The following is a 115,343-nucleotide window of genomic DNA, read 5'->3' as shown; positions in this document are numbered from 1 at the left end:
TTATCGCTTGTCTTATCATACTTTTCTCTTAAATGGTTTATGGGGATCATGGAGAGAGGAAATTTAAAATACTTTGCTTATTACTGTTTTGCTGTAGGGTTGTTTGTATTATTATTTTTATAAGAAGTTGTAGAGGAGAGGAAATAGGTGAGGACTATATTAAACAAAGTTGGAGCAATTTTTATTCCAGTCAGTGATATAGAAAAAGCACGTGAATGGTATTGTTCAATTTTAGAATTAGAGCCGACATATGAAATCATACAAGGTCATCTTTGCTGCATACCTCTAGATAATAATGGCTTAAACATCGTATTAGATAGTAAAATTTATACACCAGATTCATATGCCCGTACACCTATGTTTCATCTTAACACTGATGATATACATAAAGCCTTTCATTTTATGAAGGAAAAAGGTGTAGAGATTGTTACCGATATCGAGCATGGACATTTTTTCAACTTTAAGGACCCTGATGGAAACATGTTAATGATATGTAAAGTAGATTAATTGGTACTTTGCTGTGGGACTTTTAAACGTTATGAGTTAGGTTATAATTTGAGATAAAAATAGCAATTGAAAAATCAGTTGCTATTTTTTCTATTTAATCATCTGTTAAAAATAGGGTTTTTATTTAAATAGTAAAAATATTCATATATAATACATTGTAAAAAATCTTATATTCAAGAGACAATATCAGAAAGGGAAGAATAGAATGGAAAACTTTTATCTGTTTGTCCTTATGAGCATTTTTCTCATTATTTTACCTGGTCCCGATACTGCCATTGCTACAAAAAATACTCTTACTGTTGGAAGAAGTGGAGGTATTAAAACGGCGTTAGGTACTTGTTGTGCTATTCTCATCCATACTTCTGCTGCTGTATTTGGACTTTCAGCAATCATAGTTAAATCAGCATTATTATTTTCTGTCTTCAAATACGTCGGTGCTGTTTACTTAATTTATCTGGGTGTTAAAACATTTTGGTCTTTGAGGAAAAAAGAAGAAACAACAAGCATTGAAATGACCACAAAAAATCAGTTTGAAAACACCTCTTGTTTTAAACAAGGGTTTCTTACCAATATCCTAAATCCAAAAGTAGCTGTCTTTTTCTTAACCTTTCTACCTCAATTCGTGACCTCTGAAAGTAATACCTTTCTACCTTTTCTTATAATGGGTATTACGTATACTGTATTGACGGCCATCTGGTTTATACTGTATGTCTACTTAATCAATCAGATTAGTGCGTTTATGAAAAAACCTAAAACACGAAATATTATTGAAGGAATTACAGGTGGCATATTAATCGGTTTCGGCATAAAACTAGCCCTAGAAAAGTCACATAATTAGGTTAGGTGTATATAAAAATAGACCCTTGATATTCACAAATCGAAGGGTCTTATTTTTTTTGTTACACACTTACTTCACTCTTATCAGAAATAGGAAGTCTTGCCTTACGGAATCCATCAACTATATTAATAACACCAAACACTATAAACAAGGTGATTACACCACCGACAGTCCATTTTTCAAATGCTGCAAATTGTGATAGATAAGTTGTGAAGTCTTCATTGAACAACGCAGAATTCAGTAAAATAGCGATAAAAACACCAGTGCGCAGGAATTCTACAATTGCATTAAAAACTGCGATCTTAATGGTCCATTGCCCTTTAAGTAACATAAACAAATACAATGCTACTTCTATTACGATTACACCTATAACAAATGGTAGGTAGTTAAGTAGAACGTCTTGATTAAAAGCTGGAATTATAAACTCCAGACCTTCTCCGCCGCCTTCATATACACCAATAAGCTTATCAGAGTAAAAATAAAGTGTTGCCCAAATTGCTGTCCACATTAGTCCACCAAAAACATGCAACTTTGTAATTGCTTTTTTTACTGGGATATAAGGAATGTTTTTTAGTTCATCTGCTTTCCATTTACTTAGACTAGTTGTTAATGGTTCATTGTCTTTACCTTTATCTACTCGCTCAATAATCGCAAAGACAATGGTAAACCAGAAAAAGACTTGCATAGCAACTTCAATGATTCTCCATATTCCGATGCCAATAACTTCTAACACAATATTGATAATCGCACCATCACCAGTAAAGCCTATCAAATACTCGGCAATTACAGATATTAGCGATACAACAATTGAGATTGGCAAAATCAACTTTAATAGTGTTACATACACATCGAAATAACGTGGTCCAATTAGGTGCATGGGTGCGTCACGATAACCGCTCGCTAAAGCAACCGGATTTCCTAATTGGTTAAGAACTGTTTTCACATCTTCCTCATTATATTCATCTGGAAGCATATCTTCGATTGTTGATCGTAATTCAAGCGCGATGTCTTTGCGATTTTTCTCTGGAATCCTTTTTATGACCTCCTGAATATAAACGTCAATCAGATTCATCGTTTTCATCTCCTTTTAATAAATCATAGAGTTCTTTTGAATTCTTAATCCATTCCTCTTTTAACTGTGAAAAAACCTCTAACCCATACTTACTTAATTCATAATACTTGCGGGGCCTGCTTTCAGACGTATCCCAATAACTTGTTACTAGTTCTTGTTTTTCAAGACGTCGAAGCAATGGATAAAGAGTGCTCTGGTCAATTGCAATGTTTGATTGTTCCAATGATTGAACAAGCGAATAGCCATACTGTGGTGTTCGTAATTGGCTTAAAACAGCTAATGTTAAGGTACCTCTCCTAAGTTCCGTTGTTAATGATTGCAGCAAGTTACTCATTTGCCCACCTCAATTCTATATACTATATGTCATACACTATGCGGTTTATACTATGCATGATACAGTATTGTGGTTACAATAGCAACTGGAATTGAATAATATTAATGATTTTTAAAAATATTTAGATGGTCTTTACGTTTCTTAATAAATAGTAAACGGAGAGTTTATTGTAGGTAGTTGAAGCAAAGAGTATGCTTATTACAGGAGGTGTCCACATGGATAGTAAAAAAGTTGGACGGCTTATCTTTAGTCTTCGTAAAGAAAAAAACATGACACAAAAGGATATAGCAAATGCATTGCGTATTACAGTTCAAACTGTTTCAAAGTGGGAGAGAGGTATAGGGTGCCCAGACGTTTCGTTACTTGGAGATCTTGCTAACCTACTTGGTGTAAGTATAGAAAAAATATTAGCAGGAGATTTAAATGAGAATGTGGATAATGGAGGAAATATGAGAAAGATTAAATTTTATACTTGTCAAAACTGCGGAAATATTATTTACAGCACAGGTGATGGTGAAATTTCGTGTTGTGGTAGGAAACTAGAGAATTTGGTTGCGAAATCTGTAGATAATGAGCATCAAATAACAATTAATGAAATGGATAGTCAATATTTTGTAACCCTTCAACATGAGATGAGTAAGACTCACTATATTTCGTTTATCTCCTATGTAACGTATGATAGAGTACTTTTAATAAAAATGTATCCTGAACAAAATCCCGAAGTGCGGTTACCTAGAATGTCTCGAGGTAAGTTATATGTTTATTGTAATGTGGACGGGCTTTTCGTAAGAGATATAAAATAATAAAGCGGGGAGCTAGACTCCCCATTGCTACCTGAATGTTTTTATGTTGTTTCTTCCTCCATGTTTTGCTTGATATAATGATTGATCTGCTTCTTCTATTAATTCATCAAGATTTTTAGTTTGAGATTGGCCGCTAATCCCAATAGAGATTGTTAATGTACCGTTTGGCTGTGCTTCTTCGCCAAAGAAGCGATATTCTTCTACACTTTTTCTAAACTGCTCAGCCATTTCAATGGCTGTCGTTATGTTATTTGTAGGAAAACAAATGATGAATTCTTCTCCACCGTATCTTGCATAAATATCTTCACTTCGTACGTTTTTCTCCAAAAGCTGCCCAATAATTCGCAGCACACTATCTCCACCTGGATGGCCGTGTGTGTCATTATAATTTTTAAAATAATCCACATCAAACATGGCGACATAAAAGGGTTTTTCTTGAGAAGAAAATTCTCCGACTTTATTTCGGAAATGGCGTATGTTATATAAACTCGTCAATGTATCATGACGCGATTGAAATTCAAGCTCTTTTTTAGACAGCAAATTACGATTTGTGTCATTTTGTATTAAGCCAATACAAATTACTGCAACAATTTCAAAAGAAGTCATGATAAGCGCTGTATCCAGTGTAATTGGTGTAGACCAAAGCATGAGTACTAATCGTATTATCTGATAGATTAAAAATGCCTTCATCATTTGCTTAAAATAAATAATCGTGTATGGCGGATTATAAGAACTTTTTTTATGAAAGAAAGACCCAATAATATACGGAATAAAAATAGCTTGTATAATTCCTTGAGTTACGGTAGGTCCTCCTAATCCGTAGCGATACCAGGTTGGAAGAAGTAAAGCAATAATACCTAGTCTCCAACCCCCTAAATAAGCAATAAAAAAGATCGGGACTCCTCTAAGATCAACTCTCATTCCTTCAATACTTAAAGGATGATGCATAACCAATACACTTAAAAGGCTTATAGCAAGCGGAGCTAGCCACGTTATATAAGCCATTTTTTTTACCTTACCAATCAAAAATTCTTTCGTTTTTAAAGCGGCATACATAAAAGCAATAATCAGTGTCATGTTTTCCAAAAAGGTGTCAAGAATTAGATGCATCTTTGTTTTCTCCTATATAAATAATTCAACAATTTACTTTAGCAAGAAAGAGAAAACACAACAATGATTTTTTTCACTATTTGTCATAATGGTTTCAACAGAAGTTTCCACCTATATTGTTTTGCTTTCCTCCACACAATAATAGTGTCTCATTATTATTTGAAAAGGAGGCCCAACATATGAACTATATGCAATTGATTACGTCACTTCTTAGTGGTGGAAGAGGAAAAAAATTACTGAAAATGGTACAAAGAAGACGCAGCAACAATAACTGGATATGGATTTCATTACTCGGAGTTACCATTTTAGGGTTAGTAGGTGGTAGAAATAAGGTGCAAGATACATTCCAAAATGGTATGCAGCAGGCCAAAAACAGCTTTCAAGATAAACCACAAAGAAATCCATTTGAGGTGAATTTTAATTTAGCCACAGAAATAGCAAAAGAAATAAAACCAGACTTTGAACCACCCTCACAGAATGAATTAAATAGACAATAAATAATACGTATTAGGGCTCTCGGTTCCATTTCGAAAGCCTATTTTTTTGTATGTTATTATGGACTTTAGGAGGGGTGATTTTATGAAGTTTTATATTGCTTCAAGTTTGCAAAATAAGGAGCAGGTAACGTATGTAAGTGACAAATTAAAAAGGGAAGGCTATATACATACATATGATTGGACTAAAAATGAAAATGTGTCAACATTAGAAAAGCTACGAGAAATTGGTCGATTGGAAAAAGAAGCCGTTATCAATTCCGATATTGTTATTGTGTTATTACCAGGTGGAAAAGGAACCCATATTGAACTGGGAATTGCACTTGGTTTAGAAAAGAAAGTATATCTATATTCACCAACAGATGAAATAAATAATGTTGAGACGACAAGTACCTTTTACCATTTACCTCAAATAGAAAAGTGCGTTGGTTCGGTTGAAGAGTTGATTGAAAGAGTAGTTTCTGAAAGTAAATAAAACATATCTCACTTGTTATAGGAAACACTATCTGGTATAGATTTTGATTTCAGGAGGGTGCAATATGCCAGAGGAACATCAGAATATCAGGCTATCATCGAGTGAGGTCGCTGTTTTATGGGGTACTTATATAAATGATACGCTGGGAATATGTGCAATCACGTATTTTTTAGAGCATGTAGAGGATTCCGAAATTCGTTCAATACTGGAATATGCCCTAGATTTATCAAAAAAACATATTGATATACTTCGGGAACTTTTCGCTAAGGAAGATTTCCCTCTACCAGTGGGGTTTACAGAGCAAGACGTAAATCCTAAGGCGGCTAAGTTATTTTCTGATAGCTTCATTCTCTATTATATTCAGAACATGGGGGCAATGGGGATTAATAGCTATAGTGTTTCATTACCTAATTCAGCCCGAATGGATATTCGAGATTTCTTTACATCATGCTTAGGATCATCTTCTGAACTCTTTAACCGTGCAAGTAATTTATTGCAAGAAAGAGGTTTATTTATTCGTTCACCCATACTTCCATACCCCGAAAAAACAGAATTTATACATAAAAAACATTTCCTATCTGGCTGGTTAGGGGACCAACGACCTTTAACAACTACTGAAATTTCCTTTCTGTTTTTTAATTTGTACCGAAATACATTAGGATCAGCTATGTTAATGGGGTTTTCACAAGTTGCGGAATCGAAGGCAGTACGTAGGTATCTTGTAAGAGGATCAGAAATTGCAAACCATCATTGCACTGTGTTTAGCAAATTTCTTACTGAATCCAATATTATGTCACCCATGACCTGGGATATCTCACCGCTACTAACGAAGGAAGCTCCGTTTAGCGATAAATTGATGATGTTTCATACAGCTGCACTAAACAATGCAGGAGTTGGGTATTACGGATCTAGTATGGGAGGTTCTGCTCGAAAGGACTTATCAGTAGCATATGCACGTCTTTCTATTGAAGTAAGTGAGTTCGCAGCAGATGGAGCAAGATTAATGATTGATAATGGCTGGCTTGAAAAGCCTCCATCTGCACCAGACCGAAAAAAGTTAGCAAGAGGCTAGCATGAAAAATAGCGCTAATCATGGGATTTGCGCTATTTTTTTATGTAATTGATTGATTAGTGAACTTTATCTTACGGAGATTTTCCCCTTATTAATCACTCGGATTAATGCAATAGTACTCCTACATAAGAGAAACTTTACAAGTAAGCTGAAAAATGAATGGTACCAGGACCAGCCCTTTTTCCAACTTATAAGGTGTGTCTTTTTTGCTGCAATCGTTTCAATGATGGTCTGAGGAATGATAAAAGGAAATAGTTTTAAAAATAAACCAATTGGTTTACTGTTTAGCGTCCATTGATTGTAATATAGGAGCAATAAGGGATAATGAATATAATCAAAAGGAAGGTGTACTTTAACTTTGTTTTTAAAAGGTCTAATTTCGTATTTTAAATATCCCTTTTGAACAAGGTATTTATCTGAAAAGTAATTACCAATAAGACTAACAAGATATACAATTATCCAATCCTTAAAGGAACGTTTTACAATCGCAAACGGTAATAAAAGTAATCCAATTATGGTCGTTGTATATAAAAAGATAACAGATACTTTTCTTTTCTTGTTTCTCATTGGACACCTCATTTTTTAAACTATATTGTTAGAATATATCCTCACATGAATATTATGTATTAATTGGCGTATTGAAAAATGTAATAACATGGTTAGCATAGCAAAAATTAGATGTAACTCAAGCTTTCATTGATAAATATAAATATTTCCATACCCCATATCTTTTCTTGCGTAAGAATCGTTTATTAAGTAGAGACGTCTTGAAGGAGTGATTGTTTTGCAGAGCAAAGCCTGGAAAAAGCTCTTTTCAGAGCCTAGTGGAAAAAGAAGAGATGAACAATTTAAGGAGCTTTATCCGAGTCTTCAAAGATATTGTCAATTTATCTCACAAAATAAATGGGATGGAGAAGATCTAGTTCAGGAATCGTTACTTAAGGCCTGGAATCATTATCAAAACCATACGGAATTATCTCCAGCATTACTAAATACTATTGCTCGTAATGAATGGATTGATAATGTTCGTCGTCGAAGTAAGGAATTACTTGAAGAAGTACCGGACCATAGTTACAATGGGGCAAAGGAAATCGAGGATCGTTTTGAAGTTATTCAAGAGCTATTGGCAGTATTAACACCAAAGCAAACTATTATGTTCGTTTTAAAAGAGGGATTTCAATTTCAAAATACTGAAATTGCTGCGTTATTAAACACAACAGAAACTGCTGTAAAGGCGATCATTTATCGAGCAAAACAAAGCATTAAAAAGAATGATAAAAATGATAATAACCCTCTAATTGAACAGTATTGGAATTCTGAAGAGCGAGAGCAAATTGAAAAGTTACTTCAGAAAGCTTTTGCTAATCAAGATCCGTCTATATTAATTAAAAAGATTCCTACAATTAGATCTTTAACAAAAGAAACAAATCCTACTTGCTCTGTAAAAAAGTCACTTTTCTTCAAAGCTCCTTCAAGCACTGTCTCTATGGCTGCATAACGAATGCAGGATAGAAGGAGGAAATGAAATGAATATGATTCCGTATGTAATTGAACAATCAAGAAGTGGTGAGCGTTCCTATGATATTTATTCAAGGCTATTAAAAGATCGAATTATTATGATAGGTGATGAAATTAACGATAATGTTGCTAACAGTGTTGTTGCTCAGCTTTTATTTTTAACAGCTGATGATCCTGAGAAGGATATTTCGCTGTATATTAATAGTCCAGGTGGTTCGACTTCAGCAGGATTTGCAATTTTTGATACAATGCAATACATTAAGCCAGATGTAAGAACGATTTGTACAGGAATGGCCGCTTCATTCGGTGCCATGCTATTACTAGCAGGAACAAAAGGAAAACGATTAGCACTACCTAATAGCGAAATCATGATTCATCAGCCATTAGGAGGAGCGCGTGGGCAAGCAACGGAAATTGAAATTTCTGCAAAACGAATCCTAAAACTTCGAGAACATATAAATCAAATAATATCTGAACGCACTGGTCAACCGGTTGAGAAAGTAGCCAGGGATACAGACCGCGATTATTTTATGAGTGCCGAAGAAGCGAGAGAATATGGAATAATTGATGATATTGTCAGGTAAGTAAAAAGGGTAAATAGTAAGCTAAGCTGATAGTTTGATTTTTGTAATTAACCTTAAAGCAGTCTCTGTATAGGACTGCTTTATTATTTTACAAATGTTTTAGATAAGGTGAAGGTAAATATAGTACTTGAAATGGATATATATCTTAAAATTTTCTTATGAATTTTTAATTTTAGTATTTTAATTTATTGAAAAAAGGTTTTAATAAAGCTGTTTCCATTAAAATGTTACTAGTCTAGTATTTTAGGATCAAATAATTTTCTAGGAGTAAAATATGAGAAAACATAATTTGATACCAGTTTATATGATGGTCATTTTCATTCTTTTATCTGGCTGTACCTCCTCAACAAGTCCGGAACAAATTGAAACGAGCTCAACTCTGCATAATTACGATATCGAGATGATCTCCAAGGCTTTAGAAAAACATTCTGATTTTCCAATTTTAAATCCTGATGAAACTTTATAAGAAGAAATTGAAAGTGGAGAAAATAAAATAACAATTACCTACTCTTCAAATATAGAGGTAATTCCACATAGCACTATTACTAAACATAATGAAAATCTCGATGTGTGGGTAGAGGATTCAAATGCAGATTACTTTATAACTTTAGAAAAAGTTAGGGAACACAATGAAGTACAGGTGAAAAGCTACTGGAAGTATAGGTACCTACCAACTACAAATGAAGTAGAATTGTACAAAAGTGAAGATAATGAACATTAAAATCAATATTCTTTGAAAACTTGAAAATCTCTGAGGATCCTAAAAAAAGGAAACCTTCCTTACTTCTATTCGTATTTATTGTAAAAGGAACTCTTTTATGGGAAGGAAGGAGACCTTAATGAAACAACTATTTATGAAGCTAGCTATTATTATAGGCATTTATGTGTTGTTAATTCTTGTAAGTAGTCTATTGTTTCCTAATTTAAGTGACACTGTAGGAAGGATCGTTTCTGGGATATCCCTGGTAGTAAGTTTGGCAATTTCAACGTTAATTGTGAAGGAAAAAAATAAAAATTTACATGAATAAGAGTACAAAGGGATCGTCTTTGTACTCTCTAGTCTTTCTAGGATGAAAGGCTATTTTTCCTAATTTTCCAGCCGACATTTATGATTGCAAATAACCATAATAGCCCCAGTATGACATAAGTGTACAGAGAAACTAGTTGCGATGCATCTACTACTCCTAATAACGTTCTACAATTCGTAATAATAATGATTCCACCTACAAGGGTACCTAGCAGGTTCGTTGGTATGATTTTTACTAACCAGGCAGCAATTGGCGCTGCAATAATTCCTCCTATCATTAAAGCGAGTACCCATTGAAGATTAATATTTGACCAGCCCAATGTTAAAAGAAAACCAAGTGTAGATGAAACAGCAATAGCAAATTCGCTTGTATCAACTGAACCAATTACCTTGCGGGGTTCCATTTTATTACCTGTAATTAGAACTGGTGTAGCAATTGGCCCCCATCCTCCACCGCCTGTTGCGTCAAAGAATCCTGCAATGAAACCTAGTGGAATAAACTGTTTCCTTGTCATCGGCTTATTAGCGAACTTTTCATGGGGGTTGTATTTGAAGAGAAAACGGTAGATAACAAAAATACCTAAAATTAATAAAAATATAGATACATAAGGCTTTATGATATCACCAGGTATACTTCCAAGAAAACAAGCTCCAATAAAGGCACCGATTGAACCGGGAATGATTAACTTATATACGACCTGCTTGTCAACATTTCCGAATTTTATATGAGAAATACCAGATGCTGCAGTTGTAACGACTTCTGCCATGTTAACTGATGCAGATGCAACAGCGGGAGCAATTCCGAACATGAGTAGCAAGGAAGTAGAAGTCACTCCGTAGGCCATCCCTAATGAACCGTCAACAAGTTGAGCTGCTAAACCTATAAAGGCAAGAATTATTAATCTTCTCATTTTATCTCTCCTTTTTTCAACAAACCTTGAATAGACTAGGAATGTAACGAAAATGTTGATTGTTGACTAATCTAATCAAGTTTCTAACCTAAAATATGAACAATGCCTTTAGTGGGTTCTTTATCTAATAAAATTTAGGCATATGTCTATCTGTTGAAAGGAGCTGCGTGATGAAGGTTTCTAGTCGTGGTGAGTACGCATTACGAGCACTAATTTGTTTAGGTGGGGCCAAACAGGGCCTGAAAAATATTGAAGAAATAGCCGATACGACACTAGTACCAGTAAATTACTTAGAACAGATTCTTTTACAGTTAAAAAGAAATGGCTACGTTCAGAGTAAAAGAGGGGTAAATGGAGGGTACAAATTAAGTAGGGACCCCAGTGAAATTTTTATTGGAGATGTGATTCGGAATTTAGAAGGACCACTTGCCCCAATGGGGTGTGTAAGTGTTACTTCATATGAAAGTTGCCCTTTAGAGGTTGGTTGTATGTTAAAACCATTGTGGGCGATGGTTAGAGATACTGTGGCAGAGTTACTAGATAATACAACTCTAGCTGATATCCTTAGTGGTAATGTTGGAAAATGACAGATAGTAGATAATTTAGTGATTAATTTTTAATGATGATATCTTTAGGTGTATTAATTCGAGAAGGATTAATGCATTTTTTATTGAACAATATACAGGAAGGAAGTTTTAAAAGGTTTTTTAACATTAATGGTATGTGTCTTATTTTACTTTGGTTTTGGAACTTTATTTAGTAGTGAAAATGATGTCTTTACTGTAATTCATATGTTTGGAGCTACTATTATTTTGTTTTTAGCATTTATTATTTCTTTGTTGTTTTATGGTATTGATCTTATTAGAAAGAAATGATTTTAAGTGGAGGATAAGGATGGATAGATTACTGTTTGCTTTTGGACTCCTTTTATTTGCAGGTAGCTTTATATTTTTTATAATGAACTTTTTTTCGGATTTTGACGGAATTGCCCTTGTTTTCACTCTTTTTGGCATGTTAAATGCTGGTATAGCAATGGGAGTTGCTGAAATACTCAGTAGGTTAAATACCAAAACCAATAGCTGAGTTATTCCGTGGATTTTTAAAAGTGGTAGAAAAAAATTTATCACGGACATGAATTTGCTATTAAAGCGTACAGAGTTTACCATGATGAAATAAAGAGATTTCTTAACTGAAAGAGAGATGTTTAATATGGATACTCAAATAACTACGAAATTTAAAATAACGAAGCCTACTAATGAGGTATTTGAAGCAATTGTTGATCCAGAGAGGATAGGGAACTTTTGGTTTTCATCTAGCTCTGAGCGATGGGAACAAGGCAAGTCAATTACACTTAAATATGAAGAATACAATGCAGAAGGGGTAATAAATGTTCTAGAAATAGATCCAAATAAGAAAATTGTATTTTCATGGGGAGAAGAATCTGGGGAAGATACACTAGTAACAATTATTCTTAAAGAATTGGACATTAGTACTACAATTATTGAAATAACTGAATCAGGTTTTAGAGAAAATGACCCTGAGTTATTTCAAAAGTTGATTGGTCAAAAGGAAGGCTGGGTATATATGTTATCCTGTTTAAAGGGATATTTAGAATTTGGTGTTAAGGAAATGAGGGCTTCCTTAATACATTAGTAGAAATTTCAGGATTAGACTTAGTGAAATAAATAAAAAATGACACCATACTGGCATCATTTTATAAAAGATCCAAATTATTTAATATACATGGGTATGCGATTCTCAAATGAGGTCGCCTTTTTTTTAAAAAGATATTCTAGTTATCAAGAAGTCTTTAATAGATTTTCCATTTCTTCTTCGGTTACGAACTTCCATTTAATATCGTTATATACTTCTTTATCAAATGATTCAACGAGCTTATCAATTTCGACGTAGGTCAGCTTCAATTTTTGTTCTTTCATGTAGTTCTCACCATGCCTTTCACTAACATATTTCGTTATCATTTGTGACTTTGTGAGGGTTTGATAGGCTACTACTTTCGTACTAAATTTGAAGATCTAAACAAAAATAATAGGGGGAATGTGGATATGAGACAAATAATTGCAATGGGTGGCGGAGGATTTTCAATGGAGCCTGAAAATCTTTTGTTGGATCAATACATACTATCTCAGGTTAAAAAAGAAGTACCAAAGGTTTGTTTTGTAGCAACGGCAAGCGGGGACCAATCCGGTTACATTGAAAGATTTTACAATGCCTTCAAGTCGCTACCTTGTGAACCTACTCATCTATCCTTGTTTGAACCAGAATTTGAAAACTTAGAAGAGTTTGTCCTTGAGCAGGATATCATATATGTGGGTGGAGGTAACACTCGAAATTTGCTTCTTTTATGGAAGGAATGGGGGTTAGACCTTGTCTTGAAAAAAGCGTATGAAAAAGGGGTAATCCTAGCAGGTCTAAGTGCGGGTTCAATCTGTTGGTTTGAAGAGGGATTAACAGATCCGTTAAATGCTCCTTTATATAAATTGGATTGCTTAGGCTTCCTGAAGGGGAGTAATTGTCCACATTATGATGGAGAGAATAAAAGGAGGCCAGCGTATCACCAATTAATTGCAAAAGGGGAAATAAAAGAAGGGTATGGAGTAGACGATGGTGTAGCTCTCCATTTTAAAAATGAAGGTTTATCTTGTGTTGTTAGCTCCAGGGTTGAAGCGAAAGCGTATTTCGTTAAAGAAGTTGATGGTAGAGCAATAGAGACAGAGATTGATAGCGTTTATTTAGGGGATAAAAAGTAAAACTGCAGCTCCGTGTGGAGGTGCAGTTTTTATATTCTTATAAAATAGCATGGGGACCTTTATAGGTATGCAATTTCCGCAGAAGTACTAGAAAAACAATTTCTAACACAATCCTCACAGGAAGTGTGAATAGTAGAATACCCAATGTCAAATCACTTGGAAGGTTTATAAGGAATGTGTTAGCAAATGTGAAGATAAGCATGAAAGAGATATAAACGGTAAAGGTTCCAGTACTTCTTTTTATTAATGCTTCATCACAAAACGAAATAGCTACTTTCACGATTAGTTTAAAAATGAAAAACATTAAAGTTAAATGTAAAATTTCAATTGTTATAGTGTAGATAAACCAAGGAGAAATACCTTGTATTTGACTCATTTCATTTAACCCAATATCTTGTTGATAAAATACAATAGGAATACTCAAAGTGGTTAATGCCATCGCAAGTATTTTTACCTTTTTGGCGGGACATCCTTCTGTGAGGACACCTCGTATTCCCGAATAAATCAAATAATAACCAACGGGATCCGGAAATACATCAATAAAAACAATACGTACATCTAAGAGCAGGATGATAAATCCCCAGAAAAACCGATTAAAATTTATATTCAATGGACGTCACCACTTTTTTTAGACTCAATTAAATTGGTAATCTTTTGTTGAGTTAACCCGGGATGATCAATAATGGGCATTTCATTTATAAACGTTTCTCCTGAATCAGTTTTTCCAACCATTTTTATGCTGAATTGATAGTAACTAGCCCGTTCTGAATCAAATTGCATAAATAGGCGGATCCACTCATCCTTATCCATAGAAAGTGGCAATAAATCCTCAACAGGTTTGCCTGGAAGGTCTTTCCACTCCTTATTCCAATCATCATGATACCATGACGGAAAATCTCCATTTGAACGAAGTGTCTCTAGTTCGGATAGTCGTTCTTGTTCACGGTCAATTTTAAGTAATACGTCTTGTGATAATTCTTCAAAAGGAACTTCAATTTTATTAATAGTGATAGGTTGTGTGGTAAGTAGGGTTTGCTGACTTAGATGATCACTATCACTTCCACTCATACGTGTTTCAAAAACGATAGGTGTTGACTCCGTTTTTTTCATAATAACTTGGCCAATGTCTGCATGAACGGTTTTGCCATCTGAAAAATGGACATCCATTCCAGAGAATTTCCATAATTCGTCTCCTGGTAAGATCGGAAATGTAAGAAGGACAGATTTTAAATAATGATGAGTAAATTCTTGCTCAAACTGTGGTGTGTTTGCATCTGTATCCCACATGTTAAAAGCATCAGGTTCAGGATAAACAACTTCTCCATTAATATTGACGTAAGATACAGTTGATGAATCGGACTTGTTTGTAATGTAGTAGAAAGGCAAATGTATTTCATCTTCTTCATTAATGCTAGTTTCATAGTAATGCTCTAAAAATAATGGTGTATCAAGCTGTTTGGACTGAAAAAATATATAGTTACCAATCCAACTCAGAATGATAATTGATATACCAATCCAGAATATACTTCCTCTCAAATAAATTCCTCCAATTTAATGACATAAGTCATTCTATTTTACCATTTCTAATGGAAGTTTTTTCATATACTTCAAGATTATCACCAATTTGAAGTAGTCAATTTAATAAAATGGTAGGTGAACTAAAAACTAAATTATCTGATATATTTCTGGGAATAAATAAAGATTTAAAAATTCGAGTAAAATTGCTACAATCTGATTAAAGATATTTTTACTAAAAAAGGGGAAATACATTGTGGCTATTGCAAGAGACTTTTTTATAGCTTTATCTAAAAACCAGCTATTAAATGCTGGTGCGAAAAAATGGGGATTAAAGCTAGGTGCTGCAAAGGTTGTTGCGGGTACTGAAGTTAACGGAATGATTGAATCTGTCAAAAAGCTAAATGCGCTTGGTATTCGTGCAACAATAGATAATCTAGGAGAATTTGTGTTTAGTAGAGAGGAAGCAACTGAAGCAAAGGAAAACATCTTGGAAACGCTTAATGCAATTAAAGAAGCAAATGTTGATGCTCACCTTTCAGTAAAACTTACTCAAATTGGTTTAGATATTAGCTATGATTTTTGTTTAGCCAATATGCAAGAGATTATGTCACTTGCAAAGGAATTAGATATCTTTGTAAACATTGATATGGAAGATTACAGTCATGCTCAAATGACATTCGATCTTCTAGATGATTTACTAAAAGACTATGACAATGTCGGTACTGTTATTCAGGCATATTTGTTCCGCTCTGAAATGGATATCGAACGTTACAAAAATGTGCGTCTACGTCTTGTAAAAGGTGCTTATAAAGAAAACGAAGAAGTATCTCTTCAGAAAAAAGAAGACATTGATGCAAACTATATTAAACTAATTAAAACACGTCTACACCATCCAGGCTTTACATCAATTGCAACACATGACCATAACATTATCAACGAAATCAAACAATACGTAAAAGATAACAATATCTCTAACGATAAATTTGAATTCCAAATGCTATATGGATTCCGTTCTGAAATGCAAAAGGAACTTGTCGACGAAGGCTACGGCTTCTGTACTTATGTTCCATTCGGAAAAGACTGGTACGGCTACTTCATGAGAAGACTAGCTGAACGCCCACAAAACCTAAACTTAGTTTGGAAGAGTCTATTCTCAAAATAAATAAAAAATGGGTCAAGGGGACAGGTCCCTTGACCCATTTTTTATTTGTGGTGGGGCAGTGGAGCTATGTCCCAAACTAGTTCGATTTCAACACCTGCATTTTTTAGTAGGTTGTATAGGGGGCAGCGTTTGAGTACGATTTCTTTTAGTTCTTCTAGTTTCTCTGGTGTTTCATCAGTTTCAAAGACGATTTCGTTTATGACAGATTGGTAGTAGGGTGAAACATCTGCAGTACCCAATAGTCCACGCCGATCTACAACGGCAAGGCTTTTTATGTCAATATTTTCAAAGTGAAAATTTATTTCTCTTGCAACTAAATCGATTACCACAAAGATACATCCGTTGAATGCACCCAATACATATTCCAATGGTGTAGGAGCTTCATTGTCGCCGCCAATCTTTGTAGGTTCATCAATTAAAAATTGAAAGCCTCTCACGAACTGTTCTGTTTGAACGTTCTTTTTCCACACTGTTGTTACATCAATTTTTCGTAAATCGGTTGTAATACCCAAGTCTACCAGCCTCCTATATTATTTTTCTAACATGTCTTGTAACCGTTGTTTTCTCTTTTATAAAACTAATACAACTGATAAAAAATCCTGACACAATAAGCATTAAGATAATTCCTGTAATCCCATTTTGATGTAGGAATGAGAAAGTTGAGACTAGAAAACCAATTAAAGTGCATGAAAGGAGAAATGAGTAGAATCCCAGACTTTTAAATGATCCATTCCATTCCCACTTACTAGCGGTATCAAGTAAACTAGCAATTATTATCGTAATGATATTAACAATCATGCCGATCCAAACCGGATGGATGTTTAAATAAAAGTCGTTTACTGCCCAGCCACTAAGGTGATACCAAAGTAAACCGGATAATGAACCTGTAAAAAGTGAAATAAGGGCTGCTCGTTTTGTTACAACTGGCCAGAATAATGCAGCTACTACTGGTGCAAAAGTTGCCGAGTTTCTAGTAACCCATGCAAGTACATTCCACCAGGCGGACTGCTCTGACCGTAAAAGGGCAAAACCGACCATTAAAAGAGTTAATAGCACTAAAGACCATTTTGTATAGCGAATTAATTGCGCTTCCGTTGCTTTTTGATTTATGGCACTTCCAACATCGCGGCCTAAACTTGTAGCACCAGAAAATTGGCAAGGTGCACCCCAGCTTAGCGCGGCTGCCCAAAAGCCTAAGAAGAACAGTCCGACAAGAGGGGCTGGAAGAGTTTCCATTAGATACATTGGAACTGCTACTAGTCCACGGCCTTCATTTGGGACAACCTGTGCAGCAGCTAATCCGAAAAGCACAGCACCAATTATTAATGGAATACCAAGTAACGCAGCATAAAGCAATCCGTTGCGTCCTTGCTTCGGTGTTTTACAGGACAAAGCCATTTGAAACGCAGCTTGAGCTAGAATTACGTTAAAAAGGAAAGTACCAAACCAGGCTAAAATTGTTTGGATCCCTGCACCATCAAGGGAGGCGTATTGTGGTTTTTCTTCAAAGAGTGTCTTAAGTCCATCAATTCCAGGATTAAGGAAAAAGGCATATGTACCGATTCCCAGCATGATGAAAAAGACAATTACATTACTTAACTGTGTAATTCCGATTGCCCACATACCGCCGAACTGAAGATATACAAGGAGTAATAGGGCAGTTAATGCAACGGACCAAATTAGAGATATTCCTGTAAAAACAGAGAGGGCGGATGCAAAAGCTAGTGCTGTAGCGACAGACCACATCGGGAATGTAAAGGCAGTGATGGCACCAGCAACACCTCGAACTTTTTCACCATAACGGTCACCTAAAAGCCCAGATATGGTAACCAATGCTTTTTTACGAAAAGGGGCGATTAACACAAGTGCAATAATTAAAACATGTATCGTTTCCGCTACACCATACCAAATCGCAGAAATACCAGTAAGATAGCTAAGCTCTAAAATTGCGATATAAGAAGAACCTGAAAATAAACCTGTAATACAAACAGTGACTAATAATGTATTAAACCCACGACCTCCAACGAAAAATCCACTTCCATCAACTGCCTTCCGTTTTGCTATCTGACTTATAAAGATAAGATAAAACGTGTAAACCAAAGCAAACCCAATAAACCAATACCCAACACTTGTCATAATACCGCCTCCTAAATTTTATAGCATATATGAATAATCAAAACTAAACTCATGTGTTTAGTTGGATTAAAACAAGTGAGAGGCCATAAAAAAACCTCTCCCAAGAGGAAGAGGTACTATTATCTCTTCCTCATCTTTCAGACAATAAGTCTGTTGGACGTAGCACCTTTTTATTTTCCGTAGAAAATAAGAGGTTGCTGCAGGATCACCGGACCAATTTCCTCCCCTGGCTCTTGATAAGGATATACCGTATAAAATTAATACTAAATTTACAACGTGTTATTTGAAAAGTCAAACAATTTTTAAGAAATCTTTCTAAAGACCTAGGTGGTACGGAGGGACAGGTTCAGTCCCAAAATAAGCACAATTTGGATCTTGCGCTTAACTAGTGTTCTTAAATGGACTAGTAGGTTTTTGAACTACTATTGGTTGCAATACACGAAGGGGAGTAGTTAGTTTATTGGAGTTAAGAATTGCCAACTGGAGAAGCAATCATATCAGTTGGTCACTCATAGGGCAAATGAATTACTAACTGCTAAAGCATATTTATTAGTTAATTACTCATAGAGCAAGTAATTGCCGAATCCCAAATATCGGGAAAAATTTTTAAAGAATATGTGGACTTTTTTGGTGAGTTTCGGATATACTATAATTAACAATTAACATTTTGTTAATAGTAACATATACTAATTTCAAAAGGGGAAACACAATGTCGAACGAAGAAGCATTGAACCAATATGATGTAAAGAAATATCGCACGCCTGATGGATATACATCTGATATTGCTGTTTTCACTATTGTCTCAGAAAAAGCTGAGGTTTACAAACCACCGAAAATGACAATGAAGCTGATGCTTATACAACGCTCAATGACAAATGCAGAAGGAAAACCAAACATTGAAGCAGGGAAGTGGGCATTACCTGGCGGTTTTGTACAAGAAGATGAAACAGCTTTTGAAGCAGCAAAACGCGAGCTCGAAGAAGAGACGGGTGTTGGTGGGATTCATATTAAACACTTTGGAGTCTATGATAAGCCTGGTAGAGATCCAAGAGGCTGGATTATCACAAACGCCCATTATGCGATTGTCCCAGAGCATAGTTTATCCAAACGAAAAGCAAATGACGATGCAGCAGATGTGAAATTATTTGCACTAGATGAGGTTCTGTCATTGGAGCTTGCATTCGATCATGTTGAGATTATTAAAGATGCGATTGCGATGATTACCAATGACCTACTGCAAACAACAGTGGCAAAAAGATTTTTACCGACACAATTTACGTACTCTGAACTACAAGCGGTATTACTAACTGTGACTGATGATCCTGCAATAGCAAGTGAGCAAAGTTTTGCTAGAAAAATAAAAACTCTGCCATTTATCAAGCTTGTTCCAGGGAAAAAGACACAGCGTACATCCAAAGCACCAACACAGCTTTATGAATTTATTGATATGGATGTAGTTAAACCAATATATACAGCTAGATACTAATTTTTTGAAACGTACATTTAACAATATGTTAATTATTAATGTTTACTAAGATTAGGAGGAATACTAATGAAAAAGGCATTGATAAATATTGATTATACAAATGATTTTGTTGCATCAGATGGTGCGTTAACCTGTGGCGAACCGGGTCAGCAGATTGAAAATGAGATTGTGAGTATTACAGAAGAATTTATCTCTAACAACGATTATGTAGTCTTTGCAATTGACCTTCATAAAGAAGGTGATCACCGACACCCTGAAACGAAATTATTTCCCCCCCATAATATTGAGGATACATCAGGGAGATTGTTGTATGGGAAACTGCAAGGGGTATTCAATGATCAACAAGCAAATCCAAATGTATATTGGATGGATAAAACAAGATATTCAGCATTCGCTGGAACAGACCTTGAGCTAAAACTACGTGAACGTGGAATTACAGAAGTACATCTTGTAGGCGTATGTACCGACATTTGTGTGCTTCACACTGCTGTTGATGCCTACAACAGAGGCTTCAAAATTGTGGTGCATTCGAAAGCAGTAGCAAGCTTTAATCAAACTGGCCATGAATGGGCGTTAGGACACTTTAAAAGCTCAATCGGCGCAGAAGTATTATAGAAAGTGGGTCAGAGGGACAGGTCCCTTGTCCCACCTAAGAATGAAAACAGGGACAGGGAACCTGTCCCTGTGTCCCAAATTGGAGGTTATTATAATGAGTCAGTATAGAGATGATAGTTTGGCGTTACACACGGATTTGTATCAGATTAATATGTCTGAGACATATTGGAGGGAAGGGGTTCATAATCGTAGAGCGGTTTTTGAGGTGAATTTTCGTAAGCTTCCTTTTGGTAATGGATATGCGGTTTATGCAGGGCTTGAGAGAATCATTGATTTTTTAAAGAATTTTAAGTTCACGGAAAGTGATATCGAGTATTTGCGTGAAGAAGGTTACCAGGACGATTTCCTAGAGTATCTAAAAGAACTTCGTTTTACAGGGACAGTTCGTTCCATGAGAGAAGGAGAACTTGTTTTTGCGAATGAACCATTGATTAGAATTGAAGGACCTATCGTAGAGGTTCAGCTTGTGGAGACACCTATTTTAAATATCATTAACTATCAAACATTAATTGCGACAAAGGCATCTCGTATTAAACAGGTTGTTGGGGATGAGGTGGCAATGGAGTTTGGTACGCGTCGTGCACAAGAAATGGATGCTGCGATTTGGGGGACAAGAGCCGCTTATATAGGTGGCTTTGATGCGACATCAAATGTAAGAGCGGGAAAATTATTTGGTATTCCAATCGCGGGTACACATGCGCACTCAATGGTTCAAGCGTATCGTGATGAATATGCCGCTTTTAAAAAATACGCAGCAACACATAAGGATTGTGTGTTTCTAGTAGATACCTATGACACATTGAAGTCAGGTGTACCAAATGCAATCCGGGTTGCAAATGAGGAAGGAGATCGTATCAATTTTAAAGGAATCCGTTTAGATAGTGGAGATTTGGCGTATCTATCTAAAAAAGCTAGAAAAATGTTAGATGACGCTGGATATAAAGATACGAAAATTGTAGCTTCAAACGATCTCGATGAACATACGATTATCAACTTAAAAGCTCAGGGAGCAAAAATTGATACTTGGGGAGTTGGTACAAAGCTAATTACAGCTTATGATCAGCCTGCATTAGGTGCTGTATACAAGCTAGTATCAATTGAAGACAAAGATGGAAACATGGTTGATACGATTAAAATCAGTGGTAACCCTGAAAAAGTATCAACACCGGGATTAAAACGAGTGTATCGAATTATTAACAAAGCAAATCAAAAATCTGAAGGGGATTATATCACCCTTGAGCACGAAGATCCACAAAGTGAAAAACGCTTAAAAATGTTCCATCCGGTTCATACTTTCGTGAGTAAGTTTGTAACAAATTTTGAAGCAAGAGAGTTACAGCATACAATCTTTGAAAAAGGTGAACTTGTTTATGAGGTCCCTACTCTTCAGGAGATCCGAGAGTTTGTACAAGAAAACTTAACTCTACTGTGGGATGAATATAAGCGTCCGGCAATGCCAGAAGAATATCCTGTTGACCTTAGTCAAGCGTGCTGGGATAACAAGATGAAGCGAATTGAAGAAGTAAAAGTAAACATTGAAGAAATGATTTCAAATATAGACGTAAAGTAAGACGGGGATGTTTTTAACGGGGGAGATGCACATGGCGAAAATCGGTATTTACGGGTCTTCATTTGATCCAATAACAAATGTTCATTTATGGACAGCGAGTACAGTTGCTCATCGTTGTAAGCTAGATAAAATTATCTTTCTACCATGCTCTAGTAAACGCAAAGATAAAAAAATGAAGATAGAAGACAAACACAGACTGAAAATGGTAGAACTTGCAATCGAGGATAATGAAAAGTTTATCGTGGATGACTACGAAATGAATCAAGATGCCTGGAAAATTAGTACGTATGAAACCTTAAAGCATTTTAAAAAGGTCTTTTCAAATGATGACATTTATTTCATTATGGGAGCAGATTTACTTGTTGATATAGGAGAAGGCAGATGGGACCACGCAGAGGCCCTCGTCCGAGAAAATAAGTTCATTGTAATGGCACGTGAAGGTTTTAATATGTTACAGGCGATTAGTAAATCACCACTTTTGCGTAACAATGATGATGGATCTACATTTCATTTATTAGACAAGGGACTCGCCATGGAAATTAGCTCAACCTACATTCGTGAAGAACTCGCTTTAGGCGGAGAACCTCGTTACTTATTGCCTGAGGCTTGTTATCGCTATATAAAAGAGCATTTATTGTACAAATAGGAGGAAATCTAGTATGAGTATGCAGGAGCAAATCATTAAAGCATTAAACGTTAAACCTGTTATTGACCCCAAAGAAGAAATTAAAATGCGAGTTAGCTTTTTAAAAGAATATATACTAAAAAGTAAGGCAAAGGGCTTTGTTCTTGGTATAAGTGGTGGTCAAGATTCAACATTGGCAGGTAAACTTGCACAACTAGCAGTGGAGGAACTTCGTTCAGAAGGGCATGATGCAACATTCACGGCTGTTCGTTTGCCTTATAACATACAACAAGATGAAGACGATGCTCAAGCAGCATTAGCATTCATTAAACCAGATAAATCCATCACATTTGATATATCGGAAACAGTAGATGCATTCGTTTCGAACTATAAAAATGTCACTTCTGAAAATATAAGTGATTTCAATAAGGGGAACGTGAAAGCGAGAGTCCGTATGATTACGCAATACGCAATCGGTGGAGAGAACGGTTTGCTTGTAATTGGAACTGATCATGCAGCAGAAGCGGTAACTGGCTTTTTCACAAAATATGGTGATGGTGGAGCAGATGTGCTACCTTTAACCGGATTAAGTAAACGTCAAGGACGTGCTCTTCTAAAGGAACTGGGTGCAGAAGAACGCCTCTATTTAAAAGTACCAACTGCAGATTTATTGGACAATAAACCTCAACAAGCAGACGAAACAGAACTGGGTATTTCATATGACACACTAGATGACTACCTAGAAGGAAAAAAAGTACCAAAAGAAGTCGCAGAAAAAATTGAAGCACGTTACACCGTATCTGAACATAAAAGACACGAACCAGCATCCATGTTTGACACATGGTGGAAATAAACCAGGAGGACGATCCTCCTGGTTTATTTTTTGGCAGATAGGAAAGCATAAAATTCTTTCCTATCTGCATAAGTGCAACTACGCCTCTGCTGTCGCCTAAAGGCTAGGCAATCGCCGAGTTTTCTAAGGATAAGGGGACAGGTCCATTGTCCCATTTTCAGGTAAGAGTATAGAATAAAGCTGGATGTCATTATATAGTAAAAGAATACCAATTATCGGTACCGTATTAAAAGGCAATAGGGGGATAAGCATGCAAGAATTCATTGAATCATTTTTGTTCATCATGATGGTAATAAGTCCTGCAGTAGTCGGGATACCATTACAAGTAATGATGACAAGAAAAAAAGAAAAACTAACGTGGTTTTACCTTGTGAATTGTATTATTGCGTCTGGGGTACAGCTGATTTTTGTAGTAAGTTATACCTTTTATGTAGCAAATTTAGATTCACAACGTGCCCAAGCAATAGGCTGGTTATTAGTTATTTATGTCTTTATCTGTATTTTCCTAGTAGGAATTAACTCCCTTATCATTCTTCTTGCTCACTTTATAACAAAATGGGTAATGAAGAGGAAAGGTAATAAAATAGTGGAGGTATAAGTGGAGAGTGAGTGGAAGTAATATAGCCATTTTATTCTAAGCATTCATCCAGTTTGGACCTGACCAAATAAAGAGGAAGTCAATTCCGGAGAACTGACTTCCTGTGTTTAAAAAATTAATATAACCTCTTAAACCCTTCAAAATGCTTTTTCCAATAAGAGTCGTTTACGTTAGAAATGATCACGCCTTTATCTGAAGCATGTACAAATTCATTGTTGCCAAGATAAATCCCCACATGAGAGATACCCGGCTTATAGGTTCCTTGAAAGAACACTAAGTCTCCAATTTTAGGTGCATCTACATAATAGGAACGCATATGGTAGCCTTCGCTTGAATAGCGATTAATTTGTAATCCTGCTTCTTTATATGCATAGAAAATGAACCCACTGCAGTCAAAACCGTTAGGTGTAGACCCACCCCATGCGTAGACTGCTCCCAATTGGCTTTTTGCTATAGTAATTAGCTGATCTACGTTATAGCTAACTTCAGTTGAAGGAGATTCATCTTTTGGAGTTTCTACTTTAGCGCCTACTCCAATAGTTAACTTTTGGCCAATATAAATCATATCTGATTTCAGGTTATTCCAGATTTTAAGGTTGGTAACTGTCACTTTATATTCTGTTGCAATTCTAGACAAAGTGTCTCCTGACTTAACTGTATAGACAGTAGATGACTGTACCGGTTCTTCCTTAGGTTTCTCAGTTTTTGGGGTTGTTGAGTTATTTGGTTTCTCAGATGATGTAGGATTACTTACCACGAACACATTACCAGGGTAAATTAGTGTTGAAGTTAAGTTATTCCACTTCATTAATTGAGTAAGTGAAACCTTATGCTTTGATGCAATACCACTTAATGTATCACCAGATTTTACGGTGTATGTAGTTGCCTTTGAAGTATTGTTTTCTTGATTTTCTTTTTCTTTCACAGGTGACGGGTTGTTACTCGTTGGATTACTGGTGGAATTTACTTCTGTCTTAAGAACTTGATTAGGGAAAATAAGATCAGTGGTTAAATTGTTTAAGGATTTCAATTGTGAAACAGAAATATCGTGCTTTTGAGCAATCTTCCAAAGAGAATCACCATTCTGAACTTTGTACGTGCTTGCTGCCTCAGTCTCTTCTGCACCGAAAAATGCAGAGGCTATGAACGCAGTCGCAGTCACCGACAGATAAACTTTCTTATTACTCACCATTCGACCTCCTCGAAAAACTAGTAAACTAATAATAATTATACAATATGATTGTCTAGATTTGTAGATTAATGTGGAAATAGAGGAATAGTTATCCAATTAGGAAGGAATGTAAGGTGTAAAAGTGTCAAAAACTGGTGAGTGTTGGTATGAGGAAACATACAAGCGAATTCGAGGATTCATTAAAGAGGATTTGGAATTCACACATCTGAAAATTATGTGGAACTAGAGCAAAAGGATGTTGTTATTAAATTTTTTCTCATTTTTGATGTATATTAAAAAAAATGTGGGACAAGGTTCCTGTCCGACTCCACCAAATTAGTGTGTAGAAGTTTTTGTACTTTTTAACATGCTCAGATATGTTAACTAACTGTGGAAGTCGATAAGGTATGTATTTCTAACACCTTTACGCCCCGATATGGTTCACACAAGTGGAGTACGTTGTAACGCAATCGCTCCAGGTGGAGTTGAAACAAACATTAGCTCTTCTATGACAGGTGTTAACCATTTTGGAATGGGACGTATTCAACAAGGTCTAGCAATCAATCCATGTATCGAAAAAACCGGAAGAAATCGCAAACATTGCTCTATTCCTAGCTACTGATGAATCAAGCTTTGTGAGTGGAACCGTTATTCCTGGTGATGCAGGTTGGACTGCCTACTAAAAAAGTACTGTATTCTATATTCTTTACAAACATAAGAGAATTCTATGCCGCCACTTAGTGTTTAAGATGGTGTTTTTTGGTATATAGGAAAAGCTTGTTTGTCCCTTTTCCAAAATGCTTGCCTCATTTAGCAATATTCTCTAGGTGTACCTATTGTTTAATGGGAAATTCTAATTTATAAGATGTCTTTTGCGACATTTTTAAGCTCTTGGAGGGGGAGTTGTGAAATGGAGTCGATATGGCTAGAGTATGCCTGGGCGTTGTTAATCTTAATTGGATTAGAAGGCTTGTTATCGGCCGACAATGCTCTTGTACTAGCAGTTATTGCAAGACATCTACCTGAAGAACAGAAAAAGAGAGCGATAAATTATGGAATATTGATGGCATTTGTATTCCGTTTTCTTGCGTTATTTGCTATTTCATTTATTGCAAATGTCTGGCAAATACAGGCGATTGGTGCGCTTTATCTTCTTTACCTGGGACTAAAGCATGTTGCACAGGCTAAGTTTGGTAAAGAAAATAAAAATATTCATAAAGACGATGCCAAAGAAGCAGCAGGAAAAGGTTTTTGGCCTACAGTAGGGAAAATTGCATTAGCTGACTTGGCTTTTGCAATTGATTCAATTTTAGCTGCTGTTGCACTTGCACTTGGACTTCCAGACTCACCGCTTGGTAATTTCGGTGGAATGGATGGAGGGAAATTTATTGTTGTTGTACTTGGTGGGATTGCTGGACTTATCTTGATTAAGTTTGCAGCAACTTGGTTTGTACAACTACTCGAAAAACGTCCTGCATTGGAAACAACGGCATATGCAATTGTCGCCTGGGTTGGTGTAAAGCTTGCTGTTATTACACTTGCCCATGAGGATATCGGTATTTTGGATCATGATTTCCCACATAGCACAGGCTGGACTGTTACCTTCTATGGTGTTTTAGTAGCGATTGCTCTACTTGGCTGGTTCGCACCAAGTAATAGACGTGGAGTACAGAATGCCAATTCATAAGCCAATAAGACTAGGATAGTTATTTATCCTAGTCTTTTTACTTTTGTTATACTTTATGCAGTACCTAAGGTTACTCCAAGCTTTTTCAAATATTGGCGATAGGCAATACTCATACGATCCGATTTTAAAGAAAGTTCAACTTGTAAATCTAATGGCAGATCCTCAGGTTTCTGATTTTCCACAATTGGTTTGTCCTGTGCAAAAATCATATCCTGAAATTCGATAATTTCTTGATCTGTTGTACCAGTATCATAATTGAAGGAAAGAATACCATGTGCAATTGATTTACCTTCTGCAACTGGTTGTACAAGTAAAATAATAGTCATTTTATTATTTGAGTCAGGGTCTCTTTTTGTAAACAGCACTGCAAGTGGGCTCAAGATTTCATATGTATAATAAACATCCTTAGAAACACCGGAACCATCTGGATCAGGTTGGAAAATGGCAATTTCATCAGAAAAAATCCGGTCGTCATCTTCATGCACATTGTAATCACTTATTACAGGCTTGTCCTGAACTCCAAGATACCCTTCATGTACAAATGCAAGGTGTCCAACATCTAGAAAATTCTCAACAATTCTTGGAGGATTAGCGTTAACCTCGATTTGTCCCCATAAAACATTTCGATAGTTTTCATTACGAAATGCTTCATAAGTAATCATTTTAGGATTGTTATTATTAAGATTAACCCATACAAAGCCATATGCTTCCTTACATAAATAAGTAATGGCTTGTGCTTTTAATGGAATTGCTCTGCCTTCAGGAAGCTGAGGGATTTTTGTACATTTCCCTTCAGCATTATATTCCCATCCGTGATATGGACAAACAAGTTGGCCGTCTTTTACACAACCAAGAGAAAGAGCTGCACCGCGATGAATACATAAATCCTTAAAAGCATGGATGCCTATTTCATTCCTAAAAATTACAACTCTTTCTCCTAAAACAATAACCTGTTTCGGTTCTTCCTTAACATCTTCTGCTTTACACACAACAATCCAATTATCACGTAAAACTTGATCTTCAATAATCACAATTAGTTCCCCCCAGTAGACTTTACTATTCTGATTATATTTTAAAAAGGAAAAGTAGTTGTGTCAACCAAAACACGAACGATTCAATATTATTTAAAATAAATATTCGTATTTAATATTTACAATTTTATAAAATCTATTTATAATCCAAATTGAGTTGATAAAAACAAGTAAGATTTACTTTCTAAAGAGGGAAATAGTCAGTATTTTTAAATTATAATAGGGGGAAATGAAGTGGAACAGTCGAGGCAAAATCCGAACTTAACAGTTGGTGTGAATGACAAGATTAGTGTTGGTAAATCTATTTTACTGGGCTTCCAACATGTATTAGCAATGGATCTATACATAGCACCGATAATCATTGCAGGTTTATTAGCTTTAAACACCATGAACACAACATTCTTTATTCAAATGTGTTTTCTAGCTGCAGGAGTTGCTACTCTTATTCAGACATTAGGTGGATTGAAATTACCTGTTGTACAAGGTCCTTCATACGTACCGATTGGTGCACTGGCTGCAATTGGTGGAAAATTAGGGTTAGGCGCTGTTTTCGGTAGTCTTTTACCAGGTGCGCTATTAATTGCCATACTCGGTTATCCGTTAAAAGTGTTTGCGAAAACAGTTAGAAAAGTTATTCCTCCTTTAGTAGGTGGGACAGTTATTGTAATTGTTGGTATTTCCTTAATGCCAAGCGCTTTTAATAGTATATATTCGGCACCAGGAAATGTTGGACATAATGTGATTGTGGCTGCTGTATCTGCAGGTGTATTAATCATTAGCATGTTACTAGGTCGAAAAAAATCTGGTTACGGAACATTTTTCCGTTTAGTTTCTGTTATCTTAGCGATTGTTGTAGGAACAGTAACAGCCTCATTCTTTGGCAATGTTGATTTTTCACCTGTAAAAGATGCAGCATGGATTTCACTTCCAAGCTTTTTCCCATTCGGAAAACCTGTATTTAATTTACAAGCAGTATTAACAATGGTATTTATTTATATGATTATTTTAATCGAAACAACGGGCACTTGGTTTGTCGTTTCAACAGTTACAGGTGAAGAGTTAGATGATAAGCGCCTGAATAGAGCATCAGCAGGGGAAGGAATTGGCTGTTTTGTTGGTTCATTATTTGGTGGTACACCGATGACAGGTTACTCCTCAAATGCAGGAATTATTGCGATAACAGGTGTAGCAAGTCGCATGGCAATTATTGCAGCAGGTATCATCTTAATTGTACTTGGATTAATTCCAAAGCTTTCGGCTGTCATCACTTGTATCCCAGAACCAGTTATCAATGGAATCTTCGGGGTAGTCTGTGTAGCAATTGTAATGAATGGGTTAAAAGTCATTCAACATGTTGACATTGATGACCGCAACATGATGGTAATCGGCGTTCCAATTCTGTTAACTGTCGGAACAATCGTGTTACCAAAAGAAATTCTATACAGTGTGCCAGACTTTGCAAACTACATCCTCTCATCAGGAACAGCAGTAGGAGCAATCGCCGTACTAGTACTAAACCTACTCATCCCGGTCGAAAAGAAAAAGAGTGTACAAAAGCAGGAATCATTGACCTAGTGGGATTGTGTCCTTGTTCCACTCTTGAATTTTGATATGATGCCATCTAGTCTTTTACTAGATGGTATTTTTTGTTTGAAATTACAAAGTAGCGATGTTCCTACCTTATGGAGGAGTTTTACCATAACATGTCGAAAAACATTACTAGTAAATCAATGTTATCTGACAGAAAGAAGGAGAAAACTTGCAATGGAGTAAAACAAAAAAACAACTTGAAAGCTTCCTTTGTAACAAATTACAGGGACGAATTCATGTTCATGCGGCAGTCTATCGGAAGTTTCACGATAGTCCAGGTCGTGTTTGGATAACCTTTGATAAAGAAGAAATCGTCAGTGCAGCAGACGTAACATATATGATTAATCATGGAAAAGTATATCAAGAATTAAAGCAAGGTAGAAAATTAGAACCCATTCCGACCGATACTGATTTACTAGGGATGATGAAATCGACAGAACGAGAAGACTTGTGGAAAGCGTCGGACGATTCAGATGACGAATTAAATAGACAGGGGCTCTTTTCAACATACCAGTTGTATCAGTCTTTTTTGGGTTATACTTCGTTATCTATAGAGGAAGCTTTAACATCTGAAAATCCTGTCATACAAGCCTTTGCTATGTTTGACCGACGTTTAGGAAAAAGAAAATTAAAGACGCTAAATATAACTAAGAACATGCATCCATTAATAGACGAATTTTATCAGATTCGATGTATGGTAGAAGGATTAGAAATAAGGAGTGGCAATCATTGAATAAAGAAGAGTTAAAGAAACGAGCACTTTCGTTAGTAACAATTCAATGGAATTACCAATTAACTATTGAGGAATATGGTGATGATGAGGCATTTTTTATTTGGACAAATGAGGAACAAGATGAAGGGGTCACGATCAATCTTGATTATCATGGTAATTTAACAAAGCTTTCCATTGATAAAGATGAGGAGTTTTTAGATGGTAAACAGTTGGAGCTAGAGGAAAGAAGAAGGAGGGCAGATCAATTTTTACTTCAACATTATCCAGATGCGCTCGAACATCTTTGTTTTTCTAAAAGTGAAAAACTAACTGAATCGTACCGTTATAACTATGAGCAGCTTGTAATGGGCTTACCTCTTGAACATGCTGGTTGTTATATTGATGTGAATAATGCTGGAGAGATTATTAACTTTACGTATTACGGCAAAAAAAAAATACCCGAAATACCTAAAGAGTTGATATCAATTGAGAAACTCATTGAGGATGTAAAAAACAAGTTAGATTCTCAGTTAGTAGTTACTAGCGTATTCTCCTTTCTCCATGATGTAAAAGAGGATGGGTATCGTCTTGTATATGAAATGGAACCATCTTTTATGAAGTTTAATGCAAATGCTCAAGAGCCATCGTTGTCCATTATTCATGATGAAGGTGATCCACAAGTCTATGAAACACTTCCTCTCTTACAAGAGAATCAACAAAACGATAAGACAATCGAAGAAATTGTAGGAATTACTGAAAATATGGAAGTTCTTCGAGAAGTTGATATGGGAGAAGAAACTGGCATCGTATGGCGTAATCGGGATTGGAAGATGGAGGAGAAGGACCTTTCACTAGACAGCTTTTGGAGAAACCGCACGGAAGATACGGCTAAAGCAATGATATCAAAGAAAACGGGGAAACTAAGAAGTTTTATATGGTTCGCTGAACGAGATGGAGATCTTGATTTAACCCGTGAAGATTGTTATCAAATAGCAGTTGGTTTTCTACAAAATGTAGTACCTGAGCTTTATCAATATGTAAAATTGAACAAAAGAGATGCCGAGGATGAAGAGGATGACAGAAGCAAGGAATCCTTTATTTTCTCAATGTTTATTGGTGAAATTCCAGTTCAATCAGAGGTTCTTATTGTAACTGTGAATACAAACACCGGACTTATCGATCACTATAGTGGCCCGAGCATTGAGTCAGAACAACTAAAAGAACTTCCAAAAGAACCTGTTTTAACAAAAGAGGAAGCAAATGAAGTATTTTTCAATCATCTTGATTTTGAATTAGCTTGGAAGAAAGATTATGAAAAAGAAGTAGATGAATATCATCTCGTTTACCAAGCTTGTGACAAATATACAAAAACATCAATTCGTTACATCGATGCAATCACTGGAGAAGTTATTACAAGTAAACATAGAGATTAGTTAGGATAAGGTCCGGCTTAAATTTGCCTTACAGTAGCTAAGTGAATGAAACCGGACAACTCCTAGAAGGAGGGTTTATTGTGAATAATGAGTTCTACCTTAGTGACCAAGAAAAGCTATTATTGATAAACGGAATAAAAAATGGATTAACACGCTTTTATAAAGAAAGAGAAGGGAAACCGGACATCGTTACAGAAAAAAACTTTATCTCTCGACAGCGTGCTTCTTATGTTTTTGACTCCATCTATCACCTCGCGAACCAACACCCAGAACTAAAAGTGACCGCTGAAATTCGAAGTGCAGGACTTTCCTACGAATATGTACTATTGTTTTTCGAAGAAAGAAAGATTATGGTCACCTTCAGCCAAGTAAGACACCAAGAAGACCTCCCAGAATACAGTGAATACCGAAGTGAATTCACAGAAGGCAATCGCCTATACAACCCGCAGCTCTCATTCTTTCGAGAAGAAGAAAACTATCTCAATCTCTATAAGCATTTAGTTGTTACCTACAACGGATCTCATGGAGCAAACCCTGTCTTCATTTGCATTGGCGCAACAACTCCTACACAAAAAGCCTGGATCTATCATGAAGATTTAATGGAATCAGCAAGTTTGGACACAGGGACAGGTTCATTGTCCCTAATATTAAAATAGGGTGGGACAGGGGACCTGTCCCCTTGACCCACCCATGCACTTAAACCCCAGGGAACCATCCAGGTGTGTGAATGATTGCGTTCCATAATGGGTCTGGGATGACTAGTTCTTGTTGTTTATTTTTGTCTATCTTTGTTACGATTTCATCTTCTTTACCTTCTGCTACTTTTTGTACCCAATCAGGTTCAATGATTAGCCCTCTACCTATTGCTAATAGAGGTATGCCTGCTTTAAATGCATTGCGCGCATCTTCTGTTGTATAAATGGAACCTACACCAATCAATGGTACACGATTGCCTATTGTTTCAAGCAAGTATTCGATACGAGCTTTAGTAGTATCTTCAACACCTCTTCTTGCTGTGGAGAAGAATTCATTTAGTGATACATGAAGATAAGTTAATCCTTTATCAGCCAATGTATCAACTAACTTGAGTGTGTCTCCCATTGTTATTCCAGGGTCTTCGCCTTCTTCAGGTGAAAAACGATATCCAACGATAAATTCTGGAGTAGCATGTTCTTTTATAACCTTTTGAACTTCATCCACAATTGCTAATGGGAAGGTCATTCGTTTCTCAACACTTCCTCCAAATCGATCTTCACGACGATTTGAATGAGGAGAGAAAAATTGTTGAATTAAATAGCCATTCGCTCCGTGAATTTCAACCCCATCATAGCCTGCTTCAATTGCCCGGCGAGTTGTTTCCCCAAAGGCTTTAATAATATCTTCAACCTCAGATTCAGTTAATGCGCGTGGTTCTTTACCTTGCACATCGCCTCTTTCTGCAGGTACAGCACTAGCGCTAACAATTTCTCCATTAGGAACCAAATCAGGCGGACATTGTCTTCCTCCGTGAAAAATTTGCAAGACAGCTTTCGCACCTTGTTCCTTTATAGCACTGGCTAATCGAGTTAAGCTCGGAATCATCTCATCCTTGTCGCCGCCAAATTCGCCAGGGAATCCTTTTCCGTTCGGTGTAACATATGTACAAGCTGTAATCACCATACTTACTCCGCTAGAACGACGTGCATAATAGTTTACCTCAGCATCAGTAACCGTACCATCCTGATTAGATGAGAAATTTGTCATCGGCGCCATAACAATTCGGTTCTTTAATTCCACTCCATTAGGAAGAGTAAAAGAAGTTAGCATAAATTGATTGTCTGGATTCATTGTCTATAACCTCCATAGTAGCTTTATGTTTACGCGTGAGAAGAATACCCATCTTATCGTTAGCTAATAAGCTGCACTTTATAAGGCAGGTAAAAATAATGATACATTGAAAATGAATTGATAGAAAATATAATGCTTACTAATAAAAAAGAGTGTAAAAAAGCAGGCTTGAATGGAGGGAATACGGAGGGTTCAAGACTTCAATACCGTCTGTTTTTGTAGAATAATCACTACAATGGTACGATATAATGGAGATATATGGAACAAGGATGATAGAAAGAGGTAAAAGAATGAAGGAAAAATTAATCCACATGAAAGATAAGCTTAATGATATTAGCCGGCGTAACCGGTCGATTCGATTATTAAAGCTTTATAATAAATGGAGCTTTGATTTGGTTAATCTTGACCAAGTTTCAGAACCCAACACAAGTTCATCAATCGTTGAAAAAATAATTAGTCAGACAACGAGTGAAATTACAATCTTGAAGCCTACATTAGACAATGAAGAATCAATGGTGCTTTCTAAGAAGCTGACCGACCTTTCAAGAAACCTTAAGGGAATTGAAGAAGAGTCTGGGATCCATGATTTTTATTTAGGTTTTCCTTTTATATCAGGTACATTAACCGACGGGACATTCTTTCAGGCTCCTTTATTTTTATATCCCATAAAACTCGAAAAAAACAATGTGAAAATACAAAAATGGATTATTATAGTTGATGAAGACGGTCCGCAATTAAACCGGACTTTATTTTTAGCATTTAAAAAATTAAATGGACTGTCGTATACCGAGGATTTCTTTGATCAGGCAGCAGAAGTTGCTTCCGAATACAGCTTTGACCAGTGGCTTAGCTTTTTTAAGGAAAATGAAATGAATCTCTCTTATACACCAACAGGAATTACAAAACTAACGGAATATAAAAAAGACGACATACCTGAAGTCGCAAACCTAACATTATTAGAAAACGCGGTCATTGGTAATTTTCCACAAGGTGGTTCATCGCTAGTAAAAGATTATGAACTCCTGATTGAACTGTCTGAGGAGGGAGATTTATCACTGGTAGGGGAACTAATTGATCCTCCTGATACGGAATTTGATGAAACAGCGGGAAATGAAGATAATAATACTTCTGAGGACACAACTGAGCAAGAAATCTTAAATCTCCTCCAAGCAGACGGTTCTCAAGAAGAAATTTTAAAAGAATCCCGTTATAAGAAAGGCATTGTTGTTCATGGTCCACCAGGAACGGGAAAGTCACAAGTAATTGTGAATTTGATTACCGATGGACTTAATCGAGATAAAAAGCTTCTAGTCGTTTGTCAAAAAAGAGCAGCCCTAGACGTAGTGTATCAGCGTCTTGAGAGCTTGGGGTTAAATAATCATATTGCACTTGTTCACGATGAAAAACACGATCGAAGACCGTTGTACGCAAAAATCGTTGGACTTCTTGAAAACAACCAACTGTCCAATCAGGAGGTAGTAAATCGATTGAAATCGACCTCCGACAAGTTGTCAGCGCAAGAAGACTTGCTTAACAGCATTGCAAATGCGTTATACGAATATCAAGAATTCGGTTATCGGTTATATGACTTATATGGAATGGCATCACCAATTGAAGAAACTACACAGATCATCGACCTAACTGCTGTCTTGCCCGAACTGAATAAGAGGGAGTTAGACGATCTTTCAGAAGGTATTTATACATATGCTGAGTGGTATGAACGGTTTGGTGGTGAGGATTATCCGTTAAAAGAACGAAAATCCTTTGCCGCTCTTACGATGAAAGATAAACTAGAGGCAATTGAACTGGTTAACGGATTAATTGAAAAAGCCAAAAAGTCAACGGACTACTTAAACAGCTTAGAGCATGAAAAAATTACCCCGGCTTACACATGGTTAATTGAAAATAAGTTGGATAAAGTGTTTCCTGATTTAGATGACAGTTCAAAAAGAACCCTACAGGGATTGAGATTATGGTGGTGGACATCAGTATCAGGAAAATCCATCATTGAAAAACTCATTGAAGGAGATAAATTTAAAGGAACCAATTCAACGGAATGGTTGGAAATCAAAAAGTCTCTAATCACAATGCATCATCTTGGAAAAGAGACAAAACAATTAGCAAATGAAATGGAGAAGTTACGAAAGTTAATTGATGATCAAGTTATAGATGCGTATAAAAACAGAATCTCGGAAGGCGATATACCACTTGCTGAATTAGATAAGATACTGGAATATTTTCACCGTGATTTTGAAGATTTACAGCAAATGGACGGCTTTTGGGATAATAGTTCGGACGTTCAAAAGAAAGTGATTCTTGAGCTTCAGAAAAAATCTACCGCAGTAGAAGGAGCGTTAGCTGATTATTGGGTGGATCTGTTCAGAAACTCAGCCTATGTCCATTGGATTGACCAAACAGAAAGAAAATATCCACAAGTACAAAAGGTTTCTACAAGTGAGTATGCAAGAATCAGGGCTTCCTTTGCTGATTTAATAGAAGAAAAGAGAAAGTTAGCTACTGATTATTTACTTAATAAGCTTAAACAAAAAGTGGAAGCCGTAAGTTCTAAAAATGCCAGGTTAATTCGTGATTTAAAACATCAAGCGAGCAAAAAACGGATGGTTTGGTCACTACGCAGATTAGTAAATGAATTCGCAGGGAAAGGTTTAGAAGACATCATGCCAGTGTGGCTTGTTTCACCAGAGATTGTTTCGTCTATTTTTCCGCTAAAAGAGGGATTGTTTGACCTGGTTATTTTTGATGAAGCGTCACAATCTACCGTTGAAAGTGGGATGCCTTCCATTTATCGTGCAAAGCAGGTTATTGTAGCGGGAGATGAGAAGCAGCTACCACCTTTTTCGATGTTTCAATCAACCTATTCCGGAGATGAAGAAGAGGAAGAACAATTCGATACAGATGAATCTGAAAGCTTATTAAACTTAGCTAAAAGAAGGTTTCCGGAGAAAATACTTCAATGGCATTATCGCTCAAAGTATGAGGAATTAATTAACTTCTCAAACCATGCATTTTATAATGGCTTTATTCAGATTGCACCAAATGTTATTCCGTTTAAAAAGCCACCTGCGATGATTTGGAAAAAGGTTGAAGGCAGGTGGATAAATCAATCAAATGAAATTGAAGCAATTAATGTTGTAGAGACATTAAAGGACATTTTAATCAATCAGCCAGGTAAAACAGTTGGGATTATTACCTTTAATGCAAAACAACAGTCAAAAATCATGGATATTATTGAAGATAAAGCTGGCGAAGATGAACAGTTTAATGCAGTGTATAGTCAAATGATGGCTAGGGACTTAGATGAGAGAGTCTTTGTGAAAAACATTGAAAATGTACAAGGGGATGAACGTGACATCATTCTATTCTCGATTGGTTATGCGAAAAATGAAGAAGGAAAGGTTTATAATCGTTTTGGTATGCTCAATCAAAAAGGTGGAGAAAACCGTTTGAATGTTGCAATCACGAGAGCAAAAGAAGGCATTATCGTCGTTTCCAGTATTGAACCGGAAGAACTGAATGTAGCGGGTACCACGTATTTAGGTCCAAAGCTCTTAAAATCGTACTTAAAATACGTTCGATCTGTATCCAACAGTCAAACAGACCAAATAAACGCTGTCATTCAAGAAATAAATGAAAATGTAAATACTCACGTACAAGCAAAAGGGCTTCATTTTGAGTCTCCTTTTGAAGAGCAGGTGTATAACCAATTGAGTAACATTGGATATGAAGTGACAACACAGGTTGGCATGTCAGGCTATCGGATTGATTTGGCAATCGTTCATCCTGAAGATTCTTCTCGCTATATCTTGGGTATTGAATGTGATGGAGCGATGTACCACAGCTCTGCTAATGCAAAGGAAAGAGACGTATACCGTCAAAAATTCCTTGAGAACAGAGGTTGGAACATCGAACGAATCTGGAGCCGAAACTGGTGGAAAAACCCGACCGGTGAAATCGAACGAATCGACCAAAAAATAAAAGAACTACTTAAAAGCGAAACCATACGCGAAAAAATAACGAAATAGCTGGGGCACTGGGACAGGTTCACTGTCCCAGTATCAGTACTTGGAAGGGGATATATTGGGACAGAGGGACAGGTCCCGTGTCCCACTCCAGGAAATATTCCTTACGTCTCGACTAATAGAAAGAGGTTGGTAAGATGATTACATACAAATTACTCCATCATGTGAGTCTCTCAGTAACGGATTTGGAGAAATCGAAAGAATTTTATGGAAAGATCTTATGTTTAAAAGAAATACAACGTCCGAATTTTGATTTTCCTGGTGCCTGGTATGAGATTGGTGGCCAGCAGCTTCACTTAATTGTGGATCCTCATTCGCAAACCATCCGTCAGGATAAGCGTTTATCGAGTAGAGAAGGGCATTTTGCTTTGAGAGTTGAAAACTACTATGATACTCTAGGCTGGTTAAAACAGCATGATATTGATATTCTTGAAAAACCTAATGGGGCGAGCGGGTTTGCGCAGATCTTTTGTGCTGATCCGGATGGAAATTTAATAGAATTGAATGTGGAGCAGAAGGATTTGTAAATAATAATAGTTGATTTATCGAGCTAGTGCTTCGGTCAGGTTTTATCCATTTGCTAATTTTAGATATTTAATATATTAATAAGGTATTTATTCTACTGGTGCATTGATCCCAAAGAAGGATTAATGCACCTTTTTGTTGAAGTTATTATGCTGATGATTGATGAAGGAAGTGTAAGGAAAATAAATATTTTTGGGGGAAAGGAGATATAAAAAATGAAGAAGCATAGAGTCGGGATAACTGTTTGACTACGTGGATATTTTAGATTTTGCGGGTCCAGCAGAGGTTTTATCATTAACTTCAAATAATAAAACTGAACAAACATTAACCCTTTATAAAAAACATTTATTACCCACTAGACCATTTAAAGTATTTACCCTTTCGGAAACAGGGCTGGAAATAAAAACTCACTCAGGTGTAAAAGTTGTACCTGATTATAGCATTGCTGAAAGTCCTGAAATAGATATTTTAATAGTACCAGGTGGTCCTTTAAGAGCTGTACAATCTATGGCTAAAAATCAAAAGATAATAAAGTGGATTGCTAAGCATAAAAGCATTGAATATATATGTTCTGTTTGTACTGGAGCGTACATATTAGGGGAAACAGGCTTATTAAATGGAAAGAAAGTAACTACTCACCATTTAGCATTGAAATTGCTACAAGATAAGTATCCTGAAACTCAAGTTTTATCTGAGAGAAAGGTTGTACAAGATGGCAATATTATAACTTCTGGTGGAGTTTCTTCAGGAATAAACCTGGCTCTACATATTGTTGAACAACTTTTGGGAGAGACCACTGCTGAAAGAACGGCTAAAACAATTGAATTTTCAATATAAAGTTTACATTATTGGTGGTTCGATGAGGTAGAAGGATTAAGACAACTTAATGTTAAAGTTATTTAACTAACAATAAAAAATGGGGGGATTCAATCTGAGATATATCGGAATCTTTATTGGGCTTTTTATTTTATCATTTATTGTTTTTAATTTGGTGGGTTTAATAACAGGTGCAACAACGAACGAAGAAGAAATGGTAGCCATAATAGTTCTCTGTATTCAAAATATAGCAATTATTACTTTACTAATTTATATTGTACAAAAACTAAGAACAAAGTAATGTTAGTAAGTTAAAAAGAATTTTTTTAAACAAAGAGAAGATGGACTTCCTCTTTATTGAAGTCGTATCACTAACTTAATATTCAACACAATTGCAATTCTTTAATAAGTTTATACCTTGATCGGTCCAAATACGGAATGAAAAGGTGTTTGTAAATCGGTGCCTTCGATTTTATTTGATTATGAGTGGAGTGTTGAAATTGAAATTTAAAGTTTATGATAATGCTTATGATTTTGAGAGAAAAATAGAGTCGTTTTTATTGGCAAAGGAAGATGTATTCAGCCTTTTTTACGGTGTACTACAAGCGATTAAAGCTGGGAATTATGAGAATCCATTTATGGCGACAATTGAGGAAGATGGCAATGTATTAGCCTTATTCCAAATGACACCACCGCATCCGTTAAATCTTATTTTTGTCGATGAAAACCGTTTAGAAGAAATAATTGATTTCTTCATAAGAAATATGGTCGAACTTGAAGTTGACTTTCGTTCGATTATCAGTTTGAAAGAGTGGGCATACAAAGTCGCGAATAAGTGGGAAATTAAAACCGGTAAGGCTCATAAACTGCTTATGGACCAGGGATTGTATCGTTTAAATAAGGTCAATGAAACGCTTGAACATAGTCCCGGTTCTTGGCGTTATGCGGAAGAAAGTGATTCTCCACTTATCGAGAAGTGGTTCAACTCATTCGAAAATGATGCCGGACTGACGATTTCTCCAATCGAACAAGTGAAAAAACGTGTTGCAATGTTTCTTAAGGAACAAGAGGTTTTTATTTGGGAGGATAAAGGAAAGATCGTATCTATGGTGAAGAAGTCACGTCCTACAAAGAACGGTGTAACCGTTGGTTTGGTTTATACGCCAAAGGAAGAACGCAAAAAAGGATATGCTCGGACGCTTGTTACAGCGGTATCAAGAGAACTACTTAAAGACTTTAACTTTTGCGTCCTGTACACAGATATGATGAATCCGACATCAAATAAGATCTATAGGGAAATTGGCTATGAAAGGATTGCAGACTCTGTTCATCTCGGTTTTGATAATGGCGAATAATTATGTTTCAATAACTAATCAATAGCAAATCGGATCTTCAATATTGGTTTATGAAATTTATTTTTATTTTAATGGGTTCTTTGTTAATTGTTTTTAGATTTTTTCTTCTTATCAACTAATTAAAGAAGAATAGTTAGGAAATCTGTTATTGAACAAAAGGGTGCTTATCTTCAAAAAGGTGAAGCACCTTTTTTTGTAGAAGTTATTGTACTAAAGAAGCAGGATTGTTTAATAACAATTAATGAGTCAGGGGGAATTTAATTGAAATATATCGCTATCTTTATTGGTCCTTTTTGTTCTGTCATTCATTATTTTTAATTTAGTAGCACTGGTGACTGGTGCAACAACAAATGAAGAAGAAATGGTAGCTATAATAGTCCTTTGCATTCAAAATATAGCAATTATAACTTTACTAATTTATATTGCACAAAGACTAAGGAAAAAGTAATGCTTTTAAGTCAACGGTTCCGAGAGTTGAACAAGGAATTGTCGATTGTGGCAATCCTGTTGTTTTATTGAAGTAAAGGTGCAGAATAGTTCAATATTGCAATCCTTGAAACTTAGACTAAATATAAAAGTCTAATTAAAGAAAGGGGGATTAATATGAGAAGTAAACATTTTATGTCTATTGTCGTTTTATTTATATTATTCATTTCCTCTTATCCAGGAAAGACATTAGCAACATCTTGGGCATATTATTTTGTAGTTTGGGACGGATATATATATGTGATAAGTGAAGGTGACTATGTAACGGAAATTGGAGATGAAATTGGACATGTCACTAGGTTTTCTGACATGGAACAATATTCTGGTAACTTCTCTAACGCTTATAAGAAAGGTACTAAATACTATTCAATTGACGGTGTAAGTACAGACCAAGCAATAGCCGTTGAGGAATCAGATGGTCAATATATAAAGGCATATAGAGAAGTTGAATATGAAATGAGAAGCCCTTTTGTTGGTTTTTTTGATGGACAACAAGGGATTATTAAAATTACTTTATTGAGTGCATTGGGTATTTTAGCTATTACTCTCATTTATAAAGTTATAAAGAATAATCGCGGAAGAGGTTAAAAAAATCTTATTGAAATATAGGGTGCGTTAGTTTTAAACTTTCTGCTTAAAGGCCATAAAAGATCAGATAATAATTCTGATCTTTTTGTTTCCTATGGTTATTTAAATTTATCACCAAACCTAATGTTAATTTGATTATTTTAAATTTTATTATTATTATTATTATTATTATTATTATTATTATTATTGGCTTGCGTCTGGTTGACTTATGGGAGTTTTGTTTGTTTTGTGAAAGTAATAGACAGGTACTATCCTAGTATTACTGTTATGGGACACGGGACCTGTCCCTCTGTCCCATATTATTGGGATGTAAAGGTAAACCTTATCATATTATTAATTACAATACCTATTGAAAAGTGGTAGAAGGATTCTAGAATTTCTTTAATTGTATTAATAATAGAATGGGGGATAACGATGGTATGGTACAAACCGTAAGTGTTAATGAAAATGTTAAAAATAGTGCGAAGTTTGTTATTATTGGGACGGGCTTTGCCGGAATTGCAACGGCTATTCGTTTAATGCAAGAAGGTGAGAAGGATATTATTATCCTTGAACGGAAAGATGATGTGGGCGGTGTCTGGAGAGATAATCAATATCCTGGATGCGCATGTGATGTAGAGTCAAACTTATATTCATTATCCTTCGAACCCAACTCAAAATGGACGAGAAAATTCGCTACTCAACCAGAAATCTACAATTATCTAAAAGAATGCGTCAGGAAATATGAGTTGCTAAAATACATCCGTTTTCAACATGAGGTTACTAGAATGGATTGGAACGATACTTGTGGAGAGTGGAGAATACAAACTAGCAATGGCAAATTCCGAGCTAAGATTGTAGTAGGGGCATTTGGAGCTTTGAATGAACCAGCATACCCTACCATCGAAGGTATTAAGAATTTTAACGGAGAATCTTTTCACTCTGCAACGTGGCCGAAATCCTTTAATCCTAAAGGAAAACGTGTAGCAGTTATAGGTACAGGTGCATCAGCGATCCAGTTTATTCCTGAAATTCAACCTTTTGTAGCTTCTATGACAGTTTTCCAAAGGACACCTGCTTGGGTCATACCAAAAATGGACGGTCCAATTAGCGAAGGTTGGAGGAATGCGTATAGCCGTTTCCCGGTTGTACAAGAACTTTCTAGACTGAAATATTACTTAATACGAGAATTTACTGTTTTAGGCTTTCGAAATCCGAAGAGACTGAAATCTGTTGAAAAGATAGCTTTAAAACATATGAAATCCTCAATAAAAGTCGCTAGTCTACTAGAAAAGCTTACTCCGAATTATAAAATTGGTTGTAAGAGAATCTTACCTTCTAATACATATTATCCGGCTCTTGCACAACCGAATGTTGAAGTGAATACACATGGGATTTCTGAAATTACAAAGGATGCAATAGTGGATGCAAAAGGTAATAGAGTCGAAGTTGAGACAATCATATACGGAACAGGCTTTCAGATTACAGATTTACCATTTGCAAGAGTAATTTACGGAAGGGAAGGACATTCTCTTTATGAAGAATGGAGAGGAAGTCCTAAAGCATATATGGGAACGACGGTTGCTGGATTCCCCAATTTGTTTCTAATGCAGGGTCCTAATACTGGTCTAGGTCATTCCTCAGTACTCCTAATGATAGAGTCTCAGGTAAATCATGCTATTCATGTTATAAAACATATGAATCAAAATAAGCTTGATATAATTGAACCCAGTCCAGAAGCACAAGCTCATTTTGTGAAAACTACTGATAATTCTATGTCGGGTACTGTTTGGGTTAGCGGGGGATGTTCAAGTTGGTACTTAGACAAAACGGGGAGAAATTCGACTCTTTGGCCAAGTTTTACGTTCTCATTTAGGAGACTTACAAGTAAATTAATAGTTGAGGACTATATCGGAAGACATGCTGTTAATCCTTCAACAAATTGATTATTGGGTAACAGGGGCTGCTCTCATAAAACTTTTTGCTTTTTAGGTGGGACAGGGGACTGTCCCTCTGTCCCACCAGCTTTATTTAATCTCTGTCTCTTCCAATTTCGAAGTAGGATTTTTCAGTTTTGTTTTCTTTAATTTCTTTGCCTTTTATATTGCCTTTACCTTTTTTAGTAACTTCAGTGCCTACTGAAGCGTAGATACTGTTTGCTAATAGGCGGTAGCTATATTGGGTGTGTGCACGGAAGGATAAGTCATTTGCAAAAAGAGTAACCGAGCTGTCTTCAAAAGCTTTTGTAAACGCAAGGATTTTGCCTTGAGCTTTTTTGTGTTCTGGCCACCAACCAGCAACGTAGAAATCATCTGAATTGCTGAAGGACGCCAATACTTCCGCATCTTCTGGAACAGAATTAATCCATGCTCCATTAGTTGTGTACAGTAATTCTTCGTTCTCATAACCCGCTGTTAATTCATGGTCATTTACTATTGCCTTGAAAAGACCCTCGTGTCCATTTCTTGTGTAACCGAAGTCAAAACCAGGCACTAAATTGCTATTTTTAACAGCATTAAGTGTAGATACACCTATTCCCACAAATGCTTTTCCAGATAAGCTGTTTGGACTAAAACTTCCACTGTCACTTACAATTACATCAGCCTCATCTTGTCCAACAATCTCAAATCCAAGCTCTTTAAGTGAAAATGCAAGCTGAGATGAACCAGTTATTGCAACCTTTGGAGATGACAGTTTTTCAGTTTTTACTTTGTTAGAGGTACCTATAGACTTCGCTTCGAAATAATAGTCCTTAGCAAATGCTTTTAGATCTTTCGCATTTACAATGAAGTCACCATTATTAATACCAGCCTTGGTTTCGATTGCTTTTTCAACCAATGTCCCATTTCTAAGCAGTTCATTTACGAGTTTAATAGTGTCGTTGTTTGTATTCCTCAAAACCTGCTTTGAATTGCCTACTAAGTTTCCTGTTGGTAATGATACTTTTTCAACAGTAGTAGTATTATTAGAAAAAGCATTAGCACTACGAATTTCATCAATGTCAAATCCTCTTAAAGCAGGGAAATTAACGACAATCGGGTCATACATGGCACCCCAATCAGACACATCATCACCTTTATAAAGCATTGCATTTACTAGTCCGCGTTTTGCTTGATTCATAGGTACGACGAAAGTTCCTTTAGGGTACGAGGTTCCATTAACCTTACTGTTTTTGGTAGTTTGTTCAACCTTTATCCCGTTACGAAGTAAATATTCAACCATCTTATGAGCTTCTAATCTGTTCTTTTGTATCTTTTCATCAACAGGAATAACATAGTACTCTGGAAAGAAGTTATCGTTTTCTCCTCGTTGACGTCCGATTTGATCACCAGCCGCGTTTACAAAATATTCATCTACAGCCCGATTATCTTCTCCGTTAACACCGCGTTTGAATATTTCAAGCTGGTTTTTATATAATTCATCCTTATTATCAGTTACAAAGGAGATAGCACCTAAACCAGCTCCTTCCATCGCGTTATATCCATTTTGACTTAAAGCTGGAACTTCTACAGTGTGACCTAATGAACCGTGCAGCATCGCATACATGGCAGTGTAGGCTGGAGTCATATCGTCCCAACCATCTCCATAATCAAGTGCAGGAATTTCATAAGAATCATAGGTAGAGCTACCTATCCCAGCTTGTCCCATTGAATGAGCCTGTTCAATCATTTTCCCGTGAAGTAAGTCATATTCAAAGTTCGGGTTATGTGGAGGGGTAGTTGGTTCAATTAAAAATCCACCAACATAACCATGCATATCAATAAATGATAATGGCGTCCAATCCGCAATCACCTGTGTTACTTGTTGTGTTTCAACCTGTGTTTGGTAATGGTTGTCACGGTTTAAGTCAAAACCATTTGCGTTTGCACGTGTATTCGCAACTCTGCCGTCAGGATTGTTTGTAAACATGTAAAGGAAAATAACATCATCAAGTACATTATCTACATTCAACGTAACAGTATCTTCTTCGCCATCTTTACCTGTCATAAATGAAACTTCTTCCTCAAGTGCAAATTTTTTAAGAATCTCTATTTGAGCGTCTACACCTTCAACCTCATCAGGATGAATATTATTAATCCAAATCGGAATTTGATAATCACCCATCGTTCCGTTTTCTAGCTTTTCTTGTAAACTCTCAGGATTTTCTAATGCTGTTGGTAATGTTTCATTTAAATATTTATCAACCGCTGCTTTATCCCTTGCTAATATTACAAAATGCAGGTCACGACCCTGTACAGATTTACCAAGACTCTGGTACTCCAGGTAACGGTCATTTTTTGCTTCTGCTTCTTTAAATACTTGGTCTATAGTTGGCTTTAGTTGATCATAAAATAAAAATTCATCATACACATTTAATTTTACTGTTGTTGCGGCTTTTGTGTTGTTGACCGGGTCTATTAATGCTAATTCATAATCACCAATAAATTGTTGATATTGAGTACGAATGGTTCTGTTTGATAAATTGTTAGTGTTAAAAAGTAACCCAAACTCTAATGTTGCTTTTATAGTGGTTGTTCCGCCAATGAAATGTGGTGCTTCTTTAACGGTTATAAAAGGAGCTCCATTATAGGTAGTACCTCTTGTCCACTTTTTCCACTCAGATATGTTTTTACCACCAAATTGAAACTCAAGATTACTTAAGTCTACGTTTTCGCCGAAATCCACTTCTACTTCAACAGTGCGAACTTCAGTTAATGAAAAAAGCTCTCTACTAACTTTCAGTTCTAAAACACTAGTTTCTTCTGCTGTTTCATTTGCTGAAACAGGGAATGCAGTACTAGTAAAAATGGATAGCATCATAATAATGGCTAACCAGCCTGCAAGGTGTTTTTTCATCTAATCATCCTCCTGGATTTAGTAAACTACCAATTTACCATATCAAAGTAAAAGTATTTCGGTTGACGAAAAATATCGAATCTATCAAAACTTTCTCCGACAAAAAGTTGATTGGTAGGAACTTTATTTACCACAGTGAAAAAACGATTACATTTGGACTAAAAATGTAGGATGCATCAGGGGTTATAGACCTATTTTACGCCCTTGCTATAGGAATTTCGGTATACTACTAAAATGAATTGAGAAAAGTAGCAGTGATTAAAAAATTTTTAGTAAGGTCACTAACGGAAGAAGGATATTCCTTTTTTATGTTGAAAAGTATTACAATAAAGAAGTAAGCATAGTTATTAGTTATAAAGATTAAATAGTGAGAGGTGAAGTAAGTGACTGAGGAAAGAAGTGAAACTTGGGAATGGATAAGAGCGATACTTATTGCCATTATTTTAGTTTTTATTATTCGTACTTTTATCCTAACGCCAGTTGTCGTAGAAGGTGCATCAATGAATCCGACGTTACAGGATCAAGATCGCATGATCGTAACAAAAATTGGTGAGCCGGAGCGATTTGATATTGTTGTGTTTCATGCAAACGAAGAACAAGATTATATTAAAAGAGTTATCGGATTGCCGGGAGATTACATTGAGTATAAGGAGGATACCTTATACGTAAATGGAGAACCTTTTGAAGAACCGTATTTAGAAAGGTATAAAAATGACCTTACCGATGGACCACTCACAAATTCATTTACATTACCAGAGACAGCGGTTAGAAGTGAGGTTGTTCCAGAAGGGCATTTGTTCGTAATGGGTGATAATCGAAGATACAGTAGAGATAGTCGCCATATTGGTGCAATTCCAATTGATGAAATAGTTGGTACAACAAAAATCGTTTTTTGGCCATTTCAAGATATGAAAATAATTACTAATTAAAATATAAACCTTACGAGCGTTAATTCTTGCGGATTAACGTTTTTTAGTGCTTTAGAAATCATTTGTTATACGTTTTTCGAAAGATAGGAACGAATGTTCTATAATGGTATTAGGAGGTGTTTTCATGAGACCTATACTAACAAAAGAAACGAGTGTACAAATATTTCAAGAGTATTATTGGTTAAAAGAAGAATTACAAGCTTTTTGCCGGGAGAATGGAATTAGTGCTTCAGGTTCAAAAACAGAGATCTCTCACAGGATTGAAACATATCTTCAAATAGGTGAGATTATAGAACCTATTAGAAAAAAACAAATTAAGAAAACAGAACCTCAATCGGAGTTAAGACTTGATACTATAATTACAGAAAACCATCGTTGCAGCCAAAATGTGAGAGCCTTTTTCAAAACCCTAATTCCGAAATTTCATTTTTCTACATATATACAAAACTATTTTAAAACCAACATTGGTAAGACGTATCGCGATGTTGTTGATGCTTGGTATGAGGAAGAAGAGAGAAAAAAAGAGCCTACATACAAGAAAAATATTGGACCTCAATTTGAGTATAATCAATTCACTCGTGATTTTTTTGCTGACCCAAAAAATTATGGGAAAAGTCTTCGAGAAGTGATTGACGCCTGGAATAATAAAAAGGAGTTTCCTGGAAGTAACAAGTATCAACCTAATACTGGAGGGGAGAAAGTGACAGAAATCTATGTTAATTGGGGAGATTCGAGGGTTAAATTGACTTGGGTGAAATGTTGTAATCTACCTCAAGATAATCTGATCACGAGTGTACACGGATTTGGTTTTAAAGATGGTAATGTTTTATTGGTGAATGTAAACCATAGAGGCTGGGATTTTCCAGGTGGACATATCGAACCTGGTGAAACTCCAGAAGAGTGCTTTAAACGAGAAGCGTTGGAAGAAGGGTATGTAGAAGGAGAGTGTGAATTGGTAGGATACATTATCGTTGACCATAGTGAAAATCCATTATGGACAGAGGACAGCCTATATCCTAAAATTGGTTTTCAGGTGTTCTATAAAATGAATATAACCAATTTACTCTCTTTCAATGGTGAATATGAATCTTCCCAGCGGATACTTATTAATCCTAAAGAAATTTCAAGTTATTATCACGAATGGCACTCTCTTTATCAGGATATATTAGAGTGTGCTTTAGAATAGGAAAGACCTTCTAGATTCTGAAGGTTTTTTTATTTACCTAAAATATGATTTTTTAAAAGGGAAATGGAAATAGTTGTCGAAAATTAGTTTGTGAAACTTATCATCTTTAGTGATAGTAGAAAAGTGAGGTGCACAAATGGAGTATTATAAAGAACTTAGAAAGTATGTAGGTCACAGACCTTTAATTTTACCTGGTTCAGTAGTGATTATTGTTAATGATAACGATGAAGTATTGTTACAACAGAGGAGAGATGGTGGCTGGGGTCTACCAGGAGGACTCATGGAGTTGGGGGAGAGCCTGGAGGATGTTGCTCGTAGAGAAGTATATGAAGAAACTGGCTTAATACTACATGATCTCACTTTATTGGGAGTATTTTCTGGTCCAGAGTATTATTTGAAAGTAGCGAATGGGGACGAGCTTTATTCGGTTACCGCAGTTTATGTTACTAGAAACGTTTCTGGTACTTTGCAAGTTGATGAAACTGAGTCAATTTCAATGAAATACTTTCCGTTATTACAGTTACCAAAAAATCTTGCCCAAGGATATAGAGAGTATATAGAGCCTTATATTGAGGAGATTTTGAAGTGACTTCAGGGGAATATATCTATCGACGAACTAACTAACACAAAAATTGAGAAAAGGGACCCTGTCCCACAGTTGGACAAGGACCCCTTTTCCCAATTAAGAAAGCATCTCCTTCACAACTTCGATAAAGTTTTTGGCAGCGGTTGAGACGAAGTGGTGTTCGAGCCAGATGACTCCTAGTGAGGAGGTCATGTTGGTGTCGATAAGTGGTGTTGAGTATAGGGTGTTGTCCCCGTATTCGTCCAACACTGATTTGGGTACAATCGTTGCTCCCATTCCACCTTTAACCATTTCCATTAACACGTGCATGTCTGAGCACTCCGCAATACTATTTGGATGAAGTCCTTTTTTAGAGAAGGCTTCAAGGATTGTATTGTATATACCCAAGCCTTCTGTACTAGGGATTATAATTGGAACCCTTGATATCTCTTCTAATGAAGTTTTCTTCAATTCGTTTTTACTTACAAAAACAAATGGCTCATTGATTAAATGGTGATACGTCAATCCAGTATGCTCGAGTGGAAGCCGAACAAATGCCATTTCGATCGCTCGTGTTTTAACCATCTCCGCTAGATAAAACGAATCATTTTGAACGATTTTTAGGGAAACAAGTGGGTACTTTTGATGAAATGCCTGAAGCATGTCTGAAAAACCGGAGACTGAGATGGTATTAATTCCTACAGACAGAATACCTCTTGTTCCTTCTTCCGTTTCCTGGACCTCATTTTTTATTTCCTCAACACTGTTCACGAGTTGCAAGGCACGATTATAGAGTACCAGTCCTTTATCCGTTAACTCTAAACTTTTCCCGTTTCGCTCGATTAATTTTACACCAAGCTCTTCCTCTAATTGTTTCAACTGAATGCTAAGCGGTGGCTGTGACATATGTAAGCGGTTCGCAGCTGCAGTAATATTCTTTTCTTCAGCTATTGCGATAAAGTATCGTAATTGTTTTATGTCCATTTTCTTCTCCTACTATTTAAAAAATATATAGATTCTATATAAATTATATATTTTTCGTATAGATTTATCTATGTTATGATTGCTAACAGTTTATTTCTACAGATAGAAAGGTGTTAATTATGGAACGTTTTTTTAAATTACAGCAACATGGTACAACAATCGGAAAAGAATTTTCTGCGGGTCTTATCTCATATATAACCGTAGTCTACATTATTATCGTTAATGCTACAATTTTGGCAGCAGCGGGAATTCCAATGGAGGCAGGTATCATTGCAACCATCCTTACTAGTTTTATAGGATGTGTAGTTATTGGTCTATGGAGTAATACACCACTAATCCTCATACCTGGGATGGGACTTAATGCCATGTTTACGTATACTATCGTGCAATCAGGTGGATTTACGTGGCAGGAGGCTTTGGCTACAGTATTTGTATCAGGTCTGATCTTTGTCGTAATTGCTTTCACACCGTTGGCAAAAGTAATTACGTCTTCAATCCCAAATTCATTAAAAGAAGCAATTACAATAGGTATCGGAATTCTACTAATCTTAATTGGATTTGACAATGCAGGTATCATTACAAGCTCTGAGCACACATTACTTGCAATTGGAGATCTAAGCAGTCCAACAGCAATCATCACATTTGTAGGTTTAATTATTACCGTTATCTTATTTATTAAAAATGTACCTGGTAATCTATTACTAAGTATCGTGATCACGTCGATTTTAGCGATTTGGTTCGGTGGTGCCAGCTTTGAAGGTATTTCCTTCACAATGCCGTCATTTACTGAATATGCAGGTGTGTTTGGTCAATTATCATGGGGACAAGTTGGAAATGCTGTCTTCTGGCTAACATCGATTTCGTTTGCAATGGTAATTGTTTTTGAAAACATTGGATTAATTCATGGTCACAGTAATATGTTAAAACGCCCTGAGACTAGCAAAAAATCATTACAAGCAACTGCCGTTTCTGTATTATCCTCAGGAGTTTTTGGAACAAGCCCAACCGTAGCTTCCGTAGAAAGCGCAGCAGGTATTACTGCTGGAGGAAGAACAGGCCTTACAAGTATTGTGACTGGAGTAATGTTTTTTGCTTCTATTTTATTTATACCTGTTATAAAAGTGGTACCACCAAGTGCGGTGTCACCAATTCTAATCTTAATCGGTATTTTAATGCTTCAAAACATTGTTCATTTAAAAATGGATGACTTATCAGAAAGTATGCCGGCTTTATTGATCATTGTGTTAATTCCATTAACATACAGTATCGCAGACGGTATGGCAATCGGGTTTATCCTTTATCCATTACTAAAGCTTCTAATGGGAAAAGGAAAAGAAATTCACCCTGCACTTTATATGATCGCACTCCTATTTATCAGTAACTTTGTTATTCACTATGCGTTATAAAATAGAATCTATTAAAACGACTTCCTAAAAAAGGGGAGTCGTTTTTTGGGACAGAGGGACAGGTTCCTTGTCCCAACTTCTTTTTTTATCTTTGTTTATGTAGACCACTTGATTGGTATAATAGAATTATAAAGTTGCCACGTGTGCTATAGAAAGGGGGCTACAAAAATGATTTTTCAATTGAAAATCACATTAAAAGATTCAAAGCCTCCAATCTGGCGAAGAATTGAAATAAGAGACACGATGAATTTTCATGAGCTGCATCGAGTTATACAAGTAGCTTTCGATTGGGGCGACTTTCACCTCCATGGTTTTGATATACGAAAATCTAATTCAAATTCTAATTATCTGTTTGGCTATAATTCGATTGGACCAATATGGACCGAAGAATTTGGGGATGTCGATTTTACGTACGATGAAAACGAAGTACTTCTAAAGGATGTTTTTAAGGTTGTAAAAGATTGGGTGCAATACACCTATGATTATGGCGATGATTGGGATCACTCTGTCGTACTTGAAAAAATTCTACCGGACAGTGATGTTTCCTTTTTTCCAAGATGTAAAAAGGTTGTCCGTGAGGCACCACTTGAAAGCAATAGGTTCGCATATCTAGAAACAGGGATTGTGACCGAAGAAGTTGACGGAAACGAAGCAGCAGAAGATATTAATTTACTTTTAGAAGAGGAGTTCGCTCTTACATAGGTATAAGTCAGATTAGAACAACGGAGAGAATAGAAATGAGCAGAAAATTAAAAAACAAACAATACAAAAAGTATTCCTATATGGAAGATATTGATTCGGATGACACCTTCTACTATATTGCTGGTCACACTGATGGGGGCGCACCTTTTGGTATTACGTGGGAGGAAATCATTTCTCAAAATTTGAAACTACGACAAGCCAATAAGAAGGATGCTAAAGTAGTAGCCGAACTCACTCATATTGCAATCGATGATATTGCTGAAAGACTCACAGGTAAAACGAAAAAACAAAATATTATTGATTCTCTTGCACATTTTTTCCGTGAAGAGGACAACCGATTAAGCTATCAAAATACACTTGTTGCGGACGTTGAAGGAGAGATAGCTGGAATTGTAGTCTACTATCCTGGTGAAGAAGGGCCCAGATTGGACGAGCCTTTCTTGAAAAGTTTACGAAAGAAACAAAATGATAATAGTATTTTCTTAGACAAAGAGGCTGATAATGGAGATTTCTATATTGATACATTATGTGTACAAGAGAGCTACCGTGGGTACGGTATTGGTACAGCATTGATTAAGGAAGTAGAAAGATTAGCTTATGAAAGAGGATATACAATTTCTTCACTAAATGTAGCGCATGATAATCCCACAGCGAAAAGCTTGTACAAGCACCTAGGTTATAAGGATGCTAAAGTGATTCAGATAAATGGACATTTCTATGATTATATGGTGAAAAGAATAAGATAAAGTGGGACAAGGGAACTGTATCCCTGACCCACCCAACCAAGCTAATTGGAATTCGTACGAATAATCGTGTATCTTGTTATATATCACTATGACATTTGTGACGGAACGTTTTTCTTTCGTCAATTATTTTTTTTACAGAGAGGATTGTTTAGAACACATGTATAATGTTAAAACGGCAGATGATCAGAAATTCAAGATTTACATACTAGAGGATACTGCTACTCAGTCTTGGGTAAAAGTAGCACCAGAACGTGGAGGCATTATCTTTTCATATGGCGTAGAAGGAGAAGAGTTGCTCTTTCTTAATGAAGAAACATTTTATGATAAAGATAAGAATGTAAGAGGCGGTATACCAATACTATTTCCGATTTCCGGTCAGTTAACTGAGGGGAAATATGAATGGAAAGGGAAAACGTATACGATGAGCAATCACGGTTTTGCGAGGAATGCATCATGGGAAGTAATTGGTCAAGATACGGAAAACGGTGCTTCTCTCACACTTAGGTTATCTAGTAATCCAGAAACAAAACTCTCATATCCATTTGACTTTGAAGTAGTCTATACATACAAGCTTGTCGACGGGAAGCTGACAATAGCCCAGGAGTACAAAAACAATGGAGACCAACCTATGCCGATGTATCCAGGGTTTCATCCATATTTTAAAACTGTAGAAAAAAATATAGAATATGAAACTGATGCGACGAAGTACTACGACTATAATGATGGTCAAATCAAAGAATTTGAAGGCCAGTTGGATTTAGCGAACTTAAAGGAATCTGTGGTTTTCATAGATGCTGTTATGCCAAGTATTACCTTTAATTCTTCCGCAATTTCCAAAAAGATTAAGTTGGATTATGGAAACGAATTTAAGTATGTTGTTCTCTGGACGGAGAAAGGGAAAGAGTTTATTTGCGTCGAGCCATGGATGGCCAAAAATGATGAGTTTCAACGAGGCGAAGAACTAGTAATGGTTCAAGCGAAGGAAACTCTTAAAACGAAATTTAAACTGGGTTTAGTTTGACGATTAAGAAATAAGAACAAATGGGACAGGAATCTGTCCCATTTGTTAGCAGATAGAATAAAATTTTTTCCTATCTGCATAAGTGCAACTACGTCTCTGCTGTTGCCTGAAGGCTCGGCAATCGCCGAGTTTTCTAATACTAAAAAAGTTTACTAAACGTTATTTTGCGTTGATTAAGCATCTACAAAATTCACCGATTCCTCCAAAGTAAGCAATAATGATAGAATCTCATTCTTTGAAAGTAGTTATACTTATTTTGCTAGTTTTGGTACAATAGATTATCTATATTTATTAAAGTCTTTCAAAATTAGTGAAACAGTATTATATAAAAGGTGGAATTTTACATGTGGGACCAGTCCCCGTGTCCCAGAAGGAGGTACTCTTGTGATGAAAAACTTCATTGCGTTTGATTTTGAGACTGCGAATCGGAATCGGCATAGTATTTGTTCGGTTGGAATGGTGTTTGTTGAGAATGGAAAGATTGTAGATTCAGTCTATGAATTGATTAATCCTGAAGAAGAGTTTGATAGGTGGAATATTGCGATTCATCATATTACACCAAATGATGTGAGACATGCACCCACTTTTGATGAGTTTTATGCGAAGATAAAGAATAAAATCGATAGTAAGCTGATGATCGCTCACAATCTCTCATTTGATGGCTATGCGTTGAGGGATAATATTAATCGATACAGACTTGAGCCGTCATACAATCAACTTCTTTGTACATACCAGTTGTCAAGAAGGCTTGTTGTTGGTCAACCGCGTTATACCCTCGATTCAATGTGCCGATATTTTGGGATTGAATTATCAAATCACCACCATGCGTTAGATGATGCAATAGGGTGTGCAGAGATAATGCTTAAGCTGACAGAGGAATATCAATTACACGATCTAGATGCCATTTATGAAAAAACAAAAATAAAAGCTGGGGAAATTTCTGCAGGGAAGTATCGGTCTTCTTTGGTATCATAGATTAATAATATACAACCAAAGAAAAGGTCAGTAATTTATACAAATTACTGGCCTTTTTATGTGCTATCTAATTGTGGTTACTAATCTCCTCAGACTTAGTAAAAAAAACAAACTTCATAATAATACTTCATAATTTTCAAAAAATAATTGCGCTGGGCATCCATATCTGTTTATACTTAATATAATCACAACTGGTCCGTACGTCATGATGAGTACTACAACTTGAAGGGAGGTGTTTGCATTGATAGATACTAATAGTCCAATACCTCTGCATCTTCAACTAAAGGATGTAATTGCTGAGGAGATAAAGGGTGGAATATATAAGGAAAAGATTCCTAGTGAAAGAGACTTGATGGACCGTTTTTCTGTAAGTAGAACAACCGTTCGTGAGGCGATTTCACACTTGGTACAAGAGGGTATGCTTGAAAAAGTCCATGGAAAGGGGACTTTTATTGCGCAAAAAACGCCTGTCCATGAATGGCTTGATTCGTTGAATAGTTTAACCCATACTGTCAAGAAGATGGGTATGGTGCCAGATTCTAAGCTGTTGAAAAATGAAATTGTAAAAGAACCTAGTCACATAACTGACTTATTGCAAGTGGATTCTTTATATACAATTGAACGGCTGCGTACAGCTGATACGATTCCGTTTGCAATAGAACGTCATTTTTATTCAGAGGAAATAGGTAAACAGTTAGCGATGTATGACCTTGAAAGAAGTACGATTTATGATTTACTTGAAAACAACTTAGGAATTGAACTGGTAGAAGCGGATCAATTTATTTCTTGCAAGGAAGTGTCCGTTGAAGACGCTGAAAAGCTTGAAGTTCCAGTTGGTTCAAGTGTGTTATGCGTAGAAAGGTTAATTACGGATGCGAATGGAGAACCAATTGAATACTACACGAGCAACTTTCGTCCAGATATGTATGTCTTTCGTATTAAAACGAAACGAAAAAAGTAATCACATTCATATTACTTGTCACTTTGTAACAAACAACGTAGTAGGAGGAGAATAGGTGAATTCATTGTTTTTACCTAGAGTCATTAAACTTGGAGAAGGTTGTCTACAAGAGGTAGGAAAAATAGCAGAAGAATTGAAAGCTACTCATTTATTTATTGTTACCGGTTCTTTGCTTTCAAAAGAACCTTTTAAAACGATGATAAATAAGAGTATTTCTGAACATGGTTTAAAGGTAACATATTTTTCGGAATGTAAAGGAGAGCCTACAACAGAACACCTGCGTGCTGCCCTTGTTGAACAAGAGAGATGTGGTGCAGACTGTGTTGTTGCAATTGGTGGGGGAAGTGTGATTGACTTAGCAAAAGCTGTTTCTGTGTTTTCCATTAATAAAGAGCTAAAATTCTCTGAAATTCCCTCAAAAGATAGTCTAGAAAGGTTACCGTTAATTGCAGTACCAACGACAGCGGGGACTGGTTCAGAAGCAACAAAAGTTATGGTGATAACCGATGTTGTTAGAAATGTGAAATTAAACCCAGGACACACAAGTTTAATTCCTGATGCAGCTATTCTTGATCCACTGCTAACAATCAGTTTGCCGAAAAAAATTACTGCATATACAGGTATGGATGCGTTAGCACATGCGATGGAGGCTTATGTTTCAACGAAGGCAACTCAATTAAGTGATTTTTTTGCACTTGAGGCAATTAAAATGATTGGAGAATCTTTGCCATTGGTTTACGAAAATGGACATGATGTAAAAGCAAGGGAGAAAATGCTACTAGCAAGCTGTTACGCGGGTATTGCCTTTTCGAACGCCTCTACAAATCTAGCACACGCTACAGCGCGACCGCTAGGCACAAGATATCATATACCACATGGCTTATGTGTGGCCTTAACACTTCCGTTTGTAATAGAGTATGGCTTAGAAGTGTCAGAGGAGAGATATACAAGGGTTGCTAAAAGCCTGGGAAGTGAAGTTGTAGGAAGCAATGCAGAAATAGCTGCAGATTTAAGCAGGATTGTACGAGAATATAACTCTGCTTTCCATATTTGGGAGGATGGTATGAGTTATATAGAAAATGCTGAAGACTTTAAAGAGAACTTGCCAACATTAATTACTGATGCTTTAGCTGGGAATGGCATTGAGACGAATCAAAAAGTACCTATAGCAACCGATGTTGAAAAAATATATAAAGATTTGTTGCTTGAATTGGAGAACTACGCAAGGGTATGAATATTTAGACTAATATAAATATATTGACTTTATTAATAATATGTATATAATTTTAACTAAATTGGTAGGGACCAGTTGAACTAATTTCCTAATAATCTTGAAGGAAAGATCAAGAGTAAGCATCCACCATAGAAGCACCAACACTCACATCTAATACACTACTACCAAGTAACCCTCAACAATGAGAAACAATCACAACAACCACGATATACATAAACCGCTATGAAACTATTCTGCAATTTTATCACATAAAATATCAGAATAATTTTAAAGTTATAAATGTAAACGTTTACTGAAGGTAATAAAACACATAACCGTAACAGGTAATAGGAGGCAGCGCATGGGAGAAATGTCAGGCGGCGAAGTAATCGCTAAAATGTTAAGTATGGAAAATGTGGATACACTTTTTGGAATAATTGATGGGACTTATTTTGGATTTTATTCCAATTTAGAAAAACACGGGATTGAATTAATTACACCTAGACATGAAACAAGTGCAGCTCACATGGCAGGAGCGTATGCTCGAGTAACAGGTAAGCTTGGAGTTTGTATGGCAAGTAACGGACCAGGAGTGGCAAATATTTTACCTGGGCTTGTTGTGGAAGAAGGAGAAGGAAACAGAGTACTTGTAATAACTAGTGCTAGACGTACAGGTATCATGTATCCAGACCGTGGTGGTACATATCAATGTTTTGATCAAGTCGGTGTGATTTCGAAAATTGCAAAATGGAATGAAGCTGTACCGTCCTTTGATCGCATTCCTGAAATGCTTCGAACAGCACTACGAAAATGCTATGAAGGTAGACCGGGAGTTGTCCATCTCGACATTCCAGAGAACATTTTAAACACAGTTGTAAAATGTGATCTATCTTTTTGGGAACCGCATCAATATAGAATTACCGAACATCCGGGAGCTTCTGATCAGCAAGTGGAAAAAGCTGTTGACCTTCTAGTAAATGCACAGTTCCCACTCATCCATGCGGGAAGTGGAGTCGTTCATGCGAAAGCTTACGAGGAATTAACAATGGTAGCTGAGCTTCTACAGTCAATGGTTACAACTAGCTGGGCAGCTCGAGGAGTTGTTTCAGAAAGCAATCCTTTAATGATTCCGATGGTGCATATCCAAACGAATAATAAAGCAAGAAATGAAGCGGATGTTGTACTCGTACTTGGATCAAGAGTTGGGGAAACAGACTGGTGGGGAAAAGCACCATACTGGAATCCTAGTCAAAAAGTAATTCAGGTTGACTTGGATCCTGGAATACTTGGCGCTAACAAACCTGCAGAAGTAGCTATACAAGCGGATGTGAAGAAGTTTTTAACTCAACTTTACTCACAATTACATAAGCGAAAGAATGAGATTGCGATTGATATTCGGAAATCAAAGATTGATAGAATCCTAGCTGATAAAGAGAAAAATCGTGCTAAGCTTGATCAACATTTACAGGACTTTGCTGTTCCAATGAATCCTGCTCATGTACCGGCAATTTGTCAGGAAGTCTTCCCTAAGGATTCAATAAAAGTATTAGACGGAGGAAATACCGTTATCTGGTCTAATTTTTACTACCAAGTAGATGAACCAGGTTCCGTTATTTCTACGTATAAATTCGGAATGTTAGGTGCAGGAATTGGTCAAGCGCTAGGTGCTGCTGCTGCGAATCGAAATCGTCCTGTGTGCTGTATTATTGGAGATGGCGCAATGGGGTTCCATCCACAGGAAATTGAAACAGCGGTACGAAATAACTTACAAGTTATTTTCATCGTTATGGTGGATAAGCAATGGGGTATGGTGAAAATGAATCAGCAGTTCGCCTTAAAACCAATTAAAACTTTATTGAAGAAATCATTAAGTCCCGAAGAAACAATCAATGCGGATTTGGGGGACATCCAATTTGATAAGCTTGCTGAAAGTATGGGAGCACACGGAGAATATGTAAACGACCCGAAAGATTTAAAAGCTGCCTTGCAACGTGCGTTGGACACGGGTAAATGCTCAGTCGTTCATGTTGATGTAGATCCTGTCAAGCATATGTGGGCTCCAGGGTTAAAATACTTCAAAGATATGCATGCGGAGCCAAAGGGTAAATAATGGGTATCGATCAAGTACAACTCAATTTTAATCCAACGTCACTCATGATTATGAATATTGCAATCGCGTTTATTATGTTCGGAGTGGCTTTGGATTTACGTGTTGCTGACTTTAAGCGAACGTTTTCAACCCCCAAGCCAATTCTAATCGGTCTTGTAGGGCAGTTTTTACTGTTGCCCGCATTTACTTTTTTATTAGTTTCTATTATTAATCCACTGCCAAGTATTGCGTTAGGTTTATTTTTAGTAGCTGCTTGTCCTGGTGGAAATTTATCCAATTTTATGACGTATCATGCAAAAGGGAATACACCCTTATCTATTACAATGTCAGCAGTATCGACGGTGTTTGCGATATTCATGACACCATTAAATGTGATGTTCTGGGGTTCCCTTTACCCGGGTACGAATGAATTGCTTCGTTCATTTACAATTGATCCAGTTGATATGCTCGTTACTATCTTCTTGATGCTTGGGGTACCATTAGTAATTGGGATGCTCATTCGTTCTAAGTATCCTAGCTTTGCTAAAAAAGTGAATACAGTAATGAAGTATTTTTCGATAGGATTTTTCATTCTATTCGTGGTAGCCATGCTTGCAGCAAACTTTAAGTACTTTATAGAATTTGTTGGAATGGTTGTCATTGTTGTATTTTTACAAAATCTGATTGCATTGCTATCAGGGTATTGGTCTGCTCGATTATTCAAGCTTCCAGAAGCAGATCGCCGTGCTATTTCGATTGAAGTAGGCATTCAAAATTCAGGGTTGGGGCTTGTTCTTATATTCGGGTTTTTCGATGGCCTTGGCGGTATGGCGATTGTTGCCGCCTGGTGGGGAGTGTGGCATCTCGTTTCAGGTTTAACAATCTCTACATTCTGGTCACGCCGTGAACCAATAGCACCTCCGATTGATAAGGGAGTGCAGATATGAACATATTGATAACCGGTGCATCGGGCTATCTTGGCAGCAATCTCGTCAAAAAGTTAGTTGAAATTAACACTATAAGAGAAGACAAATTCAATGTTATTGCAGCTGACATACGAGAAATTGGAATCCAAGACCCCAATGTTCAATTTGTGAATTTAGATGTCCGTTCACCTGATGTTTCTGAAGTTGTGAAGGAGCATAACATTGATACCGTTGTACATCTGGCATCTATTGTTACACCTGGTAAAAAAAGTAACCGAGAATTTGAGTATTCAGTGGATGTCCTTGGAACAGAAAATGTACTACAAGCTTGTGTTGCTAATCAAGTAAAACGGATTATTGTCACATCTAGTGGTGCTGCCTACGGATATCACGCCGACAATGCAGAATGGATTAAAGAAGACGATCCAATACGCGGGAATGAAGAATTTGCCTATTCACATCACAAACGTCTTGTAGAAGAGCTTTTAGCCAGCTATCGTACGGAATATCCTGAACTTGAACAAGTCATTTTTCGAATCGGAACGATACTTGGAGATAACACCAATAATCAAATTACTGCCTTGTTTGAAAAGAAAATGGTATTGGGAATATCCGGTTCAAAAAGCCCGTTTGTGTTTATTTGGGACCAAGATGTTGTTGGCTGCCTTTTACAAGCGATTATGGGAACCAAGTGTGGAATCTATAATGTGGCAGGGGATGGTGCCTTGTCCATTGATGAAATTGCAAAGATATTAAATAAGAAAGTACTTCGTATTCCTACTTTGCTCGTAGGAGCCGCATTATTTGTTTTAAAAAGGTTATCTCTAACTCAGTATGGAGAAGAACAAGTAAATTTCTTACGCTACCGTCCTGTCCTCGATAACCACAAACTAAAAACAGAATTTGGTTATATCCCAAAGTTAACCTCAGAAGAAGTATTTCATTACTTTCTTGAAAAACGAAGGGAAGCCAATACGAATGCAACTCCTATACAAATAAAAGGAAAACTAAAGTCTTATGAGAAAGGTCAGTGAATGTGCTGATCTTTTTTTGATTTTTAAAGATAGGTATGGTGAATAGCAAAAGTAATAATAATTAGCCAAAAGCTTTAGCTGTAGGCAACAAATTCAATGGAAACTTCGAATTCTCACCCCATACAAACTAGAAGTCCTTCTATCTATCTGTTACCAACCAAAATCCTCCAATACTCATATTAGTAATGAGGTAGGGGACAAGCCCCTTAGTAAAAAGACATTTATTATAAAAGACTTTTTCACATAAAATACCTCGTTCTGAAAATATTTTCCCCGCTGTTAATAACTTATTTAACTAATTAATGAAAATTTCCTTCAAAAATTAATATAATTGGTGAAAATTATTTACAAAAGAATTCCGCCATGTTATATTGACATTGAAAGCGCTTTACATATCTTTTTAGATTCAAGGGGGCAATAGCACATGGTACTAGATAAATTTAAAGGAATCTTTCCTGCCTTTTATGCATGTTATACGGATTCTGGGGAGATTTCTGAAGAGAGAACAAAAGCTTTGGCTGCTTTCCTACAGGATAAGGGTGTAAATGGACTGTATGTTGGTGGGAGCTCAGGGGAGTGTATCTATCAATCTCTTGAAGAAAGAAAAGAAACGCTGAAATATGTTGCGGAACAAGTTAAAGGTGAGATGACGTTAATTGCGCATGTTGGTGCTCCATCAACCCGAGATAGTGTGGAGTTAGCAAAATATGCGGCTGCCTTAGGGTATGATGCATTGTCAGCGATCCCACCAATTTACTATCGATTACCAGAAAGCTCAATTCATAAATACTGGTCAGACATTATGGATGCAACAGAGCTTCCTTTTATCATTTACAACATCCCTCAGACTACCGGCTATAATTTGTCGATGAATCTATTTAACAAACTACTAACCAATGAAAAAGTAATCGGTGTAAAAAACTCCTCAATGCCGGCAATGGATATCGAGCGTTTCAAAGCAGCTGGCGGAGACAATTTTATTGTATTCAATGGACCTGATGAACAATATGTTGCTGGTAGATTAATAGGTGCAGACAGCGGTATTGGCGGAACCTATGGTGCAATGCCTGAATTATTTTTAAAAGCGGAGGAGTTTGTAGCAAGCGGTCAATTTACGAATGCTAGAGCCATTCAACGAGATATAAATGATATTATTATCGCTTTAACTTCTCTAAAAGGAAATATGTATTCCGTAATCAAAGAAGTTCTCAAGCAGAGAGGAATTCAACTTGGTGGTGTTCGTGCTCCACTAGAGGAAGTTAAAGAAGACGAATACACTCAAATTGAACAAATAAAAGAAATGATTGAACATACGGTCATAAAACATTGCTCAAAAGCTTTACATACTAATCAATGAATCTACGAAAAAAATAAATGAGAAGGGTACTAGTATGAAAAAACGAATTGTGTGTTTTGGAGATTCAAATACATGGGGATATGATGTTGAAAATCAGACTAGGTTCTCAGAAGAAGTTAGGTGGCCATGTCTATTACAAAAGAAATTAGGGGGTGATTATCAGGTAATAGAGGAAGGTTTATCTGGTAGAACAAGTGTAGTAGATGATCCATTATTTGAGGGGTTAAATGCATTTACTTATCTTCATCCATGTCTAATGAGCCATTCACCATTGGATCTTGTGATTATCATGCTTGGTACGAATGATACAAAGGAACGATTTGCATTAACCGCATATAACATTGCACAGGGAATCGCTAGACTTGCAGATAAGGCAAGTAAAACACCTGCAGGAGCAAATGGTGGGTATCCAAAAGTATTAATTCTTGCACCACCACCCATTAAAAAAGGTTATTACAATACAGACGTTAGATATCCAATGGGGGATCATTGCGACAAGAAGTCCGAGGAATTTCCGCAGTTTTTAGAGAGTTTGTTAGATAAAGAGATTGAATTTTTAAATCTTGGAAGTCATGTATCTATGAATAATATTGATTTTATGCATCTAGATGAAGTTGGCCACAGGCTAACTGCAGAACTTGTCGAGAAGAAAATAAACGAGATTTTCGGAGGAGGATATTGATGTTAAAAAAATCATTATTAACCATGTTAAGTTTACTCTTAATTGTTTCAATAGTAGCGGCTTGTAGCGATAAGTCAACTACTGATAAACCAAAAGAAAATGAAGATGGTAAGGAAACGGTGGAATTAGCACTTTGGTTAACTCCACAATGGAAAGGTGTTTTAGATGGCTCTGAAGAAGGCGCGGATTATGATAGCTTCTTCAAACATGCTGCTGAAAGATTTTCAGAGGAATATGATGAGTATGATGTGAAAATTAATGTAGAAGTAATCGCCGGAGACCAAAGGGATGAAATGCTAAACGTTAATTTAAATGGTGGTACGCCTCCAGATATCTTCTTTGAAAGTGTATTTGCAATGGGAGATTTTGCTCACAGAGGTGCTTTAGTACCGTTAAATGACATTGTTGATGATGAAGCGAAAAGTGATATCGCCGAAAACTACTGGGATACTGTAACGTTTGGTGACGATGTGTATTTCTATCCATTCTCACACATGCCAGGGACATTAGTTTATAACGCTGACATGTTCAAGGCTGCTGGTCTTGAAGACTACGTCGGCAGTGAAGATGAAATTAAAACATGGTCATTAGAAGAATATGAAGCAATCCTTAAAGGACTGAAAGATGGTACGCCTAAAGATAAATATTCAAATGCATTCCCAATGGGTCTTTATGCATTAAACAACCAAGCAGATACTTGGAATCTAGCATACTTACGAATGTTTGGAAATGAATTTTTTGATAAAGATGGAAATCTAATCGTTGATGATGCAAATGGTGCGAAAGCCGCAGCATGGTTGAAGAAAAACTATGATGAGGGCTTAACAAATCCAGGTGCTGAATCTGTATCTTCAAATGATGTGAACGCAATGTTCCAAAACCAACAGCTTGGTGTTAGTTTTACAAACTCAGTACTATTCAATAACTTAAAAACGGATATTGAAAGCGGTAATGTACCTAAGTTTGATGCAAGACTAGCGAATATCCCTTCAGCAAGTGGAGATCCATTATCGTTCACGTATGTAACGGGTGCTGCAGTATTTGATACAAAGGATGAAACAAGAATTAAAGTTAGTAAAGACTTTGTTAAATTCTTCTCAACTGATGCTGAACTTGTGAAAGCTTCTAAAAATGGTGTGCCTGTTCGTACGAGTGTAGCGGAAGAATTTAAAGCTGACAATCCACTATTCGCTGCATATGACCAAAATGCACAGTATATGTTCAGCTTTACTGGAAACGTACCAGGTTACAGTGAATTAAGACAAGTGCTTTATCCTGAACTTCAAGCGTTATACATTGGAGACAAAACACCTGAACAAGTTGTTGCCGATTATCAGAAAAAAGGAAATGAAGTAATCGAAAAGTCAAAAGCTGAATCGGTTATCTATAATAAGTAGTTTTAACTTTATTAAGTAGAAATCCCTTAGCTATAGGAATTGAATAAAAAAAGTATACCATTCAGTCGAGGGTTTAAACTTCACTGAAAGCCTAATGCGAATGCCTCAGAATATTAACGGGAGTTACTCGAGCATTCTCGGAAAAAGATGAGCGCAAATACGCCAAGGCAATTTGATATTGCACTTTCAAAAAGGTGGCCCCGACTATGGGGCTCACCTATTGGAAAGGAAAGGGTGCTTATGAATAAAAATCATCATGCTTTAAAACGAAATGTAACCGGCTACCTTTTTATTACACCACAACTTTTCTTTTTCTGTTTATTTCTTGTCTATCCAATTTTTGAAGGCATACGCCTGAGCTTATATAAAATTAATTATCAAGGAATGTCCTTTGTTGGATTTGATAACTATATTGCATTATTTAAAGATCCAGTCTTTTTAAAAGCTACGATGAATACTGTTGTGTTTGTAGTTGCGATTGTTGCATTAACAGTAGTATTTGCGTTGTTTGTTGCAGCGTCTATTTTCGATAAAAATGCAAAATACGTTTCCTTTATAAGAGGAAGTTATTATATACCTGTTATGGTTTCCATGGTTGTTATGAGTATGATTTGGAGTTTCTTATTGAACCCTGCAAACGGATTGATACCATTTATCGCGAGGGAGTTAGAACTACCGGTTGTTAACTTTCTTGGAGATAAAAACTTAGTTTTACCAGTCGTCATTTTTGTTACATTTGCAACGAATGTTGGGCAAGCAATTATCCTATACATTGCTGCCATGATAGGGGTTCCAAAAGAATTATTTGAAGCAGCAGAAGTAGATGGAGCCAATCGTCGTAAGGTTATTTTTAAAATATTAATTCCATTAGTAAAGCCAATCACGTTGTACATAATCATTGTCAATATTATTGCAGTATTAAAGATATTTGTAGTAATCCAGCTTCTAACTGGTGGCGGACCTAATAATGCGTCCACTACGCTTATGTATTTCCTTTACAACAATGCATTCAAATACAATCAACTTGGCATAGCGTCTGCTGTAGGTGTAATTATGTTTGTTATTGCACTTTTACTATCAATCCCGCAGCTTAGATCTATGTTTAAGAAATAGAGGTGAAAGTAATGTTTAAAAGAAAAAATAAACGAAAAAGAGATTCATTTGACGTCATTTCTAACATCATTGTCATTTTCTTTGCTCTCTTAAGTTTGTTTCCTCTGTATTGGCTTATAACGAGTTCCTTGAAAAATAGTGCAGCTGTTGTAAAGATGCCGCCAGATTGGTTTCCTGCAACCTTTAACTTTAATAACTATATTGACGTTTTTAGTAATCAACCCGCATTAAAATGGGCATTTAATAGTGTAATTGTTTCATTGGTAGCGACAATTGCTTTGATTATTGTAAGTTCATTGGCAGCCTACGCTTTTTCGAAATTACAATTCAAAGGAAAAAATGTCATCTTTATTATTTTCATATCAAGTCTCATGGTACCAAAAGAGGTATTAATTGTTCCGTTATATCGTATTGTCGATAATCTCGGTATGGTGAATTCATTACATGGAATGATTTGGCCAAACGTAGCAACGGCCTTTGGAGTATTTCTACTAAAAGGATTTTTTGATAGTATACCAGATTCATTACGTGAATCAGCTAAGATGGATGGAGCAAGTGAACTTCGAACGTTTTTCAAAATCATGCTGCCAATGGTGAAGCCTGGTATCGGTGCTTTATTTATTCTCTACTTCGTTCAAGTATGGAATGACTATGTGTGGCAATTAGTTATCGGTCAAGATGAAGGTGTTAAAACATTAATGGTTGGTACAGCAACACTAATGCAAGATTTGAATCCGAACTTCGCATATAAAATGGCAGGTGCAACTGTAGCTGCGATTCCATTGTTAGTTATATTTATTTTCTTCCAGCGTTATTTTACTCGTGGATTAACAATGGGTGCTGAGAAAGGATAATTTAAATAGTGGGGATGTATTATAATGACAACTAATGCAGAAATACTAGAGTATGTAAAAGGTGAACTGATCGTTTCTTGTCAAGCGTTGCCGGAGGAACCCCTATACAGTCCGTTTATTATGGGGAGAATGGCATATGCTGCTATGCTAGGTGGGGCAAAAGGGATTCGAGCGAACAGTGTTGAGGATATACGTGAAATTAAAAAAATGGTAAGTTTACCAATAATAGGTATAATAAAAAAGGTGTACGAGGGATCGGATGTATTCATTACACCAACTATAACAGAGATTGACTTGTTAGCTGAAGAAGGTGTAGACATAATTGCACTGGATGCTACAAAGCGTGTAAGACCTGATGGGCTAACAATAGATGAGTTATTCCCTGTTATTAGAAGTAAATACCCTGATCAATTATTTATGGCAGACTGTTCAACTTATGAAGAAGCATTGAATGCCTATGAACTAGGGTTTGATTGTATCGGCACAACACTAAGTGGCTATACCGAGTACACAAAAGATGTCTGTTTGCCTGATATGAATTTGATTAGTAGATTGACAACTGATTTTTCTATACCTGTCATTGCAGAGGGGGGCATTTGGTGCCCAGAAGAGCTTAAGAAGATTTTCGAATTAGGAGTCCATACAGCTGTAGTCGGAACTGCGATCACTAGACCAATGGAAATTACGAAAAGATTTGTTGATATTTTAAAATAATTGAGAGACTTCTATATTGGTAGGTGGATGAAGTGAAGGTTCTAGCTGCGGATATTGGTGGAACATCTATTAAATTATGTGTTTCTGACGAAAATGGAAACATTGAAGGTTTTAGAGAATTCGATACGGAAGCGAAAAAAGGCGGACCGTATGTATTGGAGAAGCTGATTCATTTTATCGAGGACTTTTCAGAGTTTGATGCTATTGGAATAAGTACTGCTGGTCAAGTTGATGCCAGCACAGGTACAATACAATATGCGAATGAAAATATTCCAAATTACACTGGAATGAATGTAAAGGGAATATTGGAAGAAAAATTTCGGGTTCCTGTTAAAGTTGAAAATGATGTGAATGCAGCAGCCTTGGGAGAAAAATTCTTTGGTGTAGGTAAGAAGTATCAAGATTTCCTTTGTCTAACCTATGGAACAGGTATAGGTGGGGCGATAATGGTTGATTCTAGAATTTACAAAGGAACCAAGGGTATCGCAGCGGAATTCGGACATATCATTACCCATCCATCAGGTTTGGAATGCGTTTGTGGCGGGAATGGATGCTATGAAATGTATGCATCAACTTCGGCTTTAATTAGAAGCGCCATTGCGATAAATGAAGAATTTAGCAATGGTAGAGTGATTTTTGAAAAATATAAGGATTGTCCTGACCTTACAAATATTGTAGACAATTGGGTACATGAAATTGCCCTTGGACTAGTCTCATTAATTCATATATTCAACCCGCAAGCTGTAGTACTCGGAGGTGGAGTTATGGAACAAAAGATGCTTGTTGACATGGTTTCAAAGAAGGTTAGTAGTCTTGTAATGCCAAGCTTCTCAGATGTACGGATTGTAAAAGCATCGCTGGGTAATAAAGCGGGATTATTAGGAGCAGTTTCTCTACAACAACATTAATATAAATAGAAAGTTGGGGGTGACCAATGGCTAAAGTAGATATATTTTCATCCATTCACTCAAAATATCCGGAGTTTACAAATACCGAAAAGAAGGTAGCCGATTATATCCAAGAAAACAAAGACAAAGTGGTATATATGTCAATCACAGATTTAGCAGACGCTTGTAATGTCGGCGAATCGAGCATTTTCCGTTTTTGTAAATCAATGGATCTAAAAGGCTATCAGGAATTTAAAATCGCACTTGCACATAGTATTGCACTGGACAATGAAACCCCACAATTAGCTAGTGAAATTACCATGCAAGACACAATCGAAGAGCTGTCTTCGAAAATCTTAAATGCAACCGTTAGTGCGCTTACGGAAACAAGGAATCTAATTAATCTTTCTGATATTTCTAGAGCGATTGATTTGCTCATTGATGCGAACAGAATTCACTTCTTTGGTGTAGGGGCATCCTTAATGACTGCAATGGAAGCGAAAAATAAATTTATGCGGATTACCAACAAAACAGAGTGTTCCTTTGACAGTCACTTACAAATCATGTCTGCTGCCTTAATGACAAAGGATGAAGTTGCTGTACTAATATCGTACTCAGGTTCAACAAAAGACATGATAGAATTGGCAAAGGTCGTTCGAGAAAGAAATGCAAAGGTAATCGTCATCACCAAGTTTGCCAAATCGCCTTTAGCTGGCTACTCAGACATAACACTCCTATGTGGAGCCAATGAAGGCCCCTTGCAAGGAGGAAGTCTATCAGCCAAGATATCACAGCTCTACTTATTAGACGTCCTATATGCCGAATTCTTCAAACGTACAAATAACATCTCCATTCACAACAAAGAATCTACTGCAAAAGCAGTAATAGAGAAGTTGCTATAGTGGGACAAGTCCTTGTCCCAGAAAAGCAGGATACCAATGATTCCATCAATCACTGGTACTCTGCTTTTTTATTTTGATTGTAACGGCCATCTCCACAATGTAATAAAAATTTCATTTACCAACGTTCACGTAACTAGTTTATAATAAAAGGATGTCCAATTTGGATAGTAACTAGATTTACATATGTTAAGAAGTAGTAAGAAGGTGAATACAATGGATGTTATTGAAGCACGGGTGAGAGGGTTTATTAAAGATATCCAACACCCTAAACAAAAAAAGAAAATAAATAGTAATGATTTAGAATTTCAGTTACGCAAGCTGCTGGATGATTATTATGAAATGGATGGGTATTCGTTATTTTATCAGGCGATTGAAACATTACAAGCCGAGGGACAATTAGTTCCAATCCGTAATAATCAATACAATGGTAGAACACCAGCGCTTGCTTTATATTACTGGGTAAATGCGAAGGTTCAAGAATCGAAATGGGATCGTCTTGAGATGATGAAAGTCATTGATCAGTTTGATTTATCCTTTTATGAACGTCATCCCGAATGGCAAACGGTAGATGAATGGAATCGTATTAAGACATTATATAGCTTTCTTCAAACTAATCAGGAACGGGAAGTCGTGTCAGTTGAAGAAAGAAGCCTAGAACTCTTTGGTCATGAAAAATTTTTACTAGACGCTGAACTATTTCCAGAAGGGAAAGGGTTTTTAACTAGAATTGGAGTCTCAGAAGATAAACTGAAAATGGTTAATTATGGGGAGCCTTTTGTGTTTTGGATCAAACAAGGGAAAGAAATAAAAGATATTCAGCGGGTACTCATTGTTGAAAATCTATCATTCTTTCATACTTCTATTAAGCTCCTGGAAGCAAATGAACTTGATTACGAACCTGAACTCATTATTTATGGGGAAGGAACGAAAATCGAACGGAGCTTTTCTTTTTTCTTTCAAATGTTTCCTCCGAAGGACTATCTTTTTTATTACGCAGGGGATCTCGATGCCGCTGGCTACGGTATTATGACTCGACTTATTGAAAAATACCCGGAATGCAGTATTCAGCCTGCCTTGAAAATTTATCGGAAAATGCTTGAGTGTATAGAGCAACGAAATGAGCAGAAGCAAGGTCAAACACAAAACTCCAAGTACCGTGATTCATTTTTTCAATGGTTTACCGAAGAGGAACAAGTGCTGTTATACCAATTATGGCAGGAAAATAAGCGAATCCCACAAGAAGTCTTAACAATTGAAACATGGAGGAAATGGACATGAACGAATCTTGGGAAGGCTTCGCCCAGAGAATGCAACGATTAAATCCACTGTTTGAACTTGGGAGAGGAATGGATGTCGGTGAGTTGAAGCCTCATATTCAAACCATTCTAATGCAAGTGCTGCTAACAATTTTTTATAGAGAATTAAATGATGACAATCATAGGCAAAAATCAGATATCAAGTACATGGTTGAAGACTCGATTAAGCAAATGAAGCTTTTAGCAGATGATAAACAAATTGAACGGATTACAAGCGGACTTCTGTACCAGGGGAAGGAAGAGTATAGTAAGCCGTTTGAAGCATTGTATTATGATGAAATCAGACAATCCTGGGAAACACAAGTGTTTCGCTATGTGACAATGGATGAGCTGTATACCAACTTAGAAATCGGTGGCTCCATTGTGTACAAGCTTACTGATGTAGCGCAGGAAATGATTTTTATGAGCAGGGAAATGGCTGAGGAATTCTCGATAACAATTGAACAACTTTATAGCATGCAGCTGATTAAAAACGGTAATTTTCGGAAAGCTACTCGAAACCTCGATCACCTCATTTCACGTGTAAACCGCTTAATGGCAAATGAATTTTCCTTTCAAAAGGAAATGATCAACAATCCCAAAATTCTGTTGATTGAAGAGGAATGGCAAAGAGCTGACAATCGTGTTGAAATTGAAAAACAATTTGAAGAAGAAAAAAACCACTTCCGCACAATCACTAGTATGATTGAAAAAACAAAAAACAGGAACGAAACAAATGATGCGATTCAGAAGGAATTGATCCTGCTTCAAGAAAAGATTGGTCATACAAGGCAATTACATGACCGTTTCGCTAAGCTTGTTATTCAAAATATTTCATATGAAATGAAATTAAAAGCGGAAAACCCGTCACTCTTCTGGGAAAACAGCTTGGTTTCATTTCGGGAAAATTATTATGAAAATTGGTTAATGAAGGAAGGCTTTCAACATTTTAATGTGATTGAACGTATTCTTTCTCCATTATTTTCTCCGAAGAATGAATTTATTTTGCCGCTTGATTGGATTTGGGGTGAGCAAGAATTCGATGAAACACAAGTAACCGAACCTCAAGTTGAAGAGGAGACTGAGGAAGGGATTACACATAAACGAGTAACGGACTGGAACTCTGTCATTAAGGCATGGAGCTATGTGTTTCAATATTTGCAAACATACGGAGAGTTTTCGTTAACAGAGTTAGCAGAGTTGCCCTTAGAAGTTCAGGATATTTGGTTTGAAGAATCGGAATCAATTGATTTATGGATGATGTTTGATAAAAAGCCACTTAAGGTTCAAGTATTGCATCGTAAGGAAGAGTCGCTTAGTGATGAAAGGGAGATTCTTCTCTACAAGCTTATGAAGGAATATCCGCAATTTCAAATGTTTGAGGGCTTAAAGATTTTTACCAAGTTTGATCATCAAGCACAGCCCTTCATCTGGTATCAAACGAAAATAACCCCTTTTAAAATTTGTGTGAAGGAGGAAAAGTGATGAGTGCAGAAACAATCAAAAAGGCATCAGCGATTTATTTTACGCTGTTAAAAGATAAAGTAATCGACGAAAATAGCGAACACTTTCAAGTGTATTTTGATCCAGAAGTGAGACAGACAGTTCTTTTATTAGCTGACGAATCTGGTACATATATCATCGAATCACCTAAACGGATCCATTTAGTTGTACAGCCAACTGGCTCTGTCTTTGCTACTAATTTCACACATATGAAAGATAAACATCGCCAAATCGAAACAAAAAAACACTTCCATCTTATAAGTGTTGTCATTATGACCTTTTTAGCAGCAATCGACCGTAACCAGGCTGCGAGAATCCGCACAAAGCGGGAAGGAATAAGCTATTACGCATTAGAACGTGATGTGAACGACCTCATTATGAATTGGGATAGTATTCTTAAGTCAAAGCCTGACTTTGGTGAAGAAGAACGAATTGATATGAAGGAAGTTGTGACAACCTGGAAATACATGGAGGTCGACACGGATGAAAGTGTTAAGAAAGGCAATAGAAGAACTAGAATTGGTTTAATTGCCAGTAGTATGCGCTTATTAGAGTCAGAGGGTCTTATTGTCATTCTTGACCGGGACGACATACCCAAGGTGATTCCGAAGCAAGAGCTGTTTGAGAGAATTGAATACCTCTATCACGATTATGATCGATATGAAATGTTTAAAAAACTGATAACAAAAGAGGAGGATGAGCATGCCGAAAATCCATCGAATTAGAATTGTTAACCTGAAGTATGATGGCATGCAAAAACAATATAAAGATACCACTTTTAATTTCCATAACAATCAGACCTCAACAAATGGACTCATTGCAATGATGAATGGTGGTGGGAAAGGTGTTTTCCTTCAAACAATCTTCCAAATTCTTAAGCCTGGTACTTCATGGGGAAAACAAAACAATCGTTATTATCAGCAGTTCTTTTTTAACAATAAAGAACAATTCATTCCGTATACGTTTCATGTTGTGATTCAATGGGAATTGGATGGAGCAGATCGCAGGCATCTCATTACAGGAGGAATGTTCTCTGCTGAACAGCGGATCTCGATGAGTGAAGAAAATGGAGATGAAAGGAAAACATTGGAGCAGGAAGCGAAAATCCTTCCCAATATTACCTTTTATACAAGAGACTTTGAACAGAATGAAGAGGCAGCTCTTGAGCATATTCCACTCTTTGAAAATGACGAAGTGGCCGACACAGAAGGCTTGAAGGACTATTTAAAATGGAACGGTTATGACGTTTACAAGGATACGAAGAAGCATTATCGCATCCTTGATACGTACGGAATCAATCGTAAAGACTGGGACATTATGAAGGACATTAACAAGGATGAAGGCGGAGTTGGAAAATACTTTGAGGGAGCTGAGGATGACCATTCTCTGTTTCAAAAACGAATCATTCCTACTGTTAGTGGTGTTCTCCATCGAACGGAACATCAAAAGAACGATTTGGTAGAGATTTTCAAGAGTCAAGCTAGTATTGCAAAGGATCTGCCAGTTCTTTTAAAAAGAGAACAAGCCCATAAAGAGTTCTTAGAAGATATTGTCCCTTTCGAAGAGCATTTAGGAAAAGGGATTGAACATAAAGAAATCGTGGATGAAAGCATAAAGCAAGGCAGACAATTACTTGGTGCCCTTGAACATGTTAAGCAAACAGAAGAAGAAATGTTGGTTACGTTAGAAAAAGACATTGAAAAATTAACCTTAAAGCAAACCGACCTACGTTATCAAAAAGACAACTTAGAGTATGCGTTAGCACACAGAGTTGTCTTGGATTGGGAAAAGAAATTGGTAGAAGAGAAGGAGAAACATTCTTCCTTAGAAGCCGTTGTTCAGGAGAAACAGGAACGAAGAGAAGAGCTTGCTTTTCTTCAGTTATTAAAAGAGTGGAGCGAGTATGAACAAACCATCCGCTCACTTTCACAGCAAATTGCTATATTGGAACAAAATAGTGGTTTAGAGCAAGTGAATCAAAGAATGGATGAAATTAAAAAAGAAGCAGCAAGTCAGTGGCAGCAAGCTAAATTGTCAATTCAAGAAGCAGTGAAGCAGTTCTATGGGTACCAAAAGTATTTAAAGAAAAGTGAAGATGAGCTATCAAGGCAAGAGAAACAAAAGAATAAGGATATCGCAAAGCTTGGTAGTGAAATCGATTTGCTATATTCTCAGATTCATGCCTTCGAATCGAAGGAAGAGGCCCTGAAACAAGAATTTGGTGACCGGATCACATACGACTTACAGGGATTTATTGAGAGTAAATCCAACCAGATTGATGAAAGAAAGGCTAGATTAGAAGAGCTGAAGATAAAAGAGAAAGAATCAAACAACCGACAAAATCAGCTTGCAACATCACATGGAACACTTGTCCAATCTATTCAATTCTCAGAAGAGAAATATCAGGACTTACATTCTGCAAATGAAGCTCAAAAACAAAAAGAAGCAACATTATATGGTATGCTTCATGGTTTACTGGAAGATGTCACGCCACAGTTTACTCATTCTCTTTTATCAAAGTATGCCATCCAGGTAGAAGAAAAACTGAGTCAAAACCGTGAACAAGGTGAGCAAATTAAAAAAGAACTGTGGGAAACACAGCTGGACCACTCCTTAAACGATGAGCACTTTTGGATTCCGAATAACGATGTGAAGGAACTAAAGGAATGGATCGATGTGAAGACTGGCATTGATGTGTTTTATGGAAGTCAATTTCTACAATCTTTAAGTGTGGAGGAAATGGCAAGTAATCTAGTAAAGTATCCACTACTTCCATATGGATTGGTTGTGAGTGGTCATCAATGGCATAAGATTAACCAGCAGGTTCTTTCCGGAAGGATGTTTAAGAGTCCTGTACCGATTTTCTTGCGTGAGGAAATGAATAATGACCACCAAGAACTTTCCTTTGTGATCATTAATGGAACAGAAAGAGACTTATTAACCGATAAAAATCAGTTTACTAGCTGGAAAATTGAGATTGCGAAACAGATAGAAGATAAGAAAGAGATACTTGTTGAAATTGAAAAAACAGAAACATCATTACGTCGTATTTTAAAAGAAATCGATCGATTTTCATCAAGTGAGCTTTCTAGTGATTATGAAAAAGCAATTAACCAGGAACAAAATGCTCTTGTTTCGAAGAAGACAAAGTTAACTGAAATCAAAATACAAGAGGAAAAAGAAAGAAAAATCCAGCTTCAGCTAAAAGAAGAGCTAGAGAAAACAAATCGAAAGATAGAAAAGCTTACAAAAGACGTAGCCTCTTTAGAGGATTTTGAGCAAAAAAAAGTTCTGCATGAAGAAAATAAACGGGTGAAAATAGAAAAAGAGAAACAAAGAGAAGCTTTCACAGCTGCGCAGCAGGAAATAGGAAAAGAGCATAAAAATTTCGTTGAACTCCAAACCAATTGGAAGCAAACCTATTTTGAATGGAAGCTTACAATTGAACAAAATATTAAAGAAATTGCCTTTTTTATCGAAGAAGCGGGTTTTCCTAATGAAGAAAAAGCTGATCTAAGCGAAGAGGTTCCTCATCTTTCACTACATGTGGTAGATGAGCTAAATGGAAGCATTGAAGAGCTAAAACAGCTTCAAAAATCAAAGGAAGAACAGGCTTTCGAATTACTTGTTATTCAGGCGAAAAAGGAAGCGGAAGTAAAGGAACAGAAGAAAATAGAGAAAAAGCTAACTACTCTTAATGAGGATTGGAAGCAAGTTTCAGTACCAGATGAACCGTTACCTATATTGGAAACGATGCTGCAAACCGCTAATCGTGAAGCAAAGAAAGCTGAAAAAGAGGAACGTGAACAAAGTACGGCTGTGACCGTTGCTGAAACGTCCCTAAAACATGCGACCGAACAACGTGGTAAGGCCGGGAAAAAGATTACCAAGCATGAAAAACAGCCGGAAGAATGGGAAGACTTAGACTTAGAGGTAAAAGAGTTAGAAATTAAAGACTTAACTAGAATAACGAATGAGGAAATAAAACAGGCGGAAAAGCACAAAAAAGAGACAGAAACGAATATCACGAATTACGAAGGGGACTTATTGACTCTGTCGGTTATTCTGAAGGAAGAAGCAGCGGCATTTACTGAAAACGATATTGATAAAATAAAGAACCAAGGTAAGGCTAGTATTTTATCATGGTGCGAAGACCATCAAGCGATTCAGGACAAAGGTCAAGAGAAGCATGCAAAAATCGAGCAATCACTGCGTAATGTGAAGCTTACAATCGAAGGTAAGGATTGGGAAGCGCGTTTCAAAAATGAAGTGTTAACTACACTGGACCATATGGATACAAGACATTATCTCCATATCCAAACCGTTGTTAAGAATATGAAGAAGTTCTCACAGAGTGGGTTGGAACAATTAGAACGTGATAAAGAACGAGCAGAGAAGGCGCAAAACTTCTGGGCTAGCCGCGCCAGCATGAAGGTAATGAGCATTTCAGAGGCGATTCGTTCCATGATTGCAAAAATGAGACTTAAAAATGAGCGAGGAACGTTTCCACTTGTCCAACTGAAAGAAGACATTTTACCTAAAAAGGCAGAAGATATTGAGCCGTTATTAAAGCAGCATTTTGTTTCCGCCATTACTAAAATTACGAAACAATTTGACGTAATTGATGATAATAATTTGGCGTTAGACCAAGAAATTAAACAACTTATCAGCGATGAGCAAATTCTATTTGTATCGCTTCGAAACCGATATCCTGAATTACTTGTCTATAACATGAGAACTGATAATGCCTTTATGTACGGAAAACCGCAAAGAGAGCATTATTCAACCTGGCAAACGATTAACCAAGGCTCCAAGACGAAATCCGACGGTAGCGGAGGACAAAAGCTATCAGCCCGAATGGTTATGATGATGATGTTATTATCAGTGAAAAGTGAAACCGACCAAAGCTGGGTTCCGTTAGTCTGCGATAATCCATTCGGACAAGCAGCATCTGCACACGTCCTTGACCCAATATTTGCGGTTGCCGAAAAGCTTAAGTTCCAATTCATCGTGGTTACGCCGCCAGAATTGGTAAAAACCGAGATCAGCCAACGATTTGAAGCCTACTACAAATTGGACTTCATTCGAGAAAAAGGGAAAGAAATTGTGTCAGACACCATTGTTCCAGCTTATCGGATCTACCAGGGTGAGGAAGTTTTACAATAAGAATAATAGTATGTGATACTATAAACTTAGATTTTTAAAAGAAATAACAAAACCTGTGGCTAATATAGGCGGCATTTAGAGGTGGAGTAAATGAATATAAAACATGAAATGAATTTCCCGAAAGATGCGATGCGTGTATTAAAAGAAACAAGCCGTACATTTTATATTCCAATAACATTTTTACAAAAGGAATTAAAACATACAGTTGCATGTGCTTATTTATCCTTTCGAGCAATCGATGAAATTGAAGACCATGAAGAACTGAGCAATGAGGTAAAACACTCAATTTTAACGCAGATGAGTGAATTGTTTAAACAACCATTCAATGGTGAGAAGTATTTACAGATTCTTGAGCCAGTAAAAAGTAAACTGCCTGAAGTTACTCTACGTTTAAGTGAGTGGCTCCAAGCGTGTCCGAAAAGTACACTGCCTTATGTGATGAATGCTAGTAGTGAAATGGCATTCGGAATGGCGAAGTGGGCAAAAGCAAACTGGAGCATCCGTACACGTGAGGATTTAGATGAATACACTTATTACGTCGCGGGACTTGTCGGAGTGATGCTTTCAGATCTATGGGAGTTCTGTGCAGGTGTAAAAGCTGATCGAAACCTAGCGATTGGGTATGGTCGTGGGCTTCAAGCTGTAAATATTCTGCGTAATCAAAAGGAAGATTTAGTGGAACGTGGTGTGAGTTTTGTACCTGATGGGTGGACTCGCAATGAGCTGTTTGAATATGCAGACGAAAACTTAGCCAAAGCAGACGAATATATGAAGTCACTGAACAAACAAAGTATTCTACTCTTCTGCCGTCTTCCACTTGCTCTTGCGCATAAAACGTTGAAGGCAATGAAAGATGGACGTGAAAAAATTACACGTGCAGAAGTAGAACAAACGGTAAAAGAAATTCAGATAGATTAAACATTTGAACATTAATAAAGAGAGCTTGGTAAAGTGGGTTTGCCAAGTTCTTTTATAAAAAGTACGTTTCTAGAAAGTACGCATAGAGGTGAAAGTATGTCTGAAGAAATTAATCAGAGAAAAGCAGAACATATTCACATAGCAATGAATGAAAGCGTGACTGGAAAACAGATTACATCAGGATTTGAGAGGGTCCATTTTATACATAATGCTTTACCAGAAATAGATTTTAAAGACATCGCCTTGAATACTACTTTTTTAGATTATCAGTTAAAAACTCCTTTTTTGGTCAGTTCGATGACTGGAGGAGCTGAGATGGCCGAGAGTATTAATCGAAACTTAGCCATTGCTGCAGAGGAAAAAGGCTGGGCGTTGGCACTCGGTTCTACAAGAGCTTTGTTAGAAAGTGATTACTTTCGTTCGTCCTTTCAGCTAAGGGACTATGCGCCAACCATACCTATCATAGCTAACTTGGGTGCCGTACAATTGAATTACGGGTTTGGTGTGGATGAATGTAGGAAGATTATCGAAATCACAGATGCCAATATGTTGGTTCTTCATTTAAATAGTCTACAGGAAGTACTTCAAACGGATGGAAATACGAATTTTAAAAATTTGCTTTCTAAGATTGAAAAGCTATGTCAAGAACTAGAGGTTCCCGTTGGCGTGAAGGAAGTTGGCTGGGGAATTGATGGGGATGTTGCCAAAAAATTATACGATGCTGGTGTGGCTTTCGTGGATGTAGCAGGAGCTGGCGGTACTTCTTGGAGTCAAATTGAAAAACGGAGATTAACAGATGTGGTTCGAAAAATTGCTGCAGAAAGTTTTAGTGAATGGGGAATCCCAACTGTTGATAGTATATTATCCGTAAGAAAACAGTGTGAACATCAGCCTTTGATCGCAAGTGGTGGCATTGTGAACGGAGTAGATGCAGCAAAGGCGATTGCACTTGGAGCAAACATCGTTGGAATCGCAAGAGGTTTACTAAAAGCAGCAACCGAATCAGTTGATGATGTAGTAGAAATGATGGAAATTAGAGCTTTAGAACTACAAATGGCGATGTTTGGGATAGGTGTATCCAGTATTCAAGAGTTACATGAGACACGTCGGTTGAAAATTGATTAAATGGTAGTAGATTTCGTGGTAAAGAGGTAAAATATCTACTATGAATGAGAAGATGCTCGGGTGATTTTTCGCTTAGAGCATTTTTTTGTGTGTTTTTTTGCTTGTGATTTAGTGATTTAAAAGCTTTACGGTTTTTAATTTTAATTTATGGTTTTTAATTTAAAAATACGATTTTTAATTTGGATTTACAGTTTTTAATTTGAATATACGGTTTGTAATCAGGATTTACGGTTTTTAGCAATTTTGACGCAAGTCTGTCTGTAAAGATATCACCAATTACTTATGGCTGTTTAAAATAATTGGTCCATAAATAGCGAAAAAAACAAGAGGAGGATAACCTCTTGTTTGTTCTTTTCTGTTAGAATTTTGCGTTTTAGCTAGCCAATTTAACCAAAAATATAAAATATAGATTGAATGTTTGCTATAATTTTAATTTAGAAATGTATTTATCCTAAAGTAAGTTATTCTCTAATGATATTTTTATGTATACGATGATGTTCATTCAAATACTTACTATTAAAAAGAATAGAAGGAGAATAAATTTTATGAGTCGCTGCAAAATATGTCTTCAACCTCTTGCATATCTTGAAATTCCAGGCATTTGCTCTACTTGTTCTCAAAAATATGAATTGAAAATTACTAGACTTATTAACCGAAACCAAACAATAACAATTAATGAGTTACGTGATTTTTATTGCGTTCAAAAACGTATTTTTGATTATGAGGAACTAAAGAGTATTTTAGATAAATTAATATTATCTCAACATATAGGTGAAAATGCGGGTATCTATTATCTTTTGCCGCTCGGAATAACACTAATTCAAGAAAGTAATAAAGCAACAAAGCCAAGAATTGAGCCAATCTCTAAAGGGATAAAAATTGTATATAAAATAATTGGACATGATAGCAACAATAGCACGTATAGTACTACTTTTGAAATGTCCATGGATAATCAAATATTTAATGAAATAGCAGCAATATATTTCGCAAAACAGCAATTGTCATTAATTTGGGATATTCCTACTAATAATATATTTGCAGAAAAAATTTCTTAATTAAAATTAAATACATAATGTACCTAAATTAATGCTATTTTTGGCGTTAGAGTTACTAAAAAAAAGCAGTGGTTAGTTAATTTTTTGAAAAAGTAAAAACCAGCCAAAAGGCTGGTAATGATATTATTAAGGAGTTGTTGTAGTAGTTGGAAAGATTTGTTCGTATTTAGCATCTAATGCGTCTTTTGCGCTCTCGATTTGAGTATTAGCTTCTTGTGTTAATTGTTCTTTACCATCAGCGATATCAGTTGTTGCCTGAGTATTAGCTTCTGTTTGTAGGTCATCGCTATAAGTCTGAATCTCACCCTCTGCGCGAGTTTTCTCTGAATCATTCCAAGTTCCAAGTTCTGAAGCTATTCTATTTTTTAAAGCTGTCATGAAAGTATCTAATTCAGCTAGGGTTGATGTCTCTTTAGCAGAAGTTGCTTGTGACATTTCTCCTGATTCGCCATTCAATATTTTCGTGAAATAAGAGGCAACATTCGCTAAAAGAGGAGATGAACCAAGGGCTGCGCTTGCTCCTACAAATATTGAACCAGCAATCGCTATAGTAGCGACTTTCTTAGTAAGACTGCTGTTTTTTGTATTTGGCTTTGAGAACTTTTCTTTTCTCGAAGATACGATTTCCATTTAGTAATTCCCCCTGAGATTCTATTATTTGAATCTCCACTTGCTTTATACAAGTGGCAACTGGCTGACATAGTGTTGACTATACACCTTAGTCCCTATAGCTTTGCGCCCACATTTTTCAATGTGTTTGCAATTCATATTAAACAACAGAATATACATTAATGTATAGCAGTAAAATATGGGAATGATAAAAGAGTTCTTTAGTTACGATGCTGTTTTTTTTAACGAAGCGACTTAGTTAAATATGAAAATTGTTTTAATACGAAGCTAAACTAAGGTATAATGATTATTAGTCTAGTCTAAAAGTCTTTATAATGTCCGGTATAAAGCATTGTAGCCCTATCTCTCATGAGGTAGGGTTTTTTATTTGTCTATATTATTCAATGGATGCGAAGGTAACGTTAGGGGAAAAGTCAGATTAAAAGTATTTAGAAGCAATTTTACTTTAATCAATTTGAATCATAAAAAGTATAAAAACCCAGAAATGCTAACAAATCATTCGTGAGTCTTTATTCTATGCACGAGAGTTTAACTTTAAAGAGGATTATTGTAAATAGTATAGAATAATTACTAAGATTAAGTAAAAAGTTAATCTGAATAAATATTGATCTATCACTGTAATAACAGAATACTTTACCAAATATTATTTAAAAATGAAGTTAAATAAAACGACTACCCATTTTATTTATTTCATTATTAATTGTCTAATCGAAAATATAGAAAGTTAATGGAAGGAGTTGAGTCTAAGTGGAGACCCACATTTCGAATACTGTAGATTCGCTTAAAGATGACATTATCCAATTTTTACGGGAACTAATACAGATACCGTCTGAAAACCCTAAAGGAGATTACGAGGAAATTTGTTTGTTTCTGCAAACAAAGATGATGTCCTTTGGATTTGAGGTTCAACTTATAGAAGTTCCATTTGAAGAAGTAAGTAAGAGAAATCTTCAGAAGCCAAGAAAAAGTGTCATTGCCACTTTAAAAGGGAAAGATCGAGGAAAAAGACTGATATTTAATGCACATATCGATACAGTACCTGCAGATGATAATTCTAAGTGGAGAAATGGCCCATTTTCCGGTCATATCGAAAATGGAAAAATCTATGGTAGAGGGGCAACAGATTGTAAAGGGAGACTTGCATCTTACATAATGGCGGCAGTTACCCTGCAAAAAGCAGATATTCCATTTGATGGTGATATCATTATTGCGGCTACATGTGATGAAGAGATTGGAGGAGAATTTGGCGCAAAGTATGTAACAGAAAACAAGATTGTTCAAGGAGACATGGCTGTTGTTGAGGGCTATAGCAATATGATTATTCGAGCAATGGCAGGAATCATGAATCTGAAAATAAGTGTTGCAGGAAAACCTGCACATTCGGGATATAAATGGCAGGGAATCAATGCAATTGAGAAAATGTCAAAGTGCATTGAGGCATTAATGGAATTACAGAGTGAACTGGAAAATGAAAAATCATCGATCCAGGGAATGAACTATACAACTCTAAATATAGGTGTCATTAAAGGTGGTACGAAAATTAATGTGGTTCCAGGGAGCTGTGAGATAGATATTGATTTCAGGGTGATACCTGAGCATACACTAGATGGGGTTTTCTTACGAGTAGAACAAGTGCTCCGTAAGTTACAAGAGCAAGATCATGAGTTAGAAATTCAAATTGATAGATTAAGAGGTTTCGAGACCAATCCTACAGTTGTGGAAGAAAATTCACCTTTGATTACAGAACTGCAAAAAGCAGTTAGGGAAGTCTCAGGAAAAGAATTACCTGTAGTAGGAGTATTAGGTCAATCAGATGCAAGATATTTTATCGAGCAAGGCATACCTACAATTAATTATGGACCAGGGACCAATCAAAATAATCTCCATGGTTTTAATGAGTTCATAGAAATTGATGATCTTATTGAAACGACAAAAGTGTTAGCAACTTTTTCAAAAAACATTCTTCAAAAAGGAGAGGGAATATAATGTCATTTTTAAAACAGGAGAGGATTGCAGCGAAAAGCTTTTTTAAACCATTTATAATCCAAAGTTTTACAGTAAGTAATGATGAACAGACTATTATTTTCAGTAGTAATATAAGTGGGGGATACCACCTTTGGGGGCTTGATGTGAATCATCCATTCCCATACCCACTCACCTCACATAATCAAAATACAGAATCGATTCATGTTAATGAAGATTTAATACTATTTGCCAGTGACCATGATGGCGATGAGAATATGCAGATATATGCAACAACCCTTTTAGGAGGAGAACCTAAACCAGTCCTTGTAAAAGAAGGAACAAAGCATTTTCTCCACAGTACATCCGGCAACAAAATATATTACTCATCAAACAATGAAAACCTACTTTACCTCAACGCCTATGAATACAACTTTGAAACAAACGAAGAAAGATTGTTAAATGTTGGAGAAATAGCGGAAACACACCTGCTTGCAGTAAGTCCAAATGAAACTGCATTTGCTTATATCACAAAACATAATCACTCTCATATGCATGCATTTATTAAAAAAGATAATAAAAAGATACCTATCATCAGTAATCCGGAATTCGAATATCGAGTGGCAGCAGTCCAATTCGTGAACGAGCAAGAGGCATATGTTGTCACGAATTATGGAAAGGAATTTAATTATCTAGCAACGTTTTCTCTTGAAACTGGCGCCCTTGTTCCTATTTTAGAAGTTGCAAACGAGGATATAGTGGAGATTCAAAATAATAATGGATATGTATACTTGCGTACCATAAAAGGTGTCCGAGATAATTTATATCAATTTTCTGTTGAAAATTCACACTTACAAAGAATTGAAATACCAATAGATAGTATTGAACAATGGGTTATTACTGAGAGTGGAACAATTTTTATCAGTGGTTCTACATCTAAAACGCCGGAAAATATTTATCGAAGAGACTATTCAGGTGAATGGAAACAATTAATGGTTAATAGAATACCAGGTATCTCGTATGAAAGCTTAGTTGATTCTGAAATAGTTACATATCTTTCATTTGATGGACAACTTATTGAGGGATTGTTTTTTAAGGCAAAACCTGAAAATCAAAATGGTTATACAATCGTGTACCCTCATGGTGGTCCACAATTCGCTGAGATAAAAAAGCGATATGATAGCCTTTTTCAGTACTTTGTTAATCTAGGATATAATCTCTTTTGCCCTAATTTCAGAGGGACTCCTCATTATGGTACCTCGTTTATGAGAAAAATAGAAAGAGACTGGGGAGGAGGTCCTAGACTAGATATTCTTAGCGGAATTGAGTGGGCTATAGAAGAAGGGAAAATTGAAAAAGGAAAGGTCATCGTTTTCGGTGCCAGCTACGGAGGATATATGTCGTTACTTTTAGCGGGTAGACACCCTGACTATTTTCAGGCATGTATCGATTTATTTGGTCCTAGTAATTTATTTACATTAGTAAATGACACACCAGAGCATTGGAGAGCCAGAATGGATTCGTGGATTGGGAACCCTGTTAGAGACCGCGAAAAACTGATAGAAGATTCCCCGTTAACATATACTGACAACTGGCGTGTGCCTCTATTAGTCATACAGGGTGCAAATGATCCACGTGTAAAACGATCAGAATCGGAACAAATCGTAAACGCCTTACGAGCTAAAAACATCGAAGTTGAATATATGGTATTTGAAGATGAGGGCCATGGATTCTCGAAAAAGAAAAATGAACTATTGGCAATAGAAAAGATAGAACATTTCTTAAAAGCATTTATTTAAATATGAATGATAGACCTCACCATTTATCTTATCAGGCTGGATCTAACAAAGATGGTATGAAGTCTGTCCATATAGCTCTAGAAAATCTAAATAAATATGACGCTATAAATTTCGCTGAAACCTTTAAGACATGAATTCGTATACATAGTAGATGGTCTTATAAGGGGGTTGCTATCTTGTCAAACCAAGTTGATCATATTATTAAGATTATAAAGGAGCTTAAGGAATCTCCTAGTAAAGGGAAGAAGCTTAATCTAGATAAGTTTGAGCGTGTTGTAGGAAATGTGGATTCCTTCTCCGAGAGTTGTGAAGAATGTCAGAAACATATGCTTAGATTAGAGAATCATATTATACAAGTAAAAGAGAATGTCGGTACTGTTGACGAAACAATTACTAAACAACATAAGCAATTTATTAGTTCCGTTACTTCTCATCTTCATAAGAAACATAAGTTGGTATCAGAAGGAACTTATTTTACAACTTTTATGTCCATAGGGATTAGCTTAGGTGTCGCGTCCGGCTTAACTATGTTGGATAATATTGGTTTGGGAATAGCATTTGGTATGAGTATTGGTACAGCAATTGGAATTGCCATGGATGAAGATGCTAAGAAAAAAGGGAAAATGATATAGATTCTCCCATAATTATTAAAAATCACCTCATTAGATTGAGGTGATTTGTTTTTTTATGTCTGGTCTCTTGTTCGTATTATTAGAAGGTTGATAGTCTTTCCTATTAGTTATTAACTTAAAATATTAATATGAAAACATTAACAATAGAGAACTAAACAATCTAGGAACGAGCAATATTAGAACTAAACCAGTGAACACATATGTAACATATTTTTTCCTATCTACACCTTCTTTTAGTTCCCACAACCCAATCGTAATAAAATACAAACCTATCATTATAAATATTTCAGGCAACAAACCAACAAGATAATTCATTTTAAAATCCCCTTTAGAATAATTGTTCTTCAATTAATATAGAATCATATTAACATAATATTCCAAATACCTATACAATTTTTGCTCTGAGCGCTTGTTTCAGAAATAACTGGTATGGCAGTAATATGACTAACTAAAATTAAATAGTACTTTAAAAATAAAAGATGTAGACAAAGTAATTTTTGTTATCTATCTCTTATTTTTTTACTTTTTGCACAGATCACTCCAATAGCCTCTAAAACACAACTATTTACCTAGAAACTCTACAGTATAATAAGCCGTATATAGTAGTAATTTCAGGAATAATATGTAAAGTTTTTTTAGAAAGGAACAGAAAATGGAAAACATCACTTTAGAACAAGTTGAGAAGGAAGAGAAAAAGCGTTCAAAGAAAGACTTTTTAATAGCTATACCAACTATTGCAGTTGCGTTTGGTTCGATTTGGGCGTATGTAGAGGGAATGGAGTATTTACAAATCAAAACATTTTCAACAGAGGACTCATTTTTAACAGTAACAATTTCAAGTTTTTTGTACCATATTATGATTGTTATTTTATTTTTACTAATTTTTCCAATGGTTGGTGAGTTTATTCTTAGTAACCGTTCCAAACTAACCGTTAAACAACTTATGAAAAGAGTTTTAGTGTTGGCAATTCCATGTATACCTGTTATGTATTTATCTTTTTATAGTTATATAGATATTGGAGAACAATCGATTACATATGATCCATTTTGGCCAGGAGAGAAAAAAACGTATGCGTGGGAAGATATTGAATCGGTTGTGATTGATGAGGCGAGCTACCGAAATAAGAGATTTGATTATTATGTGAACTTTATAGACGGTACCAGCTTAGATATCTGGGGAGACACCAGAATGAATATAGAAGAGTTAAAACTGGTGGATGATAAGGTCAGGGCAAACGGAATACCCAAATATATCAACGAACCTCCTTATGAAAAAGGACTAAAAGATGCTTATGGAGATCATCCAGAAGAATATAAAATTGTACAGCAAGTAATCAGTGAATAATAAACTACTTTCAATTTAAGTGAAACTAACAAGAGGAGTTGTAAAATGGCATTCGATATCAATGAACATTATGATTTTGATACTTTTTATTCAAGAGAAAAAGATTTAACTTACTCTAATATTTATACAAATAAAGAAAAATGGGGAGCTATTATTGTTTGTGTTTTCTATTTTAGTATAGTAGCTTTTTTAATTGGAGTGGCCATATATGTGGTAATTTGGGAGTCTTTAATTTGGCCTGTATTTATAATAGGATTAGGCGCGCTGTTACCGATAGGGATAGCAATAGCGGTCACAACTAATTTCCGAAAGATTTTAACCAGCCGAGTATCCATTGAACTTAATCAAGAAGGCTTTACCCAAACAATAACAAATCGAAAAACACAAGAAGTACAGGAAATACATCTCTCGTTTAAAAATATGGAAAGTGTAACTCTGGGACGCCATCTTTACGTGGTCAGTGGGAGAAAACACAGTCCAGGCACATATTGGCTTAGTATTGAAGTAGCCATGAAGGGAGTTACGGTTGATGGGAATATGGTTTTAAAACGATTCCCTTTAAAAAATCCAGATGAAATTCAGCTTTGGATTGAGCAATTTCAACAAAACAATATCCCAATCTACTATATTGATAGATTACTAAAGGATCTACCATTAGAGGAGTACGACAAACTTGATAAGTTGAGATATCCAGTAGAAACAGGAGATATTCGACTAGCCTATAAAACTGAGGACCAAAAGGCACCTCTCAATTGGGATGGGAAGAGGATTTATCATTAATTAAAACAAGGTGAAAATATGAAAAAAGTAAATTACAGAACTAGTACCATTCTTGGACGTCTAGTAATATGTGCAATATTTATTGTTCCGTCAGTATCTCTGATCCTAGCCGGCTTATTTTTAGATGCATCAGCTATACGGAAAATTATTTCTATCGTTGCTGGTCTTGTTGGAATCGTGTTTTGTGGCAGGATATCTATTATGCTAATAATATTGTTACTGACTAATAAAAAAATGTTCAGTTATGACAACGAAGAAATCTTTGTCAAAAACAAACATATCAACATCGAAAAAATAAAGAAAGTTGATGTAGAGAACAATATTCAAACTGGATATTTAGAAATTAGAACTCCGGCATATGTCCTTTATTCAGCAGATGGTGAACGTATTTATATACCGACTTTCTATGTGGTTGCTAAGAAGGACTATCCAGTTATTCTTCAAACACTTAAAGATATTGTAAGTGATAAAAGTAAAAGATAGGGTTAGGAACTAGTAAATCTGAGATATGCGTGATTCTTATCAGGGGAACTTTGAAAACCAAACAAATTTCATTAACGAACATAAAGAATCAGATGAATTTACAGGAGGAGTAGAAGAAAATCTGGTTTTTAACTAATTATTGCTCGGGTGGAATTTGGAGTTGATATTTTAGGAGTTTCTAAGTCGATAGAGAATTTTTTTACCATAGTTCAAGATATTAAAAGGAAACGCTAGTACCGTCCTAACGTTTCCATCTTCACTATAGAATTTTTTTAGCAATAATCTCAGTTGCCTTTTTCGGATTAAGTCGATATAAAATGTCCATGATTTTCGAGTCGTTTCCAGCTAATACTCGGTATTTTTTATCTTCTATTCCTTTAATTATGATGGATGCTGCATCTATTGGGCTGAGCAGCTTATAGGAATGATTGTCAGCACCAGCTTTCTCTACTTTCGCTTTTTCAACGAGGTCTGTGTCGACTCCACCTGGTATGATGAGTGTTACACCTACATTGGTTTTTCGAAGTTCGGAGTGGAGTGCTTCTGTAAACATTTTTACAGCTGCTTTTGAAGCACAGTAGATGGTTTGCTGCGGTATTGGCAGAGATCCTCCCATGCTTGCTACATTTGCAATATGGGCTTCCGGTCTCGATAAAAGATGAGGTAAAAAGGTTTTACACATATATAACGTTCCGTTGAAATTGACATCCATTACCCATTGTATTTGTTCATACTCAAGATCATTTACACTAACAAATGGTTGAATGATTCCGGCATTATTGATGATTCCATCCACGCTTCCGTGAGTCTCGATAATCTCTTCAGGAAGTTTTTCCACATCATCTCTGTTTGCGATATTTGCCGTGTGTATAGACATCCTGTCACCATAGATATCTGAAAATGTCTGCAACTTCTCTCGTCCATTCTTGTGGATGATAGCTGCGACTTTTGCTTCCTTTTCCAACAGCTGCCGAACGAGTTCCCTCCCAATTCCACCACCTGCACCAGTAACGACAATGACTTTATCTACTACTTTCATCGTATTCCTCCATAGTAAAAAATAATTACTCGATATCATATGTTCGGTGTGAGTTAAAATGCCGATTTATTAATAAGATTTTTATATGAAATATTTGTCATTTAATGATGAGGGCCATAGAAATTATAAGGTGCTGGATATAGAATTCAATTACGTCATCTGACCCAAAAAGAGTCTCCGGATTCCGGTGACTTTTGGTTAAAACGATAGATTCAACCACTGTCTGTCACCTTAAATAAAATCTTATTCTATTAAGAAGAACGAATAATTCCTCCATTAACATGTATGACTTGACCAGTTACATAATATGAATGATTAGTGGCTAGATATACAAATGCTGGTGCGACTTCAAAGGGTTGTGCTGCCCGTCCCATTGGTATATCCGTACCAAGTGTAGCTACATGATCAGCGGGATACGTACTTACAGTAAGAGGAGTCCAGGTTGGTCCGGGTGCAACGGCATTTACACGAATTCCTTTATTTGCAAGTGATAATGCCAACGACCGAGTAAATGAAACTACAGCTCCTTTAGACGAAGCATAATCAAGGACATTCTTATCTCCTTCGTAGGCAACTCTTGAGGCGGTACTTATAATCGAACTCCCTTGTTTTAAATAGGGAAGAGCTACTTTCGTCATATAAAACAGCGGGTATACATTGGTTCGAAACGTATCTTCGAGCTGTTCGTTGGATACATCCATTATATCCTTCGTGTAGGGCTGCACAGCAGCATTATGAACCACTATATCTAACCTACCATATTTTTCAATTGTTCGAGCAACAGTGAATTCCGAAGTACTTGGATTTCGCAGGTCGCCTTGTATAAGTAGACAATTAGTATTAAATTGTTCCACGTATTTCTTAGTCTCGTTTGCGTCTCTCTCCTCATTAAAATAGACTATCGTTACGTCAGCGCCTTCTTTGGCAAATGCTACCGCTACTGCACGGCCAATCCCACTATCGCCTCCTGTAATAATGGCTACTTTTCCTTTTAGTTTTCCGCTCCCTGTAAAGCCGCTGTAATCAAATATTGGCCGTGGAACCATTTGCCACTCCAAACCAGGCGCATGTTCCTGGTGTTGTGGGGGAAAGGCAATTGGCTGCTGTACGACCTTTTGAACAACACCAATATAAGGATAAACCGGGTAGTCTTGATGCATATTTGTACTTCCTTTCACAATGAATTATGATTCAGAACTTTTATATATAAAGGGGAGACTCATGACCTCCATGGTTTCAATTTAGATGTATAGTATGCCAATTGGGCTACTAAAGTGTTTGGGGATAGTAATAAAGAGCATGCAGAAATTGTAGTTATTAATGATAATTCTAAAAAACTGTCAAATTAACACTTTTTATATAATTTCAGGGATTTTTTACTATCTACCTTATAGTACTTTTTTACCTATTTTTACCTTTTGAGGTAAGATATACTGTTACTATGTAAGTAGAACGATACATAGGAGTTGAACAATGAGTAAAGTTACGAATCATTATGTAGACCCTTTTGATGAAGTGTTGTTGGCGGCTATTGAGAATCCACAGAAGCGGTATGAGTTTTATCGAGCTTTTTTGGAGTTAGATTTATTTGTGATTGGGACGGTTTCAGATGAAAACAGTACCAAAGGTGATGACCCGACCCTTTTGTTAAAGCACATAGAGGTAGATGGGGAATTAGTCCTACCGGTTTATTCTAGCTTAGAAAAATTCAATTCTATTTTTAAATCAAACTATAACTATGTACAAATTAGTACAAGGTATCTTTTAAAATTAATTGATTTTGATTCACCATGGGTACTGAATCCGGGCTTTGACCTTAGTAAAAAAATAATCCCAGAGGAATTGGAAACTCTTCGAGATGGGAGAATTCTGCATTATTATTTTGATGAGCTAAGTCCTGATGAAAAGGTACAGTACCTAACGGATCAGATTACAGAGATTGACGAAGAAACAATGAATTTTATTACATCTTGCTTGCGTGAATATTCATCTGTTAAAAAAGCCTATTTAACTAATATTTTTAATCCTGCAACAGGAAATCAACCGTTCCCGTTAATTGGACTGAAGGTGGAAGAGGTTACGAGGGAAGAGTCAAAAAAAGTGATGCAAGAGGTTTTTAAAAAGGTAAATAAGAATCGTACTAGTGAGCAACAGATTGAATTTGTAATCCTTGATGAAATTCTTCCACTTACCCACTCACTTGAAGAACGGAACGAACCGTTCTATACACGGACATCCATAGATGATTTAAAATCAATGTTTCATTAATAACTCGAAAGGAGGATACTCCATTTGTCACAAATAAAGGTTAAGGTAGATAATGTCAGATCGACGAATAACAGTGTGAAATCGTCAGCTTCTACAGCGTCAAAAGTAGCTGGCCAGATTTCGAGCGTGAGCCATTCTATTGATAGTGAGATCTCTAGCCGTAGAGGAATTCATTCTCGTATAAACCAGTCTGTAAGGGCAATAAACGATATAGAAAAAAGGTTAAATGAGATTTATAGTTTTATTGATGTCTCGATGGATAGCTATGTAAGCGCAGATAAAACAGCTAAATCCCGAGAAGTTCCTGGAACGGAAAAGAAATCCGCATGGGACAGATTTAAGGAGGGCTTTGGCGCATTTCTTGATGGCGCAAAAGGTTTCGGTAAAGGCCTTTGGGATTCCGTTGTTTCAACAGTGGAAGGGATCTGGAATGCGATTACCCATCCAATTGAAACAATTAAAGGAATTATTCATGTTATCACGAACCCGATAGATACAGCAAAGGCTGTTTGGGACGCGATAAAAACCTCGTGGAATGAGGATGTCATAAATGGTGATGCTGAAAGCAGAGGAAATTGGTTTGGTCGTGCTTTTGGTGATATAGCTCTAGCGCTTGTCGGAACAAAAGGTGTTGATAAAGCAGTTAAAATGATAAAAGCAAATGTTCAACAAAAGAAAGGCGGAGTTCATGTAACTGATGGCAGCGACACCAAAATAAGCGGTATTTCCGATAACGCATTTAGAAATCAAATTGATACTGAGTTAAAGAAACATGGACTAACCATTAACCAATTCAACGAACTAAAACTAAAACCGGTGGCTGAATTAACGGATAAAGAGGTCTCGATGATGAAAGAAATCCGTGACGCTGTTGCGCCGATAACTAGAGACACACAAATACAAAAGACAATACCTGCCGGTGATATCGAAAAATATCTATCCGGTACTTATGCAGAAATCGGCGGCTATGTGGCTAAACTGGATGATGTAGGTCATATAAAAAGCTATGATGATGTAGTTGAATCTTCCCGTTTGGATTACACATCCTGGGACGGCAGCAGGCCGTTTCCTGAAAACGGAGAAACATATGGGAAAATTGTATTTACTTCTGATAGAGTGGATAATATAGACATTCCATATGGTGAACGCTTTGGAGGAGACAACACAGATGGCCCACCGTGTACATTGAATGGTTTCACTGCTTCAAGAAACGGAGAAGTGATCCCTGAATTTAGATTCGACGGAAGATACCTTCCAGAAGATGGAGCAGAATTGTATGCTGTTACTAATGGAGTGGAGCAGTTAGTCGGAGTATTTGATGCAAAACTAGGAAGATTTGTTCCAGTAGAATAGGAGATGAATGTAAAGATGGCTCGAAAAGGCAATTATACCAACTATAACGGTAAAGAATATAAGATTGTAAGAACGAAAGAAAGTGAAATATTTCTACTAAGCAATGATAATCAAGATGTAGAAAAAGGATTTGAAAAATATGCCGAGGGCGTATATCAAAAGAAAGTAAATGAATCAGAACTTACAGATGTATTTTATGTCCACCCAGTTGGAAAATATAAAGGACATGAATTTGATGTGATAGTTAATCAAAGTGGAGATAAAGTGAACCTAGGGACGAATAATGCAAAGCTTGCAGAAGAACTAGGGTTTAATCGTACTGACAAATTTTATTATGAAAAAGTAGTTTCTGCTGATGAAGTTGTAATTGATGAAATAAAGAAAAGTACTGTTATCTAGGTTTTAGAGGTAGTTTATGTAAAAAAGTCCAAAAATGTTGGGTTAACAGCATTTTCGGGCTTTTATTTTTGTGCTGGAAACATACCTCTTAAAAGAATAACAATTCCTAATGATATTGCTGATTCAATCATTTTCCAAATGACAAAAAACTCATTAACAGTTCAAACATTTACAGTAGATAATGGACAGATTCTTTAAAATGCTTCTTGAATAAAAAACTTAATATAAGGGACGGTTCGAGACCACTGAAAAAGCAGTCATTTAAAAAAGTTGCACTTTTTCAGCAGTCTCGAATCGTTTCTGTGTTTTGTCGCAATTGCACCAAGCTTAATAGAGGGAAAAGATGGTTATTAATAGAATAAGTATGAGAAGTAAAATAGTACGTTTGACAAAATATGAGTGGCAAGAGGAAGGGGTACATATGAGTAAAATCATTTTATCTACAGAAAGTGGAGCTGATTTACCTAAGGATTTAGCAGAAAAACATAATGTTCAAGTAGTCCCGATGCACGTTATTATGGATGGAGAGGATCATTTAGACGGTGTGTTACCGGTAACGGATATTTATGAGTACCATACTCACACAAAACAAATTCCTTCTACAACAGCCACGAACATTCATGAGTACCAACAATTTTTCAAAAAAATCAAAGAAGACTTTCCTGATTGCACCATTATCCATATCGGTTATACGTCAAAAGCCTCTTCTTCTTTTCAGAACGCCGTCATAGCAGCTGAAGATTTTGATAAAATCTTTTTAATTGACGCTTTAAATGTAACCGGTGGCTTAGCCGCAATCGTCTTGTTTGCTGCAACAATACTAGACGAGAATCCTACGATAGAACCTGAGCTCTTGTCCAAATTAATTCAAGAAAAAGTTCCAAAATCAAAGCTAGCTTTTGTTCCCGGTAACTTAGATTTCTTAAGAGCTGGTGGACGTGTAAGTAATACGGCTTATATCGGTGCAGCTTTGTTAAAAATAAAGCCTCGTATTGATTTAATAGAAGGAAAACTCGTTTCTACGAAGAAGTATCGCGGAAACATGACTGTAGTGACAAAAAAGCTTATGAATGATTATTTGACTCAATACAACATAGATCGAGGACAGCTTTATTTGATCTACTCCCTTGGGTTAGATGAAGAGATAAAGCAAGAAATGGATAAAATGGCGAGAGACAATGGTTTCAAGCAGGTTACATGGATACAAGCAGGGGCGATGATTTCAACACATGCAGGTCCTGGTGGATTTGGAATTGCGGGTTTGGAGGTTTAGATAAAGGAAAACCATCCAAGAACATTGAAAAAGTAGTCACTTTTAAAACAACATTTTATTTAGGCGGGACATTCCGTGGAGTGCCAGGCAAGAAATGTAAGAAGGAAAAGAGTGAAATAAAAGTAGTATAGAAATGGGACCATAAGTAACATATAGGGAATATATTTAAATGAGAAGTATAATATTTGCTTCTCATTTTTTATAAAATTAAAAGTCAAATAATTTCGATACAGGTTTACATAATATTTTTATATCAAACTAGCTGTTTTAAAATGTGAACGGTAGAAAGACATGGCATACCTAACCCTCTTAGGGAATTTATACGTTCTAATACCCATTATCTTTTTGCCATCCTTTTAAACTATGACTTTTCAAGTCTCTTACCATCCAATACAGGTAAGAGGGAAGTAAAATACCACCGAGCGATAAAGATTGAGTTTGTAGCTGCAAGCACCTGATACAATGGGGCAAACTCCTTTAAAAACGGTATAAATCGCTCAATAAGTATAACGGGTACAAAATAGTAGAAAGCGAGTATTACAAATCCAAGCAGAACGTTTCGAACGAGAATAGGATTCTCTACTTCTTCTGCTAAGTCTTCAATCATCTCGTTGAACGCTTCAGCAAATCCGCGCATGATATATGGCGAAATCATCGCACATATTAGTAGTAAGGGTATCTTATAAAGAGGTATTCCCACATACGCTATATCCCCAATGTTTGGTAGTAGGGCTAGTATCATTAAATCAAAATAGTTCCAAAATATAATAAAGATTACAAATACACGAATGACTCTTTCTGTTTTAATAATGTTCATGTAATCACTCCATTCGTTTCTGCGTAAAAAATCCGGTTAGATTTCATTTTGTTTATGAAAGAAATTCTTTTGTTCCATCTTTGTTTCTCATTGATTTAACTCTAGTAAGTCTCCTCTTATTGCGTTCATTTGTTAACGCACACCTTCAAAATATAGGAATAATGTGTAATACGCAAAACAAGACAAATAGTTCCATTTTTTAATAACTTTTCATTTTTCTACAGAAATTTTATTCGACAATAACTTTACAATCGACAAAAAATACGATTGTCGAAATCTGTGGGATGCCTCATTTGAGAGTAAAATCAGCTATGAAAATTTGAAAATAATACTTTCTGTAAAAAAATTCCCAAAAATGTAATGGAAAATAGGCCATAATCTATTCATCTTGGGATATGGACACATACACTACTTTTGAAACTATATGAGGAGGGAATTGAATGGAAAGACAATTTTTTGGAGGTCCAATGATGTATGGAGGTTACCCTGGATATGGAATGGGGTATGGAGGTTACCCATTCCACCATCATCACCATCACCACGGATATGGCGGATATCCGTCCTATTATCACCATCATCATCACGGATTTGGGGGACATCATTATTACCAACAACCGTGGTTTGGATATCGTTAATGAATTTAGATCACCTGCTAACTGCTTCTAATGAAACTTTGTAAAAACGACTGTTTTAACAAAATCTGTGTTTTAATGGAGGAATGAAAGTATGTATAATGAACTTGCGCCTGTTCAAGCGCAACCAAGTGATGAAAGAATTTTTGGAAGAAGACCGTTTGGATTTGGAAGACCGTTCGGATTTGGATTCGGTAGACCGTTCGGTTTTGGCAGACCATTCGGATTTGGATTCGGTAGACCATTTGGCTACGGTTTTGGCTTCAATCCATTTTTAGGTGGAGTAGTTGGAGGGTTATTAGGTAGTGCATTGATAGGGCCATATGGATATGGATATGGATATGGCGGTTATCCGTACGGCTACGGTTTTGGTGGCTATCCTTACCCACCTTACTTTTGGTAATATCAATATAAAGTAAAGAAAAGCTCAGTCATAGACTGAGCTTTTCATCTTCATAGCATATTATGAGAATTCTAAATCGTAGATTAGTGTTTACTACAGAATAAAACAGGCAACATAGTTGTAGCCCGTTTTATTTTATCACCTATTATTTTTTATTTTTCATTAACAAAAGCTTGCTCCGATAATAATTAGAAGAATAAACAATACAACGATTAAGGCAAAGCCTCCTCTGAAACCATAGCCGCCATAACCGTATCCATATCCTCCACAACCATATCCACCATATCCAAACATAATATCCCTCCTTTTCTATGGTTATATATATGATGGTACCTCCCATATAGATAGGGTTATCGCCTAGTTATTCAAAAAAAATCAGGTTAGACAAGACATTTTTTTATTACAGAGTTACCAAGTACCATTTCCAGACATGAGGAACAAATAGGCCATGTGCAGCATAAGGTGTAAAAAGGATACGACAAGATATCGGATAGAAGGGTGTAATCATATGCCATCAGTTGTAATTAACTTACATTATTTAAAAATTAATAGTATCTCTGGCAACGGTTCCATCACTATAGGTGAGGCAGCGTATAATAGTCCAACAGCCTATAATAAATCTCAAGGATTGAATGCATCCTACGGTGATACCTCTCCAACAGAGGCAATTATGGAGAATTTATTAAACGATCCTGATGTAAACGATCAAACTGCGATTGGTAACACGGACAACGCTTATGTTAATCCAAGAATACCAGTACCGCCACCACTTCCTCCAATCTAGAAGAAAGGAGATACTGACATGCCATATCAAATTAATATCTTTAATGTAAAGGTAAATGGAGCTAATCAAAACGGAAATATTGACATAGGACCTACTGTGCATAACAGTCATACAGCTAATAGTAAATTCATTGGAGCGAATATATCACTAGGTGATTTTTCACCAACTTCTGCAGTATTAAATTCCGGGGTAATGGACTCAGATGTTAGTGACCAAGACCAAATAGCAAATCCTTCTATGCCTATAGCGAACCAAATATAAAGGAGCTTTATCATGGACATAGAAAAAATAAGAAAATGGTTACAAATAACCAATGAATATAAAAAGACCGATTTTTGGACGCGTGTACTCGAAGAAAAATACCCTGATGACATGCGAGTAGAAACTCAATATCAGCCAAAATACGATCTATATCAAAATGAACAATATAACTTTATCATTATTGAAATACCTGGTGTACAACGTGAACAACTTTCCCTCCATTTAATCTCGAATTTACAATTGAAAGTAAGTGGAATCATTCATCCTATATTGCCACTAGAAAAAGAAATTAAACGGGAAAGAACATATGGTGCATTCGAGCGAATTATTAACTTACCTGAAGCTGCCTACACTCAACACATGCACATTCAAATAAATAATGGCTTACTGCAAATCTCCTATCCTCGCAGGGTGGAACGTGTTCAATTTCAATAGAAGAAAGATAAAACAAAATAGGGAAATATAGTGGTATAAGCAACTTAATTTTATAGCTAATTGATAAAACTCACGTTACTAATCGTGGGTTTTTTAATGTATACATTACTTTAAATTGCCAATCTGTTAAATCTCAGTTTATAAAAATTAAATAATAAGGTGAAAAAGGACAAACAGTTACATAATTTTTGCGTTGCCGACTTTTTCTACAATATTTTCATTCGACAAAAATCTTATTATCGACATAATTATCCTTTTGTCGAAATGCGTATTGTTTTTATTAGTTTATTGAAATAATAAGAGAGTTATATAGTTATATATTGTTGGGAAAAGTGATAAAGCTTTACCGTGTCGCCTGTCAGGTGCTTTTTATGAGACGAAAAAATAAATATTCCAAATCATTCAGTTAATACTAACCAATATGCTATAGTAAATAAGCCTTTGAACAAACAAACTGGCATTATGATAAGAAAAGAGACGTGATGAGCCTTGCTAGATTTTTTACAACTTGGTATTCGAAAAGAGATTAACCATACATTGAAGTCATTAGGTATTTTGGAACCAACTCCCATTCAAGAAAAGACGATTCCATCAGTACTTAAAGGGAAGGATGTGATTTCAAAAGCACAAACTGGAACAGGAAAGACATTGGCTTTTGTTCTTCCAATTCTTGAAAAGATTGATGTGCACGAGTCGGAAGTGCAAGCCCTTATATTGACCCCAACCAGAGAATTAGCTCTGCAAATTTCAAAAGAAATTAAGAAAATGATGGAGAACGTAGAGGGTGTCAATGTATTAGCTGTATATGGTGGACAGGATGTTGAGCATCAATTAAAAAAGTTAAAAGGGGCTCAGCATATTATCGTGGCAACACCTGGTCGGTTATTAGATCATATTCGCCGTGGAACGATTGACCTTTCAACGATTAGGATGCTTGTGATAGATGAGGCTGACCAAATGTTGCTTATGGGTTTTCTTCCAGAGGTAGATGACATCATTAGTGAAACATTTCCATCTAGACAAACAATGCTGTTCTCTGCAACAATGCCTAACGAAATTCGCTCTCTTGCTAAAAAATATATGAACGAGCCAGAGTTCATCGAAGTGAAAGCAAAAAAGGTAACGGTTGAAGAAATTAAACAGGTTGTAATTGAAACCACTGACAGGAGAAAACAAGCAACATTATTTCATTTAATTGAAGAACATCGTCCTTTTTTAGCGATTATCTTCTGTCGTACAAAAATCCGTGCTAAAAAGCTGCATGAGGCATTGATTGCCAACGGGTATGAATCAGACGAGTTGCATGGTGATTTAACGCAGTCGAAACGTGAAAAAGCAATGAAACGGTTTCGTGAAGCGAAAACACAGTTTCTAGTTGCAACAGACGTTGCTGCAAGGGGACTTGATGTAGAAGGGGTGACACATGTCTACAACTATGATATCCCACATGATGTTGAAAGCTATGTTCACCGGATTGGAAGAACTGGCCGTGCAGGTGGCGACGGGGTTGCCTTTACATTAGTGGCTCCTAAGGATATGGAATTTCTACGAATGATTGAAAAAGGGATTCATCAAAAATTCGAAATACAAGTGATTAAGGGCGTAAGTATCCCAGATCGTGAGGATTATCAGAGAGAAAAAAGTGAGCAAATGAATAAAACGAAACGCCCTGAAGGTAGAGGAAAAGACAGAAGTAAAGGTGCAACGTTTTCTTCAAGTAGAGAACCTAATAATAGGCGTTCAAAAAGCAATTCAACGAGAGGTAGAAAACGTACTCGCTAATGAGCTACTTATACAAAATGGATGGCCAAGAATGCTTTAGTCCAGGGGTAAGGCACTAAATTCAGGAGGATACACCCATGTTACAAAAACAAATGAAAAATTACATATCATCAGAGTTGTTGAGTAAAGAGCAACAAATAGCATTATATCAAGAGGAAAAAGAGTACATAGAAAAATATGAATTGATTTCAAATGACGTTACATTAATAGAAAAAGACCCCACTACACGTTTCCGTGAAGCTTACATTGAAAGATGCGATAAAGAAACAGAAGAAACACTTTCTAAAGAATCCTATGATTTTTTAGAACAAGGTATTGACTACCTTCAAAAACATAAGAATGAATTTCTATATTTTGAATCAAATTGGTTGGAACTAATCGGCGTGGATGCAATTGCGTTTGAAGTGAATGATGTTTTTGGCACATACGACGTCATGGTAGGATTGAAGCTGCAGAAAAAGTTTGAGACATCTCTTAAAGAAAACCTAAGAAAAGAATTACAAGGAGAAAAAGCAAAATTTGAGTTGATGTTTAATCAAGGTGATGGCCTATGGGACATGAATTTTGCTTTGAATTACGTGAATGGGTTTAAAGAGGAGATGTCATTAGAGGAAGCATATAGGCTAATTTATCGGTTTTTATTTAAACTAGTAGAGAGCATTGAAGAAAAAAGCATGGACGTAAATTAACTGTTAAATATCATTTCCATCCTACATATGATACCATTTATCTCTATAAAAAAAGGACGTGATTGAACATGATAAAAATTAGCATACCTACTCCAGATATTACAATTACAGAACGGAAACAAATTCCCAAAGAAAATGAACCAATAATCAAGGATATTCACGGATTTATTGATTTCCATCTCATACCAAGAGACAAAGGTGGCATTTTCCTATTTTTTAATAAAGAGGATGAGCTTCTCTTTGTCGGGAAAGCACGGAAACTACGTCAAAGAATTAAAAAACATTTTGAAGATACAGTTTCTCCTATAAAAATGCACAGAGACGAAGTCTATAAAATCGATATTTGCATAGTAGAAGACCCAATGGAACGAGAAATTTACGAAACATATATCATTAATAAACTCCGATCCAAGTATAACGTTGATAAAGTATTTTATTAAAAAATAGTAGTGCCAGACCTCAGTAATGTAATGATAAACCGGGTGAAAATGTGCCGGTCACTGAACCTTATAGTAGTTCAAATATACAATTATATGGATTTTATTTAACTATTGAGACACCACTACTCGTGAGTGTCTCTTTTCTTTTCTCTTTGTGTGAAAAGGTGCAAGGGAGAAATTTTTTTCAAACCGATGCCCCTTTTTACCCCCTAAATCACTATAACAATATTGTAGAGGTAGTTCATTATACTAGGAAGGATAGTGGGGAAGATGGGAAAGTATAGAATGGTATATGTTGATTTTTGGAATGATCCGGTTGTTATAGAGGAGATGACGCCAGAGGATCGATACTTTTATTTGTACCTTTTAACAAATGCTTTTACAACTCAGATTGGGATTTATAAGATTACGAAGAAGTTAATGGCGTGTGACCTCGGGTATTCGATTGAAAGTGTTCATTCGTTACTGGACCGATTTATCAATCACCATAAGCTGATTCGATACAACACAGAAACAAGGGAGCTCGCGATTAGAGATTGGGGGAAGGATAACCTTCGTAATGTAGGGAAACCGGTGATCAATTGTATTGTATCTGAACTAAGGGAAGTAGAGGATACTTCGCTTATTTCGTATGTAGCAGAACATATTGGCCATGGCCCAATACAAGATATCTATGAAACTTTTTGTATAAAAGAAGAGACCGCATTTTTACCTGAAAACAAGGCAATCTGCTCAGATTACAATACATACATAAATCCAGTAATACCAAGTGCTGACGATTCGTATAACGATACGTCAACGACTCGTAACACGATACGTGGGCAAAAAGAAAAAGAAGAAGAAAAAGAAAAAGAAAAAGAAAAACAACAACAACAAAAAGATCTCTATCCAAGTATAGAGGAGAATCTAGAGAGTGTTCACACAAACAAAGAATACGCAAATGACATAATTGCATTTTGGGATAAAAATGGATTTGGCAATACAAATGTAAACACAAAACAACAGTTGTGATGTGGTTAATTAATTCGAACTTTGTGCACCCAAAAGAAATCATCTTAAAAGCAATGCAAATTACATCTGTCAACAGTAAGAGAAAACTAAACTATGTTATTCGAATTCTAAAAAATTGGGAAAACGAATCCTTACTGACTGTTGAAGACATAGATTTTTATAACGCCAACGAATATGGAGGCAGCAAGCAAAAGGAAAAGGTTGAAGCTGTACATAGGGGAAGGGCCATTCCAACTGAATTTGTATTTGATATAACGGCTGGAGAGAAATGAATTGCTTGGATTTGCTATAGCGGGTCACTACTGAACATGGAGTATTGAGGAATGGATAGAGATGTTGAAAGTTCTGGGACGATGAACCTGTCCCTCTGTCCCAACATAGAGAGGAGGAGAAACGGTGAGTAGATGGTGGATGGTACGTGCAGGGGATGATGAGCTCATTTCTTTATGGATTGAGAGAGGAATTGTTTCGATTGGTTGGGTCAATTTTGGTAACCCAAAGGAATATCATACGAAAACAGAGTTCTTAAAGAGAGTTAGGCAAGATTGTGATGAGAGTAAGTCATCTTCGATTAATAGCTGGGTAAGTCAAGTTTGGCGATTTAGTTATGAGATTGATATTGGTGATATGGTAATCACGTATTTGAAAGATAGTAGAGAGTATTTAGTAGGCACAGTAACAATGACACATACTTATGATTTAGAGATTGGACATCCAAATTATCCTAACGTCATTGAAGTAGATTGGTTTGAAAGCACGATAGAAAGAGATCAACTCTCTCAAACTGCGAAAAATAGCTTAGGTTCTACTCTCACAGTTTTTAATGTTGATGGCTGGGGAAATGAACTAGAACAGCTATTGAAAGGTCCACAGAGTGGCGTAGTTGAAGAGAATGAAGAGGAACAAAAAGAAATTGTTGATAACTTATCTTATTTAGCCACTGTTAGTATTAAAGATAAAGTTAATTAGCTGGACCCGTGGCAAACGCAGGAACTTGTTGGTGGTTTACTAGTATCAATGGGGTACAAGGTAGATATAAGTTCGAAGGGTCCAGATGGTGGGATTGACATACTGGCAGCTAAAGATGCTTTTGGTTTTGAGAAACCTATCATAAAAGCACAGGTTAAGCATAGGAAAAGTTCAACTAGATCACCTGAAGTCCAACAACTCCTAGGTGCTAACCCTATTGATGCTAATGCTTTATTTGTATCAACTGGTGGATTTACAGTAAATGCGAAAGCTGTTGCGAAACAGAATTCTGTGAGTTTGGTAGATTTAGAACTACTTTTAGAGTTGATTGGTTGCTATTACGAAGAGATGCCGAATGAGACGAAGGTTCTTTTGCCTTTGAAGAAGATGTATGTTCCGGAGGGGAAGGTGTAGAGGTTGAAAAGAGCTGTAAAAGAAATAAATAGAATGCTTTACGTTGAATTTATAGTTAAAAAGTACGGAACGTTTTGTATATAGAGAAGGATAAATTCATAAAAGGTAGAATTTTACAAGGTATAGCACTCTCTAAAATTCGATTAAATAGTTTCGAAGAATTAGCAAGTATTCAAATGAGGGGAGCATCAGTTTTTTTTGTATCAGCTGTAACTCTTATTAAGTAAATAAGATTTATTTATAAAATTGGGGGTAATGGAATGAGTGAGAGAGAAGAAACAAGGAGTTCTCATAAAACATATACACTTATGGGTGCTGATAAGAAATTTTATAAAAGTGAAACTCCAGGAACATATGGTGGTCACAAAAAATCCAAAGTATATGGGCGCATGGACTGTCCTACAGCTCTTCGCTACATTGCTAAAGGTGGGTATGTAAAAGAAAGAGTATTTTTTGCGGATGAGCAAACTGCAATTCAAGCTGGATTTAAACCTTGTGCTAGATGCTTGCCTGAAAAATTTAAAATCTGGATATCGTTACAGGATAGCAAATAAGAGGGAACCTTGAGAATGTGAAATTTTTCAGCCAGGGTGGTGATTATGGGAAAGGGGCTGCACTTATATTAGGAAAAAAGCCTGTACACAACATGAAGGATAGCTATAGGGTTTGGTTAGCATATAATCAGGATAAGCTTAAGGAAATTGAGGAAATGCAGTGTAATATACCCGAAGAATCAGTTCTCAAATATACACCAATATCGGTATCGCATTCTATAAGAGGTAACTATCATAAGAGGTATGATTATATCATGATAAGTGAACATTTTTGTGTACGTAACGTAGAATATCGACTTGAAGGAGCCATCCGAGCAGGAAGTGATCACGCAATGGTTATAGCTGACCTGCATTATGATTTGGGTAAAGTTTAATCTATATTTTAATCAGTTGTACAATTGGTTGTTGACTACCGTTACCTTTAGGTAAAATGAGTTAGATTAATCCTCCTAGAGAAAAAATGATTAAACTCAATTACATCAGACGAATGTGTTAATTCTAGTGGCGTTTGTTAAAAACATTCTACTGGAAATATTACAAATTGGAGTTGTTTATTGCGTTGTAATGGTCTACTAGGCATTATAGGAATCATTAATTTATTTCTGCTTCAGATTTAAAGAGGTAAGGGTTACTCCGAAAATTAATGAAAAATAACCTTGTGTAAGTGTTACGCTAATAACGAAGTGAATGTAACAAGAGTATTATGTTCCATAACTATAAGAATAGAAAACCTAGGAAAACTTTCTTCCTAGGTTTTTACTTTGCATAAAATTCGACCTGAGTATCTCCGTTTGTAAATTTAAAAGTAACCTCACGTTGTTCTAAAATTTCTTTTAAGATATTCAAAAAAGCAATTCCAAATAATCCTTTAATTATTGTTACTCCATGTTTTTCCGCAAATCTAATAAATGCCTCTCTAAATTGCTGATTTTCAGAAAGAAGTCTTATGACCTTATCAACCGGCATTGATTTTAGTACTTGTAACATTTTAAACCATCCTTTTTTAGTAAAATTTTTTTTTAAAAGGGTATAATGTTATTATTAAAGTATAACAAGTGTTGTATAATAATTATAATAACACTACCGTTGTTGAAAGTAAATAAAAAATGTTATAATTTATTCACAACGAAAGGAGGAGCTATTCAAATTGACTAATCCCTATTCTACACTCTTAAAAGAGTATATTAGCGACTCTAGGTTGAGTCTAAGTATAATTGAAAATGAAATGCGTAAACGAGGATTTAATAAAAATAAAGCTTATATTAGCAATCTACAAAACGGCAAAATGGGTCCACCACCTTTTGAAGTAACTCATGCATTATGTAATATTGTTGGAGGGGATCCTGTTAGATTAGCATTTACAGGGGTTATAATGGAAATATCACAACAAGAATTTGTTCCAATGATTGAAAACACTATTACAACAATGCTTGCTGTTTTATTAGATATTAATAAGAAGGAGTTGAGTAAAGTAGTAAGTAAATCTTTTACCGATTCGGGTTTTGGAATGAATACAGAAGATGCCCTAGAAGTATTAGAATATGACAATATAAAATCTATCCTTGATGAAGTCTTAAGAAAAATATTACATAATTCAAAAGAGTTGATAGGAGAAGGTATTAGTGCTGCCGCTAGTGAAGTTGAAGAAATCTTAGGTTTTAGGACTTCAAGTGAGAAAGTAAAATCTCTAACCATAGAGGAAATCGGATATTTAAATGAATGTTTGATGATATATCGAAAATTAAAACTAAAACCTGAAGTAACATAAGACTATTATGTACTACTTTTTAAGAGATTTATTTGATAACTCTTTTAAACGGAGTTTAATAAAAGAAATCCGTTTACTGCACAGTATTAAATAAACTATGAGATAGAATATGATATTCTACAATCCGGCGTATTCCGGAATGCCATTAGCCTGATTCCTCGGAAGAATTAAAGAGGAATAGGCTTCTTTTATTTAAAATTCGATTGGTAACACTTTTTCATAAAATGGTGAATTTGGTGGAAACTTCTGGTGAAAAATAGGAGGGGGATCCCACATTCTTGTGGCTGTAAGCAAAACTCATATATATAAACTGAAATTATGATAAGCCTGTTAAAATGTATACCAAAAATGGTATGCATTTTTTTATTAGTAATTGTGTAGTAGAAGGTTATTATTAATCTACTTACCAATTATTTGGGTTTTAATTCTTTTAAAAAATGATATTATTAAAGAAGGACTATTATAGTGGTCCTTTAGTAGTATATTTTAGTAATATGGAGGAATTAATTTGTTAGATTTCCTAATTAATGGATTTATTATAATAACTTTTTTCGTATTTGTTATATTTTTGTTTGGTGGAATTAGAAATTTAACGAAAGAGATTGAGAAATTAAATAGTTACATTGATACAAACTTTAAAACTTTTAATAGAAATGATGAAGAGACAATCTCTACTTTGAATAGTTTCTTCAAGGATAATCCTAAGCATGTCTTAGAACCGAGTTGGAGCTATTTTAAATCACAAGCAAAAAATAGTATCGAAGCTCCAGATGTTTTTGATTATATAAATAGAGACTATATACTTTATCAGTTAGGTAAACGAAAACAAATTGAGATAGTTTCTGGTTTACTTGTATCATTTGGTATTTTAGGTACTTTTCTTGGATTAAAACTAGGCTTAGATAAATTTAACTTTGACGTTATTGGAGACGACTCGCTTCAGAGTGGAGTAGGGAGTCTTATTAGCGGCGTTAATATTGCCTTTACATCTTCGTTAATCGGTATATTCCTTTCCGTAATTTGGATTTTCCTTGATAAGTTTTATTTTTATCCAAAGTTAATTTCATCTGTCGATATATTAATGAACGGATTAAATACCATTCTACCAAGAGAAGATTCTGAGTCTTATCTTAAACGTTTAGTTAATTTGCAAAAAGAACAACTGGAAGCTTATAAGACAATGGTCACTGATACATTAATACCCGGTTTAGTAAATGGTATTAGTGAATCTATAAAGGGTTCAATCGTACCACATTTAGAGAGAAATCAAGAGACTATGCACCAAAACAATGTTGCTATTGAAAAGATGGCAGAAAATTTAGGTCAACAACAAGCTGATAGCCTCAACTCAATGGCAAACCATTTCTTAAATTCGTTAAATGAAGCAACATCTAGTCACTTTGATAATCTTAAAGAAATACTCGGTGAAATGATTGAGTGGAATAAAACTATGTTTGATAAAACAAATCACCTAGTTGAACAACTTGTCGATAATACCGAAACACAAACAAAAATGGGATCACAACTAACATCATTAGCTGATCAACTTTCTTCATACTCTGATAATCTAACTAGATTTCAATTTGAATTTAATTCAAGTTTAGAACTATTGAATGATGTAGAAGGTAACTTAAGATCTTTACAAGAGACTGCAGCTTCGTCTATAGAGCAGTCATACTACAGACATCGTGAGTTAGATAGCATTCAAGAAAACTTAACAAGAACTATGGGTGAACAACTAACTACAATTGATAATCGTTTAGAAAATCTTAAAGTTTACTGGAAAGGTTCTGAAGATAACTTGGAATCTTTGAACCAACAATTGTCACAATCTATGAAAGAGTTTGCTAATCATATGCATTCCGGACTAGAACATACTTTTGAGCAATTTGATAAAAATTTGAGACAAGCATTGGAATATCTTCAATCGAGTGTCATGGGTATCGAAGATGTAATGGTTAGTATGCCAAAACTAATTGAAGATTTTCAATCAAACTTAAAGCAAATCAATGAATCTCAAAACGAATTTTTACAACAAGAGAATAAATGGCGAAAAGAATTTATTAAACAACAACAGCTTTTGTCAAGTGTAGAGTAGGTGACAACAGGTGAGAAAAAACTTCCGAACCAAATACGAACAGGATCACCAAGCAGGTGACTTTTGGATGTCTTATTCTGATTTAATGGCAGGGTTATTATTAGTATTTATTTTATTATTATCAGTAAGTATTTTTGATTATAGGAACGACCTAAAAGAGAAGGAAGCTTCTATTGATGAATATCAAGAACAACTTGAAGTAAAGGAGCAAAAGATTCAAGAAATTTTAGGGGTCAAAGCAGAAATTATTAAAGCTCTTACCCAAGAGTTTCAAGATTCTAATTTAACTATGCAAATAGACCCGCAAACTGGAGCAATAAGCTTTCAGGGCGGAGTATTCTTTGACACAAATAGTGATGAAGTGTCGGACAGTGGCTATAATATGTTAAATCAATTTGCTCCTAAATATATAGAAATTCTACTTGCTGGACCGTATAAAGAGTACGTTGCTCAAATAATTGTTGAAGGGCACACTGACAATAATGGTAGTTATATATACAATTTAGATCTCTCACAAAGAAGAGCACTTTCAGTGGTAAAAGCAATGTTTAGTGAAAAGGTTTTACTAAACAATAAAGCAGAATTGCAGAATTTCATAACTGCAAATGGTAGATCTTTCAGCCAACCGGTTTATGATGGAGATAACTATAATCCAGATAAATCTAGAAGAGTTGAATTTAAGTTTCGTTTAAAAGATGACGAAATGATTCAAGAACTAATGAAGTTGGTGAAAGTTGAATGAGATTATACTTAGATCGTCCATTTAAATTTACACCAATAAGGTTAATAGAGAAGAAAAATGAACTTTCAAAGTTGATTGAAACAAGAGATGAATTAATAACAAGAGAGCTAGCGAATTGGACTTTAGAGAAACTATTAAAGTTAATTTCCAAGCTAGATACAGAGAAGCAACTAATCGATTTTTCCAAAAAGCTACGACGAAGAGAAATCCTTGTATTATCTGAGGAATACGTAAACATAGATGAAATTAGTATACAAAATAAAATATCCTTTATACTCTCACAGGTCGCCAACCGAGACATCTACAGAATATTTTGGAGACATTTTAACAACCAACCTCAAAATTCTATGCTTACGCCACTTTTATTAAATTTATTCAATACAGAGAATGAATATAAGGACATTTTTCCTAAAGATGCGAAGCGAGTTTTTGGAGAAGTTTTTTTAACTAAAGATTCCTTCTCAAAATTAGCATCGGTTTTTATTAGAATTTCAAAACCTATTAGAGAGACTATGAATGCTTGGAAATTAAAATGGGATTCTCCTTTAAGAAGGTTATTAATTGACGAAGTATGGGCAGGCGGTCAGAGCAAAACTTTTTTAAGGGAAGAACCAACCTTTCTAATATCAGAAATTAAATTAATGAGTTCAAATCAGAAAACTCTATTTTTAAATCGATATCTATCAGTATTGTCGATAGAAGAATATCACACCCCATTTCTAAATTGGCTAATTAGAGAATATGGTTTCCCTATTGAAACAAACAGCTATTGGAAAGATATTGATCTATCTAACAAAAAGAAAGTTCTTAATTGGTTAAAATTAAAACAATTACAGGAGTTCTTTCACAATTCAGATAATCAAAGATTTCAATTTTGGAAGCAATATTTAAATGATGCGGAAGAGTATGATACATTCAAGTCTTTAAATACACTTGTTATGTACTATAAGAATATAGTTATAGTAGTATTTGGAGAAATTGGGAATGCAACGTATATATACGAAAAAGATGTCTTTAATGAAAATTTCTCCTATAGGGTAAAAAATAGAATGATAAAAAATGTTAGCCAATTAAAAAACCGAAGTATTAATATCGATAGAATTATTTATAATGGCAATTGGGAACAACGTGGTCATTCACTAATGTATAGGCTTTTAAGGAGGTAAGAAATTGGTTTCTTTTTTTAAACGTACTCAAGTAGAATCGTTGTTTCTGAGGTCACACTTTGGAAACAGTGCAATCCATTACCAAATAATACTTCAGGGAAAGAGCGGGGAAATAGAAATTCGGTTTCCTCTTACTCAAGTACCTATAGCTTCCGTTCTTAACTCCGATGATAATGATAAAATTGCAATGCTTGAAATGTTATATAATGATGGTTTCATAGACTTGGTTAAAGATTATGAATTACCTTATCAAATGTTGTACGAGTTAGATAATGAGATATGTTCAGTTCTATCTTTACCAGTACCTGATAGTGATGTGAATGTTGAACTTGACTCAACGGGAATAGTAGGAACACAAAAATTTGCATTTAATCCAATTGTCACTCACCCGAAGTATGGCCGTATCAATCGCTTTTCAAAGCGTTTTGGGCCACTATATGTAACAGAAAGTGATGAAGTTATTTTACTACCAAAAGAAACTTATTTATTAATTAATGCTATTGAGAATCCACCAGTTTCTTCCTCGACTGAAGAAAATCTGCGTTATTTCGCAGAAGTAAAACAACTTGCAAAAGATGCTAATGCTAGCTTATCTTCGTATGTCGATAGGGAAAACTATTCCTTTATTGATGATGTTGAAATTGATGCAATACTAAGTGATCAAAAAACTGTTTCACTTTTCCCTAAGTATAAAAGTGATGACCCAAACTTACAATCTACTCTCGATGAACTAAGTAAAACATCTAGTATTTATTCTGTAACTGGCAAAGAAGCCAGGAATAGAGTTCTAGTTTCTCGAGATGCTTTAAGCAAAAGTAAAGATATCAAGGAAATTAAACCAATTCAAGGTAGTAATGTCCCTAGGTTTGTTGAAAATCCAGCTGCATTTATTCCAGAATCTATTCCTATTAATTTGGAGGAGTTCGGAGAGAGAGTAAAAAACCTAGGCATTAGAGTTTATAAGACACAGCCTTATATACACGGTAATCAAAATGAGCGTGGGTGGTTTGAGTTTGAATATGGAGCCAAATCAATTGATAAGTTAAACCCTGACTCAGATGAAAATACGCTTGATATGGATTATTTTAGTGATTTAGTAAAAAGGGCCAAAGAAACAAATGAGTCACATGTTCTCACGGATGATGGAATTTGGATAGAGATACCTGATAATGCTACAGAATTTATAAATGCTGGAGAATTGATTAGTAAGCAACTAAATAATAAAAAAGAATTAGATCCAACCAGTCTTCCATATGTACTTGAAATATTTACAAACTTAGACCAAGTAGAGTTCAACCAACCTTTAATTGAAGTTAGACAAGCAATTGAAGATAACGGAATATTAGATCCGCCACCTTCATCCTTTAAAGCTGATTTATTCCCATATCAAACAGAGGGTTTTCGTTGGTTAAAGTTATTAGACTTCCGTAATATGGGTGGTTTATTAGCTGACGATATGGGCTTAGGAAAAACAGTTCAGGTCATAGCGTTCCTTAGCCATTTAAAAGCAATAGGGAAAATCATGCCAAGCTTAATTATTGCACCTTTAAGTTTGTTAGAAAATTGGAAAGCTGAACTATTAAAATTTTGTCCACAAATTTTGGCAAAAGATATATATATTCACCAAGGAAGCACGAGATTAAAAGAAAAAAAATATATTGAACAGTTTGATGTTGTTTTAGTTAGTTATGATACTTTAGTTAGAGACCAGCTTTTATTAGGAAAAATTGATTGGACCGTTACAATTTGTGATGAAGCTCAGAAGATAAAAAATGCTTCTACAGCTACAGCAACCGTTGTAAAAGCACTTAAAAGTAAATTTAGGCTAGCCTTGACTGGTACTCCAGTGGAAAACGGGCTTTCTGAACTTTGGTCTATTATCGATTATGTTCAACCAGGATTGTTAGGAAGTTTAAAATATTTTCGGGAAACCTACGAAACCCCACTTTCTAAGAACGACGACACATCTGTAATTGAAACAATTGAGGATTCATTATTGTCAAAAATACAACCTATCTATAAGAGACGAACAAAATTAGAACATCTATCAGATGTACTTCCAAAGAAAGAGAAAATAACTCTTGAAGTTCCACTAGGACCTGAACAAGAGGTGCTTTATAGAAGTATAATTGAAAAAGTTGTAAATAAGAATTTGAATGGGCTTCAAGCAATCCATGCTTTAAGACAAGTTTGTTCACACCCAGCCCTGTTTAATTCTTCATATGATCAGTTACCTATTTCGAGTGTACCAAAACTGTTGGAAACCCTGAAAATAATAAAGAATGTTAAGAAAAACAATGAGAAAGTCTTAATCTTCACCGATTATAAAAAAATGCAAGTAATATTAAGAAATACTATTATGCGAGAATTTAATATAATTCCGGAAATAATTAATGGTGAAACATCTTTAAGACAGGATAAAGTAAATCTTTTTAATAATTCAAGTGGATTTAATGTTATGATCCTTTCTCCAAAAGCTGCGGGAGTGGGGCTAACAATAACTGGAGCAAATCATGTCATCCATTACACTAGATGGTGGAATCCTGCTGTAGAAAACCAGTCAACAGACCGGGCATATCGGATAGGTCAAAAGAAAGATGTAAAAGTCTACTTTCCTATCGTTAATTCGAAAGCAGGAAGGACTATGGAGCAGATACTTGATAAACTATTAAGAGAAAAAGAAAACCTTGCAGAAAAAGTAATTGTACCAAGTAGACTGTTAGATTGTAATGATGAACTACTTAAGGAATTACAAAGTAGTAAATATTAAATGGTGAACATTACACTAAAGAAGCATGTAAAGTTAACAATAGAACAGTCTCCAAGTTTTCTAGGAGACAATTATCAAACAGAAAAAAACAAAACACTTGAAAATTAGTATTAGCATTAGTGATCTTCCTTTTAATAAAAGGGCTATAATATTATGAAAAACACCTAGCAGTTATTATTATTTTTTAGTATTCCAATTAAAAAATAGTAAAAAAGGAGGTGATTAAGTGGCTGATTTACAGGATGTAGTTGACGTTTTAAGTGATATATTAGAAGAAATGAAAAACCTGAATGACAGAGTAGATACTATCGAGAGTTCACTCTCAACTATACGACTAGACGTTGGTACAATAGATTCAAGTGTTAGTTCAATTGATACTTATGTCCACTCAATAAAACTTGATGTTGAAACTATTGATAGTAGTTTAAGTGATATCAGGTCGGATATCAGTTCAATACAAATGGATGTTTCAAGTATTGATATAAAAGTTGATTAGTACTATCCTATGAATACTATTGAAAATCTCTAATAAGTTGAAAAATACCACACAAAAGAGAGTCCCAAACAAAAATAGTTGGACTCTCCATGACAACAAGAATTTCCGGGTGGTGAGGCACCCTAAATATTAGCAAATGGTTTTTGAAAAGCTGGGGATTAATAAGTTGTGTTGTAAGAATGGCAAGAACCACTAAATTGGTCCTTGCCATTTTATCTTGGTAAGTATAACATTAGAATTCATTTATTTTATCTTTAATAAACTTTAGCGAATTGAAAATAATAAAAAACAAAAACTGTCCCGTTGTTTACCTCATAGTTCATTACATCAATAACTTAACTTTCTCCTATATTTTCTCTATGTTAAACTATATATATCCATAATAAGGAAGAACTTAAATATACAGATAAATTGGGAGGATAAAAGTGGCAAAGTATGTTGTTAATAATAACTCAATTGATACGATTTTAGGTTGGATTAAAGCGGAAGAAATAGCAATACCAGAGATACAACGGCCATTTGTTTGGGATAATAGTAAGGTAAGGGACCTAATGGATTCTTTATATCAAGGTTATCCAGTAGGGTACATTATTACATGGAGAAATCCAGATACAAAATTAAAAGATGGTACTAAGGCATTAGGAAAGAAGATCTTAATAGATGGACAACAGAGAATTACGGCAATGACAGCAGCATTACTTGGTGAACAGGTAATAGGGGCAGATTATAAGAAAAAAAGAATAAAGATTGCATTTAATCCTAAGGAAGAAAAGTTTGAGGTTTCAAATCCTGCCATACAAAAAGATTCAGAGTGGATTAGTGATATTTCGAGTTTCTTCAAAAAAGAATTTGATCTATTTGGTTTTGTAGGAACATACTGTCAAAATAACGGAATTGCTGATCAAAGTGCAATTGGACAAGTAATAAATAATTTACTGAATATCCGATACAGTAATATAGGTATTATTGAACTTTCACATGAACTAGATATAGAAACTGTAACAGAAATTTTCATCCGTATTAATTCACAAGGGGTAGTTCTCAGTCAAGCAGATTTTGCGATGTCCAAAATTGCTGTTAATCAAACTTATAATGGTGTTGTAATAAGAAAAGTGATTGATTACTTCTGTCATTTGGCGAAAAATCCCGCGGATTTTTCATCTATTCAAACTAATGATACTGAATTCTCTTCAACTGACTATTTTAATAAGATTAAATGGATAAAAGACCATACGGACTCTCTTTACATACCAGACTATTCTGATTTACTAAGAGTAGCCTTTACGTTCAAGTTTTATAGAGGTAAACTATCTAATCTTGTTAGCTTACTATCGGGTAGAAACTTTGAAACAAGAGAATACAAGGAAGAAATTGCAGAAGATTCATATAAAACATTAGAAGATGGCGTGTTAGCTTTTATTAATGAAACAAACTTTAAAAGATACCTTATGATTGTAAAGTCAGCAGGTATAATAAGTAAGAGTCTTATTCGTTCACAGAATACATTAAATTTTGGTTACGTTTTATATCTATTACTGCGTGATAAAAAGGTTGACCAAGCTAAAATCAGTAGAACAGTGAGAAAATGGTTAGTTTTGTCAATGCTAACAGGGAGATATTCGGGATCTCCAGAGTCGATGTTCGAGTTTGATGTTCGACGTTTTAATAATGCAGTAGATCCTGAGGTCTATGTTAAAAATACCGAGGATGGCGAGCTTTCTGATGCCTTCTGGAATAACATCTTAGTAACACGTTTAAATACTTCAGTCGCTAGTAGTCCTTATTTTCATTTATATTTAATGGCACAAGTTAAAAGTAGTGATAAAGGCTTTTTATCCAAAGAAGTTGAAGTTAGACATTTAATAGAAGAAAGGGGAGATATTCATCATATCTTCCCCAAAAAATATCTCCAACGAAACGGTTATAATAATCGTGGACAATATAATCAGATAGCTAATTACACTTACACTCAACAAGAAATTAATATTGCAATTAAAGACCAATCCCCTAATATTTATATGGAGGCAGTATTGGGGCAATGTCAAACTGGCACAACTAAGTACGGTGAAATAACAAATATTAAAGATTTAAAAGAAAATCTTAAGGAAAACTGTATACCAGAAGAATTATTTAAAATGGATTTTTCGAATTATGAAGAGTTTCTTGAGAAAAGAAGGACTATGATGGCGGAGAAGATTAAAAACTTTTACTTTTCGTTATAACTGCATGTAAAAAAAATTGTTTCGACAATTGTGAGGCAAAGATAAAAAAGTGTGCCTGTCACTCCTATAAACTCGATAAAATTCGAGAAGTGACAGGCACCTTACTTTTAAACGATTCGTGGTGAAATGGTAAGGTCAAAGTCCGAAGTAATTGTGGCTAACATACTAGATAAAATGAATATCGAGTATTTCTATGAAGAATCATTAGAAGTTCTTGGTAAAACCTATATTCCTGATCTTACTTTACGCTACAAAGGCAAAACTGCGTATTTAGAGCATCTTGGAATGCTAAGGAATAAATCATATAAAAACCATTGGGACGAGAAAAGAGCAAATTATGAAAGTGTGGGTATTTCATAAACTCTTGGAAACTTGATAATCACAGAGGATGGATTAGACGGCAGTTTGGATGCAACATTGATAGAGAGTAAAATTCAAGAATGGATAAATAGTTGATTTATTCTAACCAAATAACATACAATTACTCACAATGTTGCTACATAGCTGTTATCTAAATTGAACTCGATCCATGCGGAGTGTGTTGCTCAGCAATATTTAACATAAAAAAGTCGTATTCTTTGAGGATTCGGCTCTTTTTACAATCTATAAATGTTCTTGTGGAACAACTTTGCGAAACAAGATTTTTCGGGGTGTGACAGGCACCGTAAAATTAATGATAGATTGAAAAACCAATTAGGAAGTATTAAGAATCAATGGGATAATGAAGCAACACCTACAAGGTTTCATAAGAAATATTCAGAGTTAGTAGAATTAAAACAACAGTACGAACAAATTCCTCAGTTAAAAGCAAATAAAATAAGAGACCTAGAAAAAAATCTCAGGAACAGACAATTAATTGAATACCTGGATAGACACTATATACAATCTAGTCAAATTGATAGTATTGGCCCTAGTAGAAAAGCTGTATTACAATCCTATGGTATAGAAACGGCTAGTGATATAAATAAAAGAGATGTAATGAGTGTACCTGGATTAAAGTGTACCCTCTGTAAAGGACATTTTAAAAAAAGGCCTAGGCTACCTGTAAAAGATGATTCCTGTACTGCACG

At 35.8% G+C, this 115,343-nt stretch carries 113 protein-coding genes, 4 pseudogenes and 2 riboswitches (1 of these 119 running past the window's edge); of the genes and pseudogenes, 95 read left to right on the top strand and 22 right to left on the bottom strand.

Annotation, left to right across the window (positions count from 1 at the left end):
- The 3 genes from AB3M96_RS16820 to AB3M96_RS16810 all read left to right on the top strand — a co-directional run.
- On the top strand, positions 1-123 hold the 3' portion of the coding sequence (locus tag AB3M96_RS16820) for an undecaprenyl-diphosphate phosphatase (RefSeq protein WP_412968795.1). Its footprint begins 684 nt before the window's first position; only the last 123 of its 807 coding nucleotides appear in the window; its start codon lies off the left edge, out of view; its stop codon occupies positions 121-123.
- 24 nt (positions 124-147) lie between these two features.
- Positions 148-507, top strand: coding sequence for a VOC family protein (locus AB3M96_RS16815; RefSeq protein ID WP_412968794.1), 360 nt, complete (start codon positions 148-150; stop codon positions 505-507).
- Between the two features lie 205 nt (positions 508-712).
- Positions 713-1,345 carry a LysE family translocator gene (locus AB3M96_RS16810; protein WP_412968793.1) on the top strand — a complete coding sequence of 211 codons (633 nt, stop codon included), beginning with the start codon at positions 713-715 and terminating at the stop codon, positions 1,343-1,345.
- Between the two features lie 61 nt (positions 1,346-1,406).
- Here the strand turns inward: AB3M96_RS16810 and AB3M96_RS16805 are convergent, their stop codons facing one another.
- Both AB3M96_RS16805 and AB3M96_RS16800 read right to left on the bottom strand, forming a co-directional pair.
- Positions 1,407-2,417, bottom strand: coding sequence for a hypothetical protein (locus tag AB3M96_RS16805; protein ID WP_412968792.1), 1,011 nt, complete (start codon positions 2,415-2,417; stop codon positions 1,407-1,409).
- Positions 2,404-2,751 (bottom strand): PadR family transcriptional regulator, encoded by a 348-nt coding sequence (locus AB3M96_RS16800; RefSeq protein WP_412968791.1) that lies wholly within the window; start codon positions 2,749-2,751, stop codon positions 2,404-2,406. Before AB3M96_RS16800 ends, AB3M96_RS16805 begins: the two co-directional genes overlap by 14 nt.
- Positions 2,752-2,966: 215 nt before the next feature.
- Here AB3M96_RS16800 and AB3M96_RS16795 point away from each other — a divergent pair, with 215 nt between their 5' ends.
- A complete protein-coding gene (locus AB3M96_RS16795; protein WP_412968790.1) occupies positions 2,967-3,554 on the top strand; it encodes a helix-turn-helix domain-containing protein in 588 nt (195 codons plus the stop codon).
- Positions 3,555-3,581: 27 nt separating this feature from the next.
- Here AB3M96_RS16795 and AB3M96_RS16790 read toward each other — a convergent pair whose 3' ends face one another.
- Positions 3,582-4,664 carry a diguanylate cyclase gene (locus AB3M96_RS16790; protein WP_412968789.1) on the bottom strand — a complete coding sequence of 361 codons (1,083 nt, stop codon included), beginning with the start codon at positions 4,662-4,664 and terminating at the stop codon, positions 3,582-3,584.
- Between the two features lie 179 nt (positions 4,665-4,843).
- Here AB3M96_RS16790 and AB3M96_RS16785 point away from each other — a divergent pair, with 179 nt between their 5' ends.
- From AB3M96_RS16785 to AB3M96_RS16775, 3 genes are all read left to right on the top strand, one after another.
- Positions 4,844-5,161 carry a hypothetical protein gene (locus AB3M96_RS16785; protein WP_412968788.1) on the top strand — a complete coding sequence of 106 codons (318 nt, stop codon included), beginning with the start codon at positions 4,844-4,846 and terminating at the stop codon, positions 5,159-5,161.
- Between the two features lie 82 nt (positions 5,162-5,243).
- Positions 5,244-5,633: a nucleoside 2-deoxyribosyltransferase gene (locus AB3M96_RS16780; protein ID WP_412968787.1), complete on the top strand. Its 390-nt coding sequence runs from the start codon at positions 5,244-5,246 to the stop codon at positions 5,631-5,633.
- Positions 5,634-5,697: 64 nt separating this feature from the next.
- Positions 5,698-6,705 (top strand): DUF3231 family protein, encoded by a 1,008-nt coding sequence (locus AB3M96_RS16775; protein WP_412968786.1) that lies wholly within the window; start codon positions 5,698-5,700, stop codon positions 6,703-6,705.
- A 66-nt stretch (positions 6,706-6,771) separates the two neighbouring features.
- Here the strand turns inward: AB3M96_RS16775 and AB3M96_RS16770 are convergent, their stop codons facing one another.
- The gene (locus AB3M96_RS16770) at positions 6,772-7,272 is read right to left on the bottom strand and encodes a CBO0543 family protein (protein WP_412968785.1); all 501 of its coding nucleotides are present in this window, start codon (positions 7,270-7,272) and stop codon (positions 6,772-6,774) included.
- A 217-nt stretch (positions 7,273-7,489) separates the two neighbouring features.
- On the opposite strand from AB3M96_RS16770, the gene AB3M96_RS16765 reads away from it, so the two are divergent.
- From AB3M96_RS16765 to AB3M96_RS16750, 4 genes are all read left to right on the top strand, one after another.
- Complete coding sequence (locus AB3M96_RS16765; protein WP_412968784.1) at positions 7,490-8,203, top strand: sigma-70 family RNA polymerase sigma factor; 714 nt, start codon at positions 7,490-7,492, stop codon at positions 8,201-8,203.
- Between the two features lie 28 nt (positions 8,204-8,231).
- The gene (gene clpP, locus AB3M96_RS16760; RefSeq protein WP_412968783.1) at positions 8,232-8,807 is read left to right on the top strand and encodes an ATP-dependent Clp endopeptidase proteolytic subunit ClpP; all 576 of its coding nucleotides are present in this window, start codon (positions 8,232-8,234) and stop codon (positions 8,805-8,807) included.
- Between the two features lie 274 nt (positions 8,808-9,081).
- Complete coding sequence (locus tag AB3M96_RS16755) at positions 9,082-9,273, top strand: hypothetical protein (RefSeq protein WP_412968782.1); 192 nt, start codon at positions 9,082-9,084, stop codon at positions 9,271-9,273.
- A gap of 373 nt (positions 9,274-9,646) precedes the next feature.
- Positions 9,647-9,835: a hypothetical protein gene (locus tag AB3M96_RS16750; protein ID WP_412968781.1), complete on the top strand. Its 189-nt coding sequence runs from the start codon at positions 9,647-9,649 to the stop codon at positions 9,833-9,835.
- Positions 9,836-9,872: 37 nt separating this feature from the next.
- Here AB3M96_RS16750 and AB3M96_RS16745 read toward each other — a convergent pair whose 3' ends face one another.
- Entirely contained in the window at positions 9,873-10,745 is an 873-nt protein-coding gene (locus AB3M96_RS16745) for a sulfite exporter TauE/SafE family protein (RefSeq protein WP_412968780.1), read from the bottom strand.
- A 170-nt stretch (positions 10,746-10,915) separates the two neighbouring features.
- On the opposite strand from AB3M96_RS16745, the gene AB3M96_RS16740 reads away from it, so the two are divergent.
- From AB3M96_RS16740 to AB3M96_RS16730, 3 genes are all read left to right on the top strand, one after another.
- On the top strand, positions 10,916-11,332 hold the full coding sequence (locus AB3M96_RS16740; RefSeq protein WP_412968779.1) for an RrF2 family transcriptional regulator: 417 nt from the start codon (positions 10,916-10,918) through the stop codon (positions 11,330-11,332).
- 307 nt (positions 11,333-11,639) lie between these two features.
- Positions 11,640-11,828 (top strand): hypothetical protein, encoded by a 189-nt coding sequence (locus tag AB3M96_RS16735; RefSeq protein ID WP_412968778.1) that lies wholly within the window; start codon positions 11,640-11,642, stop codon positions 11,826-11,828.
- Positions 11,829-11,954: 126 nt separating this feature from the next.
- Positions 11,955-12,398 (top strand): SRPBCC family protein, encoded by a 444-nt coding sequence (locus AB3M96_RS16730; protein WP_412968777.1) that lies wholly within the window; start codon positions 11,955-11,957, stop codon positions 12,396-12,398.
- A 146-nt stretch (positions 12,399-12,544) separates the two neighbouring features.
- Here the strand turns inward: AB3M96_RS16730 and AB3M96_RS16725 are convergent, their stop codons facing one another.
- A complete protein-coding gene (locus AB3M96_RS16725) occupies positions 12,545-12,682 on the bottom strand; it encodes a hypothetical protein (protein WP_412968776.1) in 138 nt (45 codons plus the stop codon).
- A 126-nt stretch (positions 12,683-12,808) separates the two neighbouring features.
- On the opposite strand from AB3M96_RS16725, the gene AB3M96_RS16720 reads away from it, so the two are divergent.
- On the top strand, positions 12,809-13,513 hold the full coding sequence (locus AB3M96_RS16720) for a Type 1 glutamine amidotransferase-like domain-containing protein (RefSeq protein ID WP_412968775.1): 705 nt from the start codon (positions 12,809-12,811) through the stop codon (positions 13,511-13,513).
- A gap of 37 nt (positions 13,514-13,550) precedes the next feature.
- On the opposite strand, the gene AB3M96_RS16715 is transcribed toward AB3M96_RS16720, so the two are convergent.
- Both AB3M96_RS16715 and AB3M96_RS16710 read right to left on the bottom strand, forming a co-directional pair.
- Positions 13,551-14,123, bottom strand: a complete 573-nt coding sequence (locus tag AB3M96_RS16715; RefSeq protein ID WP_412968774.1) for a hypothetical protein — start codon at positions 14,121-14,123, stop codon at positions 13,551-13,553.
- A complete protein-coding gene (locus AB3M96_RS16710; protein WP_412968773.1) occupies positions 14,120-15,049 on the bottom strand; it encodes a hypothetical protein in 930 nt (309 codons plus the stop codon). Before AB3M96_RS16710 ends, AB3M96_RS16715 begins: the two co-directional genes overlap by 4 nt.
- A 241-nt stretch (positions 15,050-15,290) precedes the next feature.
- Here AB3M96_RS16710 and AB3M96_RS16705 point away from each other — a divergent pair, with 241 nt between their 5' ends.
- A complete protein-coding gene (locus AB3M96_RS16705; protein WP_412968848.1) occupies positions 15,291-16,193 on the top strand; it encodes a proline dehydrogenase family protein in 903 nt (300 codons plus the stop codon).
- Between the two features lie 41 nt (positions 16,194-16,234).
- Here AB3M96_RS16705 and AB3M96_RS16700 read toward each other — a convergent pair whose 3' ends face one another.
- Together AB3M96_RS16700 and AB3M96_RS16695 are read right to left on the bottom strand one after the other, a co-directional pair.
- Positions 16,235-16,705 carry an OsmC family protein gene (locus AB3M96_RS16700; RefSeq protein WP_412968772.1) on the bottom strand — a complete coding sequence of 157 codons (471 nt, stop codon included), beginning with the start codon at positions 16,703-16,705 and terminating at the stop codon, positions 16,235-16,237.
- Between the two features lie 13 nt (positions 16,706-16,718).
- Positions 16,719-18,329, bottom strand: coding sequence for a sodium:solute symporter family protein (locus AB3M96_RS16695; RefSeq protein WP_412968771.1), 1,611 nt, complete (start codon positions 18,327-18,329; stop codon positions 16,719-16,721).
- A gap of 127 nt (positions 18,330-18,456) precedes the next feature.
- A riboswitch (SAM riboswitch) is annotated at positions 18,457-18,572 on the bottom strand.
- Between the two features lie 466 nt (positions 18,573-19,038).
- Here AB3M96_RS16695 and AB3M96_RS16690 point away from each other — a divergent pair.
- From AB3M96_RS16690 to AB3M96_RS16665, 6 genes are all read left to right on the top strand, one after another.
- A complete protein-coding gene (locus AB3M96_RS16690; RefSeq protein ID WP_412968770.1) occupies positions 19,039-19,815 on the top strand; it encodes an NUDIX domain-containing protein in 777 nt (258 codons plus the stop codon).
- Positions 19,816-19,881: 66 nt separating this feature from the next.
- Entirely contained in the window at positions 19,882-20,430 is a 549-nt protein-coding gene (locus AB3M96_RS16685; protein ID WP_412968769.1) for a cysteine hydrolase family protein, read from the top strand.
- 94 nt (positions 20,431-20,524) lie between these two features.
- Complete coding sequence (locus tag AB3M96_RS16680; protein ID WP_412968768.1) at positions 20,525-22,000, top strand: nicotinate phosphoribosyltransferase; 1,476 nt, start codon at positions 20,525-20,527, stop codon at positions 21,998-22,000.
- A gap of 31 nt (positions 22,001-22,031) precedes the next feature.
- A complete protein-coding gene (gene nadD, locus AB3M96_RS16675) occupies positions 22,032-22,646 on the top strand; it encodes a nicotinate (nicotinamide) nucleotide adenylyltransferase (RefSeq protein ID WP_412968767.1) in 615 nt (204 codons plus the stop codon).
- 13 nt (positions 22,647-22,659) lie between these two features.
- Entirely contained in the window at positions 22,660-23,478 is an 819-nt protein-coding gene (gene nadE / locus AB3M96_RS16670) for an NAD(+) synthase (protein WP_412968766.1), read from the top strand.
- Positions 23,479-23,728: 250 nt separating this feature from the next.
- A complete protein-coding gene (locus tag AB3M96_RS16665; protein WP_412968765.1) occupies positions 23,729-24,076 on the top strand; it encodes a hypothetical protein in 348 nt (115 codons plus the stop codon).
- A gap of 115 nt (positions 24,077-24,191) precedes the next feature.
- Here the strand turns inward: AB3M96_RS16665 and AB3M96_RS16660 are convergent, their stop codons facing one another.
- Positions 24,192-25,265 (bottom strand): C40 family peptidase, encoded by a 1,074-nt coding sequence (locus AB3M96_RS16660; RefSeq protein ID WP_412968764.1) that lies wholly within the window; start codon positions 25,263-25,265, stop codon positions 24,192-24,194.
- Positions 25,266-25,698: 433 nt separating this feature from the next.
- On the opposite strand from AB3M96_RS16660, the pseudogene AB3M96_RS16655 reads away from it, so the two are divergent.
- Positions 25,699-25,930: pseudogene (locus AB3M96_RS16655) on the top strand (SDR family oxidoreductase); the annotation flags it as partial.
- A gap of 227 nt (positions 25,931-26,157) precedes the next feature.
- Complete coding sequence (locus tag AB3M96_RS16650) at positions 26,158-26,934, top strand: TerC family protein (protein WP_412968763.1); 777 nt, start codon at positions 26,158-26,160, stop codon at positions 26,932-26,934.
- A gap of 53 nt (positions 26,935-26,987) precedes the next feature.
- Here the strand turns inward: AB3M96_RS16650 and AB3M96_RS16645 are convergent, their stop codons facing one another.
- On the bottom strand, positions 26,988-27,965 hold the full coding sequence (locus AB3M96_RS16645) for a Rieske 2Fe-2S domain-containing protein (RefSeq protein WP_412968762.1): 978 nt from the start codon (positions 27,963-27,965) through the stop codon (positions 26,988-26,990).
- 234 nt (positions 27,966-28,199) lie between these two features.
- Between AB3M96_RS16645 and AB3M96_RS16640 the strand changes: the two genes are divergently transcribed.
- The 4 genes from AB3M96_RS16640 (at position 28,200) to AB3M96_RS16625 (ending at position 32,356) form a co-directional block, all read left to right on the top strand.
- Positions 28,200-29,540 carry a uracil-xanthine permease family protein gene (locus tag AB3M96_RS16640; protein ID WP_412968761.1) on the top strand — a complete coding sequence of 447 codons (1,341 nt, stop codon included), beginning with the start codon at positions 28,200-28,202 and terminating at the stop codon, positions 29,538-29,540.
- Between the two features lie 184 nt (positions 29,541-29,724).
- Positions 29,725-30,288, top strand: a complete 564-nt coding sequence (locus AB3M96_RS16635; protein ID WP_412968760.1) for an SF0329 family protein — start codon at positions 29,725-29,727, stop codon at positions 30,286-30,288.
- Complete coding sequence (locus AB3M96_RS16630) at positions 30,285-31,700, top strand: YcdB/YcdC domain-containing protein (protein WP_412968759.1); 1,416 nt, start codon at positions 30,285-30,287, stop codon at positions 31,698-31,700. Before AB3M96_RS16635 ends, AB3M96_RS16630 begins: the two co-directional genes overlap by 4 nt.
- 80 nt (positions 31,701-31,780) lie before the next feature.
- The gene (locus AB3M96_RS16625) at positions 31,781-32,356 is read left to right on the top strand and encodes a hypothetical protein (protein ID WP_412968758.1); all 576 of its coding nucleotides are present in this window, start codon (positions 31,781-31,783) and stop codon (positions 32,354-32,356) included.
- A 40-nt stretch (positions 32,357-32,396) separates the two neighbouring features.
- On the opposite strand, the gene AB3M96_RS16620 is transcribed toward AB3M96_RS16625, so the two are convergent.
- Complete coding sequence (locus AB3M96_RS16620) at positions 32,397-33,527, bottom strand: NADH-dependent flavin oxidoreductase (protein ID WP_412968757.1); 1,131 nt, start codon at positions 33,525-33,527, stop codon at positions 32,397-32,399.
- A 290-nt stretch (positions 33,528-33,817) separates the two neighbouring features.
- Here AB3M96_RS16620 and AB3M96_RS16615 point away from each other — a divergent pair, with 290 nt between their 5' ends.
- From AB3M96_RS16615 to AB3M96_RS16590, 6 genes are all read left to right on the top strand, one after another.
- The gene (locus AB3M96_RS16615; protein WP_412968756.1) at positions 33,818-37,570 is read left to right on the top strand and encodes an AAA domain-containing protein; all 3,753 of its coding nucleotides are present in this window, start codon (positions 33,818-33,820) and stop codon (positions 37,568-37,570) included.
- A 134-nt stretch (positions 37,571-37,704) separates the two neighbouring features.
- A complete protein-coding gene (locus AB3M96_RS16610) occupies positions 37,705-38,094 on the top strand; it encodes a VOC family protein (protein WP_412968755.1) in 390 nt (129 codons plus the stop codon).
- 250 nt (positions 38,095-38,344) lie between these two features.
- Positions 38,345-38,929 carry a DJ-1/PfpI family protein gene (locus tag AB3M96_RS16605; RefSeq protein WP_412968754.1) on the top strand — a complete coding sequence of 195 codons (585 nt, stop codon included), beginning with the start codon at positions 38,345-38,347 and terminating at the stop codon, positions 38,927-38,929.
- Positions 38,930-39,399: 470 nt separating this feature from the next.
- On the top strand, positions 39,400-40,263 hold the full coding sequence (locus AB3M96_RS16600; RefSeq protein ID WP_412968847.1) for a GNAT family N-acetyltransferase: 864 nt from the start codon (positions 39,400-39,402) through the stop codon (positions 40,261-40,263).
- Between the two features lie 603 nt (positions 40,264-40,866).
- On the top strand, positions 40,867-41,337 hold the full coding sequence (locus AB3M96_RS16595) for a hypothetical protein (protein WP_412968753.1): 471 nt from the start codon (positions 40,867-40,869) through the stop codon (positions 41,335-41,337).
- 401 nt (positions 41,338-41,738) lie between these two features.
- Positions 41,739-43,262, top strand: coding sequence for a flavin-containing monooxygenase (locus tag AB3M96_RS16590; protein WP_412968752.1), 1,524 nt, complete (start codon positions 41,739-41,741; stop codon positions 43,260-43,262).
- An 85-nt stretch (positions 43,263-43,347) separates the two neighbouring features.
- Here AB3M96_RS16590 and AB3M96_RS16585 read toward each other — a convergent pair whose 3' ends face one another.
- Complete coding sequence (locus tag AB3M96_RS16585; protein ID WP_412968751.1) at positions 43,348-46,152, bottom strand: M14 family metallopeptidase; 2,805 nt, start codon at positions 46,150-46,152, stop codon at positions 43,348-43,350.
- A 383-nt stretch (positions 46,153-46,535) separates the two neighbouring features.
- Between AB3M96_RS16585 and lepB the strand changes: the two genes are divergently transcribed.
- The 4 genes and pseudogenes from lepB to AB3M96_RS16565 all read left to right on the top strand — a co-directional run bounded on the left by lepB (position 46,536) and on the right by AB3M96_RS16565 (position 48,856).
- Positions 46,536-47,081, top strand: a complete 546-nt coding sequence (gene lepB, locus AB3M96_RS16580) for a signal peptidase I (RefSeq protein WP_412968750.1) — start codon at positions 46,536-46,538, stop codon at positions 47,079-47,081.
- 124 nt (positions 47,082-47,205) lie between these two features.
- Positions 47,206-47,760: pseudogene (locus AB3M96_RS16575) on the top strand (DUF6434 domain-containing protein); the annotation flags it as partial.
- Between the two features lie 21 nt (positions 47,761-47,781).
- Entirely contained in the window at positions 47,782-48,267 is a 486-nt protein-coding gene (locus AB3M96_RS16570; RefSeq protein ID WP_412968846.1) for an NUDIX hydrolase, read from the top strand.
- A gap of 136 nt (positions 48,268-48,403) precedes the next feature.
- On the top strand, positions 48,404-48,856 hold the full coding sequence (locus tag AB3M96_RS16565; protein ID WP_412968749.1) for an NUDIX hydrolase: 453 nt from the start codon (positions 48,404-48,406) through the stop codon (positions 48,854-48,856).
- Positions 48,857-48,949: 93 nt separating this feature from the next.
- On the opposite strand, the gene AB3M96_RS16560 is transcribed toward AB3M96_RS16565, so the two are convergent.
- Positions 48,950-49,816, bottom strand: coding sequence for a LysR family transcriptional regulator (locus AB3M96_RS16560; protein WP_412968748.1), 867 nt, complete (start codon positions 49,814-49,816; stop codon positions 48,950-48,952).
- 119 nt (positions 49,817-49,935) lie between these two features.
- Here AB3M96_RS16560 and AB3M96_RS16555 point away from each other — a divergent pair, with 119 nt between their 5' ends.
- The 25 genes from AB3M96_RS16555 (at position 49,936) to AB3M96_RS16435 (ending at position 79,857) form a co-directional block, all read left to right on the top strand.
- A complete protein-coding gene (locus AB3M96_RS16555; protein ID WP_412968747.1) occupies positions 49,936-51,222 on the top strand; it encodes an NCS2 family permease in 1,287 nt (428 codons plus the stop codon).
- Positions 51,223-51,390: 168 nt separating this feature from the next.
- Positions 51,391-51,924, top strand: coding sequence for a plasmid pRiA4b ORF-3 family protein (locus tag AB3M96_RS16550; RefSeq protein WP_412968746.1), 534 nt, complete (start codon positions 51,391-51,393; stop codon positions 51,922-51,924).
- A 35-nt stretch (positions 51,925-51,959) separates the two neighbouring features.
- The gene (locus AB3M96_RS16545; protein ID WP_412968745.1) at positions 51,960-52,670 is read left to right on the top strand and encodes a GNAT family N-acetyltransferase; all 711 of its coding nucleotides are present in this window, start codon (positions 51,960-51,962) and stop codon (positions 52,668-52,670) included.
- 157 nt (positions 52,671-52,827) lie between these two features.
- Positions 52,828-53,691, top strand: coding sequence for an aldose epimerase family protein (locus AB3M96_RS16540; protein WP_412968744.1), 864 nt, complete (start codon positions 52,828-52,830; stop codon positions 53,689-53,691).
- A gap of 387 nt (positions 53,692-54,078) precedes the next feature.
- Positions 54,079-54,666 carry a 3'-5' exonuclease gene (locus AB3M96_RS16535; RefSeq protein WP_412968743.1) on the top strand — a complete coding sequence of 196 codons (588 nt, stop codon included), beginning with the start codon at positions 54,079-54,081 and terminating at the stop codon, positions 54,664-54,666.
- A 241-nt stretch (positions 54,667-54,907) separates the two neighbouring features.
- On the top strand, positions 54,908-55,627 hold the full coding sequence (locus AB3M96_RS16530; protein WP_412968742.1) for a GntR family transcriptional regulator: 720 nt from the start codon (positions 54,908-54,910) through the stop codon (positions 55,625-55,627).
- A gap of 55 nt (positions 55,628-55,682) precedes the next feature.
- Positions 55,683-56,861 carry an iron-containing alcohol dehydrogenase gene (locus AB3M96_RS16525; RefSeq protein WP_412968741.1) on the top strand — a complete coding sequence of 393 codons (1,179 nt, stop codon included), beginning with the start codon at positions 55,683-55,685 and terminating at the stop codon, positions 56,859-56,861.
- Positions 56,862-57,201: 340 nt separating this feature from the next.
- On the top strand, positions 57,202-58,950 hold the full coding sequence (locus tag AB3M96_RS16520) for a thiamine pyrophosphate-binding protein (RefSeq protein ID WP_412968740.1): 1,749 nt from the start codon (positions 57,202-57,204) through the stop codon (positions 58,948-58,950).
- Positions 58,950-59,876, top strand: a complete 927-nt coding sequence (locus AB3M96_RS16515; RefSeq protein ID WP_412968739.1) for a bile acid:sodium symporter family protein — start codon at positions 58,950-58,952, stop codon at positions 59,874-59,876. The genes AB3M96_RS16520 and AB3M96_RS16515 overlap by 1 nt, the downstream gene beginning before the upstream one ends.
- Positions 59,873-60,889 carry an SDR family oxidoreductase gene (locus AB3M96_RS16510; protein WP_412968738.1) on the top strand — a complete coding sequence of 339 codons (1,017 nt, stop codon included), beginning with the start codon at positions 59,873-59,875 and terminating at the stop codon, positions 60,887-60,889. Before AB3M96_RS16515 ends, AB3M96_RS16510 begins: the two co-directional genes overlap by 4 nt.
- Positions 60,890-61,313: 424 nt before the next feature.
- Complete coding sequence (locus tag AB3M96_RS16505) at positions 61,314-62,246, top strand: dihydrodipicolinate synthase family protein (RefSeq protein ID WP_412968737.1); 933 nt, start codon at positions 61,314-61,316, stop codon at positions 62,244-62,246.
- Between the two features lie 34 nt (positions 62,247-62,280).
- Positions 62,281-62,928: an SGNH/GDSL hydrolase family protein gene (locus tag AB3M96_RS16500; RefSeq protein ID WP_412968736.1), complete on the top strand. Its 648-nt coding sequence runs from the start codon at positions 62,281-62,283 to the stop codon at positions 62,926-62,928.
- Entirely contained in the window at positions 62,928-64,325 is a 1,398-nt protein-coding gene (locus tag AB3M96_RS16495; protein ID WP_412968735.1) for an ABC transporter substrate-binding protein, read from the top strand. Before AB3M96_RS16500 ends, AB3M96_RS16495 begins: the two co-directional genes overlap by 1 nt.
- 240 nt (positions 64,326-64,565) lie before the next feature.
- Positions 64,566-65,438 carry a carbohydrate ABC transporter permease gene (locus AB3M96_RS16490; RefSeq protein WP_412968734.1) on the top strand — a complete coding sequence of 291 codons (873 nt, stop codon included), beginning with the start codon at positions 64,566-64,568 and terminating at the stop codon, positions 65,436-65,438.
- 11 nt (positions 65,439-65,449) lie between these two features.
- Positions 65,450-66,292 carry a carbohydrate ABC transporter permease gene (locus tag AB3M96_RS16485; protein WP_412968733.1) on the top strand — a complete coding sequence of 281 codons (843 nt, stop codon included), beginning with the start codon at positions 65,450-65,452 and terminating at the stop codon, positions 66,290-66,292.
- Between the two features lie 24 nt (positions 66,293-66,316).
- Positions 66,317-67,006 (top strand): N-acetylmannosamine-6-phosphate 2-epimerase, encoded by a 690-nt coding sequence (locus AB3M96_RS16480; RefSeq protein WP_412968732.1) that lies wholly within the window; start codon positions 66,317-66,319, stop codon positions 67,004-67,006.
- 32 nt (positions 67,007-67,038) lie between these two features.
- Entirely contained in the window at positions 67,039-67,914 is an 876-nt protein-coding gene (locus AB3M96_RS16475) for an ROK family protein (protein ID WP_412968731.1), read from the top strand.
- 26 nt (positions 67,915-67,940) lie between these two features.
- Positions 67,941-68,795, top strand: coding sequence for a MurR/RpiR family transcriptional regulator (locus AB3M96_RS16470; protein WP_412968730.1), 855 nt, complete (start codon positions 67,941-67,943; stop codon positions 68,793-68,795).
- Between the two features lie 183 nt (positions 68,796-68,978).
- On the top strand, positions 68,979-70,073 hold the full coding sequence (locus AB3M96_RS16465) for a Wadjet anti-phage system protein JetD domain-containing protein (RefSeq protein ID WP_412968729.1): 1,095 nt from the start codon (positions 68,979-68,981) through the stop codon (positions 70,071-70,073).
- Positions 70,070-71,575, top strand: coding sequence for a hypothetical protein (locus tag AB3M96_RS16460; protein WP_412968728.1), 1,506 nt, complete (start codon positions 70,070-70,072; stop codon positions 71,573-71,575). The genes AB3M96_RS16465 and AB3M96_RS16460 overlap by 4 nt, the downstream gene beginning before the upstream one ends.
- Positions 71,575-72,318, top strand: a complete 744-nt coding sequence (locus AB3M96_RS16455) for a DUF6063 family protein (protein ID WP_412968727.1) — start codon at positions 71,575-71,577, stop codon at positions 72,316-72,318. The genes AB3M96_RS16460 and AB3M96_RS16455 overlap by 1 nt, the downstream gene beginning before the upstream one ends.
- A complete protein-coding gene (locus AB3M96_RS16450; protein WP_412968726.1) occupies positions 72,296-76,759 on the top strand; it encodes a coiled-coil domain-containing protein in 4,464 nt (1,487 codons plus the stop codon). Before AB3M96_RS16455 ends, AB3M96_RS16450 begins: the two co-directional genes overlap by 23 nt.
- A 90-nt stretch (positions 76,760-76,849) precedes the next feature.
- Complete coding sequence (locus AB3M96_RS16445) at positions 76,850-77,677, top strand: squalene/phytoene synthase family protein (RefSeq protein ID WP_412968725.1); 828 nt, start codon at positions 76,850-76,852, stop codon at positions 77,675-77,677.
- A 96-nt stretch (positions 77,678-77,773) separates the two neighbouring features.
- Positions 77,774-78,802, top strand: a complete 1,029-nt coding sequence (fni, locus tag AB3M96_RS16440; protein WP_412968724.1) for a type 2 isopentenyl-diphosphate Delta-isomerase — start codon at positions 77,774-77,776, stop codon at positions 78,800-78,802.
- A 545-nt stretch (positions 78,803-79,347) separates the two neighbouring features.
- Complete coding sequence (locus AB3M96_RS16435) at positions 79,348-79,857, top strand: hypothetical protein (RefSeq protein ID WP_412968723.1); 510 nt, start codon at positions 79,348-79,350, stop codon at positions 79,855-79,857.
- A 126-nt stretch (positions 79,858-79,983) separates the two neighbouring features.
- Here the strand turns inward: AB3M96_RS16435 and AB3M96_RS16430 are convergent, their stop codons facing one another.
- A complete protein-coding gene (locus AB3M96_RS16430) occupies positions 79,984-80,487 on the bottom strand; it encodes a hypothetical protein (RefSeq protein ID WP_412968722.1) in 504 nt (167 codons plus the stop codon).
- A gap of 52 nt (positions 80,488-80,539) precedes the next feature.
- Positions 80,540-80,629: riboswitch (cyclic di-GMP riboswitch) on the bottom strand.
- 605 nt (positions 80,630-81,234) lie between these two features.
- Here AB3M96_RS16430 and AB3M96_RS16425 point away from each other — a divergent pair.
- From AB3M96_RS16425 to AB3M96_RS16415, 3 genes are all read left to right on the top strand, one after another.
- Positions 81,235-82,473: a M20 family metallopeptidase gene (locus AB3M96_RS16425; RefSeq protein WP_412968721.1), complete on the top strand. Its 1,239-nt coding sequence runs from the start codon at positions 81,235-81,237 to the stop codon at positions 82,471-82,473.
- A complete protein-coding gene (locus AB3M96_RS16420) occupies positions 82,473-84,248 on the top strand; it encodes a S9 family peptidase (protein ID WP_412968720.1) in 1,776 nt (591 codons plus the stop codon). The genes AB3M96_RS16425 and AB3M96_RS16420 overlap by 1 nt, the downstream gene beginning before the upstream one ends.
- A gap of 176 nt (positions 84,249-84,424) precedes the next feature.
- A complete protein-coding gene (locus AB3M96_RS16415) occupies positions 84,425-84,880 on the top strand; it encodes a hypothetical protein (RefSeq protein WP_412968719.1) in 456 nt (151 codons plus the stop codon).
- Positions 84,881-85,003: 123 nt separating this feature from the next.
- On the opposite strand, the gene AB3M96_RS16410 is transcribed toward AB3M96_RS16415, so the two are convergent.
- On the bottom strand, positions 85,004-85,195 hold the full coding sequence (locus AB3M96_RS16410) for a hypothetical protein (RefSeq protein WP_412968718.1): 192 nt from the start codon (positions 85,193-85,195) through the stop codon (positions 85,004-85,006).
- 337 nt (positions 85,196-85,532) lie between these two features.
- Between AB3M96_RS16410 and AB3M96_RS16405 the strand changes: the two genes are divergently transcribed.
- From AB3M96_RS16405 to AB3M96_RS16395, 3 genes are read left to right on the top strand one after another with little or no spacing between them, the layout of a single operon-like run.
- Positions 85,533-86,225, top strand: a complete 693-nt coding sequence (locus AB3M96_RS16405) for a hypothetical protein (protein ID WP_412968717.1) — start codon at positions 85,533-85,535, stop codon at positions 86,223-86,225.
- Positions 86,226-86,270: 45 nt separating this feature from the next.
- Positions 86,271-87,005, top strand: a complete 735-nt coding sequence (locus AB3M96_RS16400; RefSeq protein ID WP_412968716.1) for a hypothetical protein — start codon at positions 86,271-86,273, stop codon at positions 87,003-87,005.
- 18 nt (positions 87,006-87,023) lie between these two features.
- The gene (locus tag AB3M96_RS16395; protein ID WP_412968715.1) at positions 87,024-87,488 is read left to right on the top strand and encodes a DUF5381 family protein; all 465 of its coding nucleotides are present in this window, start codon (positions 87,024-87,026) and stop codon (positions 87,486-87,488) included.
- A 259-nt stretch (positions 87,489-87,747) separates the two neighbouring features.
- On the opposite strand, the gene AB3M96_RS16390 is transcribed toward AB3M96_RS16395, so the two are convergent.
- Together AB3M96_RS16390 and AB3M96_RS16385 are read right to left on the bottom strand one after the other, a co-directional pair.
- Positions 87,748-88,527: an SDR family NAD(P)-dependent oxidoreductase gene (locus AB3M96_RS16390; RefSeq protein WP_412968714.1), complete on the bottom strand. Its 780-nt coding sequence runs from the start codon at positions 88,525-88,527 to the stop codon at positions 87,748-87,750.
- A 251-nt stretch (positions 88,528-88,778) separates the two neighbouring features.
- Complete coding sequence (locus AB3M96_RS16385) at positions 88,779-89,687, bottom strand: SDR family oxidoreductase (protein WP_412968713.1); 909 nt, start codon at positions 89,685-89,687, stop codon at positions 88,779-88,781.
- Between the two features lie 313 nt (positions 89,688-90,000).
- On the opposite strand from AB3M96_RS16385, the gene AB3M96_RS16380 reads away from it, so the two are divergent.
- From AB3M96_RS16380 to AB3M96_RS16365, 4 genes are all read left to right on the top strand, one after another.
- Positions 90,001-90,795: an enhanced serine sensitivity protein SseB C-terminal domain-containing protein gene (locus AB3M96_RS16380; RefSeq protein ID WP_412968712.1), complete on the top strand. Its 795-nt coding sequence runs from the start codon at positions 90,001-90,003 to the stop codon at positions 90,793-90,795.
- 24 nt (positions 90,796-90,819) lie between these two features.
- Complete coding sequence (locus AB3M96_RS16375) at positions 90,820-92,148, top strand: hypothetical protein (RefSeq protein WP_412968711.1); 1,329 nt, start codon at positions 90,820-90,822, stop codon at positions 92,146-92,148.
- A gap of 3 nt (positions 92,149-92,151) precedes the next feature.
- Positions 92,152-92,547 carry a hypothetical protein gene (locus AB3M96_RS16370; protein WP_412968710.1) on the top strand — a complete coding sequence of 132 codons (396 nt, stop codon included), beginning with the start codon at positions 92,152-92,154 and terminating at the stop codon, positions 92,545-92,547.
- A gap of 421 nt (positions 92,548-92,968) precedes the next feature.
- Complete coding sequence (locus AB3M96_RS16365) at positions 92,969-93,820, top strand: DegV family protein (RefSeq protein ID WP_412968709.1); 852 nt, start codon at positions 92,969-92,971, stop codon at positions 93,818-93,820.
- A gap of 361 nt (positions 93,821-94,181) precedes the next feature.
- Here AB3M96_RS16365 and AB3M96_RS16360 read toward each other — a convergent pair whose 3' ends face one another.
- Positions 94,182-94,637, bottom strand: a complete 456-nt coding sequence (locus tag AB3M96_RS16360; RefSeq protein ID WP_412968708.1) for a hypothetical protein — start codon at positions 94,635-94,637, stop codon at positions 94,182-94,184.
- 440 nt (positions 94,638-95,077) lie between these two features.
- Between AB3M96_RS16360 and AB3M96_RS16355 the strand changes: the two genes are divergently transcribed.
- Both AB3M96_RS16355 and AB3M96_RS16350 read left to right on the top strand, forming a co-directional pair.
- Positions 95,078-95,272: a hypothetical protein gene (locus tag AB3M96_RS16355; protein WP_412968707.1), complete on the top strand. Its 195-nt coding sequence runs from the start codon at positions 95,078-95,080 to the stop codon at positions 95,270-95,272.
- Positions 95,273-95,363: 91 nt separating this feature from the next.
- Positions 95,364-95,672, top strand: a complete 309-nt coding sequence (locus AB3M96_RS16350) for a hypothetical protein (protein ID WP_412968706.1) — start codon at positions 95,364-95,366, stop codon at positions 95,670-95,672.
- 162 nt (positions 95,673-95,834) lie between these two features.
- Here the strand turns inward: AB3M96_RS16350 and AB3M96_RS16345 are convergent.
- Positions 95,835-95,915 (bottom strand): annotated as a pseudogene (locus tag AB3M96_RS16345) (YjcZ family sporulation protein); the annotation flags it as partial.
- A 265-nt stretch (positions 95,916-96,180) separates the two neighbouring features.
- Here AB3M96_RS16345 and AB3M96_RS16340 point away from each other — a divergent pair.
- The 11 genes and pseudogenes from AB3M96_RS16340 to AB3M96_RS16290 all read left to right on the top strand — a co-directional run bounded on the left by AB3M96_RS16340 (position 96,181) and on the right by AB3M96_RS16290 (position 103,385).
- On the top strand, positions 96,181-96,456 hold the full coding sequence (locus AB3M96_RS16340; protein WP_412968705.1) for a spore germination protein: 276 nt from the start codon (positions 96,181-96,183) through the stop codon (positions 96,454-96,456).
- 18 nt (positions 96,457-96,474) lie between these two features.
- A complete protein-coding gene (locus tag AB3M96_RS16335) occupies positions 96,475-96,717 on the top strand; it encodes a spore germination protein (protein WP_412968704.1) in 243 nt (80 codons plus the stop codon).
- A 12-nt stretch (positions 96,718-96,729) separates the two neighbouring features.
- Positions 96,730-97,152, top strand: a complete 423-nt coding sequence (locus AB3M96_RS16330) for an Hsp20/alpha crystallin family protein (protein WP_412968703.1) — start codon at positions 96,730-96,732, stop codon at positions 97,150-97,152.
- A 489-nt stretch (positions 97,153-97,641) separates the two neighbouring features.
- Positions 97,642-98,934 (top strand): DEAD/DEAH box helicase, encoded by a 1,293-nt coding sequence (locus tag AB3M96_RS16325; protein WP_412968702.1) that lies wholly within the window; start codon positions 97,642-97,644, stop codon positions 98,932-98,934.
- A 77-nt stretch (positions 98,935-99,011) separates the two neighbouring features.
- Entirely contained in the window at positions 99,012-99,623 is a 612-nt protein-coding gene (locus AB3M96_RS16320) for a branched-chain amino acid aminotransferase (protein ID WP_412968701.1), read from the top strand.
- 68 nt (positions 99,624-99,691) lie between these two features.
- A complete protein-coding gene (locus AB3M96_RS16315) occupies positions 99,692-100,063 on the top strand; it encodes a nucleotide excision repair endonuclease (RefSeq protein WP_412968700.1) in 372 nt (123 codons plus the stop codon).
- 270 nt (positions 100,064-100,333) lie between these two features.
- Positions 100,334-101,074, top strand: coding sequence for a DNA replication protein DnaD (locus tag AB3M96_RS16310; RefSeq protein WP_412968699.1), 741 nt, complete (start codon positions 100,334-100,336; stop codon positions 101,072-101,074).
- The gene (locus AB3M96_RS16305) at positions 101,074-101,346 is read left to right on the top strand and encodes a DnaD domain protein (protein ID WP_412968698.1); all 273 of its coding nucleotides are present in this window, start codon (positions 101,074-101,076) and stop codon (positions 101,344-101,346) included. Before AB3M96_RS16310 ends, AB3M96_RS16305 begins: the two co-directional genes overlap by 1 nt.
- Before the next feature lie 124 nt (positions 101,347-101,470).
- Positions 101,471-102,457, top strand: a pseudogene (locus AB3M96_RS16300) (restriction endonuclease).
- Between the two features lie 260 nt (positions 102,458-102,717).
- Positions 102,718-103,011 carry an Ada metal-binding domain-containing protein gene (locus AB3M96_RS16295; protein WP_412968697.1) on the top strand — a complete coding sequence of 98 codons (294 nt, stop codon included), beginning with the start codon at positions 102,718-102,720 and terminating at the stop codon, positions 103,009-103,011.
- A 17-nt stretch (positions 103,012-103,028) separates the two neighbouring features.
- Positions 103,029-103,385 carry a hypothetical protein gene (locus tag AB3M96_RS16290; protein ID WP_412968696.1) on the top strand — a complete coding sequence of 119 codons (357 nt, stop codon included), beginning with the start codon at positions 103,029-103,031 and terminating at the stop codon, positions 103,383-103,385.
- Between the two features lie 382 nt (positions 103,386-103,767).
- Here the strand turns inward: AB3M96_RS16290 and AB3M96_RS16285 are convergent, their stop codons facing one another.
- Complete coding sequence (locus AB3M96_RS16285; RefSeq protein WP_412968695.1) at positions 103,768-103,998, bottom strand: hypothetical protein; 231 nt, start codon at positions 103,996-103,998, stop codon at positions 103,768-103,770.
- 160 nt (positions 103,999-104,158) lie between these two features.
- On the opposite strand from AB3M96_RS16285, the gene AB3M96_RS16280 reads away from it, so the two are divergent.
- The 9 genes from AB3M96_RS16280 to AB3M96_RS16240 all read left to right on the top strand — a co-directional run.
- Positions 104,159-104,779 carry a hypothetical protein gene (locus tag AB3M96_RS16280; RefSeq protein WP_412968694.1) on the top strand — a complete coding sequence of 207 codons (621 nt, stop codon included), beginning with the start codon at positions 104,159-104,161 and terminating at the stop codon, positions 104,777-104,779.
- Between the two features lie 508 nt (positions 104,780-105,287).
- Positions 105,288-106,877, top strand: a complete 1,590-nt coding sequence (locus AB3M96_RS16275) for a hypothetical protein (protein ID WP_412968693.1) — start codon at positions 105,288-105,290, stop codon at positions 106,875-106,877.
- Between the two features lie 10 nt (positions 106,878-106,887).
- A complete protein-coding gene (locus AB3M96_RS16270) occupies positions 106,888-107,619 on the top strand; it encodes an OmpA family protein (protein WP_412968692.1) in 732 nt (243 codons plus the stop codon).
- A complete protein-coding gene (locus tag AB3M96_RS16265; protein ID WP_412968691.1) occupies positions 107,616-108,785 on the top strand; it encodes a hypothetical protein in 1,170 nt (389 codons plus the stop codon). The genes AB3M96_RS16270 and AB3M96_RS16265 overlap by 4 nt, the downstream gene beginning before the upstream one ends.
- A 4-nt stretch (positions 108,786-108,789) precedes the next feature.
- A complete protein-coding gene (locus tag AB3M96_RS16260; RefSeq protein WP_412968690.1) occupies positions 108,790-111,555 on the top strand; it encodes a DEAD/DEAH box helicase in 2,766 nt (921 codons plus the stop codon).
- A gap of 226 nt (positions 111,556-111,781) precedes the next feature.
- A complete protein-coding gene (locus tag AB3M96_RS16255) occupies positions 111,782-112,051 on the top strand; it encodes a hypothetical protein (RefSeq protein WP_412968689.1) in 270 nt (89 codons plus the stop codon).
- Positions 112,052-112,476: 425 nt separating this feature from the next.
- The gene (locus AB3M96_RS16250) at positions 112,477-114,273 is read left to right on the top strand and encodes a GmrSD restriction endonuclease domain-containing protein (protein ID WP_412968688.1); all 1,797 of its coding nucleotides are present in this window, start codon (positions 112,477-112,479) and stop codon (positions 114,271-114,273) included.
- Positions 114,274-114,426: 153 nt separating this feature from the next.
- A complete protein-coding gene (locus tag AB3M96_RS16245; protein WP_412968687.1) occupies positions 114,427-114,633 on the top strand; it encodes a hypothetical protein in 207 nt (68 codons plus the stop codon).
- Positions 114,634-114,954: 321 nt separating this feature from the next.
- Positions 114,955-115,343: hypothetical protein (locus AB3M96_RS16240; RefSeq protein WP_412968686.1), on the top strand; the 389-nt coding region annotated here is incomplete at its 3' end.

It is taken from the genome of Ferdinandcohnia jepli, from assembly GCF_047246645.1.
GTDB lineage: Bacteria > Bacillota > Bacilli > Bacillales > Bacillaceae_L > Ferdinandcohnia.
The sequence above is the reverse complement of the archived record's forward strand: the minus strand, read 5'-3'. Positions and strand labels throughout refer to the sequence as shown.

Coding starts and splice junctions, on each gene's coding strand:
- AB3M96_RS16810 (WP_412968793.1), top strand. CDS start 713: ATGGAAAACTTTTATCTGTTTGTCCTTATGAGCATTTTTCTCATTATT.
- AB3M96_RS16805 (WP_412968792.1), bottom strand. CDS start 2,417: ATGAATCTGATTGACGTTTATATTCAGGAGGTCATAAAAAGGATTCCA.
- AB3M96_RS16800 (WP_412968791.1), bottom strand. CDS start 2,751: ATGAGTAACTTGCTGCAATCATTAACAACGGAACTTAGGAGAGGTACC.
- AB3M96_RS16795 (WP_412968790.1), top strand. CDS start 2,967: ATGGATAGTAAAAAAGTTGGACGGCTTATCTTTAGTCTTCGTAAAGAA.
- AB3M96_RS16790 (WP_412968789.1), bottom strand. CDS start 4,664: ATGCATCTAATTCTTGACACCTTTTTGGAAAACATGACACTGATTATT.
- AB3M96_RS16785 (WP_412968788.1), top strand. CDS start 4,844: ATGAACTATATGCAATTGATTACGTCACTTCTTAGTGGTGGAAGAGGA.
- AB3M96_RS16780 (WP_412968787.1), top strand. CDS start 5,244: ATGAAGTTTTATATTGCTTCAAGTTTGCAAAATAAGGAGCAGGTAACG.
- AB3M96_RS16775 (WP_412968786.1), top strand. CDS start 5,698: ATGCCAGAGGAACATCAGAATATCAGGCTATCATCGAGTGAGGTCGCT.
- AB3M96_RS16770 (WP_412968785.1), bottom strand. CDS start 7,272: ATGAGAAACAAGAAAAGAAAAGTATCTGTTATCTTTTTATATACAACG.
- clpP (WP_412968783.1), top strand. CDS start 8,232: ATGAATATGATTCCGTATGTAATTGAACAATCAAGAAGTGGTGAGCGT.
- AB3M96_RS16755 (WP_412968782.1), top strand. CDS start 9,082: ATGAGAAAACATAATTTGATACCAGTTTATATGATGGTCATTTTCATT.
- AB3M96_RS16750 (WP_412968781.1), top strand. CDS start 9,647: ATGAAACAACTATTTATGAAGCTAGCTATTATTATAGGCATTTATGTG.
- AB3M96_RS16745 (WP_412968780.1), bottom strand. CDS start 10,745: ATGAGAAGATTAATAATTCTTGCCTTTATAGGTTTAGCAGCTCAACTT.
- AB3M96_RS16740 (WP_412968779.1), top strand. CDS start 10,916: ATGAAGGTTTCTAGTCGTGGTGAGTACGCATTACGAGCACTAATTTGT.
- AB3M96_RS16735 (WP_412968778.1), top strand. CDS start 11,640: ATGGATAGATTACTGTTTGCTTTTGGACTCCTTTTATTTGCAGGTAGC.
- AB3M96_RS16730 (WP_412968777.1), top strand. CDS start 11,955: ATGGATACTCAAATAACTACGAAATTTAAAATAACGAAGCCTACTAAT.
- AB3M96_RS16725 (WP_412968776.1), bottom strand. CDS start 12,682: ATGAAAGAACAAAAATTGAAGCTGACCTACGTCGAAATTGATAAGCTC.
- AB3M96_RS16720 (WP_412968775.1), top strand. CDS start 12,809: ATGAGACAAATAATTGCAATGGGTGGCGGAGGATTTTCAATGGAGCCT.
- AB3M96_RS16695 (WP_412968771.1), bottom strand. CDS start 18,329: ATGACAAGTGTTGGGTATTGGTTTATTGGGTTTGCTTTGGTTTACACG.
- AB3M96_RS16690 (WP_412968770.1), top strand. CDS start 19,039: ATGTCGAACGAAGAAGCATTGAACCAATATGATGTAAAGAAATATCGC.
- AB3M96_RS16685 (WP_412968769.1), top strand. CDS start 19,882: ATGAAAAAGGCATTGATAAATATTGATTATACAAATGATTTTGTTGCA.
- AB3M96_RS16680 (WP_412968768.1), top strand. CDS start 20,525: ATGAGTCAGTATAGAGATGATAGTTTGGCGTTACACACGGATTTGTAT.
- nadD (WP_412968767.1), top strand. CDS start 22,032: ATGGCGAAAATCGGTATTTACGGGTCTTCATTTGATCCAATAACAAAT.
- nadE (WP_412968766.1), top strand. CDS start 22,660: ATGAGTATGCAGGAGCAAATCATTAAAGCATTAAACGTTAAACCTGTT.
- AB3M96_RS16665 (WP_412968765.1), top strand. CDS start 23,729: ATGCAAGAATTCATTGAATCATTTTTGTTCATCATGATGGTAATAAGT.
- AB3M96_RS16650 (WP_412968763.1), top strand. CDS start 26,158: ATGGAGTCGATATGGCTAGAGTATGCCTGGGCGTTGTTAATCTTAATT.
- AB3M96_RS16620 (WP_412968757.1), bottom strand. CDS start 33,527: ATGAATCCAGACAATCAATTTATGCTAACTTCTTTTACTCTTCCTAAT.
- AB3M96_RS16615 (WP_412968756.1), top strand. CDS start 33,818: ATGAAGGAAAAATTAATCCACATGAAAGATAAGCTTAATGATATTAGC.
- AB3M96_RS16610 (WP_412968755.1), top strand. CDS start 37,705: ATGATTACATACAAATTACTCCATCATGTGAGTCTCTCAGTAACGGAT.
- AB3M96_RS16595 (WP_412968753.1), top strand. CDS start 40,867: ATGAGAAGTAAACATTTTATGTCTATTGTCGTTTTATTTATATTATTC.
- AB3M96_RS16590 (WP_412968752.1), top strand. CDS start 41,739: ATGGGGGATAACGATGGTATGGTACAAACCGTAAGTGTTAATGAAAAT.
- AB3M96_RS16585 (WP_412968751.1), bottom strand. CDS start 46,152: ATGAAAAAACACCTTGCAGGCTGGTTAGCCATTATTATGATGCTATCC.
- AB3M96_RS16565 (WP_412968749.1), top strand. CDS start 48,404: ATGGAGTATTATAAAGAACTTAGAAAGTATGTAGGTCACAGACCTTTA.
- AB3M96_RS16560 (WP_412968748.1), bottom strand. CDS start 49,816: ATGGACATAAAACAATTACGATACTTTATCGCAATAGCTGAAGAAAAG.
- AB3M96_RS16555 (WP_412968747.1), top strand. CDS start 49,936: ATGGAACGTTTTTTTAAATTACAGCAACATGGTACAACAATCGGAAAA.
- AB3M96_RS16550 (WP_412968746.1), top strand. CDS start 51,391: ATGATTTTTCAATTGAAAATCACATTAAAAGATTCAAAGCCTCCAATC.
- AB3M96_RS16545 (WP_412968745.1), top strand. CDS start 51,960: ATGAGCAGAAAATTAAAAAACAAACAATACAAAAAGTATTCCTATATG.
- AB3M96_RS16540 (WP_412968744.1), top strand. CDS start 52,828: ATGTATAATGTTAAAACGGCAGATGATCAGAAATTCAAGATTTACATA.
- AB3M96_RS16535 (WP_412968743.1), top strand. CDS start 54,079: ATGAAAAACTTCATTGCGTTTGATTTTGAGACTGCGAATCGGAATCGG.
- AB3M96_RS16520 (WP_412968740.1), top strand. CDS start 57,202: ATGGGAGAAATGTCAGGCGGCGAAGTAATCGCTAAAATGTTAAGTATG.
- AB3M96_RS16515 (WP_412968739.1), top strand. CDS start 58,950: ATGGGTATCGATCAAGTACAACTCAATTTTAATCCAACGTCACTCATG.
- AB3M96_RS16510 (WP_412968738.1), top strand. CDS start 59,873: ATGAACATATTGATAACCGGTGCATCGGGCTATCTTGGCAGCAATCTC.
- AB3M96_RS16505 (WP_412968737.1), top strand. CDS start 61,314: ATGGTACTAGATAAATTTAAAGGAATCTTTCCTGCCTTTTATGCATGT.
- AB3M96_RS16500 (WP_412968736.1), top strand. CDS start 62,281: ATGAAAAAACGAATTGTGTGTTTTGGAGATTCAAATACATGGGGATAT.
- AB3M96_RS16495 (WP_412968735.1), top strand. CDS start 62,928: ATGTTAAAAAAATCATTATTAACCATGTTAAGTTTACTCTTAATTGTT.
- AB3M96_RS16490 (WP_412968734.1), top strand. CDS start 64,566: ATGAATAAAAATCATCATGCTTTAAAACGAAATGTAACCGGCTACCTT.
- AB3M96_RS16485 (WP_412968733.1), top strand. CDS start 65,450: ATGTTTAAAAGAAAAAATAAACGAAAAAGAGATTCATTTGACGTCATT.
- AB3M96_RS16480 (WP_412968732.1), top strand. CDS start 66,317: ATGACAACTAATGCAGAAATACTAGAGTATGTAAAAGGTGAACTGATC.
- AB3M96_RS16470 (WP_412968730.1), top strand. CDS start 67,941: ATGGCTAAAGTAGATATATTTTCATCCATTCACTCAAAATATCCGGAG.
- AB3M96_RS16465 (WP_412968729.1), top strand. CDS start 68,979: ATGTTAAGAAGTAGTAAGAAGGTGAATACAATGGATGTTATTGAAGCA.
- AB3M96_RS16460 (WP_412968728.1), top strand. CDS start 70,070: ATGAACGAATCTTGGGAAGGCTTCGCCCAGAGAATGCAACGATTAAAT.
- AB3M96_RS16455 (WP_412968727.1), top strand. CDS start 71,575: ATGAGTGCAGAAACAATCAAAAAGGCATCAGCGATTTATTTTACGCTG.
- AB3M96_RS16450 (WP_412968726.1), top strand. CDS start 72,296: ATGCCGAAAATCCATCGAATTAGAATTGTTAACCTGAAGTATGATGGC.
- AB3M96_RS16445 (WP_412968725.1), top strand. CDS start 76,850: ATGAATATAAAACATGAAATGAATTTCCCGAAAGATGCGATGCGTGTA.
- fni (WP_412968724.1), top strand. CDS start 77,774: ATGTCTGAAGAAATTAATCAGAGAAAAGCAGAACATATTCACATAGCA.
- AB3M96_RS16435 (WP_412968723.1), top strand. CDS start 79,348: ATGAGTCGCTGCAAAATATGTCTTCAACCTCTTGCATATCTTGAAATT.
- AB3M96_RS16430 (WP_412968722.1), bottom strand. CDS start 80,487: ATGGAAATCGTATCTTCGAGAAAAGAAAAGTTCTCAAAGCCAAATACA.
- AB3M96_RS16420 (WP_412968720.1), top strand. CDS start 82,473: ATGTCATTTTTAAAACAGGAGAGGATTGCAGCGAAAAGCTTTTTTAAA.
- AB3M96_RS16410 (WP_412968718.1), bottom strand. CDS start 85,195: ATGAATTATCTTGTTGGTTTGTTGCCTGAAATATTTATAATGATAGGT.
- AB3M96_RS16405 (WP_412968717.1), top strand. CDS start 85,533: ATGGAAAACATCACTTTAGAACAAGTTGAGAAGGAAGAGAAAAAGCGT.
- AB3M96_RS16400 (WP_412968716.1), top strand. CDS start 86,271: ATGGCATTCGATATCAATGAACATTATGATTTTGATACTTTTTATTCA.
- AB3M96_RS16395 (WP_412968715.1), top strand. CDS start 87,024: ATGAAAAAAGTAAATTACAGAACTAGTACCATTCTTGGACGTCTAGTA.
- AB3M96_RS16390 (WP_412968714.1), bottom strand. CDS start 88,527: ATGAAAGTAGTAGATAAAGTCATTGTCGTTACTGGTGCAGGTGGTGGA.
- AB3M96_RS16385 (WP_412968713.1), bottom strand. CDS start 89,687: ATGCATCAAGACTACCCGGTTTATCCTTATATTGGTGTTGTTCAAAAG.
- AB3M96_RS16380 (WP_412968712.1), top strand. CDS start 90,001: ATGAGTAAAGTTACGAATCATTATGTAGACCCTTTTGATGAAGTGTTG.
- AB3M96_RS16370 (WP_412968710.1), top strand. CDS start 92,152: ATGAATGTAAAGATGGCTCGAAAAGGCAATTATACCAACTATAACGGT.
- AB3M96_RS16365 (WP_412968709.1), top strand. CDS start 92,969: ATGAGTAAAATCATTTTATCTACAGAAAGTGGAGCTGATTTACCTAAG.
- AB3M96_RS16360 (WP_412968708.1), bottom strand. CDS start 94,637: ATGAACATTATTAAAACAGAAAGAGTCATTCGTGTATTTGTAATCTTT.
- AB3M96_RS16355 (WP_412968707.1), top strand. CDS start 95,078: ATGGAAAGACAATTTTTTGGAGGTCCAATGATGTATGGAGGTTACCCT.
- AB3M96_RS16350 (WP_412968706.1), top strand. CDS start 95,364: ATGTATAATGAACTTGCGCCTGTTCAAGCGCAACCAAGTGATGAAAGA.
- AB3M96_RS16340 (WP_412968705.1), top strand. CDS start 96,181: ATGCCATCAGTTGTAATTAACTTACATTATTTAAAAATTAATAGTATC.
- AB3M96_RS16335 (WP_412968704.1), top strand. CDS start 96,475: ATGCCATATCAAATTAATATCTTTAATGTAAAGGTAAATGGAGCTAAT.
- AB3M96_RS16330 (WP_412968703.1), top strand. CDS start 96,730: ATGGACATAGAAAAAATAAGAAAATGGTTACAAATAACCAATGAATAT.
- AB3M96_RS16320 (WP_412968701.1), top strand. CDS start 99,012: ATGTTACAAAAACAAATGAAAAATTACATATCATCAGAGTTGTTGAGT.
- AB3M96_RS16315 (WP_412968700.1), top strand. CDS start 99,692: ATGATAAAAATTAGCATACCTACTCCAGATATTACAATTACAGAACGG.
- AB3M96_RS16310 (WP_412968699.1), top strand. CDS start 100,334: ATGGGAAAGTATAGAATGGTATATGTTGATTTTTGGAATGATCCGGTT.
- AB3M96_RS16305 (WP_412968698.1), top strand. CDS start 101,074: ATGTGGTTAATTAATTCGAACTTTGTGCACCCAAAAGAAATCATCTTA.
- AB3M96_RS16295 (WP_412968697.1), top strand. CDS start 102,718: ATGAGTGAGAGAGAAGAAACAAGGAGTTCTCATAAAACATATACACTT.
- AB3M96_RS16285 (WP_412968695.1), bottom strand. CDS start 103,998: ATGTTACAAGTACTAAAATCAATGCCGGTTGATAAGGTCATAAGACTT.
- AB3M96_RS16265 (WP_412968691.1), top strand. CDS start 107,616: ATGAGATTATACTTAGATCGTCCATTTAAATTTACACCAATAAGGTTA.